Genomic DNA, 113,163 nt, shown 5'->3' on the forward strand with positions numbered 1-113,163 from the left:
AGAAGCAGCCAGGATGTCCGCTGACGACTGTGGCGGCGTAGAAAGGCTGGCTGTGGCGTCGGCGTATCGCGTGCTTCGCTGACTGCGCCGATATCGTCGATGCTCGGTGGATAAACCAGATAGTTGGGGTTCAGCAGATAGCCGCGGCGCGGCAGGGTCTGGATGATCTCGCGGCTCTTCTCGTCGCCCAGTACCTGGCGCAGGGTGTAGATCTGCTGGTTGAGGCTGCCCTGGCCGACAACCCGGTCGGCCCAGGCGTGGCTCATCAGTTCCTCGCGCGAAACCACTTCACCAGGCTCACGCAGCAAACGCTCGAGCAGGCGGCTGCCGGAGTAGCCCAGATCGATCTTCTCTTCGATGCCGCTCTTTACCAGGGTCAGCTGATACAGCGCCGGGTAGAAATGCGCGTAACAATCGCTGCGTCCGGTCCTGATGATCAGGCACGCAATGTTGCTTTCCGGCTCGGCTAGCGGCGTTTCGGGGCTGGTGTTCATGCGGTCCTTGAGGCGAGCGGCAATTCCATGCGGGAAATTTCCCGGCGACAGACGGTCGGCATTCTGGCGCCAGGGAAATGCACTGGCAAGTCTTGTGCCAGCTGCTTGTTGCTGGAAGCAGGTTGCCGTTCGCTGGGGGCACTCACTCAATACTAGCCAGTCTGTGGGCGAAGTCGACGATATCGCCGAGATTCGCCGAAGCCGTATTGATCATGCCTGAGCTTGATGACAGTTGATCAATTTGGCTGATGAGGCGGGATGCAGCAGTGGCCGCAGGCCATAAGAAACGCCCCGCGGATGCGGGGCGTTGGGAGGGATCGGCGCAATCCTTTGCGCCTGGATGACGCGGGATCAGCCCAGCAGGGACATGACCATGCCCGGCATCTGGCCGGCTTGCTTGAGCATGGAAATGCCCGACTGCATCAGCATGGAGTTCTTGCTCATGTTGGCGCTTTCCTTGGCGAAGTCGGCGTCCATGATGCGACCCTTGGCCATGTCGGTGTTGTCCTTCATGTTGGCCAGGTTGTTGGCGGTGTGGTTCAAGCGGTTGATGTTGGCACCGAAGGCGGCGCGCATGGCACCAATGTCGTCCAGAGCGGTATTGATGGTATCGATCATGGCGTTGGCGCCAGCGGCGTCGGCGATTTCGGTGCCGGCAGTGCCTGGGGTGGTGTAGTTGCTGGACAGGCCGTCCAGGGCAGTACCCAGGGCAGCGGACTGGGTCGAAGCGTCCAGCTCCAGGGTTTCGGCAGTGGTGGCGCCGATCTGGAAGGTCACGGCGGCACCGAACTTGCCGGTAGTACCGTCAAGACCGAACAGGGCGTCGCCAGCGTAGCTGGTGTTGGTCATGATGTTGGCCAGCTCTTTACCCAGCTCGTCGTATTCGGCTTGCAGGGCGTCACGGTCGGCCTGGGCGTTGGTGCCGTTGGAGGACTGGGTGGCGAGGTCTTTCATGCGCTGAACGATATCGGTCATTTCGCTGAAGGCGCCTTCGGCGGTCTGCAGCAGCGATACGGCGTCGCTGGTGTTGCGCATGGCCACATCCATACCGCGGGACTGGGCGTTCAGACGGGTAGCGATCTGCAGGCCGGCGGCGTCGTCGGCAGCGGAGTTGATGCGGAAGCCAGTGCCCAGACGCTGCTGGTTGGTGCCCAGGGCGTTGTTGGTCTTGCCCAGGTTGGTCTGGGTGATCAGCGAGGAGTAGTTGGTATGAATCGACAGAGCCATGATGATATTCCTTCAGTTGAGTGAAGCTGGCTGTGATTGCCTGCTGTAAGTGAAGGGCGACCGGCTTCTGACGCTGATTAAATGGCGCTGAAGATTTTTTCGATCCTGGCTCAGGAGTCGCTCTGGCATGCGGGTGTGAAATGAAAAGCGGCGACCCTTGGGTCGCCGTTTTTTTGAAAACCAGGCGTGATCAGCCGATTTCGATCATTTCGAAATCCATCTTGCCGACGCCGCAGTCAGGGCATAGCCAGTCTTCTGGCACGTCTTCCCAGCGGGTGCCGGGAGCGATGCCGTCATCCGGCCAGCCCTGGCTCTCGTCGTAAATCAGTCCACAGACCACGCATTGCCACTTTTTCATATAAACCTCAGGCCAATCTCACGGTGTTGCGCGACGCAAGCTACCGCAATTGCACTGACGCGCCAAGCCGGCCGGCGGCAATCGCCGCCAGCCAGGGACCAACCAAAGTCGGGTCGCGCAGCGCACGACCTGTCAGAGGTCAGCGACTGGTCATCAGCGGATCGGTCAGCGCCATGCCGTACATCGCCACCAGCGCGATCAGGCCGGCTGCAGCGAGGTAGTAGAGCGTCGGCAGAATGGTCTTGCGCAGGGTGATGCCTTCGCGCCCGAGCAGACCAACGGTCGCCGAGGCTGCCACCACGTTGTGGATGGCGATCATGTTGCCTGCCGCGGCACCGACCGACTGCACTGCCACCATCATCGCCCCGGATACGCCGATCAGCTCGGCAGCATTGAGCTGGAACTGCGACAGCATCAGGTTGGATACGGTGTTGGAGCCGGCGATAAAGGCGCCCAGAGCGCCGACCGCCGGCGCGAAGAACGGATATACGCCGCCGACGCTGTCGGCCACCAGTTGCGCCATCGCCACCGGCATCGACATCAGGTCGCTGCCGTTGACCCCGGAGTTGATCAGGATGCGCACCATGGGAATGGTGAAGATCAACACGAAGCCGGCGCCGAGCAGGGTCTTGCTCGACTCGCCCACCGCCGCCTTGAGTTCGGGTAAGCGCATGCGGTGCAGGAAGAAGGTCACCAGTACCACCATGCAGAGGATGCCGCCTGGCAGATACAGCGGCTCGATGGTGCCGGATACCCCAGTCTCACCGAGGATGTCCTTCCAGCCGAAGCTCAGGCTCATCAGCGCCGCTTTCACCTCGGGGAAGGTACGCGAGATCACCAGGAACACCGCCAGCAGCAGGTACGGCGCCCAGGCCATGGGCACCGAGATCGGCGCCTTGCCGGCCACCTCATCCAGCTTCATCTCGATCTTGCCCATCCAGTCGGACGGCCAGTCCTTGGGATCAGCGAAGTCCCAGCTTTCCTTCGGCAGCAGGAATCCGGCCTTGGCGGCCGGTACCACGATGGCCAGGCCAACCAGGGCGCCGATCATCGAGGGGAATTCCGGGCCGAGGAACACGCCGGCGGCCATGTACGGCAGGGAGAAGGCGAAGGCGGTGAAGATGGCGAACGGCGCGATGGCCAGGCCTTCCTTCCAGCTCTGATTCTTGCCGAAGAAGCGCGTCATGATCATCACCATGATCAGCGGCATCAGCAGGCCGATCAGGCCGTGGGTGATGGCCACCCGCGAGTAGATCAGGTGGAAGAAGGTTTCCCAGGTGCTGCCGGTGGCCACCAGTTGTTCGGTGATGCCGGTTCTATCCAGGCCGGCGCCGACACCCACCAGGATCGGCGTACCGACCGCACCGAAGGACACCGGTGTGGACTGCACCATCATCCCCAGTACCACCGCGGCCAGTGCCGGGAAGCCCAGGGCTACCAGTAGCGGTGCGGCCACGGCAGCCGGGGTACCGAAACCGGAGGCGCCCTCGATGAAGCAACCGAACAACCAGGCGACGATCAACGCCTGTACGCGGCGATCCGGGCTGATATTGGAGAATCCCCGGCGGATCGCCGCGATGCCTCCGGAGTGCTTGAGGGTGTTCAGCAGCAGGATCGCGCCGAAGATGATCCACAGGATCGAGGCCGTAAGAATCAGCCCCTGCAGGCTGGAGGCGATGACCCGGTTGAGGGACATGTCCCAGGCCAGCAGGCCGATCAGGGCGGTGAGGACGAACACCAGCGGCATCGCGTACTTGGCCGGCCAGCGAAAGCCGATCAGCAGTACACCCGCTAGCACCAGTGGCACGAAGGCCAGGATGGACAGCAGCGTTTGACTCATGGGTTGGTTCCTTCTTTTTCTTGTGAACCACAGTTTTCCGGGGACACCCGGCGCCACGCATCTGGAAGGGCCGGGCGCCACGGCACCGGCCTTTCCGTGAGGCGCGACGGCAGGGATTCCCCATCGCCGCGCTCATGCTCGAAAACCCCGACGGTCAGAAACCGTCAGGGCTTGTTACTGCTCAGTGGGAGGGGCTTTAGCCGCGAGCTTTTTGTAGTTGGTTTGTCGCGGCTAAAGCCCCTCCCACATTACTTAGGCCTCCTGCTTGAAGCGCAAACGCCAGGCATGCAGCAGCGGCTCGGTGTAGCCGGACGGCTGCTCGCGGCCCTTGAACACCAGATCACTGGCGGCGCGGAAGGCGTGGGATTGCTCGAAGTTCGGTGCCATCGGGCGGTAGGCCGGATCGCCGGCATTCTGCCCGTCGACCACCTGCGCCATGCGCTGCAGCGTCTCGCGTACCTGGGTCTCGCTGACCACGCCGTGGTGCAGCCAGTTGGCGATATGCTGAGCCGAGATCCTCAATGTGGCGCGGTCTTCCATCAGGCCGACGTTGTGGATGTCCGGCACCTTGGAGCAGCCCACGCCCTGTTCGACCCAGCGCACCACGTAACCGAGGATGCCTTGGCAGTTGTTGTCCAGTTCCTGCTGGATGTCGCTGGCGCTCCACGGCCGTTCGGCGCTGACCGGCACGCTGAGCAGGTCGCCCAGCAGGTTGTTTCGCTGACTGGCCAGGTCGATCAGCTCCAGCTCGCTCTGCACCGCCTGCACGTCGATCTGGTGGTAGTGCAGGGCGTGCAGCACAGCGGCAGTCGGCGACGGCACCCAGGCGGTGTTGGCACCCGCCTTCGGGTGGCCGATCTTCTGCTCGAGCATGGCCGCCATCAGGTCCGGCATGGCCCACATGCCCTTGCCGATCTGCGCCTTGCCACGCAGGCCGCAGGCCAGGCCGACCAGCACGTTGTTGCGTTCGTAGGCCTGGATCCAGGCGCTGGATTTCATATCGCCCTTGCGCAGCATGGCGCCGGCTTCCATGGCCGTGTGCATCTCGTCGCCGGTGCGGTCGAGAAAGCCGGTGTTGATGAAGGCGACACGCTCGCTGGCAGCCTCGATGCAGGCCTTGAGGTTGACGCTGGTGCGGCGTTCCTCGTCCATGATGCCCATCTTCAGGGTATTGGTCGGCATGCCCAGCAGTTGCTCGACGCGGCCGAACAGCTCGTCGGCGAAGGCCACTTCGAACGGGCCGTGCATCTTCGGCTTGACGATATAGACGCTGCCGGTGCGCGAGTTGCCGCGACGCTTGAGGTCGTGCAGGGCGATCAGGCTGGTGACCACCGCATCGAGAATGCCCTCGGGAATCTCGAAGCCTTCGCCGTCGATGATGGCCGGGTTGCTCATCAGGTGGCCGACATTGCGCACGAACAGCAGCGAGCGGCCGTGCAGAGTGAGTTCGCTGCCGTCGGCGGCGGTATACACGCGATCCGGGTTGAGGCGGCGGGTGATGCGCTTGCCACCCTTGTCCAGTTCTTCGGCCAGATCGCCTTTCATCAGGCCCAGCCAGTTGCGGTAGACCACCACCTTGTCGGCGGCGTCGACGGCGGCCACCGAATCCTCGCAGTCCATGATGGTCGACAGCGCCGCTTCCATCAGTACGTCCTTGACGCCGGCGGCGTCAGTGCGGCCGATCGGGCTGCTGGCATCGATCTGGATTTCGAAATGCAGGCCGTTGTTTTTCAACAGCACGGCGCTCGGCGTGGCGGCCTCGCCCTGAAAACCGACGAATTTCTCCGGTTGGGCCAGGGCGGTTTGTGCACCGCTGCTGAGGGTCACCTGCAACTGGCCGGCGACCACGGTGTAGGCGCTGGCATCGGCATGCGAGCCCTTGGCCAGCGGCGCCGCCTGGTCGAGGAAGGTGCGGGCGAAGGCGATCACCTTGGCGCCGCGTACTTCGTTATAACCCGGCCCCTTGCTGGCGCCACCTTCTTCGCTGATCGCATCGGTGCCGTACAGGGCGTCGTACAGCGAGCCCCAGCGGGCGTTGGCGGCGTTCAGCGCGTAACGTGCATTCATCACCGGCACCACCAGTTGTGGGCCGGCCTGGCTGGCGATTTCGCTGTCGACGTTGGCGGTGGTCGCCTTGACCTTCTCCGGCTGCGGCAGCAGATAGCCGATGGCGCCGAGGAAGGCGCGGTAAGCGTTCATGTCGCGGATCGGGCCGGGGTTGGCGCGATGCCAGGTATCCAGCTCGCTCTGCAGACGCTCGCGCTCGGCCAGCAGCGCGCGGTTGCGCGGCGCCAGGTCGTGCACCAGAGCGTCGAAACCGCTCCAGAAGGAGCTGGCCTCGATACCGCTGCCAGGCAGCACTTCGCGTTCGATGAACTGCTTGAGTTCGGCGGCTACCTGCAGGCGCTGACATTGCACGCGTTCGGTCATTTTCCTGTTCTCCTGTCTGCATCCGGTTGCCTGGGATGCCTATGAATTTCGTCTCGCCTCGATCAGTCCCCTCGCCCCACTGGGGGAGGGTTAGGGCGGGCCGCGTACGGAGAGGGGAATAGCGGCGTTTCGCGTCGCTTCCAGCCCTCTCCCCCAGCCCCTCTCCCGCAAGCGGGAGAGGGGAGAAAACGATGCGCGCTGCTTACAGCACTGCTATCCCCGCCTTGGCCACCTGCGCATCCTGCTCGGCCTTGACCCCGGATACGCCCACGGCACCCACCACCTGGCCGTCCACCAGCACCGGCACGCCACCCTCCAACGAAGTAATCAGCGGCGCGCTGATAAAGGCTGTGCGGCCACCGTTGACCATGTCCTCGTAGCCCTTGGTTTCGCGACGACCGATGGCGGCGCTGCGCGCTTTCTCGGTGGCGATGTAGGCGCCGATCGGCGCGCAGCCGTCGAGGCGTTCGAGTGCCAGCGGATGACCGCCGTCGTCGACCACGGCGATGGCCACAGCCCAGCCCTGTTGCTGCGCTTCGCTGCGGGCCGCCTGGAGAATCTGGCTGACTTCGTTCTGGCTGAGTACGGCTTTGCTGTGCATGGCATACCTCGTGTTCGTGGCTTTTTTCCCCTCCCCCGCTTGCGGGAGAGGGGCCGGGGGAGAGGGTTCAGGCTTCACGCCATCGCCTCCTCGATGATCTCGATCCAGTGGCGCACCGGCGTGCGCCCGGCGCCGTCCAGATGGGTCTGGCAGCCGATATTGGCGGTGACGATGGCGTCGGGTTTGCCGCTTTCCAGGGCGTTCAACTTGTTGTCGCGCAGCTGCCGCGAGAGCTCTGGCTGGGTCAGCGAATAGGTGCCGGCCGAGCCGCAGCACAGGTGGCCATCCGGCACGGCGGTCAGGCCGAAACCGAGGCGCGTCAGCACGCCCTCCACCGCACCGCCGAGCTTCTGCGCATGCTGCAAGGTGCAGGGGCAATGGAAGGCCAGGCGCTGTTCGGCCCTTACCTGCAGCGTCTCCAGCGGCTCGTTTTGCAGCACTTCGACCAGATCCTTGGCCAGGGCGCTGACCCGTGCCGCCTTGCTCGCATAGGCCGAATCGCCAGCCAGCAGATGGCCGTAGTCTTTTACGAAGGCACCGCAGCCGCTGGCGGTCTGCACGATGGCCTCAATGCCGGCTTCGATGGCCGGCCACCAGGCGTCGATGTTCTGCCGGGCGCGTTGCAGGCCCGCTTCCTGGGCGTTCAGGTGATAGTCCACGGCGCCGCAGCAGCCGGCTTCGCGGATCGGCGTGACGCTGATGCCGAGGCGATCCAGCACGCGCGCGGTGGTGGCATTGGTGTTGGGCGACAGCCCCGGTTGCACGCAGCCTTCGAGCATCAACACGCGGCGCGTGTGCTGCTGCGTCGGGCGTGGCTTGGCCGGGCGAATCTCGCGCGGCAGCTTGGCCTTGAGCGTGGCCGGCAGCAGCGGGCGCAGGGCCAGGCCGGTCTGGGTCAGCGCCTTGAACAGCGCCGGATGCGGCACCACGGCGCGCAGGCCCTGGCGCAGCAGGCGTTCGTTCAGTGGCCGCGGCACCGCCTGCTCGACCACTTCGCGGCCGATATCCAGCAGGTTGTGGTACTGCACGCCGGATGGGCAGGTGGTTTCGCAGTTGCGGCAGGTCAGGCAGCGATCCAGGTGCTGTTGGGTCTTGGTCGTGACTTCGTTGCCTTCGAGCATCTGCTTGATCAGGTAGATGCGCCCACGCGGGCCGTCCAGCTCGTCGCCGAGCAACTGATAGGTCGGGCAGGTGGCGTTGCAGAAGCCGCAATGCACGCAGGAGCGCAGGATGCGTTCGGCTTCTTCGGCGCGCGGCAGGCGCTTGGCCTGTTCACTCAAATTGGTCTGCACGTCTTATACCTCGGCGTACATGCGGCCAGGGTTGAAAATACCCTGGGGGTCGAGCTGGTTCTTCAACTGGCGCTGGTAGCGCAGCAGTGGGGCGGCCAGCGGCTGGAAAGGTTGTGCCTGGCCGGCAGCAAAGCAGGTGGCATGGCCGCCTAACTTGGCCGTTACGCGCTGAATCAGCTCGCTATCGGCGTCGGTCTTCAGCCAGCGCTGCGCGCCGCCCCAGTCGATCATCTGGCGACCGGGCAGGTCGAGCAGACCACTGTTGGCTGGCAGCGACAGACGCCACAGCGTGCCGCTGGCGCTGAAGAACGGCAGGCGCTGTTCGCGCAGTTGCTGCCAGTAACCGTTGTCGATCTCTTCGCCACCGAGGCGTTGGCGCGCGGCCAAAACCGAACCTTCGCCACCCTCCAGGCGCAGGTGCAGCGCCGCACCGTCGTGGCTGGCGGCGCTGATCGGCAGCGGCTGCTGGCCCCATTCGGCGAGCTTGTTCAGGGCATGCAGGGCGTCCACCTCCAGGCGCAGGCTGAGCACCTGGCGCGGTTTGGGCAGTACCTTGAGCGACACCTCGGCGAGTAGGCCGAGGCAGCCGAAGCTGCCGGCCATCAGGCGCGACAGGTCGTAGCCGGCGACGTTCTTCATCACCTCGCCGCCGAAGCGCAGCAGCTTGCCCTGGCCGGTGATCACGCGAGTGCCAAGCACTTGGTCGCGCACCGAGCCGGCCCAGGGCCGACGCGGGCCGGACAGCCCGGCAGCGACCATGCCGCCCAGGGTGGCGCCATCGCCCAGATGTGGCGGCTCGCACGGCAGCATCTGGTTGTTGGCCTCCAGCACTGCCTCGATCTCGGTGAGTGGTGTGCCGGTGCGGGCGCTGAGCACCAGCTCGGTGGGGTCATAGCTGACGATACCGCGGTGCATACGGGTATCCAGCACTTCGCCGGTTGTGGCACGACCCAGATGGGCCTTGCTGCCGCTGCCCTGGATGCGCAGCGGGGTGGCGCTGTTCAGCGCGTGGTTGACCTGTTCCAGCAGTGCGGCGCTGGCGTCGAAATCATGCGACATCAGAATCGCTCCAGTTCCGGGAAGGGCAGTTGGCCGTGATGCACGTGCATGGCGCCGAACTCGGCGCAGCGGTGCAGGGTGGGGATGTTCTTGCCCGGATTGAGCAGGCCGCTGGGGTCGAACGCCGCCTTCACCGCATGGAACAGGGTGATCTCGTCGCTGTTGAACTGTGCGCACATCTGATTGATCTTCTCGCGGCCCACGCCGTGCTCGCCGGTGATGCTGCCGCCGACCTTGACGCAGAGTTCGAGAATCTTGCCGCCGATGGCCTCGGCACGCTCCAGCTCGCCAGGCACGTTGGCATCGAAGAGGATCAGTGGGTGCATGTTGCCGTCGCCGGCATGGAACACGTTGGCCACGCGCAGGCCGTACTCTTCGGATAGCTCGGCGATGCCACGCAGCACGCCGGGCAGCTCGCGGCGCGGAATGGTGCCGTCCATGCAGTAGTAGTCCGGCGAGATGCGTCCGACTGCGGGGAAGGCGTTCTTGCGCCCGGCCCAGAATTTCACCCGCTCAGCCTCGTCGCGAGCCAGGCGCACTTCAGTGGCGCCGGCCTTTTCCAGCACCTCACGCACGCGCTCGCAATCGTCCGCCACGTCGGCTTCCACGCCGTCCAGCTCGCAGAGCAGGATGGCTTCGGCCTCTACCGGATAGCCGGCATGGATAAAGTCTTCGGCGGCGCGAATGGCCAGGTTGTCCATCATCTCCAGGCCGCCGGGGATGATGCCGGCGGCGATGATGTCGCCGACCGCGCGACCGGCCTTTTCCACCGAGTCGAAGGCCGCCAGCAGCACCTTGGCCACCTGCGGCTTGGGCAGCAGCTTGACCGTCACCTCGGTGACGATGCCGAGCATGCCTTCGGAACCGGTGAACAGCGCCAGCAGGTCGAAGCCGGGTGCGTCCAGGGCATCGCTGCCGAGGGTCATGAACTCGCCCTCGACGGTGAGGATGTCCACCTTGAGCAGGTTGTGCACGGTCAGGCCGTACTTCAGGCAATGCACGCCGCCGGCGTTCTCGGCGACGTTGCCGCCGATGGAGCAGGCGATCTGCGAGGACGGGTCGGGGGCGTAATACAGATCGAAGGGGGCCGCGGCCTGGGAAATCGCCAGGTTGCGCACGCCGGGCTGTACCCGGGCGAAGCGGCCTTCGCGGTTGATCTCGAGAATCTGGTTGAAGCGCGCCATCACCAGCAGGATGCCCTTTTCCAGCGGCAGCGCGCCGCCGGACAAACCGGTGCCGGCGCCGCGTGCTACCACGGGTACGCCACGGGCGTGGCAGAGCTGGAGCAACTGTTGCACCTGCTCGATACGCTCGGGCAGCACCACCAACATGGGTGTGGTGCGATAGGCGGACAGGCCATCGCACTCGTAGGGCTTGAGGTCTTCCTGAGTGTGCAGGATGTCGAGGTCGGGCAGGCGCTGGCGCAACTCGGCCAGCAGGGCGGTCTTGTCGACCGCGGGTAGCGCGCCGTCGACGCGCTCGTCGTACAGAATGCTCATGGCAGGCTCAATCGTGGACGTTGTTGTTATTGGCGGTCATGCCGCGACCTTGGCCGCATGTTTAGGCTGCCTGCTTCTTTACGTCCATTCTCTTTAGCGCTGGTAGGACCAGTTTCTTTCATCAGGCTTTCGCCATGGATTGGCCTAAGGTCTCATGCGCTGCGGCTTGCCTATCGACAGGCACGCGATCTAAGGTGGCCTTTAAAAATTGGTACGACCAGTGCTGCGGAGGTGGCGAATGGACGGACAACAGGGCGTCGCACGGCGGCAGGTCAGTGACGTGGTGGCCGAGCGCATCGAGCGACTGATCGTCGATGGCGTACTCAAGGTCGGCCAGCCGTTGCCGTCGGAGCGGCGCCTGTGCGAGAAACTGGGCATCTCCCGTTCGGCGCTGCGTGAAGGGCTCAAGGTGCTGCGCGGGCGCGGCATCATCGACACCGCCCAGGGCCGCGATTCACGGGTGGCCAAGCTCAGCGGCGAGCGCGACGCCAGCCCGTTGATGCACCTGTTCAACTCGCAGCCGCGCACCCTGTATGACCTGCTGGAGGTGCGCGGCCTGCTCGAAGGCGAGTCGGCGCGCCTGGCGGCGCTGCGTGGCACCGAGGCGGATTTCGTCCTGCTGACCCGACGCTACGAAGAGATGCTGGCGGCTCATGCACAGGAAAATCCGGTCGACCCGCGTGAACATGCGCGTCTCGACCATGCCTTTCACCTGGCCGTCTGCGAGGCCTCGCACAACCCGGTGCTGGTGCACACCCTGCAGTCGCTGACCGACCTGATGCTCAGCACCGTGTTCGCCTCGGTGAACAACCTCTATCACCGCCCGGCGCAGAAACGGCAGATCGACCGTCAGCATTCACGGCTGTATCACGCTGTGATCGAGCGTCTGCCGGAACAGGCCCAGCGCGCTGCGCGTGACCATATCCACAGCATCCGCGACAACCTGCAGGAGATCGAGCAGGAAGAGCAGCGCCTGGTGCGCGCGACCATGCGCCTGGAAGGGTGGACCTGACGTAGGGTGCGCTGTACGCACCGAATAGCACGTAGGGTGGATAACGCGCAGCTTGTCCACCTTCTCTATCCGGCGACAGGGTCTCGCGGTGGAAAACGCTTCGCGATTTTCCACCCTACGCATCGGCGTTATCTGAAGGTGCTGGTCACCACGCCTTCTTCCACCACCTGCGCCTCGATCACCTTCTGACTACCGAGGTTGCGCACGCGAATCACCTCACCCTCGCGACCATTGGCCAACGCCTCGCCGGTGGCCGAGGCGGAGATGCCGTCCTGGCTGGCGATGATGGTCACCTGCTGGCCGCGGCGGATCAGCAGGGGCGCGGCGAGCAGGTTCGGTGCGATCAACTGGCCAGCGCGCACGCGGCGCTTGGCGCCCTGGCCGACCACTTCGTCGAGGCTGTTGTAGAAGCCGCGTGAGGCCCTGCCGACGTTCACTTCCTGCAGTTGCAGCTGTTCGGCGGCGATGGTCTGGCCGCGTTCGATCACGCGCGCGGCATGCACGGCCGGCAGGAACACGCTGGCCTGCACCAGGGCCGTGACGCTCCAGCCGGGCGCATCTGCGCAGCTCAGGTCCAGGCGTTGACGTGACAGGGGTGAGGGATCGTCGCTGCTGACCGTCACGCTCAGCGCCTGGGCACAGGCCGGCAGGCGTTCGGCGCTATTGAGCAGGGTGATATTGAGGCTGTGGCGCTGCCCTTGCCAGGCTTGGCGCTTGGCTTCCTCGGCCAGCATCTGCTGCATGTGTACCGCCACGGCCTGATCGATCTGGCTGGCGGCATCGGTCTCGCCGCGCGCAGCGCTCAGCGGCAGCAGGGCAAGGAGGAAAAGCATCGACGCACAGGCGGAAAAAACCTTTCCGCTTTTCCTCTCGCCCCCGCTTCGATGCGGAAGGAAGGCGACGCAGAAGTCGTCTTTCGATCTTGTGAATACCTTGAAAATCAATGTGATACGGCTCTCTTCTGGGTTGGGCACGCTTTGTGCTGAAGGCACCTGGGCACAACCTTGGGTTAAGGGTACCGGTAAATGAGTATACGGATTGATGACGTGGTGGGCGTGCATTCGCGAGCGCTCGAACTGCGCATGCAGCGCAGCGAAATCCTCGCGGCCAACCTGGCCAACGAAGACACGCCAGGCTTTCTCGCCCGCGATATCGATTTCGCTGGCGAGATGCAGCGAGTCGATCCGCAGCAGGCGTTCGCCGCCAGCAGCGCCGATCTCAAGTACCGCGTACCGACCCAGCCGTCGCAGGACGGCAACAGCGTCGAGCTGAGTGTGGAGCAGGCCGCGTTCTCCAAGAACAGCATGGACTTCCAGACCAGCCTGACCTTTCTCAGCATGAAATTCAGGGGCCTGAAACAGGCCATCGAGGGGCGCTGATCATGGCTTTCGACTCCATCTACCGCATCGCCGGCTCGTCGATGAATGCACAAACCGTGCGCCTCAACACCGTTGCCAGCAACCTGGCCAACGCCGACTCGGCTGCGGCCAACGCCGAGGACGTGTACCAGGCGCGCAAGCCGGTGTTTGCCGCCGTCTACAACAACGACCAGCTGACCCGCAGCGTGGGCATGGGCGGCGCCCATGTGCAGGTGCTCGACGTGGTCACTGCCGGCCGCGAACCAGTGCGCCGCTACGAGCCGGACAATCCCCTGGCCGATGACCAGGGCTACGTGTTCTACGCCGACATCGACCAGATCGAAGAAATGACCGACATGATGTCGGCCACCCGCAGTTTCGAGACCAGCGTCGAAGTGCTCAATCGCCTGAAAAGCATGCAGCAGGGCCTGCTCAAGCTCGGAGAATCCTGATGACCACGGTCAGCAACAACAGCCAGAACAATCCCGCTTACAGCATCGACGAGGCGGTGAAGCAGTCGGTCAACGTCAGTGACGCGACCCAGCTGGAAAACAACTTCCTCACCCTGATGGTCGCGCAGATCCAAAACCAGGATCCGACCAAACCGGTGGACAGTACCGAGTTCCTCAACCAGTTCGCCGCCATGAGCCAGGTCAAGAGCCTGGAAAACATGGCCTCGCTGAGCAAGAGCAACCTGGTGCTGCTGGACAACCTGCAGACCCTCACCGCCGCTGGCCTGGTCGGCCAGGAAGTGAAGGTGGCGACCGAGCAACTGGAGCTGGGCGCGGACAAGGTCAAGGGCGAGATCAACCTGGAGCATGCCGCCGGCAAGCTGGCCCTGGTGGTCACCGACAGCAATGGCGTGAAAAAGGAAATCGACCTCGGTTCCCAGGCGCCGGGGCGTGTGCCCTTCGAGCTCGATCCCAAGGCCCTGGGCCTGGCGCCGGGCAGCTACAAGGTCGAGGTCAAGAGCGACAGCGGCGAGTACCCGAAGGTCGAAGTGGCCGGCCGCGTCACCCAGGTGCGCGTCAGCGCCCAGGGCCCCGTGCTGGAGGTCATCGGCGTCGGCGCTGTGCCCTTCTACAACATCACCGAATTCGGCCAGACGCAGACCGCCGGTCTGCTCTGAACCCTCCTACTCGTTCAATTCAAAGGTCCAGTCGCCATGAGTTTCAACATCGCCATGACCGGCCTCAGTGCCGTCAACGAACAGCTCAACACCATCAGCCACAACATCGCCAACGCCGGCACCACCGGCTTCAAGTCCTCGCGCACCGAGTTCGGCAGCATCTACGCCGACAGCCAGGCGATGGGCGTGGAGGTGCTGGCCACCACCCAGAGCATCAGCCAGGGCGGCTCCCTGGTGACCACCGGGCGCAGCCTGGATCTGGCCATCTCCGGCGGTGGTTTCTTCGTCACCCGTGATACCAACGGCGACCTGAGCTACACCCGCGCCGGCGTGTTCGGCGCCGACAAGAACAACAACATCGTCAACGCCGCCGGGCAGACCCTGCAGGGTTATCCGGTGGACGCCGCCGGCAACCTGCTGGTCGGCGCCATGGGCGACCTGCAACTGCAGAACGCCAACCTGCCGGCTCGCGCCACCGACACCCTGGCTTTCGTCATGAACCTGGACTCCAACCAGACCGTGCCGGCCACCGCGCCGTTCGATCCGGCGGACGTGAACACCTACAACTCCACCTACACCACCAAGGTGTTCGACTCGCAGGGCAAGGAACACACCCTGACCCAGTACTTCGTGAAGACTGGCGACAACACCTGGGATGCCTATTACTACCAGGGCAACACCGCCGTCGGCGGCCCGCAGGCACTGACCTTCGGCACCAACGGCACGCTCACCGCGCCGGTCGGCCCGGTCAACGTCGGCTTCGCCCTGCCGGGCGTCGACCCGATGGCCGTCGCCATCGACTACAGCAATTCCAGCCAGTACGGCTCCGACTTCGTCGTCACCACCAACCGCGCCAGCGGCTATGCGGCGGGCGAGCAGACCGGTCTGTCGGTGGAGAAGGACGGCATGGTTTACGCCAACTACAGCAACGGCCAGCGCATGCTGCAGGGCCAGGTGGCGCTGGCCACCTTCGCCAATGCCGGTGGCCTGAAGAACATCAGCGGGACCGCCTGGGTGGAAACCGCCGAATCCGGCGCGGCGCTGATCGGCGTGCCCGGTGTCGGCCCCTTCGGCGCGCTGGTGGCCGGTTCGTTGGAGAACTCCAACGTCGACCTGACCCAGCAACTGGTCGGCCTGATGGAGGGCCAGCGCAACTACCAGGCCAACACCAAGGTGCTGACCACCAACAAGGAACTTACCCAAGTGCTGTTCGGCGCGATCTGAGGCTGACCCATGGACCGTCTCGGTTACACCGCAATGACCGCCGCCAGCCGCACCATGAGCTCGCTCACGGTGCGTGCCAACAACCTGGCCAACGTCAACACTCCCGGCTTTCGTGCCGACCTGGAGCAAGCCCAAGCCGTCACCGTGGAAGGTTATGGCTACGACAGCCGGCACCTGGCGCGGGTGAAGAACAATGGCGTCAACCTGGCACCCGGCGCGCTGATGGCCACCGGCCGTGATCTCGACGTGGCGATCCAGGGCCGCGGCCTGTTCACCGTCGAAGGTGATGGCGGCGCCGAGCGCTACACGCGCAACGGCGCGCTGCAGGTCGATGCCGACCTGCGCCTGACCCTGAACGGCCGCGCCGTGATGGGCGAGGGTGGCCCCATCGTGCTGCCCGAGTACGACAGCCTGCACATCGGTCGCGACGGCACCGTGTCGGTGATCCCGCGTGGCGATTTCGTCACCGCCGAGGTCGATCGCATCCGCGTGGTGGATGTCGATGCCGCCGACCTGACCAAGGATGCCAGCGGTCTGCTGGCGCGCACTGACGGTCAGCCGGCCGAAGACATGGAAGCGCCGGTACTGGTCTCCGGTTACCTGGAGGCGAGCAACGTCGGTGCAATCGATCAACTGGTGGCGACCATGAGCCTGAACCGCCTGTTCGAGACCCAGGTAAAGATGATGAAGGCCGCCGAGGACCTGTCCGAAGCCGGCAACCGGATGATTCGCGGCAGTTGACGATTAGGTAGCCCGGATGCAATCCGGGAACGATTTCCCCGGATTGCATCCGGGCTACAGACAAACGAGGTAACGCACATGAGTTCCGCACTTTGGGTCAGCAAGACCGGCCTGGCCGCCCAGGACAAGGCCATGAGCGCCGTGGCCAACAACCTGGCCAACGTCAACACCAACGGCTTCAAGAGCGACCGCGTGGTGTTCGAGGACCTGTTTTACGCCATCGAATTGCAGCCGGGTGCGCAGGCCGATGAGGTCAATACCGTGCCGTCGGGCATCCAGCTCGGCAGCGGTGTGCGCGTGGCCGGCACGCAGAAGGTGTTCACCGAAGGCAGCATCCAGACCACCGGCCAGCCGATGGACCTGGCCATCATCGGCGCCGGCTTCTTCCAGGTGGAAGCGCCCAACGGCGACATCTACTACACCGAGAACGGCCAGCTGCAGCTCAATGCCGAAGGCATGATCGTCAACTCCCAGGGTCTGCCCCTGACGCCGGCCATCGAAGTGCCGGCCGGTAGCAGCCGCTTCACCGTGGGCAGCGACGGCATCGTCACCGCCGTGCTGGCCGGCGATACCCTGCCTTCGGAGCTGGGCCAGATCACCCTGGTCAGCTTCACCAATCCGAGTGGCCTCGAAGCGCTCGGCGGCAACCTCTACCGCGAAACCGTGGCCAGCGGCGAGCCGGTCGAGGGCGTGCCCGGCGAAGAAGGCCTGGGCAACCTCAAGCAGGGCGTGCTGGAAGGCTCCAACGTGCAGGTGGTCGAGGCGATGGTGGCGATGATCTCCATCCAGCGCGCCTACGAGGCCAACGCCAAGGTGCTCGACGCCGCGTCGGGCATGCAGCAGTTCCTCAACCAGACCGTGTGATTGCCATGAAGCGCTTGATCCCGCTCGCTCTGCTGCTGACCCTGGGTGGTTGTGCCAGCTTCAACGAGATGCTGCCCGACGAAGACTCGAGCCATTACGAACCCTTGCAACTGGACTACAGCGTGCCACCGACCAGCGGGGGCGGGCTGTTTCGCAGTGGCTATAGCGGCTCGTTGATCGGTGACAAGCGTGCGGTGCGGGTCGGCGACATCCTCACCGTGGTGCTCGACGAGTCCACCCAGTCGAGCAAGAGCGCCGGCACCAGCTTCGGCAAGAGCTCGGGCGTATCCGTCGGTATTCCCACGGTGCTGGGCAAGACCTACGACCGCCTGGAAAGCTCCGCCGAAGCCGAGCGTGATTTCAACGGCTCGGCGCGCAGTTCGCAGCAGAACACCCTGCGCGGCTCCATCGCCGTTACCGTGCATCAGGTGCTGCCCAACGGCACGCTGCTGATCAAGGGCGAGAAGGCGCTGCGCCTGAACCAGGGCGATGAGTACATCCGCCTGGTCGGCCTGGTGCGCATGGACGACATCAACCGCGCCAATCAGGTGTCCTCGCAGAACGTGGCTAACGCGCGCATCTCCTACGCCGGTCGCGGCGTGCTCAGTGACAGTAACTCGGCCGGTTGGCTGACGCGCTTCTTCACCAGCCCGCTGTTCCCGCTCTGAGGCCCAGACCATGATCAAACGTATTCTCGTCGCCTGTGTCCTGGGCTGGCCGCTGTCGACCAAGGCCGTACCGCTGATGGATCTGGTGGACATCGAAGGCATTCGCGGCAACCAGCTGATCGGCTACGGCCTGGTGGTCGGCCTGGATGGTACCGGTGACAAGAACCAGGTGCGCTTCACCAGCCAGTCGGTGGCGAACATGATCAAGCAGTTCGGCATCAACCTGCCGCCGAACGTCGACCCCAAGCTGAAGAACGTCGCGGCGGTGACCGTGACCGCGGAAATTCCGCCGTCCTACAGCCCGGGGCAGACCGTGGATATCACCGTCGCTTCGCTGGGCGATGCCAAGAGCCTGCGCGGCGGCCAACTGCTGCTGACCCCGCTGCAGGGTGTCGATGGCGAGACCTATGCGCTGGCCCAGGGCGCCATCGTCGTCGGTGGTCTCAATGCCACCGGGCAGAGCGGCTCCAGCGTGGCGATCAACTCTGCCAACAGCGGTCGCGTGCCCAACGGCGCCACTGTCGAACGCATGATCCCCAGCGATTTCAGTACCCGTGACGAGGTCATGCTCAACCTGCGCCAGCCCAGTTTCCAGACTGCCGCGCGGGTCGTCGAAGCGGTCAACGGCCGCTTCGGCAGTGGCACCGCCAGTGCCCTGAACTCGACCAAGATCTCCATTCGCGCGCCCATCACCAGCACCCAGCGCATCGGCTTCATGGCCATGCTCGAAGGGTTGGAGGTGGAAGAGGGCCGCGAACGGCCGCGTGTGGTGTTCAACAGCCGTACCGGCACCGTGGTGGTTGGCCAGGGTGTGCGCGTCAAGGCCGCTGCCGTGGCCCACGGCACGCTGACCGTGACCATCAGCGAGAACCCCCAGGTCAGCCAGCCCAATGCCTTCTCCGGTGGCCAGACCGCCGTGGTGCCGCGCTCCGACGTCGCCGTCAGCCAGGACAAGAACGCCATGTTCAAGTGGCCCGACGGCGCCAGCCTGGACAGCATCATCAACACCGTGAACAGCCTCGGCGCCACCCCGGACGATGTCATGAGCATCCTTCAGGCGCTGGAACAGGCCGGTGCCCTCAACGCTGAACTGATCGTGATCTGAGCCATGAGCATCGTTTCCCTCGCCCAACACATGAACAGCCACCGCGGTGGCGCCGACGGAATCGGTACCGCCCGCGAGCAGCAGTTGCAGGCCGCCGCCGAGCAGTTCGAGGCGCTGTTTTTGCAGCAGATCCTCAAGCAGATGCGCAAGGCCAGCGACGTGCTCGCCGAAGGCAATCCGATGCGTAGCCGCGAGATGGACACCATGCGCGACTTCTACGACGAGGTGCTGGCTGAAACCCTGGCCGGGCGCAAGCAGACCGGCATCGCCGACATGCTGGTCAAGCAACTGTCCGGCGGTGGCGATAGCGCAGTGGATCTGGAAGCGGCCGCAGCTGTTGCCCGCTCGGCAGAACTGCCGCAGCGTTCTTCCAGCAGTCTGCTGGAGCCGCTGCGCGCGACCTGGCAGCGCGGCGTCGATGGTCTGGGCAAGGTCTGGGACAAGGGCTCGGCAGGCTTTCTCGCCCTGGTCGATCGGGTCATCCAGCAGGAGTCGGCCGGTCGTGTCGACGCCGTATCGCCCAAGGGCGCGCGCGGCCTGATGCAGCTGATGCCGGATACCGCGCGGGAGATGGCCGCCGAACTCGGCCTGCCGTTCAGCGAAGCCCGCCTGACCAGCGACGCCGACTACAACAAGCGCCTGGGCAGTGCCTATCTGGACAAGATGCTGCAGCGTTACGACGGCCATCAGGCGCTGGCGCTGGCCGCCTACAACGCCGGCCCCGGCCGCGTCGACGAGTGGCTCAAGGTCAATGGCGATCCGCGCAATGGCGAGATCGCCACCGGTGCCTGGATCGAGCGCATCCCCTTCCAGGAAACCCGCGACTACACGCGCAAGATTCTCGGCGATCTGGCCAGCCGTGAAACACCGGTCAAGGACGAAGTGCAGCAACAGACCTCGCTCAGCGCGCAGACCCGCCAGCAACTGGCCAGTGCCCTGAGTGCCGATAGTGGTCTGCTGCTCGGTGCCGTTGCCGGCAAACAGGTCATGAAACGCGATGAATTTAAGTCCGCCGCCGATTCCGTCGCCCTGTCTTCAGTAACAGCCCAATTCGCTGCCGACGACGCCCGAGCGCCACGTCTGGCGGCCTTCGCTCAGCCGATGCGCTTCGAGCGTCAGGAGTCCTAAGCCGTGACCATCCTCAACCAGATCGCCTACAGCGGTGTGCGTGCCAGCCAGGTGGCCCTGGCCACTACCGGGCAGAACATCGCCAACGTCAATACACCCGGTTTCAGCCGTCTGCAGACCATCACCGGTTCGCTGGCGGGGCAGGGTGGCTTGAGCGTCGGCGGCGGGGTCGAGGTGATCAGCATTCGCCGCATGACCAACGAATTCCACAACCAGCAGCTATGGCGCGCGACCACCGAGCAGAACTTCTACGGCGCCTCGCAGCAGTACCTGACCGCGCTGGAAGCGCTGATGTCCGGTACCGGTTCGAGTATCAGTGCCGGCCTCGACCAGTTCTTCGCCGCGCTCAGTGAAGCCAGCGCCACACCGGGCTCCATCGCCCTGCGTCAGCAGATCATCAGCGAGGCCGGTAACCTGGCGCAGCGCTTCAATGGCCTGAGCAGCAACATCGACGCGCAGGTCAAGGCACTGCAGGAGCAGCGCACCGCCATGGCCACCGAGATCAACGGCCTGACCGAGAACATTGCGCTGCTGAACAAGAAGATCGTCGAAACCGAGTCGGTCAAGGGTGACAGCACCGCACTGCGCGACCACCGTGAGAGTCTGATCGGCGAGCTCAGCCAGTTCGCCAAGCTGCGCGTCAACGAGACCCCGGACGGTTCGGTCAGCGTCGCCCTGGCCAACGGCCAGCCGCTGGTGGCCGGTCCCACCGCCGGCCAGCTCAAGGTGGCGATGACCGCCACGGGTGAGCAGGAAGTCAGCCTGGCCTTCGCCGGCACCAGCTTCCCCTTGCGTCAGGATGGTTTCGGCGGCGCGTTCGGCGGTCTTTACGATGTCGAGTACAACAGCCTGCGGCCAAACCTGGAGGCCCTGCACGACATGGCCAGCCAGTTGGCGCAGATGGTCAACGATGTGCTCGCCACGGGTTTTGACCTCAATGGCGACCCCGGCCAGCCGCTGTTCGTCTACGACCCCACCAGCACCACCGCACTGCTGCGTATCGAGCCGCTGACCGCTGAACAGCTGGCGTTCTCATCGGCGGCGGGGGAGACCGGCAACAACGAGGTGCTGCTCGATCTGCTCGGACTGAAGAACCAGACCATCACCCTGGGTGGCAGCCAGGTCACCCTCAACGACGCCTACGCCGGCCTGCTCGGTAAAGTGGCCAGCGACAGTCGGCAGAACCAGGCTGACTTCAAGTCCGCCACCGCCGTGACCCAGCAGGCTCAATCGCAGCGCGACAGCGTCAGCGCCGTGAGCCTGGACGAGGAGGCGGTCAATCTGATGACCTACCAGCAGGCCTACCAGGCCAACATGAAGGTGATCAGTACCGCCAACCAGTTGTTCGACGACATGCTTGCCGCGTTCTGACGCGCTTTCCAGAGAGATTCAGCCATGATGCGCATCACCAACTCGCAGATCACTTCGCTGATGCACAACTCGATGAACACCAGTTCTGCCGAGTTGGGCAAGCTGATGCAGCAGATGGCCACCGGCAAGCGCATCCTGCTGCCGTCCGACGATCCCATTGCCAGCGTGCGGGTGCTGCGGGTGCAGCGTGAAGAGGCGAGCCTGGAGCAATTTCGCAAGAACATCGCCAACGTCTCCGGCAGCCTGTCGACCCAGGAAGCCAACCTCAAGTCCACTTCCGACGCCATGCTCAACGTGCGCGATCTGTTGCTATGGGCGGCCAACGGCTCCAACACCAGCGAAGACCTGGCCGCCATGGCCGGTGAGCTGTCGATCATCGAAGACACCATCGTCAGCTTCGCCAACGTGCGCGACGAGGAGGGGCGCTACCTGTTCTCCGGCACCCTGAGTGACACCCCGGCGCTGAGTTTCGATGCGGCGACCCAGACCTACAGCATCACCGGCAACGACAAGCACCGTCAGGCTGCCGTGGCCAACGGCGTGCTGGTCGATGAGAACGTCACCGCGGCCAGCGTCTTCGGCGCTGGCGTGGGCATGCTCAACGAGCTGCGTGGCCTGATCAACACCCTGCAGGACCCGGCGCTGGACGCCACCGATCCGGCCGTACGCCAACAGATCACCGACACCCTCGGCGCCCTGGATGATGCCCATGGCCGCGTTCTCGGCTCGGTCACCGAACTGGGCGGCCGGCAGAACGCCCTGAGCCTGCTCAATGACAGCAACGAGGATGTGTCGTTGGTCAACCAGAAGATCGAAGGCGAGCTGTCGCAGCTGGACTATGCTGGCGCCACCATTGCCCTGAACAACTACCAGCTGGCTCTTGGCGCGACGCAAAAGACCTACCTGAAGATCAATGAGATGTCGCTGTTCAGCCTGCTGTAAGGAGTGACATTGGTGATCAAGGTCGATACACAGCTCCCGGTCGTCACCGCGCTCGATCCGCAGGCGCGCCGTCCGGTGCAGGGCGAGCAGTCCCTGCAGCGCCAGCGCAAGCAGCTGCCCGCTGAGCCGGCGCCACCGCCGCGTGGCAAGAGTGCCACCTTCAACCTGCAGCTCAACCAGCAGTTGACCTCGATGCAGGCGGCCGACAGTTACCTCGGCGAACTGGCCGGGCGCCTCGGTCAGCTCAAGCTCAGTCTTAGTCGCGAGTTGAGCAATGCCCAGGCTGGGGAACGCGACGGCATCAAGCGTGAGCTGGAGCAGGTGCGCAAGCTGCTCGCCGAACGCAGCCAGCGCTCCGGTGAAACCCTGGATGCCAGCTTCAAGTTGCGTCTCAGCGAGCCGGTGCGTAGCCGCTTCAGTCTGCAAGGGCTGGACTCCATCGCCGCGGTGCAGCAGGCTGGCAAGGAAACCCTGCTGTTCAGCGCCGGACGCAAGCTGGCCGAGCCGCTGGCGGTGGTGCTCGACGAGGGTTTGAGCGAGCAGCAGATTCTCCGGCGTTTCAACGCCGGCCTGGGTCCGGCGGGCATCCGTGCTGAAGTCGATCACGGCGGGGCGCTCAAGTTCAGCGCCCGCGAGAGCGAATGGCAGCAGCTCAAGGGCGAACTGCGCGTGCAGGGCGAAGGCAAGCTGGCGAGCCAGGCTCAGGCGGCCGTGGTCAGTCACGAGGAGCAGATGTTGCGCCTGCCCGAGGCGGCGCGCCTCGATGGTGCCCGCGAGCTACGCCGAGCACTGGACGAAGTGGTGGCGGCGCTGGACCGGATTGGCACGCTGCGTGAGCAACTCAGCCACCGTCAGGAAGAAATCCGCGACTTTCTCGCTCGCCATGCCGATCACAACGAGCGTGAGTGGGCCAAGGATTTTGCCGGTGAAGTGTTCAGCCTGATGCGCCGCAGCCCCAGCAGCTACGCGGCGGTGACTCAGACCGTGGTGGCCCAGGCCAATATCAGCCGTTCCAGCGTGGTCAGCCTGTTGTCCTGATGGTTTTCCTCTCCTCAGCCGTCGGTCGCCCTCCCCCTTTTTTGGCGACTGACGGCTTTTTTAATTCGAGCGCGGCCGGCCGCCGAGCGCAGGCATGGTTGCTGCCGGGTTGTGGGCTTGCAGGAAAAGGACATCCGAACCTGATGCCAGCCAGCTGATTTGACCATTGATCCGCTTTTTGACTGGTCGCACAGAATGATGGCGTTTTAACAGCTATCATCGCCCCCTCTCCGCAGGGTGTGGGCCTGGCGCCCGTCATATCTGCCCTCTCGCATTCCAATAAAAACCCCGCATTCAAAGGGTTCAACCCGTTCCGGTGGCTTGTGCTTCCGGTGCATTGCCTCGTTCTCGAATTTTGGAGTACCGACGTGTTGAAGAAGTACCTGACTCTCCTCCTGCTTGCCTGTACCGCGCTGGTCAGCGTGCCCAGCCTGGCGCAGTTGAGCGATTCCGAAGCCATGAACATGACGGGCCTGCAGCGTTCGCTGACCCAGCGCATGGCCAAGAACTACCTGATGCTGGGTGCCGATGTGCGCGTGGATGCCGCCCAGCGTCAGCTGCAGGAAACCATCGAGCGTTTCGATGCCAGCCACAAGGCGCTGACCGCTTACGCGCCGACTGCCGAGATCAAGGCCGCGCTGGCCAGGATCGATGGCACCTGGGCCTCCTATCGTCAGCAGCTGGAAGCCAAACCGGAGCAGGCCAAGGCCGCCCAGATGCTCGCCACCAGTGAGGAACTGCTGCAGCAGACGCAGACCGTCAGTGACCTGATGGGCAAACACCTGGGCGCCATGGGCGCATCGGTGCACCGCACCGGCTGGGCGCGCGTGCAGACCCAGCGCATTGCCATGCTCTACATGGCCAAGTCCTGGCAAGTGCAGGCACCGGATCTGGATGCCAAGCTGGACAAGGCGGTAAGCGACTTTGAAACCATCCTCAAGGAGCTGGAAGCCCGCGGTGCACCGAGCGAGGAAATCGCTGCGACCCAGCGTCGGGTACGGGCGAACTGGGGCTTCACCCTCAAGGGTATCGACCTGCATGCCAGTCAGGGTTTCGTCGGTACTGCCATCACCATCAGCACCGATTCGTTGTTCCGCCATCTCAACGAACTGACCCGCCTCTACGCGGGCCTGCAGGCCAAAGAGGCCTGATAGCCATTCGCCATTCCGTCACCTTGACCATCTGTTTTTGCGCTATAAACAAGCGCTACTCGGGCAGAGGTGACGGACATGAGCGAACCAACTGATCAGGCGGTCTACAAGACCCTGCTTGAGTCCACCCGGGCGATCCCCTGGAAGATCGACTGGAAGAGCATGACCTTCGCCTACATCGGCCCGCAGATCGAGACGCTGCTGGGCTGGTCGCAGGCCAGTTGGGTCAGCGCCGAAGACTGGGCGACGCGCATGCACCCGGACGACCGCGAGAAAGTGGTGCAATTCTGCATCGCGCAGTCGCAGAACGGCGTCGATCATGAGGCCGACTACCGTGCGCTGACCGCCGCCGGCGATTACGTGTGGATTCGCGACGTGGTGCACGTGGTGCGCGACGACAACGGCGAGGTGGATTCACTGATCGGCTTCATGTTCGACATCAGCGAGCGCAAGAAGACCGAGGAGCAGCTGCTGACCCTGCAGAAGCAGCTGGAGGAATACTCCTACAAGGATGGCCTCACCGGCGTCGCCAACCGGCGCATGTTCGACACGGTGCTGGCCAGCGAATGGGCCAATGCCCAGCGCACCCAGCAGCCACTGTCGCTGATCCTGCTGGATATCGATCATTTCAAGCAGTTCAACGACCATTACGGCCATATCCAGGGCGACGACTGCCTGAAGAGCGTCGGCCAGGCGCTGAGCCGCGCGGCCAGCCGGCCACGGGATTTCGTCGGGCGTTTTGGCGGTGAGGAGTTCGTGCTGGTGCTGCCGGACACCGATGAAGCCGCCGCCCGGCATATCGCCGAGCGCTGTCGCCAGCAGGTGCGCCAGCAGCGCATTGCCCACGAGCGCTCTGCCGTGTCGTCCCTGCTCACTATCAGCCTCGGTGTCGGCACCATCGTGCCGGGCGCCCACGATCGCCCGCTGGACTTCCTCAACAGCGTCGACAAGCTGCTCTACCAGGCCAAGCAGCGCGGTCGCGACCGCGCGGAAGTGGCCAAGGCACCTGCTCGTTCGACGCTGGATGGTGCCGCTGACGCCCGCGCTTGAGCAATCGTTAACCTGAGCGTAACGATAGCGCGGGCTGCTTGATTGATGACCATAAGGTCACGCTCCTAATGTGCCTCCACGACAGCGGAACTCGTGGAGTCTTCAATGACAACAACAATATCCCCACCGCCGCAGTGGTCGCGTCGTCGCGCTGAAAAAGCCCGGCGACTCGATCAGGTGCGCAATCTTGCCGATGGCGTGGTGTTGCCCAGCGACAAGATCGTCGCGGCGCTCGAAGCGCTGATCGCCCCCGGTGATCGCGTGGTGCTCGAAGGCAACAACCAGAAGCAGGCGGATTTTCTGTCTCGCTCGCTGGCCAAGGCCGACCCCGGCCGACTGCACGACCTGCACATGATCATGCCCAGCGTCAGCCGCGCCGAGCATCTCGATCTGTTCGAACGCGGCATCGCCCGCAAGCTCGACTTCTCCTTCGCCGGACCGCAAAGCCTGCGCATCGGCCAACTGCTCGAAGACGGGCAGATGGAAGTCGGCGCCATTCACACCTACATCGAACTCTATTCGCGCCTGTTGGTGGACCTGATCCCCAACGTCGCGTTGGTCGCAGGCTTCCAGGCCGACCGCCACGGCAACATCTACACCGGCCCGAGCACCGAGGACACCCCGGCGCTGGTCGAGCCCACGGCGTTCAGCGACGGCATCGTGATCTTCCAGGTCAACGAGATCGTCGACGAGCTGCCGCGCGTGGACATCCCCGCCTCCTGGGTCGATTTCGTGGTGGTGGCGGACAAGCCCTTCTATATCGAACCGTTGTTCACCCGCGACCCGCGCCACGTCACGTCGGTGCACGTGCTGATGGCGATGATGGCGATCCGCGGCATCTACGAAAAACACAAGGTGCAATCGCTCAACCATGGCATCGGCTTCAACACCGCCGCCATCGAGCTGATCCTGCCGACCTACGGCGAATCGCTGGGCCTGAAGGGCAAGATCTGCCGCAACTGGACCCTCAACCCACACCCTACGCTGATCCCGGCCATCGAGACCGGCTGGGTCGAGAGCGTGCACTGCTTCGGTACCGAGCTGGGCATGGAGAACTACATCGCCCAGCGCCCGGACGTGTTCTTCACCGGCCGTGACGGCTCGATGCGCTCCAATCGCATGATGTGCCAGCTGGCCGGGCAGTACGCGGTCGACCTGTTTATCGGCGCCACCCTGCAGGTCGATGGTGATGGTCATTCCTCCACCGTGACCCGTGGGCGCCTGGCCGGCTTCGGCGGCGCGCCGAACATGGGCCATGACCCGCGCGGTCGTCGTCACTCGACACCCGCCTGGCTGGACATGCGCCCAGGCGACAGTGAAGCGCCGCTGCTCGAGCGCGGCAAGAAGCTGGTGGTGCAGATGGTCGAGACCTTCCAGGAGGGCGGCAAACCCACCTTCGTCGAGCAGCTCGATGCCGTCGACGTGGCGAAGAAGGCCGGCATGCCGCTGGCGCCGATCATGATCTACGGCGACGACGTCACTCACCTGCTCACCGAGGAAGGCATCGCCTACCTGTACAAGGCGCGCACCGTGGAAGAGCGCCAGGCGATGATCGCCGCAGTGGCCGGCGTCACCGCCATCGGCCTGCGCCACGACCCGAAAGAAACCGTACGCATGCGCCGCGAAGGGCTGATCGCCTTGCCCGAAGATCTCGGCATCCGCCGCACCGACGCCAGTCGCGAACTGCTCGCGGCCAAGAGCATCGCTGAGCTGGTCGAGTGGTCGGGCGGCCTGTACAACCCGCCCGCCAAGTTCAGGAGCTGGTGATGAATGCACTGACTGCAATTCAGCCGCAGCTTTCATTAGGGGATTGGCTGGCCGACCTGGCGGTCGATGCACTGATCGACGAGGCCGACCTGTCGCCCAAGCCGGGCCTGGTCGACCGTCGCGGCAGTGGCGCGCACACCGATCTGCACCTGGCCCTGATGCACGCTTCGGCGCTGGCCCTGTGGCCGAGCTTCAAGGCCATGGCCGAGGCCGCGCAGCAGCGTGGCGAGATCGGTCTGCAACTGCGTGAAGACGTAGGCCGCATTGGTCGCGAAGGTGAGGTGGAGATGCTGCGCGTCACTGGCGGCGTCAACACCCATCGCGGCGCGATCTGGGCGCTGGGGCTGCTTAGCGCCGCCGCGGCGCTGGATGCCAGAGAGTTGGCTCCGGCGCAGGTCGCCCTGCGCGCCGCACGCCTGGCGTTGCTCAACGACCGCGCCGCGCCCGTCACTGGCGACAGCCACGGCGCGCAGGTGTGCCGTCTGTACGGTGTGCATGGCGCTCGCGAGGAAGCGCAGCTTGGCTTTCCCGCGGTGATTCAGCAGGCGCTGCCACAACTGGCGCGCAGCCGCACCGCCGGGGCAGGGGAGCAGAACGCTCGCCTCGATGCGCTGCTGGCGATCATGACCCAGCTGGCTGACACCTGCGTGCTGTATCGCGCCGGCATGGCCGGGCTGACGTGCATGCAGAGCGGTGCCCGCGCGGTGCTCGCTGCCGGCGGCTGCGCCAGCCTCGACGGCCGTCGCCATTTGCGCGATCTCGAACGCGACATGCTGCGCCTACGTGCCTCGCCTGGCGGCGCTGCCGATCTGCTCGCCGCCACCCTGTTCCTCGACCGCCTGCAGCATGGCCTGCCGGCGCAGCTTGGGAGTCTGTGAAATGGAAACCCTGTCTTTTCAATTCCCCGCCGGGCAACCGGCCAAGGGTCGCGCGCTGGTAGGTTGCGTCGGCTCCGGCGACCTGGAAGTGCTGCTCGAACCCGGCCAGGCCGGCACCCTGGCCATCGAAGTGGTGACCTCGGTGAACGGCAGCGCGCCGCGCTGGCAATTGCTGTTCGAACGCATGTTCCGCGAGCAGCAGTTGCCCGCGCTGAACATCGCCATTCATGATTTTGGCGCCACGCCCGGCGTGGTGCGCCTGCGCCTGGAACAGGGCCTGGAGGAACTGAACCATGGCTGAGCAAAACATTGCACGCCTGCTGGCGCAGCGCAGCTTCACCGAACTCGGCGCCCGCGAGCGGGCCCGCGCACTGCTCGATGCCGGCAGCTTCCGCGAGCTGCTCGATCCGTTCGCCCGGCTGATGTCGCCCTGGCTGCCCAAGCAGGGCATCGTGCCGCAGGCCGATGACGGCGTGGTGGTCGCCAAGGGGTTGATCGACGGTCAGCCTGCGGTGGTGATCGCCATCGAAGGTGCCTTCCAGGGCGGCAGCCTCGGCGAAGTGGGCGGCGCGAAAATCGCCGGTGCCCTGGAGCTGGCCGCCGAAGACAACCGCAATGGCACGCCGACCCGCGCCGTGCTTCTGCTGGAAACCGGCGGCGTGCGTCTGCAAGAAGCCAACCTGGGGCTGGCGGCCATTGCCGAGGTCCAGGCTGCCATCGTCGAGCTGCGCCAGTATCAGCCGGTGATCGGCCTGGTCGCCGGCCCGGTGGGCTGCTTCGGCGGCATGTCCATCGCCGCCGGGCTGTGCAGCTACCTGCTGGTGACCCGTGAGGCACGCCTGGGGCTCAACGGCCCGCAGGTGATCGAACAGGAAGCCGGGCTGGACGAATACGACTCGCGCGACCGTCCCTTTATCTGGAGCCTGACCGGCGGCGAGCAGCGTCACGCCAGCGGTCTGGTCGACGGCTACGTGAGTGATGACGTGGACGCCATTCGTAGCGAGCTGCACGGGCTGTTCGCCCAGGGCAAACCTGCGCTGGAACGCAGCCGTCGCCACGCCTGGTTTCTCGAGCGCCTGCGTGACGTCGACACCTCGATCCAGGCCGATGCCGCTGCCGTGCGCAGCGCCTACCAGGGAGCATGAACATGACAACTGCACAGGAACAACGCGGTCTGCACTGGTTTCAGGCCCTGACCGGAGCTGCTCAACCGCTGCAAGGTTTGCCTGCCTCGCTGCGCGTGGCCGACTGCGAGCTAGCCGGCCAGGCGGTGCGTTACATCGTCGTGATCGCTGACGCCGACAACCCCTTCCCCCGCGCCCGCAACGGCGAGGTCGGCCTGCTCGAAGGCTGGGGCCTGGCCCAGGCCGTGGACGACGCTATCGAGGCGGATCGCAACAACCTGCACAAGCGTGCGCTGATTGCCATCGTCGATGTGCCGAGCCAAGCCTATGGTCGCCGTGAGGAAGCCTACGGCATTCATCAGGCGCTGGCCGGCGCGGTGGACGCCTATGCCCGTGCTCGCCTGGCCGGCCATGCGGTGGTCGGTTTGCTGGTCGGTAAGGCCATGTCCGGCGCCTTCCTCGCGCACGGCTACCAGGCCAACCGCCTGATCGCCCTGCGCGACGCCGGGGTGATGGTGCACGCCATGGGCAAGGCCGCTGCCGCGCGTATCACCCTGCGCAGCGTCGACGAGCTGGAGGCGCTGGCTGCCAGCGTGCCGCCCATGGCCTATGACCTGGACAACTACGCCTCGCTTGGCCTGCTCTCTGAGGTGCTCGATGTGGAACAGGTGACGCAGCCGACGACGGCCGACCTGTTGCGGGTAAAAGACGCCCTGAGCCGGACATTGGCCGATATCGCCGAGGCCCCGCGCGACCTGCGCAACCGTCTGGGCGCCGCCAATCGCGCGGCCTCCAGCCAGGTGCGCGAGGCGTTGCGCGCGCAGTGGTGAACAGGTCGCTCACGGCCACCGTAGGGTGCGCTATGCGCACCAGAGCTTTCTTCGATAACCCGGTGCGCACGGCGCACCCTACGTCCGAGGATCATTTGATGCTTCACACCCCCCGTCCACATGATCTGCTCTGGGGCTTGCGCCCCGAGCACCTGCCACAGGAGACGCCGGCCTGGGCTCGTGCCGCCCTGGGCGGGCATGTGCCGGTGGTGGTGCGGCGTGCTCCCGCTGAGCCCGGCTGGGTCGCGGTCGGTATCCGTGGCGCGGCGCGTGAACAGCGACATGCCACCTGGATACATGTGAGCGATATCAGCCGTCTGGTCAGTCCGCAGGCGGTGGCCAGGGCCGGGCGCTGGCGCAGCCACGCTCAGCCGCAGTGGCCGGCGTTGCGCGCGTTGAGTCAGCTGGCGCCGCGTCTCGATGCCCTCGGCCTGGCCTGGGGCGTGACCGGCAGCCTCGGCTTCGAGCTGGCCAGCGGTATCAGCGCCGCGCACCCTGACAGCGATCTCGACCTGTCGCTACGTGTGCCCCATCAGCTTCCGCGCGACGAGGCGCGGACGTTGTGTGTGCTGGTGGATGACGCGCCGGGCCGTATCGACCTGCAACTGGAAACCCCATACGGCGCCGTGGCGCTGCGCGAATGGGCCAGCGAGGCGCCACGCGTGTTGCTGAAAACCCAGAACGGCCCGCTGCTGGTCAGCGACCCGTGGCAGTTGCAACAGGTGGCGGCATGAGCACGCTCTGGGTCTTCCCCGGCCAGGGCGCGCAGCAGCCCGGCATGCTCCACGCCTTGCCCGATGCGCCGGTGGTGCGGGTCTGTATCGAGCAAGCCAGCGCTGCGCTGGATGAGGACGTACGCCTGCTGGATTCGGCCGAGGCGCTGCAGAGTACCCGCGCCGTGCAGCTCTGCCTGTTGATTGCCGGCGTGGCGGCCTCGCGCCTGCTGATCGAACGCGGGCATCACCCGGACTATGTCGCCGGCTTGTCCATCGGTGCCTACGCTGCCGCGGTGGTGGCCGGTGCGCTGGAGTTTGCCGATGCCGTACGCCTGGTCGCCTTGCGTGGCGAGCTGATGCAGCGCGCCTATCCCAGTGGCTACGGCATGACCGCCATTCTCGGCCTCGACCAGGCCAGCGTCGAACGCCTGCTGGCCGAAGCCGAAGGCCCGGTGTACCTGGGCAATATCAACGCTGAAACCCAACTGGTGATCGCTGGCAGCGATGCCGCCATGGCCGCCGTGGCCGAGCGCGCTCGCACCCTTGGCGCCGGCATGGCCAAACGCCTGGCCATGAGCGTGCCGTCGCACTGCGAACTGCTCGATGCACCGGCTCGTGAGTTGGCCGAGGCTTTCGCTGGCGTCGAGCTGCGTACCCCCCAGGCGCGCTACCTGAGCAGCAGCTCGGCGCGCCTGATCCGCGATCCCGGAACCTTGCGCGACGACCTGGCTTACAACATGAGCCGCGTTGTCGACTGGCAGGCCACGCTCGTCACCGCCTATGAGCGCGGCGTGCGCCTGCACCTGGAACTGCCACCCGGCGGCGTGCTGACCGGGCTCGCCCGGCGTGTCTTCGACGCCGGCCAGGCAATCGCCTTCGAGGGCGCACGTCTGGATACACTCGACGCCATGTTGCGTCAGGAGGTAAGCCGCGACCGCTGAGCCGTAGCGTTTACCGAAGCACAAGAACAACAACTTCGATACGAAACGAGGACAACAACAATGATCATCTACGGTGTCGCCTTCCTGGCGTTCTGCACCCTGGCAGGCATCTTCATCGGTGAACTGCTGGGCAAACTCATCGGCGTGCCCGCCAACGTTGGCGGTGTCGGTATCGCCATGATTCTGCTGATCTTCCTCGGCAGTTACCTGAAAAAGCGCGGCCTGTTCACCGGCAAGTCGGAACAGGGCGTGGAGTTCTGGAGCGCCATCTACATCCCCATCGTGGTTGCCATGGCCGCCCAGCAGAATGTCTACGGTGCCCTCAAAGGCGGCCCAATGGCGATTCTTGCTGGCACCGCTGCCGTCGCTATCGGTTTTGCGCTGGTCCCCGCACTGAGCCGTATTGGGCAAAAGAAGCCTGAACCCGACGTAGCCCCCTCCCTGAACAAAGCGCCACGGTGACTGCCATGTACGAATCTTTGATGAAGGTCATTACCGGCTACAGCCTGCTCAGCGGCTTCGCCATCATCGGCATCACCATGTGGGTGTCGTACTGGATTTCCGACAAATTCACCAAGGGCCGTCTGCACGGCTCGGCTATCGCCATCCTGCTCGGCCTGCTGCTGTCCTATATCGGCGGTGCCTACACCGGCGGCCAGAAAGGTCTGGTGGATATCCCGCTGTTCGCCGGCATCGGCCTGCTCGGCGGTGCCATGCTGCGTGACTTCGCTATCGTCGCCACCGGTTTTGGCGTCAGTACCGAAGAACTCAAGCGCGCCGGTTTCGCCGGGGTGCTGGCGCTGTTCGTCGGCGTCTTCGCCTCCTTCGTGGCGGGTGTCGGGGTGGCCATGGCCTTTGGTTACACCGATGTGGTCAGCCTGACCACCATCGGCACCGGCGCGGTGACCTACATCGTCGGCCCGGTAACTGGTGCAGCCATCGGCGCCAGCTCCGACGTAATGGCGCTGTCGATTGCTGCCGGCCTGATCAAGGCGATTCTGGTGATGGTGGCGACGCCCTTCATCGCGCCCTATATCGGTCTGAACAACCCGCGTAGCGCGGTGATCTTCGGCGGCCTGATGGGCACCTCCAGCGGCGTGGCCGGCGGCCTGGCGGCAACCGATCCCAAGCTGGTGCCATACGGCTGTCTGACAGCGGCGTTCTACACCGCACTGGGCTGTCTGCTTGGCCCGTCGTTGCTCTACTTTCTGATGCGAGGCCTTCTAGGCTGACCTTTGCCCGCCCTTGTGGCGGGCTTTTTCTTCGGGCTGAACGCGCTGCCCTGTGGGAGGCGCTTCAGCGGCGACGCTTGCGACTAAGAACCTGTTCACGATCTCGCGAGCTAGAGCCATACAAGGCAAAAACAGGCGAGGACGTGGAGTTTACGAGCTGTAAATGAGCAGTCCGAGCCTGTTTTTAACGCAGTAGGGCCGACGCGCAGCAGATCGTGAACAGGTTCTAAGACTGCCGGCTATACATCCGGCATTCGGCCAGCAACGCCAGCAGGTTCGGGTCGCGCTCCTTGGCCTTGAGAAAGACCACGCCGATATGCTGCTGCAGGTGATACTTGGCCTGCAGCGGGATCAGCTTCACGCGGTTCTCGTACACCGCCGCCACGCGTCCCGGTAGCAGGGCATAACCGACGCCCGAACTGACCATGCTGAGCAGGGTGAAGATGTCTTTCACCTGCATCGCCACCTTGGGCTCGAAGCCGGCCTGCTTGAACACCCGTTCGCCGTCGCGGAAGGTGGCGTAGCCCTGGGTCAGAGTGATGAAGGTCGAATCGCGCAGAGCGGCCAGGTCCACCTCGGCGTGATCGGCGAAGGGCGAGTCGTTCGGTGCGGCGAGGAAAATGTCGTCGGAGAACAGCGCCAGCTGCTCGCAATCCGGATCGCTGACGCTGTCGTCGAGGGCAATGAGGATGGCGTCCAGCTCCATGTTCTTCAGCTTGTACAGCAGGTCGACGTTGGAGCCGAGCACCAGGTCGATGTTCAGCTCGCTACGGCGCAGCTTCAGGCCCATGATCAGTTGCGGCACGGTCTTCACGGTCAGCGAGTAGAGCGCACCGAGTTTGAAACGCTCGGCGCCGAAACCCGCCGCTTCGCGGGTCAGACGTACCATCTCCTGGGCGTCCTGGATCAGCTTCTGCGCCTTTTCTTCCAGCACGTAGGCGCTCTCTAGCGGGATCAGGTTGCGCCCTTCATGCTTGAACAGCGGGCAGCGCAGCGCGCTTTCCAGCGAATGGATGGCGCGGTGCACACTGACGTTGCTGGTCTGCAGCTCGCTGGCGGCACGCGCCAGGTTGCCGCTGCGCATGAAGGCGAGAAAGACCTCCAGCTTTTTCAGAGTCAGTTCTTCATCGATCAGCATCGTGCATTTCCCGAGACGCGATGAGCCATTGTGCCGCATCCACGCCGGTCAGCGGTGATCGCTCGGTGCGACTTTGGTTGCAGGCGGCGATGTCTGGAATGCCCCCTTGTTTGTCATTTCAATAGTGTTGATATGATTGCCGCGCAGGCACTACCGTAGAAGCAGTCCCGCATTGGTAAAGGCCAGCGCCTTCACCAAGCGCCATTGCTGTTCGAGGAGTACCGCCATGAACGATTTCGCTTCACTGCCCGTGACCTCCGGCCTGAAGGCCCTGCAAGCATTGATTCGTGGCGAGCTGCCGGCGCCTTCCATCGGCGAGACCATGGGCATCCAGGCGGTGCAGGTGGAGGCGGGCAGCATCGTGTTGGAGGGCCGCCCGGATCAGCGTCACCTGAACCCAGCCGGCGCCGTGCATGGCGGCTTCGCGGCCACCTGCCTGGACGGCGCCGCGGCGCTGGCGCTGTTCTCCACCCTGGAGGCGGACGTGCCGCACTCGACGGTGGATCTCAACGTCAAGTACGTGCGTCCGCTGCGCCCCGGCGAGGTCTATCAGGTGCGCGGCTGGGTGGTCGAGCGCACCCGTAGCCTGGCGATCTGCGACGCGCACATCCTCGATGCGCAGGGCAAGCTGTGCGCCAAGGCCACTACCACCTTCGTCATCGGAGTGGCCAAGGCATGAAGGAACTCATCGTTCAGGGCCCCGGCCAACTGGCCTGGGTCGAGGCGCCCGATCCACAACTTGCTACTCCAGCCAGTGCGTTGGTCAGGCCCATCGCCTCGGCCTCCTGTGATCTGGATAGACGCCTGATCGCCGGCACCACACCGTTCAAACCGCCGTTCGCGCTGGGCCATGAATGTGTGGCCGAGGTGCTGGAGGTTGGGTCGGCCGTGCGTAACCTGCGCCGTGGCGATCTGGTGTCAGTGCCCTGGAAGATCGCCTGCGGCAGTTGCGCTCAATGCCTGGTCGGGCGCTCCAGCGCCTGCACGACAGTACCGCGCATGGCCGCCTACGGCGTACCGGCGGGTGGCCACTGGGGCGGGCTGTTCTCCGAGGTGGTGCAGGTGCCCTTCGCCGACGCCATGCTGGTGCCCTTGCCTGCCGGGCTCGACCCCGTGGCCGTGTCCAGCGCCAGCGACAACCTCACCGATGCCTGGGTGGCCGCCAGCCGGCCGCTGGCCACACGGCAGGATGCCCGTGTGCTGGTGGTCGGCGGCACGGAAAGCCTCGGCGTGCTCGCCGTGCAAATGGCGCGGGCCGCTGGTGCGGCCAGCGTGGATTACCTCGATGAGCATCCACTGCGCCAGCAGCTTGCCGCATGCAGTGGTGCGGGTGTCGACCTGGCGGGGCGCGATCTCGATCGCAGCTACGACCTGGTGATCTCCGCTACCCGTGATCATCAGGCGCTGCGCCGTGGCCTGTTGGCGCTGGCACCTGGCGGGCATTGCTCGTGTATCGGCATCATCTTCGACGATCCGAAGATTCCGCTGTTCGACATGTACCTGCGTGACGTCACCTTTTCGGTCGGCGCCTGCAGCGTGCAGCAGCACATCCCCAAGGTACTGGATCTGGTGCACAGCGGCCGTTGCGATCCGTTGCTGGTCAATCCGCAGGTGGTGGGCTGCGAGGATGCGCCGCAAGCGCTGATTCAGCCGCTGACCAAGTGCATCGTGGTGCGCGAGCGCATCACCTGAGACGGCTCAGTTGAGATGCTCGGCAAGCGCCAGCATCACCCGGCGCCAGGCGTCCTGACCGTCGGCGTCGGTGGTGGCGAAGGCGTCGCGCAGGGTGCGCCGTTCCAGCTCGGTGGCTTCGGCCTCCAGCGCCGTGCCTGCCTCGCTCAGGGCCAGCAGCTTGAAGCGATGCCGGCCCGGTTCGCGGCTGTATTGCACCAGCGCCTGCTCGAACAGGTGCGACAGCGGACGATGCAGCGCCTGATTACTGACGCCCAGGGTGATGGCCAGTTCACCGACGCTGATTGCATCGGCGCGGGCGATCACATACAGAATACGGTGGTGCACGCGGGACAGCCCGCGCGCCTCGAGAAAACGGTCGGCCTCCACCGTCAGGCCGCGGAAACCGAAGTGCAGCAGCTCGAGGCTATGGTCCAGTGGGTCCAGCGATTTCAGGTTCACGGACGCCGTATTGATCTTTTTCTCGATGACCATGGGATATTCACGCGGATTGAAGTGACGCACAGCCTAAGGCCTGCACCCGCCCCTCACAACACGACACAGGAACATGCACATGCAACTGATCTACGCTGCTGCTTCACCTTTCGCCCGCAAGGTTCGCGTGCTGGCCGCGGAAACCGGCCTGTTGGATCGAATCGAATTGCTCGACACCGCCGTGCTGCCGACCACGCTCAACGAACGGGTCAATGCCCTCAATCCGTTGGGCAAGATACCGGTGCTGCTGACCGATGACGACCAGGTGCTGTACGACAGCCGGGTGATCTGCGAATACCTCGACACCCTGCACGCGGGGGCGAAGCTGCTGCCGAGCGGTGCTGCGCGCTGGCAGGTGCTGCGCCTGGCCGCACTGGCCGACGGCCTGATGGACGCGGCCCTGCTCGCGCGTTACGAGCGCGGTGTGCGCCCGGCCGAGCTGCAGTGGGCGGCCTGGCTGGATGGCCAGCTAGGCAAGGTGCAGCGCTCCCTGGCGGAGCTGGAGCGCCAGGTCGAACGACTACAGGGCCCGCTCGACCTGGGGCAGATCGGCGTCGCCTGCGCGCTGGGCTACCTGGACTTCCGCTTCGCCGACCTCGACTGGCGCGCCGCTCATCCTGGTCTGGCCGCCTTCCAGCAGACCTTCGCCCAGCGCGCCTCCATGCTGGCCAGCGCGCCGGTGTGAGAGTCGTGCGGGCCTGACGCTTATGTTGCGAACGCGAGCTGCGGGTTCCATCCCGTGGAGGTGACAAGCCGTTACACTCCAAGGTCTTTCCTGGCCATGGGATGGTGGTGTTAAGGTACATTGCGTGCAAAGTCATAATTTAGGCTGCGCGCATACCCGTGGAGCCGCAGGACGAGTGCCCGTAACGCCGATAAGGTGACCAGTTCGAAAACAATAATGATGAAAAAACACCTCAACGATCAGCTATTCGAAATCATCGCGACGAGCATCAAGAGCAAGCGATTGAAAGCCGGCACCTTGTTGCTGGAGGGACCCTTGGCGGAGCTGTTCGGCGTCAGCCGGTCACCCGTGCGCCAGGCGCTGGTCAATCTGCACCAGGCCGGTTTGATCTGCACCTTCGATGGCCGCGGGTATCTGGTCGGTGCCGAGCCCGGCGAGGTGTTGCGGCGCAAGCTGGAGGCCGCCGACTTCCAACTGGCAACGGATGAGGCGCAAGCCCCGCGCAAGACCGAAAGCTGGAAGGCGGTCTATGACCAGATCGAGCGCGACCTGCTGCATCAGTCGCTGTTCGGCACCTACCGCATCAATGAGTTGGAGCTGTCACGCCATTACGGTATCAGCCGCACGGTCTCAAGCCAGGTGCTCACACGCCTGTCGTTGATGGGCCTGGTTGAGCGCGACGAGCGCTCGCGCTGGCAGCTCGGCCAGTGGGACGAGGAACGTCTCGGCGAGCTGTACGAAGTGCGCCGCCGCCTGGAGCCGTACGTGTTGATGAGGGCTGCGGAGTTCCTGGAGGTCGAGCAACTGGAAGGCTATATCGCGCGCTTGCATCAGGCGATGGCGATGTACCCGGACATGGACAGTCGCCAGTTCGACGACCTGGAAAGCGACCTGCACATCGAGACCCTGGGCCGCTGCCCGAACCGGCAGATGCTGCAGATTCTGCGTCGTACCCATTCGCTGTTGCTCTCGGGCAAGCACATCCTGCTCGATAAGAGCTACTTCCCGGATGAGGAACCCTTCTTTCGCGAGCACCTGATCATTTTCGAGAATCTGCAGGCCGGTCGCCCTGATCTGGCAGCGCAGAGCATGGAAGCGCACCTGGTGATCGCCGAGCGCAAGGTCAAGCAACGCCTGGCGCAATTCCGCGAGCAGAACGTCATCCAGGCTGTGCCTTATCTGGAGCGGATCGAGGCTTAGGCTGCGTTGCGCGGGCAGGCAGCGCAACACTCTTTCCTCGTGGGAGCGGACTTGAGGCCAAGACACCGGCAGGCCTGGATCTGCGGTGACCCATTCGCGGACAAATCCGTTCCCACAGGCTGATTCAGCAGCGCCCAGTAGAGGCGCCGGTGATCAGGTCACCGCGCCCACCTGCCAGGGTACGAACTCGTTGTCGCCGTAGTTGTACAGTTCGCTCTTGGAGGGCTCGCCCGAGGCGATTTCGATGAGGATGTCGAAGATCTTCTGCCCGGCTTCGGCGATGCTCAGCTCGCCATCGACGATGCCGCCGCAGTTGATGTCCATGTCTTCTTCCAGCTTGCGATACATCTCGGTGTTGGTCGCCAGCTTGATGCACGGCGCGGGTTTGAAGCCGGACACCGAACCACGACCGGTGGTGAAGCAGATCATGTTGGCGCCAGAGGCTACCTGGCCGGTCACCGAGACCGGGTCGTAGCCGGGGCTGTCCATGAACACGAAGCCGCGCTCGGTGATCGGTTCACCCCACTCATACACGCCGTTGAGCGAGCTGGTACCGCCCTTGGCCGCAGCGCCCAGGGATTTCTCCAGAATGGTGGTCAGGCCGCCGGCCTTGTTGCCGGGCGAGGGGTTGTTGTTCAGCTCGGCTCCGTTGATATGCGTGTAGTGCTCCCACCAGCTCAGGCGGTCGAGCAGTTTCTGCGCGACCTCATGACTGATTGCGCGGGCGATCAGCAGGTGCTCGGCGCCATAGATTTCCGGGGTCTCGCTGAGGATCGCAGTGCCGCCGTTGCGGGCCAACAGGTCGGCGGCGTAGCCGAGCGCCGGGTTGGCAGTGATGCCCGAGTAGCCGTCGGAACCGCCGCACTGCATGCCGACCATGATGTGTTCGACGCTCTCCGAGGTGCGCTCCAGGCGACCGATGGCTTCCAGCATGTCGGTCACCTGCTCGATGGCGCGCTGGATGCTGGCGCGGGTGCCGCCGGCGTTCTGGATGTTGAAGACACGGAAGTTCGGCCCTTCGCTGATGTTGTAGCGTTTCATCAGCGAGGAAATCTGGTTGGTCTCGCAACCCAGGCCGATCACCAGGGCGCCGGCGATATTCGGGTTGCAGGCGTAGCCCCAGATGCTGCGCTCGAGAAATTTGAAGCCCTCCGATTCGGTATTGATCGCACAGCCGCTGCCATGAGTCAGCGCCACCACGCCGTCGATGTTGTAGCGCTTGAGCAACTCCGAGCCGTTGAAGTGCGCGGCGACTGCGCGCGACACGGTTGCCGAGCAGTTCACCGTGGACAGGATGCCGATGTAGTTGCGCGTGCCGACGCGGCCATCCGGCCGGCGGTAGCCCATGAAGCGGCGACGCTGCTCCGGCGGCAGTACCGGGGTGCGAGTGATGGGGGGCGGCAGCGTGCTGTTGGTGTGGCTTTCCGGCATCGACACGTTGTGGGTATGTACGTGGGCGCCGGCGGCGATGGCCTGGCTGGCCAGGCCGATGACCTGACCGTACTTGAGCACGGCTTCGCCGGCGGCGATGGCGCGGCGGGCAATCTTGTGCCCGGCGGGGATATCGTCCTGGGCCTCCAGGCCAAGGCTCTCGACACGGCTGCCGCGAGCCAGGGCGCGGCGTGCGACGGCCACGGAATCTTGATCGCTGAGGATAACCACGGTCGGGCTATTGGTGATGAGTTGCATGGCGCGTTCTCGTTGTTGTTGTGATCGTCTGGCCAGGATACTGACAAAAATGAACATTGCGCGCAATAATTTACGATGTTAGTGTCATCGCCACACAGCTGCTCGGCAGCCACAAAAACAACAATGTGAGGCCTTCCTGATGGACCGTTGCCATCTCTCGGGGCACGTCGGCAATCAGCCGTTTCCCTGTCCGGTTTTCCCCGCCTTCCGTCGATGGGGCGCGCGTCATGCATAAGCTCATCGAGGGTTACTTCACCCTGCTCAAGGTGCTCGGAATCATCTGTCTGATCACCATGGTGGTGCTGGTGTTCGGCAACGTCGTGCTGCGCTATGCCTTCAACGACAGCATCCTGGTGTCCGAGGAAGTCTCGCGCTGGGCCTTCGTCTGGCTGACCTTTCTGGGCGCGGTGATCCTGCTGCGTGAACGTGGCCACATGGGCGTCGACCTGGCCCTGCGAGCCCTGCCGGGCTGGGGTGAGAGAGGCTGCCTGATCCTTTCGCAGCTGCTGATGCTGGCCTGTTCGGGGTTGTTCTTCTGGGGCAGCTGGCAGCAGGTGCAGATCAACTGGAGCATGCCGTCACCGGTCACCGGCTGGTCGATGGGCCTGTTCTATGGTACGGGCGTGTTCTTCGGCTTGTCGGCCTGCGCCATTCACATCTACGAGATCGCGCGGTTGGCCATGGGCGGTGAAATCCATCGTCCGGAAATCGCCACCGAGATTCATCAGTAACACGCCCGCTGGCCTGCACCTGCCACGGGCGGTGCGCTCCACATAACAAGAACGGAGTGATGAGATGATCATCATCGCGATTTTCGTATTTTCCCTGCTGGGCGCCATGGCGATTGGCGTACCGATTTCCTATGCGCTGATCCTCTGTGCACTGGCCATGATGTATCACCTGGACCTGTTCGATGCGCAGATCGTCGCCCAGGGGCTGGTCAACGGAGCGGACAGCTTTCCGCTTATGGCCGTGCCCTTCTTCATGCTGGCCGGCGAGCTGATGAACGCCGGCGGCCTGTCCAAGCGCATTGTCAACATGGCTGTCGCGCTGGTCGGGCACATCAAGGGTGGCCTCGGTTACGTGACCATCCTGGCGGCCTGCGTGCTGGCCAGCCTGTCTGGCTCGGCTGCCGCCGATGCTGCCGCACTCGCCGCGCTGCTGGTGCCGATGATGGTCAAGGTCGGACATGACCGCGCCACCTCGGCCGGCCTGGTAGCCGCTTCGGGGATCATCGCACCGGTGCTGCCGCCGTCCATCGGCCTGATCCTGTTCGGCGTGGCCGCCAACGTCTCGATCACCAAGTTGTTCCTGGCCGGTATCGCACCGGGTCTGATGATGGGGCTGTCGCTGTGCGTCGCCTGGTACCTGGTCTCGAATCGCGAAACCCTGATCACCCGTCCGCGCGCGCCGCTGAAAGAGATCCTCAAGGCCTTCTATGAAGGCGTATGGGCGTTGCTGCTGCCGGTGATCATTCTGGTCGGGCTGCGTGCCGGCATCTTCACCCCGACCGAGGCCGGCGTGGTGGCGGCGGTGTATGCGCTGTTCGTATCGCTGGCGATCTATCGCGAGCTGACCTGGAGGAGCATGTACCAGGTGCTGCTGTCCTCGGTGCTGACCACCTCCATGGTGATGTTCCTGGTGGCCTCGGCGATGGTCGCGGCCTGGATGATCACGGTCGCCGACCTGCCGAGCTCGGTGGTCGAGGTGCTCGAGCCGCTGATGGACAGCCCGCGCCTGCTGATGCTGCTGATCGTGGCGATCATCGTGGTGATCGGCATGGCCATGGACATGTCGCCGATCATCCTGATCCTGGCGCCGGTGATGATGCCGGTCGCGGTCCAGGCGGGCATCGATCCGGTGTACTTCGGCGTGATCTTCGTCATGACCTGCGCCATCGGCCTCATCACCCCGCCAGTCGGTCTGGTGCTGAACGTGGTGGCCGGCGTTTCCAAGATCGATTTTCTGGCCACGGCGCGCGGCGTGATGCCGTTCCTGCTGGCAGAGCTGGTGATCATCGGCCTGCTGCTGCTGTTCCCGCAGCTACTGCTGGTCCCTGCGCAGTGGCTGTACTGACCCCAGATTGCGTAGCGGCCGTTCCCTGACGGCCGCTACCCAGGGCTTCTTCCGCCCACATCCATGCCGGAAACGGCACACATAAAAACAAGAGGACATAGTCATGAAATTCATCCCCAAAGCGCTGACTGCACTGCTGTGCTCAACCGCGATGCTGCTGTCGGCGGCGGTGCACGCCGAGGAAATCAACCGTCACAACTTCAAGATCGCCTTCGTGCAGGCCAAGGACCACCCACATGGTCTGGGCGCGCAGAAGTTCGCCGAGATCATCAAGGAAAAGAGCGGCGGCAAGATGAAGGTGATGGTGTTCGCCAGCGGCACCCTGGGTGGTGATGCTCAGGTGATTTCCTCTGTACAAGGCGGCACGGTCGACATGACGCTGGTCACCCCGGGCCTGCTGTCCGGCATCGAGAAGGGCTTTGCCCTGTATGGCCTGCCGTTCCTGTTCCAGGACACCGAAGAAGTCGATGCGGTGCTCGATGGTCCGGCCGGACAGAACCTGCTCACCACCCTGGAGCCGCACGGCATCATCGGTCTGGGCTACTGGGACCATGGCTTCCGCCACGTCACCAACAGCAAGCATCCGGTCGAGAAGGTCGAGGACCTCAAGGGTCTGAAACTGCGCCTGCAGCAGATACCCACCGCCATCGAGTCTTTCCGCGCGCTGGGCGCCAGCGTTGTACCGCTGTCGTTCACCGAGCTGTACACCGCGATGGAAACCCGCACCGTGGATGGCCAGGAAAACCCGCTGGCGGCGATCGAGACCTCGAAGTTCTACGAAGTGCAGAAGTACCTGTCGCTGACCGGCCACTTCTACGATCCGCTGGTCGCGATCTTCAGCAAGCGCACCTGGGACAAGCTCAACGAGACCGAGCGTGAGCTGGTGCGCAGCGCCTCGCTGGAGGCCCAGGCATACGAGCGCAAGGTGTCCCGCGAGATGGCCGTGAGTTCGCGCGAAGCGCTGGCCAAGCACGGCATGCAGATCAACGAGGTCGCTCCGGCGGAGATCGAGCGCATGCGTGAGCAGGTGCGTCCGACCGTCGAGAAGCTGGTGGCCGAGTATGGCCCTGAGCTGATGGTCGAAATGAATGCCGAGATCGTCAAGGTCCGCAACGCCCAGTAATCCCCTCCTGCAGTTGGCCGTCGTCCGACGGCCGCTGCGCCTGCACGCAAGGTAGAAACGCTCATGACCGCTATCAATGTCGGTTTCATCGGCCTCGGATTGATGGGCCACGCCATGGCCGCCAACATCCAGAAACGGGGTTTCGCCCTGGGGGTGATGGCGCACCGCAACCGCCAACCAGTCGAAGACCTGGTCAGCAAGGGCGCCCGTGAATATGCCAATGCCGCCGAGCTGACCCGCGCCGTCGATGTAGTGCTGCTGTGCCTGCCCGGCAGTGCCGAAGTCAGCCGCATTCTGGCTGGCGATACCGGCATCCTCGCCGGTCTGCGCCCTGGACAGATCGTCGTCGATTGCAGCACGGGCGACCCGAATCGCACCGCCGAGCTGGCTGCCCAGGTGACCGCTGGCGGTGGGCATTACCTCGACACACCGGTCAATCGCACGCCCAAGGATGCCCAGGCCGGGCGCCTCAACGTGCTCGCCGGCGGTGATGCCGAGGTGCTCGACAAGGTGCGTCCGGTGCTCGAGTGCTTCTCCGAGACCATCCATCACCTCGGCCCGCTGGGCTCGGGCCACAAGGCCAAGGTGGTCCACAACTTCATCTCCCAGGGCAACGCCACCATCCTCGCCGAGGCGTTCTGCACGGCGGCGAAGAATGGCATCGACCTGGCCGCATTCGCCGAGATCTGCAGCATGAGCGGCGGCTACAGCCGCACCTTCGAGCGGATCATCCCCTACGTCCTGCACGGCGATGACTCCGGGCAGCAGTTCGCCCTGGCCAACTGCGAGAAGGACATGCGCTATTACACCGAGCTGACCAAGCTGACGCCGACCACCGGCATCGTTTCCGACGCGGTGTACCAGACCTTCATGCTGGCCAAGGTGCTCGGCCACGGCGACAAGTACGTACCGCGCCTGTTCGACGTGCTGGGCGAAATCAATGGTGTACGGGTCAGCGCCCGTCAGGAGGACAAGGTATGAAACTGCTGCGTTACGGCCCGCCGGGCCAGGAAAAACCGGCTCTGGTCGCGGCCGATGGCAGCCTGCGCGACCTGTCGCTGCACGTGCTCGACATCAGCCCGCGGGTGCTTGACCCCAAGGCGCTCGACGAACTGCGCGCGCTTGATCCGACCAGCCTGCCGAAGGTCGAGGACGGCGTGCGCATCGGTACGCCCATCGCCAATATCGGCAAGCTGATCTGCGTCGGGCTGAACTACGCCGACCATGCCAAGGAATCCAACCTGCCGGTGCCCAGTGAACCGGTGCTGTTCATGAAGGCGACCAGCGCCATCTGTGGTCCCAACGACGCCGTGATCATTCCGCGTGGCTCGGAAAAGACCGACTGGGAAGTGGAGCTGGGCATCGTCATCGGGCGCAAGGCGCAGTACGTCGAGTGTGAGCAGGCGCTGGAGCATGTCGCCGGCTACTGCATCGTCAACGACGTGTCCGAGCGTGCCTACCAGCTCGAAAGGGGCGGCACCTGGGACAAGGGCAAGGGCTGCGACACCTTCGCTCCCATCGGTCCCTGGCTGGTGACGCCTGACGAAATCACCGACCTGCGCAATCTCGACATGCACCTGAGCGTGAATGGCGAGACCCGGCAGAACGGCAACACCCGCACGATGATCTTCTCCATCGACGAAATCGTCAGCTACATCAGCCAGTTCATGACGCTCAACCCGGGCGACGTGATCTGCACCGGCACGCCACCGGGCGTGGGCGCGGGCATGAAGCCGCCGCAATTTCTCAAGCCCGGTGACCGCATGCGTCTGAGCATCAGTGGGCTTGGTGAGCAATGTCAGGAAGTAGTTGCCTGGCAGCGTTGAGGCTGCCCTTTGCTCCCCTCTCCCGCATGCGGGAGAGGGGCTGGGGGAGAGGGGTGAAGCGTCCGTAAGGGCGTCCCCCAGAGCATAGGCATTCCCTCGATAACTCTTGTTCGCACCTGTAGAGAACCAATCATGCAACGACGCCTGTATCCGGGGCGCGATTTTCGTCGTGCGCAGAACATCGAAGAACTACGTGAGATGGCCCGCCGCCGCCTGCCCAACTTTTCCTTCGAGTACGTCGAAGGCGGGGCGGACGATGAGTTCACCCTCAATCGCAACCGCACGATCTTCGAGAGCGTGACCCTGCAACCGCGCACCTTGCGTGACGTCGGTCAGCGCAGCCTGGAGCGCAGTTTCTTCGGCCGCGCCTCGCAATTGCCGTTCATGGTCGGGCCCACCGGTTTCAACGGTCTGCTGACGCGCGACGGCGACCTGCACCTGGCGCGCGCCGCTGCGGATGCCGGCATTCCCTTCGTGCTGAGCAATGCTTCGACCACTTCCATCGAGGACATCGCCGCAGTCGACGGCGTGCGTGCCTGGATGCAGATCTACCTGTACCGCACCCGCGATCACGTGGCCAAACTGGTCGAGCGGGTGAAACGGCTGAACCTGGAAGCCATCGTGGTGACCACCGACAGCGCCATCTTCGGCAATCGCGAGTGGGACAAGCGCAACTACGCCAAACCGCTGCAGCTGGACCTGCGCAACCGCCTCGATGTGTTGTGTCACCCCGAGTGGATCTGGGACGTGCTGGTGCCCGATGGCGTACCGCGTTTCAAGAACCTCGGCGGCCTGCTGCCGCCCGGCAAGGACTCGGTGAAGGGCGCCGCCAGCGCACTGGCCGCCGAACTCGACCCGACCCTGAGCTGGGACGATATCGCCTGGTTGCGAGACATCTGGCCCGGCAAGCTGATCGTCAAGGGCATGATCCATCCGGATGACGCGCGCCTGGCGCTGCAGTACGGCGTCGACGGTGTGGTGCTGTCCAACCACGGCGGGCGCCAGCTCGATGGTGCGGTATCGGCGCTGGAGACGCTGCCTGAGGTGGCGCGCATCAACCAGGGACGGATGGAGATTTTCCTCGATGGTGGTTTCCGTCGTGGCAGCGACATCGCCAAGGCCCTGCTGCTGGGTGCCAGCGGCGTACTGATCGGTCGCGCCGGCCTATACGGCCTGGCCGCGGGCAAGGGCCCAGGCGCTGTGCACGCGCTCGAGATTCTGCGTACAGAACTGGATCGCACCCTGGGCCTGCTCGGCTGCAGCAGCCTGGAGGAACTGACCCCCGACCTGATCCACGCGCCGCACTGGCGTGCGCTGGCCGAACGTATGCGCGCCTAGTTTTCCCTCCGTCTCGTACTTCCCCACGATTGCGGTACGAGGCGGTTTTTTATTGCCAACATGAAGAAGGGCGCCGAGGCGCCCTTCTTCATGTCTGCATAGACGGGAGTTTTCCCCGACCCTACTTTCGCGGGGCCGGGGTTGCACGTGCCTCGCTTGTGTCGAGGCCGGATCGACTCAGTGCGAATGTCGCGGCACGGCGGAGCCGCGGCAGCCAACCAGAAAGTCGAAATCGCAGCCTTCGTCGGCCTGCAGCACATGGTCGACGTAGAGGCGGTGGTAGCCACCGTCCCAGAGCAGGCCCTGTGGTTGTTGCCAGGCCGCCAGGCGCGCCTGCAATTCCGCTTCGGGGATGTCCAGATGCAGACGCCCGTTGGCGCAATCGAGCTCGATGAAGTCACCGTTGCGTACCACCGCCAATGGACCTCCAGCCGCAGCCTCCGGGGCTACGTGCAGCACCACGGTGCCATAGGCGGTTCCGCTCATGCGGGCGTCGGAGATACGCACCATGTCGGTGATGCCCTTGGCCAGAACCTTGGGTGGTAGGCCCATGTTGCCGACTTCCGCCATGCCCGGATAACCCTTGGGGCCGCAGTTCTTCATGACCAGAACGCAGGTTTCATCGACGTCCAGTTGCGGGTCATTGATCCGCGCTTTGTAGTCGTCGAAGTCCTCGAAGACCACCGCGCGGCCGCGGTGTTGCATCAGTTCCGGGCTCGCTGCCGAGGGTTTCAGCACCGCTCCCTTGGGCGCTAGGTTGCCGCGCAGCACACAGATACCGCCATCGGCGCGCAATGGATTGTCGAGCTGACGGATCACGTCATCGTCGCCATAGATCGGTGCATCCTTGCAGTTCTCCCACAGGTTCTTGCCATTGGCCGTCAGCGCCTGCGGGTTGGGCAGCAGGCCGTTCTCGCCGAGTCGGCGAATGACGGCAGGCAGGCCGCCGGCGTAGTAGAACTCCTCCATCAGGAAGCGGCCGGAAGGCTGCAGGTCGACGATGGTCGGCGTGCCACGCCCCACACGGGTCCAGTCGTCCAGCTCCAGCTCGACGCCCATGCGCCCGGCGATGGCCTTGAGGTGGATCACCGCGTTGGTCGAGCCACCGATTGCAGCATTGAGTCGGATCGCGTTCTCGAATGCTTCGCGAGTCAGAATCTTCGACAGGCGCAGGTCTTCATGGACCATTTCGACGATGCGCATGCCCGACAGGTGAGCCAGCACATAGCGTCGCGAGTCGACTGCGGGAATGGCCGCGTTGTGCGGCAGCGAGGTGCCCAGGGCTTCAGCCATGCAGGCCATGGTCGAGGCCGTGCCCATGGTGTTGCAGGTGCCCGCCGAGCGCGACATGCCTGCCTCGGCGGCCATGAAATCATGGATCGAGATCTTGCCGGCCTTGACCTCTTCGCTGAGCTGCCAGACCACCGTGCCGGAGCCGATGTCCTTGCCCTGATGCTTGCCATTGAGCATGGGGCCGCCGGTTACGACGATGGCCGGGACGTCGCAGCTCGCTGCACCCATCAACAGGGCCGGCGTGGTCTTGTCGCAGCCGGTCAGCAGGACCACGGCATCTATCGGGTTGCCCCGGATCGCTTCTTCGACATCCATGCTGGCCAGGTTGCGGGTCAGCATGGCGGTCGGGCGCAGGTTCGACTCCCCGTTGGAGAACACCGGGAACTCCAGAGGGTAGCCACCGGCTTCGAGTACGCCCTGTTTGACGTGCTCGGCGATCTTGCGGAAGTGGGCATTGCAGGGGGTCAGTTCGGACCAGGTATTGCAGATGCCGATGATCGGCTTGCCCTGAAATTCATGGTCCGGAATGCCCTGGTTCTTCATCCAGCTGCGGTACATGAAGCCATTCTTGTCGGCGCTGCCGAACCACTGGGCGGAGCGGAGGGGGCGTTTGTCTGTCATGAGAAAAACCTGCCAGGGTGCGAAAGGCCATTCAGGGCCTTTCGGGTTGATCGAAAAGGGAGAGGGTTACAGCAGCCAGGTCGAGAGCGCCGGCATGTAAAGCAACAGGCCGAGGACGAACAGCTGGATGAAGATGAACGGCACCATCGACCTGAAGATGTCGGTGAGGCTGATGTCCGGTGGGGCCACGCTTTTCAGGTAGAAGGCCGCCGGGCCGAAGGGGGGCGAGATGTACGACACCTGCATGCTCACGGCGAAGAGGATGCCGAACCACACCGGGTCGTAGCCGAGTTGCACGACAATCGGCACGAAGATCGGCAGGCAAAGCATGGCGATGCCGATCCAGTCGAGGATCATGCCCAGCACCAGGAAAATCAGCATCATCACCAGGATGATGACGAAGGGCGCTACATCCAGGCCGGTGATGGCCGAGGAGACGAAGCGGTTGCCACCCATCAGGTTGTAGACCCCAACCAGGCAGGCTGCACCGATGCCTATCCAGACGATCATCCCGCAGGTTTCCAGCGTTTGGGTCAGGCTGCCCTGAAGCAATTTGACGGTGAACTCACCGCGCACGATCACCGCAAGCAGTACGCCCAGCGCACCCATGGCTGCGGCCTCGGTGACCGAGGCGATGCCGCCGTAGATGCTGCCGAGTACCAGACCGGCAATGGCCACCGGGTAGAACATGCCGCTTAAGGCCTCGGCGACCGTGAGGCGTGGGGTATGACTATCCTGTTCGAGATTGGCACCGCCCATCTGCGGATAGCGCGTACACATCACCACCACGTAGATCATGTAGCAACCCATCAGCAGAAACGCCGGTACTACCGCAGCCTTGAACAGGTCGGCGATCGAGACGCTGGCGATCAGGCCGTAGATGATCAGCACGATCGATGGCGGCACCATGGTGCCGAGCGAGCCACCCGCGCACACGACGCCGATGGCGATGCGTTTGTCGTAACCCAGGCGCAGCATCTGCGGCAGTGCCAGCAGGCCTAGCAGGACGATCTCACCGCCGATGATTCCGGAGATGGCGGCCAGGAAGAACGCCACGACCAACGTTTGTACCGCGACCCCGCCGGGCAGGCGGCCCGCGAAGAAACGCATCGAGTTGAACAGGTCCCGGGCCAGGCCGGAGCGGTCGAGCAACCCCGCCATGAAAACGAACATGGGAACGGCGACCAGGGAGTATTCGGTGATGAAGCCGAACATGCGACTGGCGACCAGGGGCACGGCCATCGGGCCGAACCAGCCCAGGGTAAAGATCGCCGCTACCAGGCCGGTGACATAGGCCAGGGGCAGGCCCAGTATCAGCAGGCCGAAGATGGCAAAAATGATCAGATAAGTTGCGATTTCAATGCTCATGGCGCGATTCCGGGGTCATGGGTTCTTGCGCCAGTGCTGGCTGATGCGTACGACCTGCTGCAGCGCCATGAGGGCAATCGAGACCAGGATGATGATCTTGATGAAGGCGGGTAGCGGCGGGTTCCAGGAGGAGCCTGAGGTTTCCAGGCGCCAGCTGCCGTCCGGTGCATGGGTGGCGTTGAAAGCCAGAACCCAGGCGGCGTAGCCGATGGCCAGGCAGAAGAGGATGCCCAGGACCAGGTTCAGCAGATCCAGCCAGGAGCGCTTTTGCGGCGAAAGGCGGTCGAGCAGGATGCGAATCTGGATATGCCTGTTGGTCGCCAGCGCATAAGGCCCGCCCAGGGCGAAGATGGTCGCGACCAGGAACATGGTGGTCTCGTGAGCCCATTCTGTGGGGGCATTGAATCCATAGCGCATGATCACTTCATAAACACTGACCAGCATGGCGACGAACACCAGCCAGGCGACAGCCTGACCGATACGCTGGATGATTTGGTCGAAGCGGTTCTGGCCAGGTACGGGTTCTGTGACGGGAAGAGGACCGTCGCTCGGTGATTGCGGCAGTTTCACTGTAAAGCTCCTCGTCAGCCCCGACCGTAGCCGGGGCTGTGTGCTCTGAGTGTGGTTTGGAGAGGGGCGTCAGAGCAGGCCTTTGCTCTGCAGGTAGGCCTGGATCGAGTCGACGGCTTCCTTGGCCTCAGGGCTGCGGTCACGCCAGGCGCTCCACTCGGCGCGGGCAATCTGGCGGAATTTCTTCAGCTCTTCGGCGGGGAGCGTGGTCAGGGTCACGTCGCCTTTCTGCTTGGCGATTGCCACCTGCTCTTCGTCCTTGGTCTGCAGGTCTCCGATCAGTTGGGCGGTGAATGCGTCCACCGACTCTTCGAGAATGCGCTTCTGCTCGTCGCTGAGCCCATCCCAGGTGGCCTTGTTGATGGAGATGTCCTTCATCGGCATCGAATGGAAGCCGGGGTAAATCGCGAAAGGAGCGTACTTGTGGTAGCCCTGCTGATAGTTGGTGGCGAACACGGTGTAGTCGGCGGCATCGATCACGCCCTTTTCCAGTGCCGTGTAGACCTCGGAGGTCGGCAGGTTCACCGGTGCTGCGCCGATCAGCTTGAAGGCGTTCGAGACCATGCCTTCCGGGGCCCGGACCTTGAGGCCCTTGAAATCGTCGAGTTTTTCGATGCGCCGCTTGGTGATCAGCGACTCGACGCCGACGGCACCAGCGCGGATCAAGTGCACGTTGTAGGGCTCGACCAGGCGGTTGTAACCGTCCTCACCGCCGTTGCGCATGTAATCGAGGAAAGTCGAGGTATCGCTCCAGGCACCGACCATGTTGCCGTAGACGGCGAAGGCCGGATTCTTGCCGGAGAAGTAGCCGGGGTCGGTGATGTGGCCCTGGATGATGCCGGCGCCGACGGCGTCCAGGGTCTCGTTGTTGCCAACGATGGTGCCGGTTGGCATCACCTCGATGAGGATTTCGCCGTTGGTCTTTTCGCCGACGCTCTTGGCCCATTCCTGGGCGATGCGGAATTCGTCATCGCCGGCATTGACGTTGATCTGGAACTTCCATTCCTCTTTCGCCAGTGCGCTGGTCGAACTCAGGATCAAAGCCAGGGCAGCGAGGCCCTTGCCTAGGCGGTAAGGGGTTGCAGTGAGTTTCATGGTGCCTCTCCGGTTATTTTTATAAGGGCATTTTCTAGCGCATAGGCCCGCGATAGAGCCTCGGCAGAAAACAGACGGGCAGTGCGACATCTGTAATTCTGAGGGTAGAGAGTAGACAGACGAGGGATCATCAACAAATATGTAATTGCGCCTTCTACATATCCAAATGGATATACCTGATTCTTTATGAAACCTCTCAATAGCAGTTGGTTTGTCCGGGCCCGGCTGAAGAGCCGGCACATTCCCCTGTTGGTGGCGCTGGGTGATACCGGCAACCTAAATCGTGCCGCCGAAGGCCTGGGGATCTCCCAGCCGGCCATCTCCAAGCTGCTCAAGGAGCTCGAGGATGGCCTGGAAGTAGCGCTGTTCGAGCGACATGCCCGTGGCGTGGTGCCGACGCTCTATGGCGAGGCGATGATCCGTCATGCACGGAGAATCCAGACCAGCCTCGAGGATGCCTTCGATGAAGTCTGTGCGATGCGCGGTGGGCAACGCGGGCATGTGCGCATCGGCACCATCCTCACCCCCTGTGCCGAGCTGCTTCCGGAGCTGACGCGACGAGTCAAACAGAGCCATCCGAATCTGGAGTTGAGTATTCGTACCGGGTCGAGCCTCGATCTGATGGCGATCCTCAACGATGGCGAGCTGGATTTCCTGGTTGCGCGGTTCTTTGCCGACAGTGCCCAGACCGGCATGTGTTTCGAGCCCCTGTACAAGGAACCACTGTGCGTCTGTGCGCGGGCAGGACTGATCAACCATGTACTGTCGCGCGAGGACCTGCACGCTGCCGATTGGGTGCTGCCGCCGTCCGGTAGTGTACTGCGGCATGAGTTCGATGCTCTCTTCCAGCACGTCGGTATGTACCCGCCGAGCAAGGTGGTGAATGCCGAAAACCTGTTGATGGTGACCACGCTGCTGGAGCAGAACGACATGCTGACCGTGCTGCCGCGCGAAGTGGTGGCGCACTACGCACGCTACGGCATGCTGGCGATCGCCGAACTGGATGCCGGAATAGAGGAAGACCTCAATCGCAACCTGATGGCCTACGGCATCATCACCAAGAACGAGGAGCTGCTGTCTCCTGCTGCCAGGAGCGTGCTGGCGCTGTTGCGCGAGAGCGCGCAGCTGTTGCCGACGGTGGAGCGGTCGGCAGTCTGAATTGCTCGTCCACTGTCCATAGTGGGCGTGCCGGGGGGATTTCCGGGACGAGAGCTGAGCCCTCTGCGTCCCGGTTGCTGCCACGTGTCGCTGAGCCTATCCGAGTACGCTGCGCGCTATCAGAAGGGGTATTCGCAACCGGCTTCGCTGGCTGCCCCACGCAACGCCGCCAGCACATCCTCCGGCAGCTCCAGCCCCTGTTCGAAGGCCCTGGCGCGGCGGTCGATGCCGGCATGACCGGGCATGCGCACCGGGCGCTTGGGTTCGCGCGGCCGGCTGTCCAGGCAGGCACCGACGAAGTGATCCATCTCTGCCTTGAACTCATCGACGCCGCCGAAGAATGCCGGGTCGAAGGTCAGCACGGTCACTGCGGCGCCCCATTGCTTGACGCCGTCCTTGCGGCCGAAGCCGCCCAGGCCGGCGGTCAGGGCCTCGACCATGGTGCCGAGGGCGAAGCCCTTGTGGCCGAACTCCAGGCTGCCCAGCGGCAGGATCGCGCCCGGCGGCGTGCCGAAGTACGCCGCCGTATCGCGGGTCGGCTGGCCATCCGGGCCGATCAGCGCAGCGTGCTCGAGCTGCCCGCCAGCCTGATGGGTCTTGCTCACCAGGCCGTTGGTAATGGTCGACATGCTGACGTCGATGAGAATTGGCTTCTCGCCGGTGGGAATGCCGATGCCCAGCGGATTGGGCGTGTACACCGGGTCGAGGCCGCCATGCGGTGCCACCGAGGCCACGGCCGGGTCGGAAGTGAGTACCAGCGGGATCAGGTTCTGCTCGGTGTAGCGCTGCAGGTAGGCCGCCAGGCAGGCGATATGGTGCGAGCGGCGGATGGTCGCCACGCCGATGCCGAAGGTGCGTGCTGCTTGGGTAGTGAAGTCCAGCGCCTGCTCCACGCAGTAGGGGCCAAGCAGGTAGTCGGCGTCATAGAGCCGCGCCGCCGGTGTCTGGCGGATGATTCGCAGACTCTCGGCATTGCCTTTGGCGTGGCCGGCGCGCAGATCCTTGAGATAGCCCTGCGCGAGCTTCACGCCATGGGTGTGATGGCCGAGCAGATCGCCCTCGACCAGTACGCGGCTGACGACACCTGCCACGTCCGCGCTGACCTCAGCGTCGAGAAACAGCTGTTCGATGAATTGTTCGAGTTCTGCAGGGGCGATACGGCTCATTCGAGTGCTTCCTTGGGCTTGGTCAGGGCGCGCGGGTAGCGCATGCGCCAGTACTTGGCGAGTACCGGGAACAGGGCCACCAGCATTACCAGCAGGGCCAGGCCGATGCTGATCGGGCGCTCGACGAAGGCCAGCAGATTGCCGTCGGCCTTGATCATCGAGGTCATGAAGTTGGTTTCCAGAATGTTGCCCAGCACCAGGCCGAGAATCGCAGGGGCGATGGGGAAGTCGGCGGTGGCGATGACGTAGGCGACGATGCCGCAGACCAGCATGATCCAAATGTCGGTCAGGCTGTTGTTGATGGCGAAGGCACCGACGATGCAGAAGCACAGGATGATCGGCATCAGCACACGTGTCGGTGTTACGGCAAAGATGTGTGCGCTGCGAATAGCCAGGTAGCCGATGGGGATCAGGATGAGATTGGCGACGAAGAAGGCGGTGAACAGACCGTAGGCCATGGCGCTGTTGTCCATGAAGATGGTCGGCCCTGGGTTCATGCCCTTCATGTACAGCACGCCAATGACGATGGCGGTGATGGAGTCACCCGGGATGCCGAACACTAGCGCCGGTACCCAGGCACCGGCTACCGCAGCGTTGTTCGCCGAGCCTGCGTCGACCAGACCTTCGACATGGCCCTTGCCGTAGGCCTCCGGGGTTTTCGAGCGCTTCTTGCTGACGGCGTAGCAGATCCATGCAGCGATATCGGCGCCGGCACCAGGCAGTGCACCGATGAAGGCGCCCAGGCTGCTACCGCGGATCACGTTCTTCCAGTAGCGCTTGAGGTGCGTCGGCACCATGCCGAAGACGCTGCCGTGCTGGGGCGCGATGGTTTGCGTCGCATCCTGCCCGTTGGTCTTGTCGTGGGGGATGGAATAGAGCTTCATCACCTCGTACATGGCGAAGAAACCAATCATCACAGGGATGAAGTTGATGCCTCCCATCAAGTCGGGCACATCGAAGGTGAAGCGCGGCGCGCCGGTGACCATGTCCAGGCCGACCGTGGCCAGCAGCAGGCCGACCATCAGCGACAGGAAGCCTTTGATCGCCGAGCCAGTGGAGATGAACACCGCGCTACCCAGGCCGAGTACGGCCAGCCAGAAATACTCGAACGAGCTGAAATTCAGGGCGAACTCGGCCAGCGACGGGGCGATCATCACCAGCACCAAGGTGCCGGTCAGACCGCCGATTACCGAGCAAGTGACGTTCAGGCCCAGCGCCTCACGCGCACGCCCAGCGCGACCAAGAGCGGCCGAGTCAGCAACGTAGGCAGCGGAAGCAGGTGTGCCTGGAATGTTCAGGTAGGTGCCGGGAATGTCGCCGGCGAAGATGGCCATGGCAGCGGTGGTGATGATTGCCGCAATGGCCGCGGTCGGCTCCATGGCGAAGGTGATCGGGACCAGCAGCGCAACGGCCATGGTGGCCGACAGGCCCGGAATGGCGCCGACGAAAACGCCGAACAGCGCGGCCAGCAGGATCACCAGCAGCGTCTGGAAATTGAAGACGAGCAGAATGCCGTCGAGTAACTCGTTCATGGGTGGCTCCTCAGAAACCTAGGGGCCCGACGGGCAAGGGAACTTTGAGCAGGTGACCGAAGGAGAGACTGATGACCGCTGTGGCCACGAAGCTGATGACCAGAGATGGCATCAGGCGTACGCCACGCTGGATCAGCAGCGTCAGCATGATCAACAGCATCATCGGAGCGGCGCCGATGACTTCGCTGAGGTGGATGTATGCCACGACCAATGCGCAAGGCAGTAGCACAGCCAGTGATGGCAGGCCGAAACCGGCCGTCTTTCCAGCCCCTTCCGTACGCAGCTGGCGCAATGCGTTGAAGCTGAGCAAGGCACCGCCACCGGCCATGCCGATGGCGATCAGCGTGGGGAAAAAGTCGGCGCCGTATTTCATGCCGGGCACGACCGGAAACTCGCGGGCCATCAGCCATACGGCCAGGCCCAGGGCGATGAAGATCAGACCGAACAGAAGGTCTTTCATGGGGGCGCTCTCATACAACCGAGTAAAGGCAAACGGCACCCCCGCAGGAGTGCCATATCGACAGTCGGGCTTATTTTTTCATGCCGATCTTTTCGATGATGCCGCCCATGTAGGTGTTGTTTTCCTCGAGGAAGGCATTGAAGTCGGCGGTGTTGCGCCACTCCGCACCGAAGCCCAGTTTGTGCATGTAATCCTGATACATGTCGGACTTGTAGGCTTTTTCCAGTGCCGCTTCGAGGGTGGCGGCGATTTCCGGCGACAGGTTCTTGGGCCCGGCGATACCGCGCCATTCGCCCAGGGAGTAGTCGCTGCCCAGACTTTCCTTGAGAGTCGGGATATCCGGGAAGGCCGGGTTGCGTTCGGGCGAGAGAATGGCCAGACCCTTGGCCTTGCCGGCGTCGATCATCGAGCGGGCTTCGGGTACCGAGGTCGGCACCAACTGGATGCTGCCGGCCGCCAGTTCGACCATGGCCGGCGCTGCACCCTGGCTCGGCACGAAGGTGATCTTCTGCGGGTCGATACCCTGCTCCAGTAGCAGGCCGGCGAAGGCCACGTGCCAGATGCCGCCCAAGCCGGTGCCCGATGCCTTGATGGTGCCCTTGGGTTCGTTGCGAATGGTTTCCAGCAGTTCGCCGACGCTGTTGTACGGCGCATCTGCCGCGACCTGCACGCCAGGATAGTCATAGTTGGTCATGGCTATCGGGGTGTAGTCCTTGTAGGTCAGCTTGGTCAGCCCCTGCCAGTGCATCATGTTCAGCTCGCCGGTGATGAAGCCCAGCGTGTAGCCGTCTGGTTTGGCGGTGGCCATCACGCTGTGACCGACGACACCGTTGCCGCCCGCACGGTTGACCACGTTGATGGTGACGCCCAGTTCCTTCTCCAGCGCCGCAGCGATACCGCGTGCCGCCGCATCGCTACCACCACCGGCAGCCCAGGGCACGATCAACTGGATAGGCTTGTCTGGGTAAGCCGCCATGGCCATGGGAGAGATCAGCAGGGTGGAGAGCAGGAGGGATTTGAGGGTGCGGCGCGTGGCGCCAACCTGGTTGGAAAGCATGGATGTCACCTATTGAAATTATTGTCAGTGATCGCGCCGTGACTGCAGTCGTTCGGTCGCGATAGCCCGTGTCAGAGGGTTGGGCATGGCCTGCACACTATTGTCTGACAAACGGGGCTGTCTAATGAGGCTTAGTAATCAACCCATAACGAGGGGTTATCTGGGATTGTCGAGCACGCTTTGCAGTGCCTCGTAGAATTCCCTGGCGTTGGCGGACAGCGGCTCGTCCTTGCGTTGCAGCAGGCCATAGCCGAGTGATGGGGTCTGTAGTGGCGGTTGCAGCAGAACCAACTGCCCCAGCGCGACCTGCTGCAGAACAATGGCTTCCGGCAGAAGTGCCAGCGCCTGGCTGTGATGCAGCAGGTGCAGGGTCGACTGTACCGAAGCGGTTTCCACTCGGTTGACCGGGAACTGGATGCCAGCGTCGGTGAAGGACTGCTCGATCATCCGTCGCAATGGCGTATTGGGCGGGTATACCACCCAGGGCCATTGTTCCAGGTCGCGGGCGCTGGGCGTTGCTTCGCGGGCCAGCGGGTGAGCCGGGTCGGCGCAGAGCAGGAAGGGTTCGCTGGCCACTTCCTGATAGCTGAAATGCTCCTGCTGGCGCGGTTCGGTGAAGCGGCCGATGGCCAGATCCAGCTGCTTGTGCAGGAGCATCTGCAGCAGGTAATCACTGGTGTGCTCGACCAGCTCGATGGTCAGCAGCGGGCGCTGGCGTTTGAGTTGCAGCAGGGTCTTCGGTACGACCTGGGCGGTGGCGGCGAAGATCGCGCCGACGCGCAGATGGCCATAGCCGCCCTGGCGCAGGGTATCGAGTTCCTGGGCGAAGTGCTGGCAGTCGTTGAGCGTACGGCGGGCATAGGCGATCACGGTCAGACCCAGCTCGGTGGCCACCAACTCGCGCGGCTGGCGGTCGAACAGGGCGAAGTCGAACATCTGCTCGATCTCGCGCAGCATCTTGCTCACTGCTGGCTGACTCAACCCCATCTGCTGCGCCGTCGCGTGCATGTTGCCGGTGTCGGCGAGGGTTTCTATCAACTGCAGATGGCGAAGGCGCAGCCAGTTATGCAGGGTTGGCAGCTTGTTCAGGCTCACGACTACGGAACTCCCTGTGAGGCGGTGCGATAACCAGTGTGTATCGGGCGTTGACGATTCGTCATTGGTCGAGTGCACGAACGCTTGGCTATGGTCGCACAGCAGCGGCCAGGCATCCATTTGGGGTGCTGTGCGGTCGCCTTCCAACAACAATTCAAGAGTCCGCCCATGGCCCGCCCCCTGATCCTCACCCCCGAAAATACGCTTCCCGAAGATGGCCTTGCCGGCACCCTGATCGCGCGCATCTGGCTGCCAGGCGACCTGGCTGGGCCTGTTCCCGTGCTGCTGCATGAAGATGGCGTGTTCGACCTCAGTCCGCTGTCGCCCACCCTGGCCGGCCTGTGCGAGCTGGAAGACCTGGCCGTGCGCGTGCATGACAGCCGAGCCCAGCGCCTGTGCAGTGTCGCCGAGCTGCTGGCCAACAGCGGCAGCGAGCGTAGTGCCGCCCTGCCAAGCCTGCTGGCGCCAGCGGATCTACAGGTGATCAAAGCGGCAGGCGTTACTTTCGCGGCCAGTATGCTCGAGCGCGTGATCGAAGAGCGCGCCGGCGGCGATCCGCAGCGTGCGGAAGAAATCCGCGGCCAGGTGCGCGCGGTGATTGGTGACAACCTGCGCAGTGTCGTCCCGGGTTCGGAAAATGCCATGCGCCTGAAGGCACTGCTGCAGGAACAGGGACTGTGGTCGCAATATCTGGAGGTGGGCATCGGCCCGGATGCCGAGGTCTTCACCAAGGCGCCGGTGCTGGCGGCCGTCGGCACCGGTATGGATATCGGCATTCATCCCGGCTCGGCCTGGAACAACCCCGAGCCCGAGGTGGTGCTGATAGTCAATAGTCGTGGCCAGGTGCTCGGCGCGACCCTCGGCAACGACGTCAATCTGCGCGATTTCGAGGGCCGCAGTGCGCTGCTGCTGAGCAAGGCCAAGGACAACAACGGCTCCTGCGCCATCGGCCCATTCATTCGCCTGTTCGACCAGAGTTTCAGCATCGACGACGTGCGCAACGCCGAAGTCGATCTGCGCGTTGACGGCGATGAGGGCTTCGTGCTCAAGGGCCGCAGCAGCATGAATCAGATCAGTCGCGACCCGCTGGATATCGTTGGTCAGACACTTAACGCCAACCACCAGTATCCGGATGGCTTCCTGCTGTACTTGGGTACGCTATTCGCCCCGACCGAGGATCGCGACCAGCCTGGCAACGGCTTCACCCACAAGTTGGGCGATCACGTCAGCATCAGCAGTCGCCAGCTCGGCGCGCTGCACAACCGCGTGCAGCACAGCAGTGCACTGGCGCCCTGGACGTTCGGCCTGTTGGCCTTCATCGACAACCTGGCCCGCCGTCAGCGGGCCTGATCGCGCTCCTAGGTCAGTGCCTGCTGTTCGTTACGCAGGTGCTCCAACAGCAGGCTCGCCAGCGGCGACAGACTGCTGCCGCGGCGATGGATGATCGAACACGGCTCGTTGCGCGCCTGCAGCTCCAAGGGCAGGCGGCGCAACAGGCCGAATCCCTCGCTTGAGCAGGCGATGGAGTGGGGCATTACCGCTACCAGCTGCGGGTCTTCCTGGAGCAGGCTGAGCATGGTGAAGGTCGAGGAGGTCTCCAGCGGGTAACGTGGGAACTCCAGGCCGGCCTCGCCGAACTCGCGCTCCAGCACCGTGCGCATCGGCGTGCCGGTGGGGTAGACCACCCAGCTGTAGCCGCTCAGGTCGGTCAGGTTCAGTGCCGGGTTTGCCTGCTGCGGGTGCTGCGGCGCGGCCACCAGCGCCAGGCGTTCGGCGTGCAGGCTCAGGCATTCATAGTCATCCGGGTGCTGGCTGCCGCTGGTTCGGGCGATGGCCAGGTCCAGGCGGCCTTCGTCGAGCAGCTTGAGCAAGCGCGGGCTGATGTCTTCGACGATCTGCACGGAAATATCCGGCTGCGCCTGGCGCAGGCGGGTGAGGGCGCGCAGGACCAGCGGCACCGAGCCGGCGATGGTGCCCACTGCCAGGTGACCACCATGGCCCTGGAGGATGCCCTGCATCTCGTCGTGCAGGTGTGCCAGGTCGTTGTGGATCAGGCGCGCGTAGCGGATCACGCAGCGGCCCATGTCATTGGCCTGCAGGCCCTGGGCCGTGCGTATGAACAGGGGCGTGCCGAAGGTGGTTTCGATCTCGTGCAGCGCCTTGGTCGCACCCGGCTGGCTGATGGCGATGCGCTCGGCTGCACGGTGCAGGGTGCCCAGCTCGTCAAGGGCGATCAGCAGGCGCAACTGGCGAATACGCAGGCGCGAAACGATGTAGTTGAGTGGCTGCAACATAGGGGGATGACGAAAAGTTATCACCTAATCAGAAGCTTTCATTAGGCAGCACTGCGGGCAATTTTTAAAGTGCTGGCCAAGCAACGCCGCAGCGTCGGCGCAAGAACAACCGGACAAGAACAACAGGAGCACTGCGATGCGGTTGATTCAGTTTGAGAACGAACAGGGCCAGCGCCAGGTCGGCGTCGTCGGTGATGCACGCATCAGCGTGGTCAAGGGCGTCAGCAGCACCCGTGAGCTGGCGCTGCAGGCGATCCGTAACGGTCACGGCCTGATCGCCGAGATCGAGCGTCTGGGCGTCGAACATGGCCCGGTCTACGCCGAGCTGATCGAACGGAAGCGTCTGCTGGCTCCGCTGGATCACAGCGATCCGGCTCACTGCCTGATCTCCGGTACCGGTCTGACCCATCTGGGTAGCGCCTCCACGCGCGACAAGATGCACCAGCAGGTGGAAGCGCAGCAGGCCGAAGGCAAGCTCACCGACACCATGCAAATGTTCCAGTGGGGCATGGCCGGCGGCCGCCCGGCTGCAGGCAACGAAGGCGCACAGCCGGAGTGGTTCTACAAGGGGGACGGCAGCATCGTGGTTCGCCCCGGTGAGGACTTCCCGGTACCCGACTTCGCCGAGGACTTCGGTGAGGAGCCGGAGCTGACCGGCCTCTACGTGATTGGCGACGATGGCCAGCCGTATCGCATCGGCTTCGCGCTGGGCAACGAGTTCTCCGACCATGTGGTCGAGCGCAAGAACTACCTGTACCTGGCCCACTCGAAGCTGCGTTTCTGCTCCTTCGGTCCGGAGATGCTGATCGGTGAGCTGCCGCGCCACCTGTCCGGCATCAGCCGTATCCGGCGTGGCGACCAGGTGTTGTGGGAGAAGGAGTTCCTCTCTGGCGAGGACAACATGTGCCACAGCCTGGAGAACCTCGAGTACCACCACTTCAAGTATCGCCAGTTCCTGCGTCCGGGCGATGTGCACGTGCACTTCTTCGGCACCGCGACCCTGTCGTTCGCCGACGGCATCAAGGCGCAACCTGGGGATACCTTCGAAGTCAGCCTGGATGCGCTGGGCGAGCCGCTGCGCAACGGGATCAGCGTGCATGCGCCAGCGGTGAAGGTCGGTGGTGTACGCCAGCTTTAAGCCGCTATCAGGCCCGGCGGCGTTGCTGTCGGGTCGAAAATCCGCCTGGCGGGTTGACGGATTGCGCCCTCACAAGGGGACGAATGCCGAAGTTATCACTTATCATATGTCCGACAACTGCAGTAGAGTTGTCACTCCTCGACTCAGAAGGTCGAGGCCTCATTCATTGTCCGGGGCGGCATTGCCGTCCCTCCTGACAGGAGAACGCCATGCTGAGTCTGACTGGCCACAATTACATCGGCGGTGAGCGCCGCGCCGCCGGCACCGCCCTCCACAAGAGCCTCGACGCCAGCAGCGGTGAAGCGCTGCCGTACACCTTTATCCAGGCCACGCCGGAAGAAGTCGACGCTGCCGCCCAGGCTGCCGCTGCCGCTTATCCGACCTACCGCAACCTGTCGGCCGTGCGCCGTGCCGAGTTCCTCGAGGCCATCGCCGACGAAATCGATGCCCTTGGTGACGACTTCGTCGCCCTGGTCACCCGTGAAACCGCACTGCCCGCTGCCCGCATTCAGGGCGAACGTGGTCGTACAAGTGGCCAGATGCGCCTGTTCGCCAAGGTGCTGCGTCGTGGTGACTTCTACGGTGCGCGCATCGACCGCGCCCTGCCGGATCGCCAGCCGCTGCCGCGTCCGGATCTGCGCCAGTACCAGATCGGCGTCGGCCCGGTTGCCGTATTCGGCGCCAGCAACTTCCCGCTGGCTTTCTCCACCGCGGGTGGCGATACCGCCTCGGCCCTGGCCGCCGGTTGCCCGGTGGTGTTCAAGGCGCACAGCGGCCACATGGCCACTGCCGAGTGCGTGGCCGATGCGATCATCCGCGCCGCCGAGAAAACCGGCATGCCCAAGGGCGTGTTCAACATGATCTTCGGTGGCGGCGTCGGCGAGATTCTGGTCAAGCACCCGGCCATCCAGGCCGTCGGCTTCACCGGTTCGCTGAAAGGCGGTCGTGCCCTGTGCGACATGGCCGCTGCCCGTCCGCAGCCGATCCCGGTGTTCGCCGAGATGTCCAGCGTCAACCCGGTGATCGTCCTGCCGGGCGCCCTGAAAGCGCGTGGTGCCACTGTGGCCAAGGAGCTGGCTGGCTCCGTGGTACTGGGCTGCGGTCAGTTCTGCACCAACCCGGGCCTGGTCATCGGCATTCGCAGCGCCGAGTTCAGCGACTTCGTCGCCGGCCTGGCCGACGCCATCGGCGCACAACCGGCACAGACCATGCTCAACGCCGGCACCTTGCGCAGCTACACCAGCGGCGTTGCGCAGCTCAAAGGCCATGCAAAAGTCAGCCATCTGGCGGGCAACGAGCAGGCCGGCAACCAGGCGCAACCGCAGTTGTTCAAGGCCGACGTGAGCATGCTGCTCGAAGGCGACCACCTGTTGCAGGAAGAAGTCTTCGGCCCGACCACCATCGTCGTCGAAGTCGCCGACAGCACCGAGCTGACCCGTGCCCTGCAGAGCATGCACGGCCAGCTGACCGCGACCCTGATCGCCGAGCGTGAAGACCTCGCCACCTTCCGCGACTTGCTGCCGCTGCTGGAAGTCAAAGCCGGCCGCATACTGCTCAACGGTTACCCGACCGGTGTGGAAGTCTGCGACTCCATGGTCCATGGCGGCCCGTACCCGGCGACTTCCGACGCTCGCGGTACTTCGGTCGGCACCCTGGCGATCCACCGCTTCCTGCGTCCGGTCTGCTACCAGAACTACCCGGACGAGGTCCTGCCGGAGGCGCTGCAGAACGCTAACCCGCTGGGTATCCAGCGTCTGGTCGACGGCGTGCACAGTCGTGACGCGCTGAGCTGATCGGCACGCTGCAACGAAAAATGCCGCACCCGTTAGGGTGCGGCATTTTTCATTCAGGCGGCTGCGTCCTTATTTGGCAGCGGCCTGGGTTTTCTCCACCGCCTGGATGATCACCTTGGCCACATCGCTCGGGCGAGACTGCTGCGGCACGTGGCTGGCGGCGACCTCGGTGGTCTGCGCGCCGATCTTCTTGGCGAAGTCGCGCTGCATTTCCGGCACGATCATGCGGTCGTCGCTGGCGACGAGGTACCAGGACGGCTTCTGCTTCCAGGCCGCGACGCTGGTGCGGTCATCGAACGCCGCCGCGCGGATCGGGCCCTGCGTGGCGGTCATGATCGCCGTCTGCTTGGCAGGCAGATCCTGCGCGAAGTCGGCGGCCATGCCCTGTGGCGTCAGGTAGAGGAAGCCGTTCTTGTCGGCCGCGATCTGGCTCGAGCCCGGCGCGGTGGGATAGCCGCCGTACAGCTCGCCGGTGGATTGGCCCGCATTCGGCGCGAAAGCCGCGACATAGACCAGGCTGCGCACCTTGTCGTCGCTACCGGCCTGGCTGATCACCGTGCCGCCCCAGGAGTGGCCGACCAGTACCACGTCGCCTTCCTGGTTGTTCAGCACGCGCTGGGTGGCGGCTACGTCGTCGACCAGTGAGGTCAGCGGGTTCTGCACCACGGTGACCTTGATGCCTTTTTCCTGCAGCAGCGGCACGACCTTGGCCCAGTCGGAACCGTCGGCGAAGGCGCCGTGAACGATAACTACCGAAGGCTTGGCGTCGGCGGCCTGGACATTGACTGCGAAGAAGGGGCTGGCGATGGCGAGGGCGAGGATCAGCGGCTTGGTATTGAACATGATTGAATCTCCTGTGCTTGGGGGAGTTCAGTGTCGATAATGCGCCGGTGTCCCGGTATCGGTCGTTTATCCGAGGCCTGCAAATAAAGGAGAGCTGCAAGGTGAATGACGCCGTCGCGCTGGAAGACGTCATGCTGGCACTGGCCATGGTCGGCGATCTGAGCATGGGCCAGCCCATCGATCAGTCGCGGCGTACCGCGCGCCTGGCGCAATGGCTGGTACAGGCCGGTGGCGGTGATCAGGCGCAAATCGATGCAGCCCGGCAGGTGGCGCTGTTGCGCTGGTCCGGCTGTACCGCCAACGCCGACGGCTTCATGCGTCTGCTCGGTGACGACGTCGGCGGCCGCCGCGCCATGCTGGCGCAAACCCTGGATGCCGCCGGCCAACGTGCCATGCTGCGTACCACGCCGCTGGCCCAAGTGCATTGCGAGATCGCCGGCGATATCGCCCGCACCCTGGCGCTGGGCGTGGAAGTCGAGCGAGGTCTGCGCCATATCTTCGAGTGCTTCGACGGTAGCGGCCGCCCGCTGGGCCTACGCCACCCCGATGTCCCGCCGGTGGTGTATCAGGTCGTGTTGGCCGGCGATCTGGAAATCCTCTCGCGGGCCCACGGCCTGGACGCGGCGCTGGAGTGGATCGGCGCGCAGGGTGATCGTCGTTATCCCGCTGCTCTCGTCGACCTGCTCAGCCGCCATGCAGCGGATTGGCTGCAAGCGCTGCGCACCCCCGAGGGCGCGCAGCCTGTCGGCGGGTCGGAGGTTTCCCTGACCCTGGTGGGTGACGTGATCGACCTCAAACTGCCCTGGCTGGCCGGCTATTCACGCCAGGCCGCGAGCCTGGTGCGCGACGCCGGTCGGCTATGTGGCTTGCCCGAAGATCGCCTCAACATGCTGGCCAAGGCCGCGCTGATCCATGGCCTGGGCCGGGCGGCCGTGCCCAATCGCATCTGGAGCACGCCCGGCCCGCTGCTCGACGGTGATCTCGAAGCGGTGCGTCTGGTGCCCTACTGGACGCAGCGCGCCTGCAGTCAGATCGGTGGCCTGAACGAAGCCGGACAACTGGCTGCGCATGCCTACGAACGACTGGATGGCAGCGGCTATTTCCGCTCATTGAGTGGCGACGCCCTGCAGGCCGAACACCGTCTGCTGAGCGCCGCGCTGGCCTGGCTGGCGCTGCGTGGCGAACGCCCCTGGCGCGCTGCCTTCAGCGATGAGCAGGCCGCCCGCGTATTGCTGGATGAAGCCGAGCAGGGGCGCTTCGACCCACGCGCCTGCCAGGCGGTGATCAGCGCCGCGCATGGCGAGCAGGCTCCACTGGTCAGCAAACCCGGCAACGGCCTGCTCAGCGAACGCGAGACGCAGATTCTGCAGCGCATCAGCAGCGGAGCCAGCAACAAGGAAGTGGCGCGCGACCTGGGCATCAGCCCGAGCACGGTGCGCACCCACGTCGAGAGCGTGTTCCGCAAGCTGCAGTGTTCGACGCGCGCGGCGGCAACCTTGAAGGCGCTGACCTTGGGGGTGATCTGAGGCGAGGCCGGTGGATCAATCACCTCCACCGCCGCCATCGCCGCCTCCACTGTAGTCGAAGCCCCCGTCACTGAAACCTGAGCCGGAGTCCTGTCCGGTCAGGCCGCTGCGCTTCCTTTTGCCCGGAGGTTGTCTGGGCCTTGAGCGTCGCCACGAATAGATGAAGATCACCACGAATCCGGCGGCGATCAGTAGCAGAATATCCATGCGTATTCCCCCCATTGCCTGGCGCTCATCCTAGGCGGTAATAACACCCGAGGTAAGGCTGAGGGAAGCGCAGAAACGCAGAAGCCCGCACATTGGCGGGCTTCTAAAATGGCGCATCCGGCGGGATTCGAACCCACGACCCCTCTTCGGAGGCCAATACGGTACAGGAATCTTGGTTGACTAGTAATGCTCTTGAACGTCTCTAAGTGCCGTGAAATCGAGGCTTTACCCTGTGTCGTTGTCTACAGTTTATGGCTCTTGACGCTACCTAAGGGCGGTTACCTAAGGCACAAAACACGAAATCTGGATTCTCGGTTTTTGACCACTAGCTCGCCGGGCTTCGTCCTGCCGCTGGAACTTGTTGAGGTCAGCCGCCATGCGGCGGAGTAATCCTCGGGAGCTGGAAGCAGCTCATCCATCCTTGGAGCCCAAGTCGCTTGCGATCTTGCCGAAGGACTCCCAGTGGCCAACCAGTTCATCAACGCGATCAGGAATGCGTGGAGTCTTACTGAGTACCAGGCAACGGGTGGTGCCTACATACTCCTCGAGCAGGTAGAGCGTGCTTCCAACATCGACTCCCATTTCCTGCAGAACGTCGTGGGGCAGGCGAATGGCACCATCGCCTTCCCAGTCTTCGATCACTACATGATGTTTCATCGCGACTCCAAAAGACGGTTGGATGAGGTGTCCGCAAGGGGAGGCGGCAGGCTGCTGCCAACTAAATCCCGCGGCGTAGACCGGCAGCATAGCAAAGAGCGAGCAGGCTCGAGAAAGGTAACGAACGCGTCTATCCCAGCCATTGCTGTCGGTGGACGAAAACTCACCCGAGCAGCTCAACTGCGCAAGTCGGGAACGAGCACCCGGAATGGGGCGTCAGGAATGCGCACAATCGATTCAGACCACGAACAGAGCGATACCAGAGGCGCTTACCTGCCGCATGACGCGCCAAATGACGCTACAATAATGCCATATGTCGCATCTGGAGGAATACGTTATGGTTTCCGCCGACACTCGCACCCGCAAGGCAGCACCCGCCGCCCGTAGGCCAACGGAATACCTTTTCCAAAGTGACTCTGACCAGCTCAGTCCGGTCATGGTCTACAGGCTCACGGTCAAGGGCTTCAACCTGAAAGACGTGCAAGACATGCTTGCGATTTCTGATCTGTATTCGACGAAGAAGATCATGAGTCGCATTGTGGGCAAGTCCATCAGGACGATTCAGCGCCAGGGCAGCAAGCAACCAGCACACCTCAACTCCCAACAGAGCGCCGTGGCCTTCCAGTACGCGAAGGTGCTGGAGCACGCGATCAATGTATTCGGCACCCAAAAGCTGGCCGAAGAATGGCTAGGGCGCCCTTGCAAGTATCTGGACGGTGACGTGCCGCTGGACGTTATCGACAACCCAGTGGGGTTTCAGGCAGTCGAGGACTATCTGGAGCGCATTGAGTACGGGGTCTATCAGTGAACCCATTACCCTGGTCTGGCTCATGGTACGCATGGCGCCTCGACCGTGAGCTCTACAAGGACACCTGGGACAGTGGCATTGGTGCCCACAAGCTGGGTGGCCGCTGGAACGTTCCGGGGCGAAACGTTGTATACGCATCGGCAGATCCCTCAACCGCCATCTTGGAGGTGGCGGCGCATGTCGGCTTCGATGCGTTGGATACGGTTGCGCATGTGCTCACATGCTTCGAGGTGCTCGATCAAAGCCTTATCAAGGTCGTACAGCCTGAAGATGTTCCCAATCCTATCTGGCTGACGAGTGCATCCGCTTCACCTAACCAGCAGAAATTTGCAGACGCCCTGCTGGCCGAGCATCCGTTCGTACTGATCCCATCCGCCGTCACTCGCCACTCTTGGAACTTGCTTGTCAGTCGCGAGCTGGCCGAGGGCAGGTATCGAATGATCAGCCAAGAACGCTTCGGCCTGGATACGCGCCTCGTTAAGGTCTGAGCCGCTTTGCGCTGGCTGAGCCAGCAGTGTCTTTCAGGTGAACGCCTTTAGATTGCGTGACAGCTCTTCACGTAGCCGTAGTACCAGGACGTGTACCGGCCAGAACAAAAGGCCCTACCTGTCCCCCTGATTTACAACTCATCTCTAGCCGCAGCTTCTGACAATTGAACTCGCCCCAGGCCTATTAGCTAACACCGCCCCTATTGAGCTGAAAATCCCGCAATACCACCGGGGGAATTTAATATCCCTATGCCGCATTCAGCTAATCCACCGGCAGTTCATTGATAGGTCATCGAGACTTCGCTCCGTAGCCACCGTGGCTGCACTCGTCTACCGCAAATGTCGGTGGCAGTCCTGCAAAAACCACTGACCCGCCACAAGCGCTCACTGGGGCACCTCCGCCGAACTAGCCAAATACACCCTCGTGACGACAGAACTCTCCGCCAAATCGCCCATATCCAGCGTGCGCCTCCGGAATAGATCACTAGACCTCGACTGGTCTAGTCTTTCACTCACTCTATTCGAATGACATTGCAAGCTATATAACGAATAGCCGGCCAGAGATTGGCACCGATTGCCTAGGGAGAGAGGCGAATGATTGAGTCAATACGGATAGTGGGGGTGGCTTCGTATGGACAAGAGGTACAAGCGCTTGATGGGCTGACGAAGTTCAACTTTATCTACGGTGCCAATGGGTGTGGCAAAACCACAATTTCCAGGGTGATCGATAACCCCACTCGTTATCCGAGTTGCCATGTTGGCTGGAAGAGCGGCGTGCCCCTTCAGGCTATGGTCTACAACCGCGACTTCGTTGCACGTAATTTCGGCCCTTCCGCAGAGCTCAAAGGCATCTTCACCCTCGGTGAAAAGAACGTCGAGAATGTTGCCAAGATCGCGGCACTCAAACAGGAGTCCGGTAGCTGTAGTGGACGCATCAGCAGTCTGAGGGAGACTCTAGAAGGGCTGGATGGTCTGGGAGGAAAACGCAAAGAACTCGCCGATCTCGAGGCTTGGTTTCAGGAGACATGCTGGGCCCAGAAAAAAAAGCACGATAGTGCATTCGCTTTGGCATTCCAGGGCGTACGCAACAATGCCGAGAACTTCAAGGTCCGTGTGCTGCAGGAGCATGCTGGGAATTCTGCAGCATTGGTTTCGTTGGCCGATCTCCAGGAGAAAGCCAAGACCATTTTTGGCCCCTCACCTATGTTGGAGCCCCGCGTCGTATTGCCTTCGTTCGATGCGCTGTTGTCCCACGAATCGAATCCGATCCTGAGCAAGCGCGTTCTGGGCCGGGAAGATGTCGATATCGCGGCAATGATCAAGGCGCTGGGCAACAGCGATTGGGTGCGGCAGGGCCGGGCTTACTTCGATGAGGCGACAGGAGTCTGCCCTTTCTGCCAGCAAGCCACAGAAGCCTCGTTCGCGGCCAGTCTGGAGGCCTATTTCGACGAAACGTTTCTGGATGACAGTCGTGCCATTGATGAACTGGCTAAGACCTATGCCGCGGCGGCCGATCACCTTTTGGCGCAATTGTCCGAGATCCTTAATGCGCCTTCCCGATTCCTCGATGCGGAAACACTGAAGACAGAAGTGGCGCTGCTGGCTTCTCGGATTGCCCTCAATCGTCAGCATCTTGCCGATAAGCAACGCGAGCCAAGCCAGCTCATTGCACTGGAACCTCTGGCTGACGCTCTGGGCGCGATCTCCCAGGCACTGGCGCTTGCCAACGAGCAGATCGAGTCACACAACGCTACGGTAGCTAATCTGGGCAAAGAAAAGCAGCAATTGGCAAGCCAGGTGTGGAAACACATCGTCGCCATCGAGCTGGCGCCCGCATTGCAGGATTACTCGACGAAGAAGCGAGGGTTGGTGGGCGCGATCACTGCCTTGAACGGAAAGATCGAAGCGGCGGAAGCAGACCGGCGTCAGGTGGAGAAAGAAATAGCTGAGCTGGAGCGTGCGACCACCAGCATCCAGCCGACCATCGATGCAATAAATACCTTGCTAGCCTCGTTCGGTTTTCATGGTTTCTCCCTAGCCAAGGCAGATAGCGGTACCGCCTATGTGCTGCGGCGACCGGATGGTATGGATGCGAAGGAAACCTTGAGCGAAGGCGAACGTACCTTCGTCACCTTCCTCTATTTTTACCATCTGCTCAAAGGCAGCGATTCGGAAAGCGGCGTGACGACTGACCGTATAGTGGTCTTCGACGATCCTGTGTCGAGTCTGGATAGCGACATCCTCTTCATCGTTAGCAGCCTGATCAAGGCGCTGTTCGATGAGGTGCGCCAAGGAACCGGTCACATCAAACAGGTTTTCGTACTGACCCATAACGTCTACTTCCACAAGGAAGTGAGCTTCAACGCCCGGCGCACTGATAGAAACGCGATGCGCAGCGAGGAAACCTTCTGGGTCGTCCGAAAATCCCACCACTCTTCAAGAGTAGAGGCCCACACAAGCAACCCGATAGTCACCTCATACGAAATGCTGTGGGCGGAGGTACGACGGGCCGACCGATCCAACCTTTCAATCCAGAACACCCTCAGACGCATTCTTGAAAACTACTTCAAGATCCTCGGTGGGACCGATACCGACGACATCTGCAACCTGTTCGAGGGGCGTGAGAAGGTCATATGCCGATCGCTTTTTTCATGGGTCAACGATGGTTCCCACTTCGCACACGATGACCTGTATGTCGCTGTCGACGATGCAATGGTGGAAAGCTACCTGAATATCTTCAAGGCGATCTTCGTCAAATCCGGGCATTTGGCTCACTACAAGATGATGATGCGAGAAGCATACTCAGACGATTCTGAGATCGCGGCCAAAACTCAGGAACAGCAGGCCGATGCACAGGGGGCCGTCCATGCCTGAACAATATGAGGCTTGGATACATTCATACTGCGTAGCAGAGAAGCCTACTCAGCGCTTATGACAGCATCCGATCCGAATCGCCTTATCGCCTCGCTGGTACGGGATCAGGTCAATCTTGACCTGAAAACAGCGGATGTCTGCTTTCTAGCAGGTCTGTACCTGCGAGCGGACAAGGCTGGGCTTGCGTCGTTCGAGGAAGATCTGCTGATCGACCTGTTTGAACAGGTCTGCGATGTCGTCGAACCCGCTGCCGAAAATCCGCGCAAGCGCGCGACCCACGCCATTCAACGATTACGCGAGCAGCGCATGCTGGCCCGAGTTGATGGCGCCGGCATCGTTCGGGCGGGCGAGTATGCGCTGACACGACTTGCTGCTGCGGTTATCGAATACTTTCTGGCGGACGAGGCCCTGACTCGGGAAAGCCTCAGCCTACTGACCGGTACCTTGCGCGCTCAACTTGCCGACATCCTGGCGACAGCCAGGAAGGCCCATAACGATGAGGATTGGCGTCAGCGCGTGGTCGCCCCCCTGAGGATCACGGTCGGTGACATGGTGGCGGGTATCGAACGTCGGCAGCGGGGGCTTGATGCCCAGCAGGAGGAAATCCAGGCGGAAATCGCTAGCCTGCTGTCGAACGACTGGTTTAGCGCAATCGATCGATGCCAGAGCCTGCTCGACGCAACGACCCACACATTGCGCGAGCTCAATGAAATCCTGCTGCGAGACACACACCATTTCGTTGCGTTGCTCCAGGACATCCAGGCGCTGGCCGTTTCAGCAGAAAATGTCGAAGCCGAGGGAGCCGCACAGCGGGTCATCGAACATGTAGACCGGATCGGAGCCTGGGGCGGTGCACGCCAAAAGGCATGGTCCGAATACTACCAGTATGTACACCGCTACCTGCGCGACGTGGTCAGACTGGATCCTGATCGGGCGCTGAGCCAGCGCTTGCGCGATCAGATTGCGGAGTGGGGAAACAGGCCTTTCCATCTACTAGCTGCGCATGCAGGCTCTATCTGCCTGCTACGCACACTTGAAGCACGCGTCGAGCGTCCGGTGGTGGCCAGGCCAAAGACTGATCGTGAGGCCGAACCAGCCTGGGTGGAAGCTGAAAATGCGCTGGCAGATATCGAAGTGTTGGTGAGTCGGGCGCTCGACGAGGGCGTAGATACCTTGGCGGGGCTAACGGTGCAGGTACTCGCCACGCTGACCGACGATAGCCAATACGTGGCTGCGGGTCGCATCGCTGACGCAGCTGCAAGGCTAGCCCGATTGCGTTCAAGCCGCGAGCGGCTATGGCTAGAAGTGGGCGAACAGCTCGAAGTCGAGGAATGGACTGTCCAGGGCCGGAGGAAAGTGGAGTGAGCGATGCCGTATTCGATTCTCTGGAAGAGGTGATTGTCGACGAGCGATTCCCCGAGGTGGATCTGATGCTGCGACGTGGACGCCATATCGGTCGAGATGATGGCTGCCCCTATGATTACCTGGTGGAGGCACAGGCGCTGCTCGAACCTTTTTATCGGCGTTTCGGTTGTGAGCTGATCCAGCAGAGCGATGGCTATTTCTATTTGCTGCCCAGCGGCGAGCGGCTGGGGCGACGTCAGCTATCCGTCGGCGAAATGCTTATCGGGCAGGTGCTGGCGCTGATGTATCTCGATCCCGCGACTTTGCAGCATGGCGGCATGGCGACACGTGAAGCGCTATTGCAGCGGCTGTCCGGATTACTGGGCACCGATGTGCTGGTGCGTACGCTAAATCCGCGTAGACGCAAGTATGACGAACGCATTGCCGCTGAAACTGTGCGAGGGAAAGCGGACGAGGCGCTGCGTAAGTTAGCTGAGCTGGGTTTCATCGATGTGGTTGATGCGGCCAGATTGCGCCTGCGTCCGGCACTCATGCGCTTTGCCGAGCCAGTTCGCGGGCTCACAGATCCCAGCGACGCCCTAGAGCGGCTGGTTGCGCGTGGAGAGGTATTACTGGGTGATGCTAACGACATGGATGACGATAGCGGCGACGCGGAGGGGGAGGAAATGTTGTCATGAGTCGAACGCGTGCCGATGCTTTAGCCCTGGTCAATTGGAAAGGTGTCTTCTACGAGCGTTATCTACTCGATCGGCATGTCACTGCGCTGGAAGGCAGCAACGGTGCCGGCAAGACCACGGTGATGATTGCCGCCTATGTCGCTCTGTTGCCCGATATGTCCCGCCTGCGCTTCACCAATCTCGGCGAGACTGGAGCGACTGGCGGCGACAAGGGTATTTGGGGACGTCTAGGTGATCCCGGACGCCCTTCCTACGTGGTGGTAGATTTTGCCCTTGCAGGTGCACAGAGGCTGCTGGCTGGGGTGCATCTGGAACGCAAAGGTGAACCCTCCGTGGAGCCTACCCCATTTATTGTCTGGGGCCTCGACCCTGCGATCCGATTGCAAGATCTGCTGCTGGTTGCACAGGGGGGCGTCGAGTCTGTGCCGGAGTTGCAGGAGTTGCGCGACAACGCGGCGCGGCTCGGTGGGCGATTACAATCTTATCCCTCCGCCCGGGAGTACTTCGCCGCGCTATTCGACCAGGGAGTCATGCCACTGCGCCTTGGTACCGACGAGGAGCGCAATAAGTTTAACGATATGTTGCGTACCAGCATGACCGGCGGCATCTCAAGGGTGCTCACTTCGGAGCTACGCTCGTTCCTGCTCAGGGAGCAAAGTGGCCTCGCTGATACCTTGCAGAGGATGCGATCAAACCTGGATTCCTGCCGGCGCACGCGGGTAGAAGTGCAAGAGTCGCGCCGCCTGGAGCAAGAAATCGGCAGTATCTTCGAAGCCGGCCAGGCCATGTTCGGCGCGGCCTTCCTCGCTACTCGCGAACGTGCCGACGAGTTGGCACGCCGGGTGAGCGAGGCTCAGAGCACGCGTGATCAGGCCTTCCAGGCGCAGGAAGTTGCGCGCGGAGCACTCGACGCGACTCTGGCCGAGTTGGATGAGCTCAATGCTCACAAGGGCGAACTGGATCGAGTGCTCGAAGCCGCACGCAATTGGCACTCCAAGCTGAAGGATGCCTTGGCGGCATTGTGCACCCTGCAACAGAGTGTTATCCGTCTCGCGGAGACCGAGCGCGAAGCACAGGAAGCGGGCAGGCTGCGAAGCGAGGCTGAAACGTTGCGAATCCGCAACCGCGAGGAACTCAAGCGTGCCCAGGAGGGTTACAAACGCGCCGCTGAGGGTCTCGCCGACCTGCAGCGGGGCATAGAGGAACTGCATCGCAGGGCCGCTGCCTATCGCCAAGTAACCCGACGACTGCGGGAAGCCGAGATGACTTTGCAGGTTGCCCCTTTGCTCCCGGCGCAGTTCGTCGATCACCTCGCATCGGCACGTAACACACTCGAGTCCATCGATCAGGAGCGTCGTGAAGCCAGGACACGCCTGTCCGATGCGCTGGAGCATCGTAAGCGGCATGCGCAGCTCATAGCGGCTGTGCGGCGGCTCGCGGGACGGGATGTCGAAATCATCGCTGCGTACGATGCGGCTACTGAAGCGTTGCGTCTTCACCGGCAACTGAGCGTACTTGCTGATCAGGTTCCCAGCATCGAACGTGAACTGGCCGAAGCGCAACAGTTGCAGGTCCGGCAGGCTCGGGTGCACGCACAGGCGAGCGAGTTAGGTGTGGTCTTGACCCAGGCGCCCGCCACGCAAGTCGTCAACGCTTTGCTCACCAATACTGAAGCCGAACGATCCGCACACGAGCAGGCGCAACGGACGGCTAATGGCGAACTTGCCGGGCTACGACGCCGGTGCGAGGAGCTCCAGCAACAATATCAGCAGTTGCTGGCACGCGAGCCGCAATGGCGGAAGCTGACGGAATGCGCTATGCGCTTGTCCGAACACCTCGGTATACGAGTAGAGGATCGGGGCAACCTGGATGAAGCCCGTGCTCTCTTAGGCAAGCAGTACGCCGAGGCAGGCCGGGCCGAACAGCAGGCACAGCAAGCGCAGGAGCGACTGATCCGCGAAGCGCGCGATTTACTGGCGGCCGGAGGCCCGTTCTCTCCTGCGTTGTTGCAGCTCAAGGACAGGCTCGGTGCCGAACTACTGGCCGGTAGTTACGAAGAAGTGGCGATTGAGGAGGCTGCGGTGCTGGAAGCCCGGCTTGGGGCCTTGGTGCAGGCATTGGTCGTCGACGATCTCACAGCAGCAGCTCTTGCGGCTGTGGACCGGCCAGAGGAACTAGCTGACGTGCTACTGGTGCCGCGTGATGCCGACCTCTATCGCTTGGCAGAATCCTTCGACACCACGATTGCCGGCGAAGGCGATCTTGCTATCCAAGACGGTATCGCTCTCCGCTTGTCCCGTATTCCCACCAAGCCGCGCATAGGGCGGCGGGCGCGCGAGAAAAGGGCAGCCGACCTGCAGGCGCAGGCCGAAGAGAAAGCCTCCGAGCTGCATGCGATGAGGGGTGCACGGCGCACGCTGGAGCGGCTGCAGGCCGATGGCGATGCTCTACTTGCTGGGCTGGAGGTTTGGCTGGCGGGGGATCCTGCAAGTGCCATCACCGAGGCGCAGCAGGCGATCACCTTGGTCGATGAACAGATCGAGCAGCAGCGCGAAACGGCTGATCGCAATGCTACAGCGGCACAGACACTGCAGCCGCGTATTGGCAGACTGCGTTCGTTGCTGGCCGAGGCGATGCTGCTCGATCCCCCCGATCATGGCGAGCGCGTGCAAGTCCTCAGCGAAAAAGCATCGCAAGCAGTCGAGGCCAGAAGCTGGATCGCCGCCAACCAGGAAGATGTCCTACGTGTGGAGCACGGGCTTGGTGACTTGCGCCAGCTTCCGTTGTCGGACCCGGATATAGAAAACCTGACGCTTCACTCCAATGCCTTGGAGAGGCGGCGCCAGCAGCTCGATGCAGGGATCGAAGCACTCGAATATCTGTGCGACAACGCCGAAGCGTTGGCCTGGGAGGAAGCTCCAGGTAGGCTCGAAGACTCGCAAGAACTGGTTCCGGCGCTGCAAGAGCAACTGAGCGAAGCCGAAACGCTGCAACAAGATTGCGAAAACAAGGTCACCCACGCGGAAGCCCAGTATGAGGAAGCGAGCAAGCGCTTTCTTGCAGCGCAAAGCCAGTACGACAACGCTAGACAGGAACATGAATCCGCCGCTGAACATTTCGATTCCCTCGGCATACCCGCTCCCACCGAGGATGCCCTGTCGGCTGCTAGTGCCGAGGTGATGCGGTTGGAACAAGAACTGCGTACCCATGGGACGCGGCGCGATGAGTTGCTGACGGCTAAGGGCAACCAGGAACATGGCTTACAGAACGCCCAGCAGGATCTGCAATCTGCCGACGACAAACTCGCTATCGAACGCCGTGAGGCCGAGCCGGCACGTAAGCGCTGGGATGACCTACTTGACTGGGCGATGCGCGATGGTCTGGTGGGCGAGTTGCTGACCAGAACCCCTGAAGAGTTTGCCGACATCCGTGGCCACATTAATTTTGTCCAGGAAGCCAAGATACGCCGAGGTGTCCTACTGGAACGCCTGGGTAGTGCGCGCGGCGGGGAGGTCTTGCTGACCGAACTGCAACAGCTGCGCGATACCTCCGATGCCGCCTTCGCTGATGCCATCCTGACGCTTTGGCTGGCTGTGCGCGACTGGCTGCGCCGCCGCCTGCCGGCACAGGTGGCCGAGGTCGCTGACCCGCGCGAAGCGCTCATCCGGCTGCGCGACCAACTGTCTGACCTCGAAGAGCGTCTCGCCCGTCAGGAAAGCGACCTGCGTGGAGCTAGCGAAGACGTAGCACGAGGCATTGACGTACAGATCCGCAAGGCACGTGGCCAAGTCACTCGCTTGACCAAGAGTCTAGAAAAGGTCAGCTTCGGCAGCATTCAGGGCATCCGTGTGCGCATGCAGGCTGTCGAACGTATGGAGCAGATCCTTCGCGCCCTGCGTGAAGGTGCGGCCCAGGAGCTGCTGTTCCAGGCGGACATGCCGATCGAGGAGGCGCTCGACGAAATCTTTCGTCGCTACGGCGGTGGGCGCTCAGCAGGGCAGCGTCTGCTCGATTATCGGGAATACGTGCATCTGCAGGTGGAGATCCGTCGCAAGTCCGGCACCGAGTGGGAAGTCGCCAACCCGACACGTTTGTCGACCGGCGAGGCGATCGGTGTCGGTGCTGCATTGATGATGGTGGTTCTCACCGAGTGGGAGCGCGATGCGACCTTGCTGCGCGGTAAGCGCGCTCACGGTTCGCTGCGTTTCCTGTTCTTGGACGAAGCCAATCGCCTGTCGCCAGACAATCTCGGCGTCCTGTTCGATTTGTGTCAGACATTGGATCTGCAGTTGATGATCGCGGCTCCCGAGGTGGCGCGTGCCGAAGGCAATACGACGTATCGCTTGGTGCGCCAGGTGACGCCCGAGGGGCGCGAGGAAGTTCTGGTGTTCGGTCGTCGCACTAGGAGCGTAGGCTAATGTGGCAGACGCCGCAGCAGCGCATTGCTCTGCTCGAGTTGCTGGTGCAGGGGACGCTCAAGCGCCGCGCCTCACAGGTGAAAGCGTATGACACTCTGGCAGAACTATCCTGGATCCGCTCGACCGGCCGGCGTGATCAGATTGCCTTGGTAGAGGCTCGCCGCACTGAACTCGTTGCGCTGCTTGAGCGGGTATGGCCGGACTGGCAGGAAACGCTGGCGGAACTTACAGCGGGAGGGTTTTCTCCCACGCCTGATGGTTGGACTCGCTTGGAAGATGCGCGCCGCGCAGGGCGGCTTCCGGCGCTGCCAGGACGCCTCAATCGCCGGACTGCAGCCGCGCTAACCGCGCCCCACTCCAAAGCGGTACTGACGCCGCGCCGGCAAGCCGCGCTTGCCGGCACCGAAGCGACCCACGACGGATTGTTACGCTTGCGGCCACCGCGTGGATTGGTGGCACAGACCGAGCAAGGTGTCCTGGATCTATGGAAGCTTGCCCGTTTTCTTGGTGAAGCACCGATCCCGGAGCGGGCCTTCCTGGATGGCCTCACCTTGGAAGGTCCCTTGCAAGCGGTCTTGCTGGTGGAAAACTCTGGCGCTTGGCGTGACCTGCCGATGCTGGACGGATGGCTTTTGGCTCATGTCCCTGGCTGGGACATAGCCACTGTTGTGCATCTACTCGCTCAGGTGCAGCCCGAGGTTCCTGTCGTTCACTTTGGTGATCTCGACCCGAACGGCGTACGAATCTTCCTGAAACTACGAGAGCTTCGGTCGGATCTGTACTGGTTCGTTCCATCCTTCTGGACCGAGTGCGTCGAGCCTAGGAAGTTGAAAAAGCCATGGCCTGCTGGGCTTGATCTTCGTCATGCGCCCAAGCTGGTGCATGATCTCGTGGACAAAGGTCTTTGGTTGGAGCAGGAGCCTTTGGTGGTCGACTCTAGGATGAGAAGTGCGCTTGAGTCGATCGTTCAACCACTCGTCAACTGAGGGGCTCAGAGGACACCGGTGCTCAGGAGTGTGCAACGAGTTGTTCTACCTCGTCGACGATTTCTGCTGCTGTGCAGCCCAGAGGGATGGCTAGCTTGAGCAAGGTGGTAATGGTTGGCTGGTTGACGCCCCGCTCCATCAGGCTGACGTAATTACGCTGCAATTCTGCCTCATGGGCCAATTGTTCCTGGGTAAATCCTGCTGCGACACGCCGCCTGCGCAAGACTTTACCGAACGCCAATCCGACCTCCACGGAAGCCCTCCCTTAAAAGGGAGGACTATCTGGGTCGAGCCATCTGTGGTCTTCACAATATACTGTGAATTTGCTAAAACACCGCTTCGTAACCTGAAGCCATCATCGGTCGCCTTGCAGGCCGACTCTCGTTTACATGGTAGCGCTTGGCATGGCGGGTCGGCTTTACCTTATTCGCAAGGAGTGCGCGCTTTGCATCCGCCAATCACGTAAGCGGATCGAACCATCAGCAAGGAATGCTCATTGAGTCCGAGAGCAGCATTTTTACGATGCCCTGCCGCTCAGAAAGTAGTCCGTCCCAAACCAATGCCCCAACACTTACAAGCCCTGGTTGTAGCGATAGGGCCAGAAGTAGCGTGACCAAAAGGTCTTCACCCATTTCCTTCCGCAAATGGATCGCGCCTCAATACGGGCATTACAAGACACACTGACTGGAAAGATGATATGCGTTTCATAATTAAACTAGCGGCAACAGTCGTTGCTGGCACTCTCCTCGCCGGTTGCGGGGGCGAGGATTTCACAGGCAGCTATCGCGCTAAGAATCCGTCGAATAGCAAAGTTGAGCTAGTCCTTAATATCCATGGCAATGAAGCTGAGCTCATTGGGCAGGAGCTAGGTACTGGCCGCATCAAGCCGCTTGTCAAAATGACCGTCTCTGTCAAAGATGGAAAGCTTCTTCTTGACGACGTAAATAGTTCCGAACGCTTGGCCATGAAGCGTAATGTGGACGAGCAAAGCCTTGACTGCCTCAACTGCAAGATTCTTCGCATCAAGGACGATACGGTTTGGAAATATGACCCCAAAGGGCCTTATGACGTAGACCAGATGCTCAAAGATCAGGCCAGGAGGGACGAGGAGCAATTAAATGCCGAGCTTGCCAAAATACAGGAGAAAGCCTTGCAGCAGGGGATGCGGGATCTAGAAGCTCCGAAGCTAACTCCCTATGAAGGCGATTGGGTCTATCAGCGCACAACGAAACAAGACCCTTTGACCATCATGACCATCTGGCGCAAAAGCCAGATCAAAAGCTGGTCGTTCAAATTTGAGACCATGGATCGTTTGGGGCACGAGGTTCCTGGGTTCGAAGTTTCGGAAGCTGGGCTGAAGATTGGAACTGGCCCCAAGGCCCACCTGTATAGTCTTAGCCCTGATAAGAAAACACTGACCTGCATGGACTGCACCAAGCCCGAGCGCTGGCTCAAGGCTGATCCTAATAAAGACCTCAGCGATCGTTATTATGCCCGCCAGATGGCAGGCAACCCGTAAAACCTTTACCCGGATAGATTCCCCTGCCCAGCTTTACGCTGGATAGGGGTACCCTCTGAGCTTTTCTGCGGGGCCCAGCGTTTTCGATTTCACGCTGCTGGTGGAACAGTCAAAACAAGGCAGCTAATCCTTGGCTATCAAGCGTTTTGGCAAGCGCGCTAATCAAACGATGCTCAGCCTCCGTTCAGCAAGGCAGCCGCCATACCGTCCAGTCGTTTTTTTGTCTTTTCCCATTGCGGCATGACCTGCTGCATAAGCCGGTAGAAACGCTCACTGTGGTTGTGTTCGGCGATGTGACAAAGCTCATGCAAGATCACATAGTCGATGCACTCGCGGGATGCTTTAACCAAGTGGGGGTTGAGCGTGATACGGCCCGCAGGTGAACAACTGCCCCACTGTGTTTGCATGCTTAGGATGCGCAGTGGCGGCTTGGCTGCAACCCAAAGGGCTTGTTGCAAGACAGCATCTAGACGTCGATCAAACACCTCTCGGGCGCGAGCTTTGTACCAGGCGTAAAGGAGTTCTCGGATCTTGTCTGCCGACTTGACCCGAACAGAAACCTCAAGCTTGCCCCGCAACAAACGCACCTGCTGTAGCTCATCAGGCGCCTCAATCACCTTGAGCACATACTGCTTGCCTAAGTAGTAGTGGCTTTCCCCGCTGATGTACTGCCGCGGGCGAACGTGCGTTAGCTGAGCACGGAACTCACGAAGCTGCTCATAGATCCAGCGACTGCGTCGTTTCAGCGCGGCCAATACCTGTTCATCGCTGGCCCCATCCGGCGCACTGACGCGCACGCGGCAGTCTGGATCGACCTTGATCAGAATGCGTGAAACATCGCGGGCCCTTCGCGCCCTTTCAACCTGTATCAACTCATCGGCATAGTGAAAGCTCAGCCAGCTCAACACTGCGGGGGCAGGTGGAGCGCTCATGACGATAGGCACACTCATAAGCCGGACAAGCCTACTCGCGTGATTTGCACCACCCACTCAACCATGGCCTTCGCCTGATCCATACCAGCGCCCACAGCTTTGCACTCCTTGAAGAGCAGCGGCAGTAGCTTCTTACGAATATCGCTTTCGATATTTTGTGGGTTGATTGAGTGCTCAGCCACTGAGGTCGTGACCATTTCATCCAGGCTGAAAGCCAGTTTTACCCAGTGCTCCTGTGCATGTTCATCAGCTGAAATCAAGGCCTCAGGAAGGCTCTTCTTGAAAATGCCGAAGTACGCCTGGGCATGCCGGTTACCTGCAAAAGCATCTGGCAGCTCATCGAGCTTGCGGGCCTGCACCTTCTGCTCAAATTCGTGGAATAGCAGGTATTGCTTGAGCGGGTGGTCAAATAGCTTTGCCGCCTCTTCGATGGCCTGGCGCAGCAGTTTGGAGAACGCCTCTTGGGCGTAGGGGTCATCACGCAACTCCTGCTCAATCATCTTGCTGATACGGGTCTTGATGATGTCTGTTTCGTTGCGCGTCTTTTCCTCGCTCCACTGTTCAGGCTTTTGCTGCCCCATCTTGCCGACTTCATAAACCCCAACGGGGTCTTTCACCTCGACGCCTACCACATGCTTATCCAGCAGCTTGCGTACCTGCTCGGCATACTGGTCGTAGTTCACCGTTTCACCGGCATCTTGTTTGGCGAGTTGGCGCAGACTGGAGAACTGTTTAAGAGTTTCCTTGTAATGAGCTCTGTCGGCATCGCTAAAGCTGGTGTCCTCGAAGAAGGATGCTGACTGCAAAGCGACCTTTAGGCAGGTAGCGAACTCGGTCAGCGCTTCATAGAAGTCGTCGCGTACCTTGAGATTCACATCAACCAGCTCACCATCGCGCTCTTGCATCCTAGGCACCAGTACTTGGCGCAGCTGTTCGATGTCACCTTTGTTTTTCACATCGGAGAATATCGCCCAGAGGTTCTTATGCAGCTGGGGTAGCCGTTTGTACTCGCTGCTCATCTGGTTGTAGAGGCCAGCGATGTCATTGATGTCATAGCCGCCCTGGGTGCGCGAGGCCAGATCCTGATACTTTTGGATCGTGGTATCCAGCTCGGAAAGGATGCCCCTGTAGTCGATCAGCAAGCCAAACTTCTTTAGTGGATGCAGACGGTTTACCCGAGCAATCGCCTGGATCAGGTTGTGCTCCTTAAGTGGCTTGTCGATGTAGAGCACGGTGTTTTTCGGCTCATCGAATCCCGTCAGCAGCTTGTCCACCACAATCAGGAGCTTGAGTGAGTCATCCTTGTCGAATCGCTCGATCAATTGCTTGGTGTAGGTCTGCTCATCCGTGCTGCCGACGTTTTTCTTCCACCACTGGGTTACCTCGGGTGAGGCCACCTCATCCACATCGGTGTTGCCCTCACGGCTATCCGGCGGGCTCATCACAACGGCGCTCTCGAACAAGCCTGCCTCATCCAGGTACTGCTTGTATTTGATTGCCGAGGCCTTGCTGTCGCAGGCCAATTGACCCTTTAGCCCCTCGTCGATGTTCTTCACGAAGTGGTTAGCAATATCTAGAGCTATCAGGCGAATACGGTCATCCGCGCTATAGATTTGCCCCTTCTTGGCGAACTTGCGCTTGAGGTCGGCTTTCTGCTGCTCGTTTAGCCCTTCAGTGATTCGCTCAAACCAACTGTCGATGGCGCGCGCATTTACATCCAGATCAGGTATCCGCTCTTCATAGAGCAACGGTGTCACAGCCTGATCCTCCACTGCGCGCTGCATGGTGTAGGCATGCACGATGGGGCCAAACTTGTTCGTCGTCTTATCGTCCTTGAGCAGCGGTGTGCCGGTAAACGCGACAAAGGCCGCATTGGGCAGCGCCTGCTTCATGCGGATATGGTTTTCACCGCCTTGGCTACGATGACCCTCATCGATAAGCACGATGATGTCGGCACTGGTGTTCACGCACTGTGGCAGCTTGGTAGCGCTGTTGAACTTCTGGATCAGCGAGAAAATGATGCGCTCGTTGCCCTTACCGATTTGCTCAGCCAAGCGCGTGCCGGAAGTGGCCATGGCAGCCTCCCGATCCTTCTTGCCAGCCAGTTCGCCGCCCGAGGCAAACGTTTTGCTCAGCTGGCTTTCCAGGTCAACCCGGTCGGTGACCACCACAATGCGGCACTGCTTGAGAGAGTCATGCAGGATCAGCGCCTTGCTCAGAAAAACCATGGTGAATGATTTGCCCGAGCCGGTTGTATGCCAGATGACACCACCTTCACGACCGCCGTCTTTGCGTTTCTGATTGATCCGTTCAATCAGCCGTTTGATGCCGAAAACCTGTTGGTAACGCGCGACGATCTTGCCGGCCTTCTTGTCGAACAAGGTGAAGAAACGAGTCATCTCCAGCAGCCTGGCTGGGGACAATAGGCTAATGAGCAACTGATCTTGGCCTGTCAGTGCGAGCTCGCCGCCAGCGATCAGGTTTTCGTACCAGTGCAGATCAGCCGCTGGGCGATGGCTGAAAATTGCCGCCTTCTGCACACCAGTCAGTTGGCGATTCTTTAGCGTGTACAACTCAGAGGTAGAGATATCCTCTTCGCGCCAGGCCGCCCAGAACTTAGCTGGCGTGCCGCAGGTGGCATAGCGCCCATCGCTGCCATTGATCGACAGCAGTAGCTGGCTATAGGCGAACAGTTTGGGAATTTCGTCATGGCGCTGGTTGCGCAGGCTTTGCGAAACGCCTTCGTCGATTGTCGGGCCTTTTTGTGCATTGCCATCCGGGCGCTTGGCCTCGATTACGACCAGAGGAATGCCATTGACGAAGCAAACGATATCCGGCCTGCGCGCTTCCACACCGCCGCTGCGGAGCACGCGAAATTCTTCAGTGAAGATAAAACTGTTGTTGGCTGGATTGTGCCAGTCGATCAGCGCCACGGTTGGGCTGGCCTTTTTACCATCCACGAACTCCGTCACCGAGATGCCATACAGCAGATGGTTATAGAGCCGTTCGTTTGCAGCCATCAATCCTTCATTGAGTGCAGGGCTGCACACTTCACTGATCAGGTTGTCGATAGCTTTTGCGGAAAGCGGGTACTCACCGCCTCCAAACAGGAAGCGCCGCTTACTCAGCTGCTCACGCAGCACATCACGCAGCACCACTTCATCGCTCTTACCGGCCCGCGCAGCCAGAGCGTGCTCGGGTGACATGAATTCCCAGCCGAGGTTGCAGAGCAGCGCCAGAGCAGGAAGCTTTGCGCTGTACTCCTCCTGAAATTTCGGTGTTGGTGTCATGCGCTGTGATTCTCCGGGCGGCCATCCAGTTTTCGCTGAAAACCAATCAGCTCATGAATCTGGCTGCTGTGTGGGTCATAGACCCATTCATGATCAAAAAGGCTGGTTAAACGCTGAGTCATAAAGCAATCGCCTACGACCAGGGAATAGAAGCGGTTGCCATGAGTACGCTGCTGCTCAATTTGCTGGCGTAAATGCTCTGGCAAGCTAGCCATGATGAAGTCTGAAATCATCAACAGGTCTGCTCGTTCATAGGCTTCGCTTTTCATCACACCCAACGCATGATCCAATGCCGGGATCGCATCCGTACCGCCGTGAAAGGACATGCCTAGAAACTTGATCAACGCCTCCATGCCAAAGTCGTCGCCAAGATCCAGCGTCTCTATGCCGGTGGAAAAATTAATCAAATAGCATGCTCGCTTCTGCTGCCTGGCCTTGCCTGCAATGAAGAGCGCCACGGCTTTGGCAACCGTCTCAGGCATACCGCTCATAGAGCCGCTGGTGTCGACACAGATCACCATTGGCCCTTGTTTAGCTGCCTCTTCAACGCTGCCCAGCTCTTCCTTTTGGTGATGTTGCTGCACGCGCTGAATGCCCTGCATGTCAAAACACATCAGCCGTGACTCGACGTACTTGAGGTCGAAAAGAATGGACGTTTCGGGGTCAGCCAAAAGCGCCAACTCACTCGGCAGCACATGCTCGATATCACGCCCCAAGCGAATGCCGATGATCTCTTCCCGCGAATTGATATCTGGTAACTCGATGTCTTGCGAATAACGCACCTGAGCCCGCTCAATGCGCTCTGACAACTCCAACTGGCGCAGCTTGCCTAGCAAATCACATAGCGACCGAACACCCGGATCATTGGCCAAGTAGTTAGCCCACCGCTTAAAGCGCTCGATCTCTTGTGCAGAGAAATTGCCTTTGGACAGGTCAAGGAATATACCTGGGTCCAACCCCAGCATTTCCAACTGCTGTTGAAGCTGTTGCAGTAACTGCAGAAATACCTCGAGCTCCTCCATGAACTGCCGGCGCAGCATGGATATGCGCTCAAGCTCCCAGTCGGCCCGCGCTTTATCTAGCGCCTTTTGCCATTCATCTCGCAAAAGGCGGGCACTTACGGTGCTATCGGCCTGACGTTTTTTGGTAACTGTTTGAGAGGCCGTCACCGCTGCTAGCTCACGCTGCCAAAAAGATTGATTGTCCGGCAGTTTGGCTACACGACAGAGCGCAACATACTCCGCAACAGCTGCTGCCAGTTCTGCACTCGAAATAGGGGGAGACTGGTTCCGGGTTTGCCAGTCCGATAGCTGCTGCTCATATAGCGCAAAGGGGAACTCAGCTTTCAGCTCTTCAGCCGAGGCCAGCTGCCACAGCCGAATCCTCTCTGCTACGTAATCTGCAGCCGAATCAGAGTTCCTTAATAGCGACGCGAAGATACGCTGAGCATTATCGCTAACATCCTTGGCAGCACTAGCCAGTAGATCTAGCGGCATAATTCTTCCAGCCGTTCGCAGTCTTTGATACGAAGTTGCAAACCTTCGATTTGTAGTGCTATTCCCGAAATTGCTAGAGAGATCTTATCTGCCGGCACAAAAGGCGAGCTCAGCTTAGTCTCGTAGGCTTTAAATTTTTTCTCTACTTTTTTCAGAGTGAAAGAGAGCTTCTCGCGAATTTCACTCACCGAAGAGGAAAGGGAGGTGATTAATCGTATGTTAATATCTTCCTTTCTGTCGCCTTTGTGAAAAAGAACTTCAGGCGTGAACTTAATGCTCAGGTAATCCACGTGGCCGTTAGATAAGGTGATCTGACAGGTTCCTTGTCCGTCAAATTTGCACTTAACACTTTTTTGTTCATTACCTTTATTGTCTAGCGGGTGGAACTCGTCTTTTGTCTTGAGTCTATCTTTTGCGATGAATATCTCAAATGCTTTTTCGTAGTTGCTGTAGTAGCTATTTTTGGGCTTGAAGGTGCCTTTGCATTGAAAGAAATCCTTGTTGGAGAGCTTTACCGTTTTGTAAATATCAGCAGAATGGAAAAGCTCCTTCTTTATCTCCTTGTCTAGTGCGTCTTTCTCTTTATCCAGTGCAGCCAAATCTATACCACTATCAAAGCCGCAGGCCTTTACCGCTTCTGCAACGATATCCCAGACAGCCTGACGATTCTCTTCATGCGTCCATAGGCAGTGCTGCAGCAGCAATGCGTCACTGTGGTTGGTCTCCTTGCGGTCATTAAAGAAGGCTGCTGCCTTCATAAGCATCGCGGCACGCTGCCAGCGTCGGTCGGAGACATAAACCTTGAGCGTTTCGTATTGCTGCTCCAGTTGTTCGCGAATCAAGTGAATGATGGTTCGCGTCTCAGCAGACAGCTTGACCTGATGTGATTGCACCATCCACTCAGCCCATTCGCTGGACTTCACCTGTAGAGCCGAGGGGATGTCGATTTTGGCTTCGGTCGGTTTGCTATTAAGTAGCTGATCGAAGTGCTGGGCTTCACGAATGGGCCCCACCATCAGCCTCACAATAAAGCGGTCGTACAAGGCTTCCAGGCCTTGATTGGCATCTGGCGTCTCGTTGGATGCAGCAATCAGGGCCTTGAGTGGGGCTTTCTCAATGGCTTCACCATTACGGAACACATGCTCGTTAATCAACGTCAGCAGGGTATTCAAAATAGCTGGGCTGGACTTCCAGATTTCATCAAGGAAGGCGAAATCGGCCTTGGGCAGATAACTATCTGTTTTGCGAATGTAGCGATCTTCTTTCAGCGCTTTTATGGACACAGGGCCAAACACCTCTTCAGGTGTGCTGAAGCGGTTCATCAGGTATTCGAAATAGGTTGGCTGCTCAAAGGCGCAGGCTATACGGCGAGAAATCAGACTCTTGGCCGTGCCGGGTGGCCCGTATAAAAATGTATTCTGCCTGCAGAGTGCTCCCAGCAGGGATACCGCGATGATCTCTTCACGCTCAAACATGCCCGCGCTTACGCTGGCGACCAAATCCCCGATACGCTTTTGCAAACCCACATCCAACTCCTTGCAATCACTCGGCAGCCCTCATGGCTACCACATGGTCAAAAGCCGCCAGGTAATCTGACAGACAATGTAATTAAGCCTCAGTGTGCTGACCGACTTGCGCACGTATTCCGTTTTCGAAAGTCATCAGCAGCTTCATTTTCTCAACGATCAGGCCAAGCACTTCCTCTTCATCAAAGTGATCCAGCACCCAGCTAAAACCCAGGATGCTGTTGTTCTTCCCCTCACTCCATACTTTGGTTTCGTTGCCCGTGAAGAGCTTTCGACCCTGCTCTTGCAGCGTTTCATCAACATCACACAGGTATACCCGTACCGATGGCATCATCGTGCTGTTGGCACCGCTCAGGTAGAGCACAACGTCAGACCACGTTTTCCAGTTGTCGGAGGCATAACGCAGTGCGGGGCCATTCTTCCAATTGTGCCGCCGGGTATAACGCGCATAGCCGGGCACCTCGGCATCGAGCTTGTCGAGCACCTTAGCGTCGAGGGCATCAATGACCTGATCCTTGAGGCGCGTCAGCTTGTTGATTTGATGCAGGTGCTCGATAACAAAGTTGACAGCTTTGGCGTCCATGGCCTTCTCCACAGTGATGTTTTCCAGGTGCAGCAGGAAATCGCGAGCAAACACCTGCCACTTATCTACAGGATGAGTCAGCATGCGCTGAGCCAGTTGCTGACGTGCAGCTTCAATAAATTGCGCATAACTCAGACCATGCCATGCGGCCCGCACGCTTTTGCCTGATGGTGAGAGCACGGCATAAAACAGCTGGCGTTCACCATCGTTGAGTTTGCTTTGAGCGAAGGCTTCATAGTCGGCAAAGGGGTTCACTTGTCCGTGGAAAATCTTGTTTTCCAAGAGCAGATCCCATCCATCACCGGGGAGCACCAGGTCGATACGGTTGCTGTTATGGGTGACCACCTCGCGCTGGGGCGCCGCTCGCAAACTAGGCGTCAGCATTGAGGTATTGGGCAGGCAATTCAGCAGCGCAGTGAGGAAGCACTCTTCCAGTCCATGCACCTGCGCTGGATTGAGGAAGAACGCCAGCAAATCCGTGGTGGGGTTTTCGTAATAGCCGCGCCCACCCAAGGCAAAAATGCTCGGCTCTCGCTCAGGCTGATAAAAGCGCTCGGCCTTCGCCAGCAGTGCGCGCAGTTGTTCCAAATCCATGGTGTAACTCCCTGATCGAGTGAGCGGGCAATCCGGTCACTTGGATTTCTTCTTTGCACTCAGGCGCTTTTCCAGACGTTCAAGCTCTGCCAGCTCTTGAGCATCGGCGGCCAAAGCCTCGGCGCTGCGGCGGTGTTGGTCAAACGTCTCATAACGCTCATGTGCCACCTGCTTCATCTGCTCGTGGCTGATGCTGCCGGCAGTGCGTAGCAGCGGTTGCTCGTTGAAGGCCATAAAGCTGTCGATGTATTGCCGCCAATCGGCGAGCATCAAGTGCTTACGCTGCTCGGCGCGCAGCTCGGCGAAGTCGAGGAACATGCCGACCAAGCGATTGAGCTGGTCTAGTTCCTCGGCATTCAGGTAGTTCTTGGCCACCACAACATCGGCCTTGCGCACCCAGTCGCCCTTGAAACTAAGCAGGTTCATATTGGGTGCGCTGGCATCGGCGCGCTGCACGATCAGCTCGGCGGCGGTATGGCCGGTAACGGCGAAGAACAGCTTGTTCTGCACTTCGGCAAACAAGCGGGCGGTGTCCTGCTCATTGGCGCGATAATCCTCGGCCATGGTGAAGAGGTCACGTACCTTCTGGTAGAAGCGCTTCTCCGAGGCTCGTATGTCACGGATGCGCTTGAGCAGCTCATCGAAGTAGTCCCAGCGGGGCTCCTTCAATCGGGCGTCGTCCATCACGAAGCCCTTCTGCAGGTACTCACCCAAGGTGCGGGTGGCCCACTGACGAAACTGGGTGCCACGCGTTGAGCGCACCCGGTAGCCCACGGCGATGATCATCGGCAGAGCGTAGTACGCTAGGTTGCGCCTGACTTGGCGCGAGCCCTCGGCTTGAACTGTCAAGTTTTCCTTGACGGTTGCCTCCTCTGACAACTCGCCCTCAGCGAGGACGTTCTGCACATGCAAGCTGATGTTCTGTTTGCTGGTTTGGTACAGCTCGGCCATTTCTAGTTGCGTCAGCCATACTTGGCCATCCAGTACGCGGAGCACTAGTTGAGCTTCGCCGTCGTCACTGGTGTAAAGGATCAGGTCATTAGCATCCATGTTATTGGCCTCTACCTCTTAGCGTTGAGCGCAGCATCTCTGATGCTCCGGGCATGGTCGGTCCATGCTCCTGCGCCAGTAAGCCGGTTTCGCTGCGGCTGAATAGGGCCTGCAAGACAATATCTCTCGATTCCTTGTCGATCTCTGCTTCGTTAGTGAGTGACAAATATAGGTAGGTTAGCTGCTCACGCTCTTCGGCATCGCGCATAAGGTGGAACGAACTAAAAGCCAGCCTCGACAATACCCTCAGCAAGAACGCATACACACCCGCAAGGGAACCGAAAAGGATAACCCCTTGTATCGTGTTGAGCTGAACGGGAGTCTCGCGGCCTTGCAGCCACGTGACAAAGATTTCTTGAAAATTGATCGCTGCGACGATAACCAAAGCAACAATAGCTAGCGTCCAAAGCCCGCCTTGTATTCCATACTTACGCGCCGATTTTGCCCAATATTCGGCAGGTTTTTTCAGTTTCAGCTTTTCTTCATAAGTGCTTTCAAGGGTCGTGACTTTCTCAGTCCATTCGGCTAATTGTCGTTCAAATGCATTGGATTGCGATTTTATCTTTCGGCGGCCTAATGCTTTTTGTACTTTAGCAAGTCTGCTGCTAGAAGCCCTATTCTGTGTATCCCAATCTGTAATTTCAGATTTCAGCTCGCCAAACTCAGTGAATAGTTTGTCTTGGGCGTCGGCGAACTGCGTGCGCAGATGCCCAAGAGACAATTTCTCACCATGGCGGCGCTTTATTATTTGAGAGTCCTGATTGGCAAATTCATAAGCATACATGTAGCCTTTGAAATGCTCGATATTGCTAATATTCTGTACGGATTTTCGAATCGAAAAGTCCAAGAATGCATTAGCTGTATTATCGCCATGTTCTTTGAGGCACTGGACGAATGGCTCAACAAAAGGATGACCACGCCAAAGCCAGTCTCGCTGTAATCGCTGAAAATAGCTTTGCTGAAGCTGCTGTAGTTGACGGCTTAGATCATCGTCGCTCCAAACCTCTATGTTGTCCTTCCAACCCTGAATCGTATCTGCCGCTCGGGTGAATACATCGCCTGCATTCAGATGTGTATGGTTAGCGCTATTTCTATCGGCCTGGACTATCTGTTTACGCTCCTTCCAAAAGCTTGCTTCTGCCTCACAGAACGTCAGAAAGGAACGCAAGCTTAGAAAATTCGTTACATACCCAGCGCAATCGGTCAGCCGAAAATTAATAGTGCGATCCTTCACATAGCCCCCTTGGCATCAACAGTGACTCTACGCTTGCCGGTAAGTAGCTGCTGCATCAGGGCTTTTTTCTCCTGCTTTAGGCAAGCGAGCTTCTGCTCTAGCGCAATAATCTGCTTGCTGGCGACATGCAGGATATCTGCAATCCGCTCTTGCTCCTCCAGAGAAGGCACCGGAACCTTAGTATTCATGAACTCACTAGGCTTGATGTTGAGCAGGCCATTGTTGCGAACACCAGTATTGACCAGCTGGCCAAGCTGAGGCTTCAGGTAGTCAGCCTCAAATAGATACTTGAAATAGCGGTGACTAAGACCCGGCTTTAGCTTAAAGCAGACATAAACATGAGGCACTAGGCCGGCGTCAAAAGAATCTAGATCAAATATGCAGCCAAATTCATAGGTCTTGGAGTTTCCTTTGTTGTAAGCAAACTCGCCACGCTTGAGCAGGATATAGCTCTCGACGCTCTTGCCAGCCATAAAGCGATTATATTTTTCATCCTGCCGAACAAATCCGCTGAGGGATGATATGGTAAGCACTGGGTGATCGCCGCCATCAGACTTTCTTTGAATGCGCTCTGCAATTTCGGATATACGCTTGAAGTCCTGCTCCCCATCTTCCTCAGCGCTTTCATGACTGCCAAGCAGCTGCTGCATCAAAGCCTTTTTCTGCTGCAGGCTGTTTTCCAGAAGTTGCTCGGCAGTAGCGATGGCCTGATCCCAAGTGGAGAGAATCTTGGCGATTTTTTCTTGCTCGTGATGGGGTGGTACGGCAATTTTTAGTTTTTTGAAATATGGCAGGCCAATAGTTTTTATGGTTGAGCCCACCGCCTGACGCTCAAACTCTGGTTTCATCATTTGTAGCCAGTTATATAGAAACCAGCTATTCATTTTTTGGCTATTGTCACAGCGCCATGCGATAAAATGCTGGCTGACTGCCATAGGGCTAGCCAGAATGGCACTTTTTCCAACACCCGCATCACGGGACAAAATTACGGTTCCTGCTGGGTGCAGAACAGCAGATGAGTTCTTGATGCCATCTTCTGAGATCTCCTTATCAGTATTAAAAATGAGTCCTTTGTCTAAATTAAAAGAGTCGGCAAGCGAAACCCATTTTATGCCCCCGTTCCAATAATTGGATTTCTCTTTGTTAGGCGTATGGCCACTGCCGCGAACAGTAAAATTATCGAGGAGGTCATACTTCCAGTCAGTAGGTATGTTGCTTTTTTGAGCGCTACGCACCATAGCCTAGCTCCTTTAAGTACACATCCATCTGCACTTCCAGCTCAGCCAGCTTCGCCTTCAGCTTCTCCCGCTCTTTGCGCACAAGCAGCAAGTCGACTGTTTCCTCTTCTTCAAAGGTATCCACATAGCGAGGGATATTTAGATTGTAATCGTTGTCGCGAATTTCCCGCAGGCTGGCACGGTGGCTGTACTTATCCGAGTTAATGCGGTGGCGATAAGTTATTAGGATGTTTTTGATCTGCTCATCCCCCAGCACGTTCTGGTTTTTACCTGACTTGAAGTCTCGGCTCGCGTCGATAAACAGTACGGTTTCATCGGTCTTGGCTTTGCTGAAGACCAAGATTGCAGCGGGGATGCCGGTGCCGTAGAAAAGCTTCTCCGGTAGGCCGATCACGGCATCCAGAAGGTTTTCCTCGATCAACTGCTGGCGAATCTTGCCTTCGCTGGAACCGCGGAACAGCACACCGTGAGGCACGATCACCGCCATGCGCCCGGTCTTGGCTTTCAGGGTTTCGATCATGTGCAGGATAAAGGCAAAGTCGCCTTTGGTTTTCGGCGGAATGCCGCGTTTGAAGCGCCCAAACTGATCGTGCTCGGCTTCGTCATGCCCCCACTTGTCCAGCGAGAACGGCGGGTTGGCGGTGACGATATCGAACTTCAACAGCTGGCCATTGGTATCGAGCAGCTTGGGGTTGCGCAGGGTGTCACCCCACTCAATCTTGTGGTTGTCCTCGCCGTGGAGAAACATATTCATCTTCGCCAGCGACCAGGTTGAGCCAATCGCCTCCTGGCCGTAGAGGGCGTATTGCTTGCTGCTGTGGTGCTCGCGCACCTTGCGCCCGCACTTCATCAGCAGCGAGGCCGAGCCGCAGGCCGGGTCGCAGATGCTGTCGCCCGGCTGCGGGTCGAGCAGCTCGGCGATCAGCTCGGAAACTTCCGGTGGGGTGTAGAACTCACCAGCTTTCTGCCCGCCGCTGGCAGCGAAGTTTTTGATCAGGTACTCGTAGGCGTTGCCGATCACGTCCAGGCTGCCGACGCGGGATGGTTTGAGGTCGAGCTCTTCACGGGCGAAGTCTTCGAGCAGGTGGCGCAGAATGGTGTTCTTCTGCTTCTCCTCGCCCAGCTTGTCGGTGTTGAAGGAGATGTCCTGGAATACGCTCTTGCCGGCATCCTTGAGCTTGGTGCCGTTGGCTTCCTCGATGGCATGCAGTGCCTGATCGATGCGCTCGCCATTGCCCGGCTCATGACGTCGATCGTAAAGGGCATAGAAGCTGGCATTACGCGGCAACACGAAGCGCTCGTTCTTGAGCATCTCCTCGATCAGTTCCGGCTCATCGCCGTATTCCATCCTGTAGCTGTCGTAGTGGTCCTGCCAGACATCGCTGATGTACTTGAGGAACAGCATGGTGAGGATGAAGTCTTTATAGGTGTCCGCACTGATGGTGCCGCGGAAGGTGTCGCAGGCAGCCCACAGCGCCTTGTTGATGTCGTCCTGGTTTACTTTGTCGGTCATGGATCAATCCTTAACTAGGTGCTGGTAAATGCCTTGCAGCATTTGCTCTCTGTTGGTTTGCAGGCGTGCGATCAGCTCATCCTCTTCGTCCCATAGCGCTTGCAGAGCAATCAGCTTCTGCTGAGTGGCGAGTGGCGGAAGGGGAATCCTCATATCCAGCAAGGACGCTTTGCTGATGGCCTGAATCGCACTGCCGCTGCGCTCAAGGCTTCGCTGGCTTTGAGGCAGGTTGATGAGCCAGCACAGGTATTCGGGTAAGACGTCCTGTTTTTTTGTGCTGACAATAAAGAACTGGCTGGTGGCAACAACCGGTTGCTGCCCTGTGAAGAGAGCAGCCTTGTTGTTATCGCCACGGGCGATCACCGCGATGTCGCCTGATTGGAGCAGCGGCGGTGAGGTGCGCGCATCCCAGCTGACGGCCGTTAGCGTGTCCGGCTCAATGGCCGAGCTTTGACGCAGATCCTTGATCTGCAGAACACGGATATCACCAGCAGGGTCATGCTCCAACGCGCCGCGGAAGGTGTATCCGGAACGGACATCGGCCACATCGCTCAATTTGAATGACGGGTTTGGCATAAGTAACTCTGGGTAGAAGCGCCATCCTTGGCGCAGGCGTTCATCAGGCTTCGCAGCGCTGATACTGATTTTGTAGCCACTGAGTTTTTTCGGCGTCCAGCCCAAACCAGGCGGCGTCTCCCTGCAGCCGGGTCACCAGCAGGCCGTCGTCAGCGTCCATTGCGGACCGGAGGTTATCTCTAACCTGGGCTGCAGACTGTTGCGTGGCGATGATCCAGGTGGACTCCAGGGCATGGCACCAAGTGCCATAGGCTTTGATGCGGTCATACAGGCCTTGGTAGTTACGCTGCTTACGCAGGTCATAGGCGATTTGGTACAGTTTCATAGCTTTAGCTCTCCTAACGGGTCAGTTATTGCAATCGCGGCAGGCTGCAACCTGCCGCACCTCATTTTTCTCTCCGTACAGCTCGTACTGAGATGATGGCGAGATCAATATCGCCTAGCTTGCCGTTGCTGTCAATTATTTTTATGCAGTAGGAGCTCTATGGAGTCGTGCTTGATTCAGTGGTACGCCCTCTTCTTTCTGCTCTTGCCGGCGCCTCATCTGACCTAGCCGTTAGCGTGCGGCCCGACTCCCGTCACCTTCGGCGAACTGACTCGGGTCACGAAAAGCAGCGCCTTCATACCCGCAAGCGCGCCGTCCTCATTTCCCAGTCTGGGATCTGACGAAATTTGCAGCATCTGCGTTAGCGCAGCGAAACATCGAGTTAACGTGTGCCTAGTAAGTAATCGGGAGCAGACGCTGATGAGATGGTTTTTCGTGGTGATGCTTTGCGGTGGTGCAGGTCTCTTGCTAAGCGCCCAATATCAAGTACCGCAATGGTCGCTTTGGCTGCTGCTTGCGCTGGGAACCACGATATGGGGCCTAGCCAAGTGGATGGAACGGCAGGAGGCCAAGACGGAGCGCAGCCATGATCGTGCACACTGACCCGGATTGGTCTGCATGGGATCTCCCAAGACTGCAGGCTTTGCAGCTTTCTGCTCGGCAAACACTGGTTGGCATTGCACCCTAACAGCGAGCTAGGTGGCGGGCGCTGGCAAGTCAGCAGCCCGGGTCTTTGAGTTCATGATCAGGAGATAGCGAGAATGACCCTTCCTTATGAAAGAACCCGCGCCATCATCAAAACCGAGGAGTTTCTGCGTGAGCTATCTCGTCATACGGGGTTACCGCAGGATATCCGCAGCTATGCGAAAAGCCTGCTCAGGCACTATCCCTCTACGGCCCAGGTTTTCTCGCTGGGACGCCTTGAGGAATGCCTGGTAAACGAAGCGCTTGAAGACGAATACCGACAACGAGTGATCGCCTTCCACCAGCCACTGCTCTGCTCTTCGCTGGATTCGACACAATAGCGATGCCCCGCTCCCACTCTGAACAGTCGGTATCTCACCTCGTCACGCAGCGTGTCAAGCGTCTGCGCAGGGGGAGGCCTTTCAGCATCAGGTGTCTTGCAGAGCTTGGTTCGAGCTCGGCCATCTCCAAGGCAGTCGCCCAACTGGTTCTCCGCGGTGAGCTTGTGCGAGTGTACCGTGGCATCTACATGCGGCCGAAAACCAGCCAATACACCGGCCGGGTTCGTCGTCCTGGGCCTTGGGACTTGCTGAGTGTGATTGCCAGGCAGAGCCGTTGGAAACTGCAGATTCACGGTGCTGATGCAGTGAGGCGATTCGGGCTAAGCACACAGATGCCGGTCATGCCTATCTATTACACCAGCGGCCCCAGTCGATCTCTGTTTATAGAGAAGGCCGAGATCAGGCTCGTGCATGCCGCTCCGGTGGTCATGCAGTGCGCAGGAACCAGGGTTGGAGTAGCTATCAGTGCCCTCTACTATCTCGGTAAAGATGGCGCTACTCAGGAGTGCATCGATGCGATTAAAGCAGCACTCCACCCCGGAGAGCTGGCCACCTTGTGGAACTGCAATATGCCCAAATGGATGCGCGTGGCGCTAGCTGAATGAGCCCTGTGCATCAGGTGGTGAGGCCGTCCGTGCGCGGTTTAAAGCCTGACTTCGTGGTTAGTTGGCAGTCAGCCACCTGATCTGACTGCCCGTGTTATCTGCTTTGAAGCGAGTCTGCGCCTTATTGCTGGCTCGCCTTGATCCGCGCTTTGCGGATGTAATTCACTGATACACCCAGCTGGCGTGCAAGCTCGGCGTCGGAAACGACACCAAACGCAGATGCAATTTCAGGTGTTATTTCTGGTAACGGACGTTTGTATGCCTGTATTCCAAGCTCGTGGCGTTTCTTTTTGACTGGAAAGTTACTGATATCCAGACGATCAGCGACCTCCATATCTGGCATCTGCCCGAGCATGGCAATGGCTTCATTGGTCCAGATTTCCTCAAGGGGTTTGAAGCGTTCGCGGGCAGTCTTGGGCTCCTGGATTCTCAGCTCACCTCGCTTTCGCTTGATGCGCTTGATGGAAACTCCGAATTCTTGTGCCAGTTGATAGTTCGTTCTTGTAGCGAGTTGCTCAATCAGCTCAGTCGGCAGCTCAATGTCTTCTGGGTGAAACTCAGGAATGCCAATTGAGTGGCGGTAGCGCCGGACACTGCTCGCTCCAAGGCCAAAGCGCCGCGCTACTTCGCGGTCGCTCATCTTTCCGATGCATGCCTTCCAATCACCCATATGCGTGCTCCTAAAACGAGATGTAGCCAGACAGTTTTGCCTGACCTCGTATTCAGAGTGCGGTCGGACTACCCTGATTTTCAGGTTGATGCAGTCGGGATTTGATATCGCTCCATTTCTTCGGCGTGTACGGCGCCCTTCTGATTACGGGTTCAGCGAAGCCCATTTGCTAGCTAAACCCGCGCATGCGCGGAAATTTCAGTGCTTTCTTTGATGGCATCGTTGCAGTGTGTTCGGCGATTTTCCGCGCATGCGCGGAATTAGCAAAAGCGGCCGTTGGCAAAGAGGTCAGTCACCACCTCAATTAGCGAACAAAAAATTTCGTCACAGTCCAATTCTCTCCCCTTAATGGGGGCTCGCGCCTCGCATTGTCTAGTAGTCATATCACTAGAGAGAGGCGTCATGTTGACGATCAAATTACGCGACATCCAAGGAGTGCATCCCGAATTTTCTCGTATTGAGCGAGATCTGGATCTAGCTCCTGTAGGGGTTCCAGATGAGGCACTGATCCCCAAGGCTATGGCCGTGCGCATCAATATGCTCTACCCGTTGGTCGTCAGTAGGCCGGATGCGCTCTGTATCGGCCAGACGACGCTGTATCGATGGCTAAAAACATATATGGATCCAGAAACGCCGGTGCAGTGCATTGAATGGTCGAGGGGGCGAATCAAGGATTGCGCCTACCAACTCGTGCTGATTGAGCGCCTAGTTGCGCCTGCCCTGGCTCAGATTACGCCACAGCAGGTACGCGATTTATATGCGCATATAGAATCTGCAGCGGAGCAGTGGCCTCACGAATATCGCAGCCACGCCCATCTATCTCGGCTGGTCGGAGTAAAACCGCTTAAGGGCTGTGGGGGTGAGAAATGAGCAAGCGTGAAATTCTGCTTAACCTCGCCTCGGAGCAGGGGCAGTCACCTCGAGTTATCGGCGAAATCCTCAATCTGCTTGGTGCTCATCCTGAGCTCATTGACTTGCCACGTGCGATTGATCAGCTCCTACGAGTGCTCCGCGCATGCAGTGTTGGCCTGCCCATTGGTCTTGATAGCGCTGATGACGTCGTTTTGCATGAGGCCTGCAGATGGCTCATTTCCCTATCCCGCCAACCAAATGTCCGAGAACGTCTAGGCGAGCAATTTTGGCTAGGAAATAAAGGGTCGGCGAACAATCCTGTTCTACATAAAGGGGTAAAAACATTCGGATTTCCATACGCCACGTTCCTGCACATATTCAGAGACCACGAAAACAAACAGAACTATGAGCGACTTCTTGCACAGTTGCTCGTCGCATCTCAGAAAACCGCTACTAATCGCTTGCTAGACCAGCGCTATGATGTTTACAAGGCCATCGGCAATCTATGCAAGCTGCAAACCGTCTCAATCGCTTTCGAACTAAATATTTGGGGGAGTACTGAGGAGTTCGTGGCGAGTTGCAGAGGTTTTTTACCTAGTAAGTCAAGGTCAGAGAATTCCGATAGTTTTGCTGCTATCGCCAGATTTGTTCGTTACTGCAACGGCGAGTTGCCACGCGTGGGTGGTGGCGGAGGCGGTCATAGAGGCAAGCGTAAAAAGCAGAGTGTGCCTGAGCTGAACCACTACATCAGTGAGGATACTCGAGGTTTTGTGCTGGGGGATCCCGATGATCCTGATCAGTTACCAGGTCATTACGACGTCATCGTTGGGCATACCGATACTGCTGGGGGTGATCTGGCGCCCGGAGAAATGAGTCCAGCAACCGAAATTTGGGTACTGGACGATGAGGGCTGTGAACGGCCATATGTTGCCGATCTGCTAGGCCAACAAAATGTTGAGGCGCATATTGTCCGTAGCCGACAGTTCCTGCCATTTTCATATAACCAGCTCACGCTGATGGAGTTGCGGAATTTATTGTTTGGTGCCAGCGACCTATTCCACTCGTATCTGCAAGAGCTTTCCTACACAAAAGACCCAACTCCGATCCAGCTCCGAATGGAGGCGATTGTTGCTCTGCATATCAGTCTGTGGTTGGGGCAGTCGACGACGCAGATTATCCAGTTATCCATCGTTGATGATGAGACAGATGACGCCGATGGTCTGGCATTGATCCTAGGGGATTCGGCGCAGTTCAGTATGGTAGTTAAGCGCCCAGATTTGGCTGGCGACGATCGTTGGCAGGCCTCTTCTGGTGTCCGACTATCGTTGCTGCGAATTCTATTGCCCGATCTAGCTGGTAGTGCCCAGTTGGTAAAGCAACTGATCAGGACATTTCCTCACTCAGCCAACCAGGTATTCACTTATCAAACTGAGCAGCTGGACGCCGAGATCAGGGCACTGCTGCTGGAATTGGGTGGGGGGGATCGACGCTATACGCGAGCCAAATTGCGCAGTTATTTGTTCCACCAGATAGTCGCTGATACTCAGGATGTAGCAGCAGCATCCATGCTGTCTGGCGTTGAAATCCCCTCGGCGCAAACCCCGCGCTATTACCTGCAGCTCGATGCCTGTCACCTTCGCAAAATTTACACCACCTCACTGGTAAGAGTGCTGACGCAGGTTTATGCCTGTGCTGGTCTCGCATATGAATATGTCGACCTAAATCCAGACCAACAGGGTGGGGTGGGTGCAACTCATTGCCTGCTGCCTGCAACCATTGCGAGCAATATCAGTGCAATGGCCAGGGTCTTGAGAAGGAAAGCGAACGGGCGTCTCAGCGAGATGGTCGCTTGGCACAACTGTTTCACCCTCTGGACAGTGCAGATGTTTATGTTGGTCACGTCCTGTAGGGCAATCCGCAACCCTCTGATGCTCATCGACGAGTTTGATTCTGTGTTGGGCATGGGTGCGCTGTCAGACAAGGACTCTGACGATCGTCATATGAGTCGACTGATTTGCATGCCGCCGATGTTGAGGCGGCAAATAACAAGCTACTTCGCGCATTGCGCGTCTATCAGCCGACAATTGATTGGTTATCTGCCACAGGATGAGGAGGATCATCAGTGGTCGCGGGGATTTTTCCTGCAGATTAGCCAGGCTGGAGTGCGCCGGGCTGAGATTACCCCGGGCAATATCTACGACCAGATGGGGCTGGTATCTGGTTACACCACGCATCGGGTCAATGCCCACCGGAAATTCATCCGCACGGAACTCACGGAGCGGGGCTGTCCTTCAGAAGCGCTGGCTGCGTTCATGGGGCACTGGCTCAGGGGTGAGGAGCCTCAGGACGCCTATTCGACGTTCTGCCCTGCGGTATACGCCAAGGTTCTAGATGAGTGGATTACCCCACTACTCAGGGAGCTTGGCTGGTCGGCTCTAAGCAGCCAGTGGGTGACAGAATGAATCTGCCCCGTCTAAACGATCAACAGGGCAGTGTTATCTGGTCGGCTCGGCCTCATGAGCCGGAATGGATGCCCGAGATGCGGGCGCTTCTGAAATCGATTGCCGAGAAGTCCGGGACGGCGTTCGGCAAATGGCTGTTGGGTGAATGCGCCATATCCGGGATCTCGACGACGCACGTCCGTGAACTGGAGGCACAGCTCGGCAAAAATCACACGTTGCGCAACGTACTGCGCAGCATCACTCAGCGAGTTCGGGACCAAATCCCAGGATTTCCGCTGGCACGAATAGCCATTGCCGTCAGGCGTGCAGCAAACCCGATCAATCCTGACGTCTACACGGCTGAGCGAATTCAATGCAGCAGCCAACTGATTCACGCCCTGCAGCAGGGTCTGAAACTGGATATCGATGCGCTCAGCACGGATGAGCGCATTGGTCTGCTACTAATGAGTGCGGCCTACAACGGCGGATTGCTCGATGTGGCTCAGCTGAATGCCATGCTCAGTACGACGCCAGACAGCATCGAGTGGGTAGCGGGAATTCCCGAGATACGTCTGCCGCTATCGATCCGCGGCAATGCCGTCGCTGAATTTCGGCAGTGGTTCCCTGATCCGGCAACGCTGGCTCTGTTGATACGCTGCGTGGATGATGTTCAAAAAAGCACCGGCAAACTAAAGCGTAGAAATTGGCACATGCGCTGTGTCTGTGCATTCCTGAAGAAGGTTGAGGTACCTGAACAGTATCATCCAGAGAATCCCAGCGACCTGTTTGATTTTCTAAGGATGCAAATGCAGTTGCGGCTGCCGCAGGTGCTGGTGAATTTTGCCTGCCGCAAGGGTTTTGTCTCGCTGTCACTGCGCCCCTCATCTTGGGGCAATATTCTCGGCCTAGATGATCTCGAGGACCCTGCGGGGACTTATGACGATGAATCTGTTTCGGATGTAACTGAGGATAACCCTGACCCACCCGCATGGCTGGAGGAACTGCTCGATCGGATCCGGGACAACCTGCCCATAGAGAGCCCTTTGCAAGCGGAGTCTCATGGAGAACTTCCCGGCCTAATCCAGAGTTGGCTTGCCTACATGCTGGGTGGCGCCTCCGCATACGGCCACAGTATTGGGCGAAGCACGATAAAGCGATATACCCAAGTACTAGGCGCAGCACTTTCCTCTCGGTTAGATGGCATAAGCATCTTCGAGCTCGAAATTGACGCGCTCGAACTTGTGTATGAATCCGCACTGGATGCTCAGGCCACAGATAGCAAACGGCGCACCCTGGCCAAGGCAGTCCAGGAGTTTCACACGTTTCTGCAGCGTCGTTACAACTACCCGACAATCAGCCCCTACTCAATCCTAGGCATCGGCAAAGGTGTGACCAGGGTAGATGCTCGCATTATCAGCGAGGAGCAGTACCAATTGGTTATGCAGGCGCTCGGCACATGCGGGCTTGAGCTGCGAACGCCACGTCTGGTGACGGCTGCGAGGCTTTTGTTGATCTTGGGGTTCCGGTTGGGATTGCGGCGTAACGAGGCTCTAAAGCTTCGCCTACGTGATTTGCATCTGCCCGAATTTTCAGCAGCGGAGTGCGCGCATATTCAAGCTCGGCAATCGCATATGCGCAGGCTATCTAAAGATGAACAGGCCAGAATAGAGCTGCCCGTTGACCTGCTCATTCGCCCCCATGCACAGCGTGGGTTGAAAACCCAGAATGCGGTTCGGAGTTTGCCGCTGCGTGAGCTGCTTGAGCCCGATGAGCTCACATTGCTGATCGACTGGTATCGAGAGCGGCAGCAGGAAGAAAGCCAAAATTCAACGTCGGAATTCCTGTTCTGCATCCCACAGCTGAGAACTCAGTGGGTCAGCGAGAGCTGCCTGTTCCCAGCTCTACATGACTGCATGCGAGCAGTCACGGGTTCCGAGCTCCTGCATTACCATCACCTGCGCCATTCCTGCGCCACGTGGTTTTTGCTCAAGTTGATGGGTGCGCAGAATGCGCTATCACCAGAGCTGATTTTCAAAGATCTGCCCCTTACCACTCGCTGGCTCAGAGATGACCTCAGGTTGCGTAAGGCGATGTTGCCTGTAGAGGGCCCCACCCGGCGAATCGTCCATATTGTCAGTGCCATCCTCGGGCACGGCAGCCCAAAAACCACACTGTTGCACTACGTCCATAGCCTGCCTCAGATCATGGCAATGATGTGGCAATGGAATCCCCAGAACTGGATATTCAACGCCGCAAACGTCGCCAAGATAGCCGAGGTAAGCCAACCCACCATGAGCACTGAGCCCCGTGAAGGCATTTCAGCTGAGTGCGGCGTGCTACTCGACATCATCGGTCGCATTAGACCCCTGAAGGAGCGTAAGCGTGCTCGGAAGAAGGCGAGTCGAGGCCAGGCTGAACAGGTGGAGCAGAACTGGGCGATTGGGCGAATTCTGGCTATCGAGTCGATGCTGGCGTATGCCTCATATGCCGAGCAGACAGGTCGAGCGGTCAATCTCGACTGGGTCGAGTTTTCTGCCGAGGCGCGTGAAATGATGCTTGAGCGGGCACGCTGTATCCGCGATATGCAACAGCGACCGGGAGCAAGCAGCGCAAGCCCTAAACACAGGCTGCAACCTGCTCTGTATGCAGAAGGTTCGTCGTATCTGTCGCTGTTGCCCTCGCCTCCAAAGCATGGTGGGCGTGAGGCTGTGGCCGAGTATGCGCAGCGCCTCTACGACCTGCTCGAAGGCCCCAACAGCGAACGCGCCCAGCGCGTGATTGATGATTTTGTTGAGCGCTGTTGGATGACTGAAACCACGCTGCGATTCCAGCGTAACCGTGACGAGGACCATGCACAGGACTATCTGTGGCTGCTGAGTGCTATAGGTATTCCGGCTCGATCTATCGAGCTGATCGTCTACGACGCTAACAAGCCGAAGACGACCAAGTCCTACTGGCGTCAGCAACTCGGGAGCACTCGCCGGTCGTTCAGTCAGCACGCGCCGGAGAGTAACGATGTAGCGAATCTACATTTGGGTATAAGGGCGAAGCTTGAGCTGAAGGGTGAGGCAAGGCAGAACCATCACTCCGGCGCCGCCTTGCGCTACTTGATGCTGATGGCCTCCATCGACTGGCATTTCCGTGGCTGACAAAGTCCGGAGGGCATTCAGCCCTCCGGATCATCCTGCAGTTCCAGCAAATCCCCTACCTGGCAGTTCAGGTACTGGCAGATCGTCTCCAAGTCCTTGAGCTCCACCCGTTGCGCGGTTTCGTGATAGAGCCGCGTGAGGGTTCCGCGGTTGATCCCCGTGTCTCTAACCACGTCACTTATCTTCAATTTCCGCTCACCGAGTAGGCGAGATAAATGGCACTTGACCATCTTAATCTCCAGAAAAATGATCTATAGAAGATCATTTTGTGCTTGCAAAGCCCAAAATGAGCGTTATATTGATCTGCAGGAGGTCATTATGAGTTCTCATAAGCTCATAAGAATCCGCTGTCGTTCAATTTAGCAGAGAGGGCATTGCTATGTCTCACACCTATCTGACCACCGAGGAGCTGGCCACGCGTATGAAGTACGACGTGCGCACCATCCGTAACCGCCTGAAGGACTCGGTACTGCTCGAAGGCATCCATTACTTCCGCCCGTTTGGTGGTCGAAAGATCCTGTTCATTTGGGAGGCCATCGAAAAGGACATGCAGAAGCATTCCCGCACCTCCAGTTTGATACCTATGGCCGGCGGAGGCATTTGCCATGGGTAAGATTCGCGCCCGTGCCGACAACGAGAAGTTGTTCTTCGACTTCACTTATCTGGACAAGCGCTGCCGTGAGCAGACCACGCTGCCTGATACGCCAGCTAACCGAAAAAAGCTGGAGAAAATCCTTGAGCGCATTGAGGCAGAAATCACGCTGGGAAGCTTCGACTATGCCACTTACTTTCCGCAAAGCAGCAAGGTTCAGGAGTTCGCAAGACTGCAGGCTGGCTGCGCGATACTGAAGACTCCACCGTTTAGGGACTTCGCCGAACGCTGGTTCGACGAAAAGCGTGTGGAGTGGCGCGACACACATACGACGACGGTACGTCAGACCCTTGATAAATACCTGCTACCAACATTCGGCAGACAAGAAGTCAGCGCCATCACCAAGGCAGAAATCCTGTCCTTCCGCTCGGCACTCGGCAAAGTTCCCGGGCTGAAGGGGCAGGCTCTGTCAGCGACGCGAATCAACCACATCATGACGCCATTGCGCATGATCCTTAGTGAGGCGGCTGACCGGTTCGAGTTTACTTCACCGTACCTCAACATCAAATCGCTGAAGGTTCCCAAGACCGATGTGGAGCCGTTCACTCTGGATGAAGTGCTGCAGATTCTCGGTGCCGTGCGCGAGGACTTCCGCAACTACTACACGGTGCGCTTCTTCACCGGGATGCGCACGGGAGAAGTTGACGGCCTGCAGTGGAAATTCGTCGACTTTCAGAGGCGGCAAATCCTTATCCGCGAAACTTGGGTTGGTGGCCGGCTCGACTACACGAAGAATGATGGCTCGCAACGCGAAATCGACATGTCTGGTCCGGTGTACAAGGCCCTGCTCGATCAGCAGAAGAAGACGGGCAGTGGTCAGTTTGTCTTCTGTTCTCGGGAAGGTACGCCTTTTTCGTACCGCAACATCAACAACAGGGTTTGGTTTCCGATGCTGCGTCATCTGGGACTGCGCCAGCGACGCCCTTACCAGACCCGCCATACGGCTGCGACCCTTTGGCTGGCTGCAGGCGAAAACCCGGAATGGATCGCCCGGCAGATGGGCCACACAACTACCGAGATGCTGTTCCGCGTCTACTCGCGCTACGTACCTAACTTGACCCGACGTGACGGAAGCGCATTCGACAACCTGATCCAAGCCAATTTGAAGGCCTGAGGAGTACTTACATGAAACTGATCAAGCGCAGCAACGTCACGCACCTGCATCCGGCGATGGAAGCTCGTGAACACCAGTACTTGAAGCATTTGGCCTCTGCCATGAGCCACTACCTCGAGAGCCCCAACGGCAATGAGCTGGTCTGCATCCTTGGTTCCGGCTACGAGAAGAACAACCGTCAGGCTCTCGATACCTGGGTCGCCTATCACCGTAATGAGGTCTTCGAGAAACGGTTGGAGGGGCGCAGCCCGCTGGACTTCCTGATCGAAAAGCTGGAGAGCATGCTCAACAACTAAAGTAACGAAGGGGCCGAAAGGCCCCTTCTGCTTTGGTGCTTTCAGATGGGTTGGGAGTTGTGCCTGATTGTGGCTAATACTCAATAGCTAGGGGCGCATTTGGATATTCGATTCGTGCGAAACCGGGAGCCTGCCAAGAATGGTCCTAATACCCGGCGCGTCACCGTATTACCTTAGGCTTTAGTAAATTTTTTCAGGTGGCGAAACGTCTGGTTAAGCGGAACTGGTTCATAATGTACCGCTGCCTCGAATCTTCATCATGGCAAGGAAAATACCTGCGGCGATTGCAAGTACCCCCGCTATAAGACCGGCACTCAAGGTCTCACCGAGCCAGAACACCGAACTCATCAAGCCCACCAGCGGTACGCCCAACATGGCCAGCGACATGCTGGTTGCGGGCAACCACATGCTCGCAGCGTTGACGGCGCAGAAGCAGAAGGCAGTAGCCAGCGGGCCGACGAACAGAATGATCTGCCAGAACGCCACCGAGCCATCGCCTGTGAACGGCCCTTCGACGATTCGCGCGAGTGCCAGCAAAGGAACCGTAGCGACGAGCATCTGCCAGGGCGCGAGCTGGTAGGCCGTGGCGCGAATCTTGGCGTAGCGCAGGTGCAGGATGCACAGCGCCCAGCAGGCCGAGGCGATGAGCAACATCAGGTTGGCGCGCACCAGGTTCGCATTGTTCCAGTCAAGCGTCAGCGGATTGAACAAGACGGCTACGCCGAACATACCGAGTGCGGCGCCGAGGAGTTGACGAGGGGCCAGCCGCTCACGAAAGACGAGCACTGCCAGTGGCGTCACCCACAGCGGGGTGGTGTAGGCGAGTACGGCCGAGCGGCCCGCCGGAATCTCGGTCATGGCCAGCGCGCCGAGCAATGTGAAGGCGAGCATCTGCAGGAGCCCGACGCTAAGCAGGAGCGGCACGTCGCCTCGGCTGGGTCGATAGAGGGTGCCGGTCAGCAGCTGCAGAAGGAGCAGGCACAAGGCGCCCAGTGCGAAGCGGCTGGCTGAGAACCAGACGGGTGTGACGTGACCAAGTCCTGCCTTCATCACCGGCCAGTTCGCGCCCCACACCAGAATCGCCAACAGCAACAGCACCATGCCCTTGAGTCGAGGCGTCAATAAGGTACGGCTGGATACCGGGGTGTTTCGTGCTTCGTTAGTCAGGCTGTGCGGGCAGGTCATCACCGTGGCCTCCAATAGCTATTCGTGTTGAGAACAGCCTAAGGGGACCGAAGCGGAGAAGCTTTCCTAAATGGCCTGGATGGTTTCTAATTTGCAGGAAAATATTCTGTTATATGAAATTTATGAGGAATATTTGAAATGCGTAAATTGGATCGGATCGACATCGGCATTCTCAACCGACTGCAAGAGGATGCCCGCGTCACGAATGCTGAGCTGGCGCGCGCAGTCAATCTTTCATCAACGCCATGCTTCAACCGGGTCAAGGCCATGGAGGAGCTGGGGCTGATTCGTCAGCAGGTCACGCTGCTGGCTCCTGAGCTGCTGGGGCTCAACGTCAACGTATTCATTCACGTCAGCCTGGAGAAGCAGGTAGTCGATGCGCTAGCGCGTTTCGAGAGTGCCATCGCCGAACGCCCGGAGGTGATGGAATGCTATTTGATGACAGGGGACGCCGATTACCTGCTCCGCGTACTGGTGCCTGACATCCAGGCGCTGGAGCGCCTCATCCTTGATCACCTGACCAAGATTCCCGGCGTCGCGAACATTCGCTCGAGCTTCGCGCTCAAGCAGGTGCGCTACAAGACGGCGCTGCCGTTGCCGCCCAACGGGTTGGTCGTTGGATGATACGGGTTGCGTAGGTGGGGTCGTTCATTCGGCAGTACTACCAAAAACCCTACCGCTGCGAGTACGTGCTCGCTCGCTAACTTGCCTGTGTCGCGCTGAGCCATTCGCGTGGGCTTTTGCCGACCTTGCGGCGAAAGGCACGCGAAAGAGCCGAGGGGCTTTCGTAGCCGACTTCATCGGCGATGAGTGCAATCGGCCGACCCTCCCGCAGACGCTTTTGAACCAGGCTCACCCGCCAGCCAAGCAGGTAGTCAGCCGGTGTGCTGCCTACGATTTCACGGAACCGTGCAGCGAAACCGGCCCGGGACATGTTGCAAGCCTGCGCAAGGGTGTCCACCGACCAGGCCTGGTGCGGTGCGTCGTGCATCAGGGTGAGGGCGCGGGCCAGCCGCGGATCGGCAAGGCCTGCCATAAGGCCGGTGGACAGGCTGCGGGTCGCCAGCAGATGACGAAGCAGTTGAATGAGCATCAGCTCAAACAGTCGGTTCAGCACGGCAAATCGTCCGCACTCCTCATTGAAAGCTTCCTGAAACAGCCACTCGAGATTGCCGGCAAGGTTCGGTAGTTGCGACAGCGGCAGATGCAAGTGACCCGGCAAGGCGAGGGTCAGCGGGTTGTCGATACCACCGTCGAACGTCAACGAGGCGCAGACCAGTTCCGCGTGATCGGCAGTGTCGGCGATCAGAGCGTGCGGTGCCGGGCGTGGAAACAGGATCAGCGTAGGCTCTTCGATCTCGTAGACCTGTAACCGTTCGGCCTGGATACGCACCCGTCCAGCGCGCAGCAGGTGCAGGTGGCCCTGGCTATCCTGGCCGTCGTATTCGGCCGTGCCGCACAGACCGCCGCTGTAATAGGTGGTGGCGTGCAGGCGGAAATGGGTGAGCAGAGCGGACAAGCGGTCCATGTGACCTCACAGGTTTGGACGATCTGCAGCATAAATTCGACGATCAGCCGCCATTTGAAAAGCCCTTTTGCTGATTATGTGCTCAAGGCTGACGCACAAGCCCAGCCACCCTGAACTTAGGAGAACCACCATGAGCCGCATTACCCCTGTATCGATTGAGCACGCCCCTGATGCCGCGCGCCCGTTGCTGTCTGGCGTCCAGAAAAGCCTTGGCAGTGTGCCTAACGCCTTTCGTACCTTGGCTCACGCGCCGGCCGCGCTGGGCGGCTACCTTGCGCTCTCTCAAGCGCTTGGCAAAAACTCCCTCAGCGCACGCCAACGTGAGACCGTTGCGCTGGCGACTTCTGAGGTGAACGGTTGCGACTACTGCCTCGCCGCGCACTCCCTGTTTGGCCGCAAGGCGGGCCTTGACGATTCCGCCATCGAGCTTGCGCGGCGCGGCAGTCTGGACGCGGTTGCGACATTCGCCCGGCAGGTGACTGAAAGCCGCGGGCAGGTCAGCGACGAACAATTGGCCGAGGCGCGGGCGGCGGGGCTGAGCGATGCTCAGATAGTCGACATCGTGGCGCAGATTGCCCTAATGACACTGACCAACTACCTCAACAATGTTGCCCAGACAGACGTCGACTTTCCGGCAGTCCAGCCCCTTACCGAGGAGTGAAAGCATGAACGCTACGCTTTATACCACTAGCGGCTGCCCCTACTGCATCCAAGCCAAAGCGCTGTTATCCCGCCGAGGAGTTAACGTCACGGAAATCGATGTCGGAGCCAGCCCCGATCAGCGCGCCGCGCTGATCGCCCGGACCGGCCGGCGTACGGTGCCGCAGATCTATATCGAGGGTAACCATGTCGGAGGCTTTGATGACTTGGTGGCCTTCGACAGGATTGGCGGCCTTAGAACGGCGGATACCCAATCCGATAGCGTATCGGGTGTATGAGACTGGTGGACGGCTGTCGCCAGGACGGCGCGCCGCCTCGAAACCCTCGTTCACTAGGTTCAGATCGGCCTGATGTATGTGTCCGATCTGAACCTGGCTGAACTATTCCTTCGTCATGTGCTGCTGGCAGGTCACCATTTTCACAATATTGGTGAAAGTCATTGTTCAGCGGTGCGCTTTATCCCTATCTGTCCTCGCCGGGATCATAGCGGTGCTTCTCAGACCCACTCTAACTAGCACCCTCAGAGGTCCCGTCATGACTTCACTGGCAATAGCTCGACCGCACTATTCGATACGGAAATTTGATCCAAGTAGAACAATCGAGCGGCCAGTTCTCAATGAACTACTCGATGCGCTTCGCTATTGTCCATCCCCAACCAATCTTCAACCCTGGCGTTTCTTGATTGCCGAAAGCACGGTGACCAAAGCGCAGCTTGCAGATGCAGTCAAACAGGTCGATGTCAATAGAAATCTCGAACTGCTCGATGCCTCTCATTTCATATTGCTCTGCAGACTTTCCGACATGAGTGACGCGCACCTCCAGGCTTTACTGGCGCAGGAGGCTGCGGAGGGGCGCTTTTCAGACGACAGCGCTCAGATCGCCCAGCATCACGCCCGTGCACGTCGAATCAACCTGCACCGTTATGAGCGCAAGGATCTGGCTCATTGGATGGAGAAGCACGTCTATCTCGCCCTTGGCTCTCTGATCTCCCGCGCGGCGGCGCTGGGCATTGACGCCGTACCCATGGAGCATTTCGATCAGGCCTCGATCGATGCGGCCTTTCAATTGCCACAACAAGGGCTGACCAGCGTGCTCTTGGTCGCGTTGGGCTATCGCAGTCGTGACAACGGAGACGGTCCTGTAAAGTCGCGCTTGCCCGCTGAGCGAATATTCATGTTTCGCTGATGGCGGGGGGATATGTCTGGCAGATGGGCGTGCATCGCTGATATCTCGGCGAAGTTGCTTTACCAAGTAGGGTGCAAACGCAGCAAGCCCAGGCCGTACTCCGCCGACAGGCTTCAGCAACAGCGCTATTTGCGGTTGCGTAGGACACCCGCCCGGGCGCACATGCTTTTCGATAGCGAGGCGGCCACTTGCTGGCAACTTGAGATGAAGCGGCCCGATCCTATCCGCTTCTCATCGATCAGTTTGCCAGGCCCCCTAAATTCGCACGCATGGATGGCCCCAGGAGGCGTGGGGCCGGAAGTGTCTGATCGCGCTGGGTACGCATCTCGATAAACTCGGCCTCTGAAATGCCACTTCGCACATGAATGTTCGCGGAGCGCTGCTCAGCAACGGTGCACTCGACAATGGGTGCGCGATCGCGAGGCGGGTAGTCGTGGCACATCATCATCCGAACATGCGCGGGCAAACCCAGCAGACGCTGGGTGGAACGATACAGCGTCTTGGCGCTGCCCCCCGGGAAGTCGCAACGCGCTGTGCCGACGTCCGGTGGAAACAGCGTGTCGCCAACGAACACGACCTCATCGTTTACCAGGTAGGCGATATCGGCGGGCGTGTGGCCCGGCACGGCGAGCGCCTGTGTCCGCAGCGGACCGATGTAGAACACCTCGTCCGTGGCGAACAGGTGGTCGTACGGCCTCTGCTGGAACGGGCCGTACCGATCGGCGAGCGTGCAGCGTACCTCCATGACCCGGCCGCTGATGCCAACACGCCCGCCAAGTTCGGCGCGCAGGTAGCTGGCGGCCGACAGGTGATCGGCATGGACATGGGTCTCCAGTAACCACTGGAGCTGCAGCCCCCTGGCCTGGATATAGGCTTTCACCTCATCAGCCATTTGCGTATCGGTCAGGCGGGTGACCGGGTCATAACCCAGCACTGCATCGACCACGGCGCATTGCGCCTGGCCTGGCGCATGAACTACATGGGTGAAGGTCGAGGTGACCGGATCGAAGAAGGAGCGGATATCCAGACTCATGAGGGGTCCTAAGCAAGCAGGTGGATGAGGCTGCGCGCGCCCAGCGCTAGGGCTACGCCAGCGGCAAGCGCGGCGAAACCGAGCTGAAGGGTGCGCGCCCTGAACTGCGCCGCCACCAGACGCCCGGCTGCCATGCCGAGCGCGCACGCGCCGATGAATAGCCAGCCTGCCCGGGGCACGACGATCCCGGCATGCAACGCCTGTCCGACACTGAACAGCGAAACCAGCGCGATGACCGCAAGCGAGGTGGCCACCACCCCTTGCATGCCGAGCTCGCAGTAGCGCCGCATGAACGGAACGATGACGAATCCGCCGCCGACCCCGAGCAGCCCGGTGAGCAATCCGGCCGAGGCGCCGATCGCGCCTAAATGGACGAAGCAACGGGGCGTCCAGCGGAAGCGCCCGTTGTCCGGGCCCAGCCGGCACGGCTTGAGCAGGGCAGCGTCAGCGATGCCAGATGCGATCGGCATCATGCCCTGCGACCACTGCCGCACGGCGATGATGATCAGTACGAGGCAGAACAGCAGCATCACCGCGTCGGTAGGCAGCCTATGGGCGAGGTGGGTGCCAAACGATGCGGTGAGCACACCGATCGCCGCCATGAACAGCGCGGCCCGGTAGCGCACCAAGCCGTGGCGCAAGCCATCGAGGCTTCCCAGCAAGGCGGCGCTACCGATCGCCAGCAGGCCAAGCGGTACGGCCTGATGCACGTCCAGCCCCAGCACCATCGTCAGGGCCGGGACCGCTAGCACGCCTCCGCCGGCCCCGGTCAGCCCCATGCTCAGGCCAACCAGCACGCCGGCGAAGCCGCCAAGCAATAGTGGATCCATACGGGTGTTCTCCGCTGGGCCAGAACAAATGCCGGATCGGCGCCGCAGCCGATGGCCGCGGCGCGCTGAACCTGCACTCAGGAAGCGGGGGCGGGCTGAAAGCCCACACGGTCAGTAGCTCTTGTAGGGCAGGAACTTGCCCGACAGCACCACGTTCACCCGATCGCCTTTCGGGTCCGGCTGGCGCTGGATGTCCATGGAGAAGTCGATGGCGCTCATGATGCCGTCGCCGAATTCCTCGTGGATCAACTCCTTGATGGTGCTGCCATAGACATTGACGATCTCGTACCAGCGGTAGATCAGCGGGTCGGTCGGCACGGCGGTGGGCAGCGAGCCCTTGTAGGGCACGATCTGCAACCAGGCCACGGCCTCGTCGGTGAGGCCAAACAGCTTGCCAAGGGTTTCCGCCTGGCCCTTGTCGAAGGCCATCTGCCCCAGCAGGCCGGCCGTGGTCCATTCCTTGCTCTTGCCAATGGCTTCGGCGGCCTGGCTCCATTTGATGCCCTTGGTGACCTTGGCGGAGATGATCATCTCGGTAACTTGTGCGCGGTCGGTAATCATCGATCGGTTCCTACAGTAGGTGGATTCAAACAGCGTGGATGCGGCGCAGGGGTTGCTGCGTTCGCGGGTCTGGCGGTGGTGGGTCGGTTTCATCGAGGCCTGGGCGGACGATCAGCGGCTGGTCACCGAGCACGCCTTCGCCACCTTGCTGGATGGTCTTGGAGCGACGCACCAGGAAGTCCACGAGGTGGTTGCGGATTCGGTAGAACTGCGGGTCGTGATGAATGGTTTCGCGGGTTCGCTCGCGCGGCAGCGTGTTGATCACGATCTCGGCGATACGCGCGTTGGGCCCGTTGCTCATCAACATCACTTTGTCGGCAAGGAGGATGGCCTCGTCGACATCGTGGGTGATCATGAACACGGTCTGCCGGGTCGCCGCGCAGATCTTCAGGAGTTCGTCCTGGATTACCCCGCGGGTCAGCGCATCGAGCGCACCGAATGGCTCGTCCATCAGCAGCATCTTCGGCTCGACGGCAAAGGCCCGGGCGATGCCGACGCGCTGCTTCATGCCGCCAGACAGCTCCGCCGGTTTTTTTTGCGCAGCGCCGGTCAGGCCGACCATCTCGATGAAGCGTGCACCATGCTCGGCAATCTGCTGGCGCGACCAAGAGGGGTGTCGGGACTTCACGGCGAAGGCAATGTTCTGCTCGACCGTCAGCCAGGGCATCAGCGCATGCCCCTGGAATACCACACCGCGGTCGAGGCTCGGGCCGGCGATTTCCTTGCCGGCCATGACGACGCCGCCGCTGCTTGGCTCTTCCAGGCCGGCAAGCACATTGAGGATGGTGCTCTTGCCGCAACCGGAGTGGCCGATCACGCAGACGAACTCGCCTTGTTCCAGGCTGAAGTTGATGTTCTCGAATACGGGAGGCTGGCTTGGCTGGTAACGCTTGCTCAGGCCTTCGACCTTGAGGAAGGCTTTAGTCGACATAGGTCACCTTCTTTTGCAGTTGTGCGAAAAGGAGATCGAGCAGCATTCCAATGACACCGATCATCAGCACCGCGAAGATCACGTTGGCCAGGGAAAGGTTGTTCCACTCGTTCCAGACGAAGTAGCCGATGCCGGTGCCGCCAATGAGCATCTCCGCCGCGACGATGACCAGCCAGGCGATACCCATGGAGATGCGCATGCCTGTGATGATGGTGGGAGCCGCGGCCGGCAGAATCACGCAGAAGGCTTTGCGCAGCGGCGATACCTCCAGCGTGCGGGCGACGTTCAGCCAGTCCTTGCGCACCCCGGCTACACCGAACGCCGTGTTGATCAGCATCGGCCAGATCGAGCAGATGAAGATCACGAACACCGCCGAGACCGAAGAGTCGCGAATGGTGTAGAGCGCGATCGGCATCCAGGCCAGCGGCGAGATGGGCTTGAGCACCTGAATGAAGGGGTTGAGTGCCTGGTACAGGAGCGGCGACATGCCGATCACGAAGCCGAGCGGAATCGCCACGGCCAGTGCGATCAGATAGCCGAGCGCGACGCGGCCCAGCGAATGCGCAAGCTGGATACCGATGCCCTTGTCGTTCGGACCGCGGTCATAGAAGGGTTCGCTCAACTGCTGGCCGGCCAGTTCGAAGAACTGCGCCGGCGTGGGGAAACCGTCCTTTTTCGGCGCCTCGGCCGTTTGCCCCATGAGCGCGGCGTACTCGGCGTCTGCCGCGCTTGCCTCGGCCTGCTGGGCGGGCGTATGGGTGGCGGCGTGCC

At 60.9% G+C, this 113,163-nt stretch carries 106 protein-coding genes (2 of these 106 cut by a window edge); 59 read left to right on the forward strand and 47 right to left on the reverse strand.

Features of this window, described 5'->3' with window-relative positions:
- The 9 genes from JWV26_RS11190 to glcD form a co-directional block, all read right to left on the reverse strand.
- Positions 1-494, reverse strand: partial view of a winged helix-turn-helix domain-containing protein gene (locus tag JWV26_RS11190; protein WP_206419067.1) — the 5' portion only. 343 nt of this gene lie to the left of the window's left edge; only the first 494 of its 837 coding nucleotides appear in the window; the start codon lies at positions 492-494; its stop codon lies beyond the left edge, outside the window.
- A gap of 351 nt (positions 495-845) precedes the next feature.
- Positions 846-1,721, reverse strand: a complete 876-nt coding sequence (gene lafA, locus JWV26_RS11195) for a lateral flagellin LafA (RefSeq protein ID WP_072423641.1) — start codon at positions 1,719-1,721, stop codon at positions 846-848.
- A gap of 190 nt (positions 1,722-1,911) precedes the next feature.
- The gene (locus JWV26_RS11200) at positions 1,912-2,079 is read right to left on the reverse strand and encodes a rubredoxin (RefSeq protein WP_003242223.1); all 168 of its coding nucleotides are present in this window, start codon (positions 2,077-2,079) and stop codon (positions 1,912-1,914) included.
- A gap of 139 nt (positions 2,080-2,218) precedes the next feature.
- Positions 2,219-3,919 carry an L-lactate permease gene (locus JWV26_RS11205; protein ID WP_074915369.1) on the reverse strand — a complete coding sequence of 567 codons (1,701 nt, stop codon included), beginning with the start codon at positions 3,917-3,919 and terminating at the stop codon, positions 2,219-2,221.
- A gap of 252 nt (positions 3,920-4,171) precedes the next feature.
- Positions 4,172-6,349 carry a malate synthase G gene (locus JWV26_RS11210; RefSeq protein WP_206419068.1) on the reverse strand — a complete coding sequence of 726 codons (2,178 nt, stop codon included), beginning with the start codon at positions 6,347-6,349 and terminating at the stop codon, positions 4,172-4,174.
- Positions 6,350-6,551: 202 nt separating this feature from the next.
- Positions 6,552-6,950 (reverse strand): heme-binding protein, encoded by a 399-nt coding sequence (locus JWV26_RS11215; protein WP_206419069.1) that lies wholly within the window; start codon positions 6,948-6,950, stop codon positions 6,552-6,554.
- 74 nt (positions 6,951-7,024) lie between these two features.
- Positions 7,025-8,242 carry a glycolate oxidase subunit GlcF gene (glcF, locus tag JWV26_RS11220; protein WP_206419070.1) on the reverse strand — a complete coding sequence of 406 codons (1,218 nt, stop codon included), beginning with the start codon at positions 8,240-8,242 and terminating at the stop codon, positions 7,025-7,027.
- A gap of 3 nt (positions 8,243-8,245) precedes the next feature.
- A complete protein-coding gene (gene glcE / locus JWV26_RS11225; RefSeq protein ID WP_206419071.1) occupies positions 8,246-9,301 on the reverse strand; it encodes a glycolate oxidase subunit GlcE in 1,056 nt (351 codons plus the stop codon).
- Positions 9,301-10,800: a glycolate oxidase subunit GlcD gene (gene glcD, locus JWV26_RS11230; protein ID WP_206419072.1), complete on the reverse strand. Its 1,500-nt coding sequence runs from the start codon at positions 10,798-10,800 to the stop codon at positions 9,301-9,303. The genes glcE and glcD overlap by 1 nt, the downstream gene beginning before the upstream one ends.
- Before the next feature lie 238 nt (positions 10,801-11,038).
- Here glcD and glcC point away from each other — a divergent pair, with 238 nt between their 5' ends.
- Positions 11,039-11,812 (forward strand): transcriptional regulator GlcC, encoded by a 774-nt coding sequence (glcC, locus tag JWV26_RS11235; protein WP_206419073.1) that lies wholly within the window; start codon positions 11,039-11,041, stop codon positions 11,810-11,812.
- A 128-nt stretch (positions 11,813-11,940) separates the two neighbouring features.
- On the opposite strand, the gene flgA is transcribed toward glcC, so the two are convergent.
- Entirely contained in the window at positions 11,941-12,645 is a 705-nt protein-coding gene (gene flgA, locus JWV26_RS11240) for a flagellar basal body P-ring formation chaperone FlgA (protein ID WP_206419074.1), read from the reverse strand.
- Positions 12,646-12,837: 192 nt separating this feature from the next.
- Here flgA and JWV26_RS11245 point away from each other — a divergent pair, with 192 nt between their 5' ends.
- From JWV26_RS11245 to madM, 23 genes are all read left to right on the forward strand, one after another.
- Entirely contained in the window at positions 12,838-13,191 is a 354-nt protein-coding gene (locus JWV26_RS11245; RefSeq protein WP_072423633.1) for a flagellar basal body protein, read from the forward strand.
- A 2-nt stretch (positions 13,192-13,193) separates the two neighbouring features.
- Entirely contained in the window at positions 13,194-13,622 is a 429-nt protein-coding gene (flgC, locus tag JWV26_RS11250; RefSeq protein ID WP_017676466.1) for a flagellar basal body rod protein FlgC, read from the forward strand.
- Positions 13,622-14,299, forward strand: a complete 678-nt coding sequence (flgD, locus tag JWV26_RS11255) for a flagellar hook assembly protein FlgD (protein ID WP_074915359.1) — start codon at positions 13,622-13,624, stop codon at positions 14,297-14,299. The genes flgC and flgD overlap by 1 nt, the downstream gene beginning before the upstream one ends.
- A 36-nt stretch (positions 14,300-14,335) precedes the next feature.
- On the forward strand, positions 14,336-15,523 hold the full coding sequence (gene flgE, locus JWV26_RS11260) for a flagellar hook protein FlgE (protein WP_079784970.1): 1,188 nt from the start codon (positions 14,336-14,338) through the stop codon (positions 15,521-15,523).
- Positions 15,524-15,532: 9 nt separating this feature from the next.
- A complete protein-coding gene (locus JWV26_RS11265; protein WP_072423630.1) occupies positions 15,533-16,264 on the forward strand; it encodes a flagellar basal body rod protein FlgF in 732 nt (243 codons plus the stop codon).
- A 78-nt stretch (positions 16,265-16,342) separates the two neighbouring features.
- Positions 16,343-17,128 (forward strand): flagellar basal-body rod protein FlgG, encoded by a 786-nt coding sequence (gene flgG, locus JWV26_RS11270; RefSeq protein ID WP_072423629.1) that lies wholly within the window; start codon positions 16,343-16,345, stop codon positions 17,126-17,128.
- 5 nt (positions 17,129-17,133) lie between these two features.
- Positions 17,134-17,796 (forward strand): flagellar basal body L-ring protein FlgH, encoded by a 663-nt coding sequence (gene flgH, locus JWV26_RS11275; RefSeq protein WP_072423628.1) that lies wholly within the window; start codon positions 17,134-17,136, stop codon positions 17,794-17,796.
- A gap of 10 nt (positions 17,797-17,806) precedes the next feature.
- Positions 17,807-18,901 (forward strand): flagellar basal body P-ring protein FlgI, encoded by a 1,095-nt coding sequence (locus JWV26_RS11280; RefSeq protein WP_074915355.1) that lies wholly within the window; start codon positions 17,807-17,809, stop codon positions 18,899-18,901.
- 3 nt (positions 18,902-18,904) lie between these two features.
- Positions 18,905-20,029: a lytic transglycosylase domain-containing protein gene (locus JWV26_RS11285; RefSeq protein WP_206419075.1), complete on the forward strand. Its 1,125-nt coding sequence runs from the start codon at positions 18,905-18,907 to the stop codon at positions 20,027-20,029.
- Between the two features lie 3 nt (positions 20,030-20,032).
- On the forward strand, positions 20,033-21,400 hold the full coding sequence (gene flgK, locus JWV26_RS11290; RefSeq protein ID WP_074915351.1) for a flagellar hook-associated protein FlgK: 1,368 nt from the start codon (positions 20,033-20,035) through the stop codon (positions 21,398-21,400).
- A gap of 27 nt (positions 21,401-21,427) precedes the next feature.
- Positions 21,428-22,342 carry a flagellar hook-associated protein FlgL gene (gene flgL, locus JWV26_RS11295; protein ID WP_072423769.1) on the forward strand — a complete coding sequence of 305 codons (915 nt, stop codon included), beginning with the start codon at positions 21,428-21,430 and terminating at the stop codon, positions 22,340-22,342.
- 9 nt (positions 22,343-22,351) lie between these two features.
- Positions 22,352-23,380, forward strand: coding sequence for a hypothetical protein (locus JWV26_RS11300; protein ID WP_083431591.1), 1,029 nt, complete (start codon positions 22,352-22,354; stop codon positions 23,378-23,380).
- Between the two features lie 368 nt (positions 23,381-23,748).
- Positions 23,749-24,531 carry a type IV pili methyl-accepting chemotaxis transducer N-terminal domain-containing protein gene (locus tag JWV26_RS11305; RefSeq protein WP_017676477.1) on the forward strand — a complete coding sequence of 261 codons (783 nt, stop codon included), beginning with the start codon at positions 23,749-23,751 and terminating at the stop codon, positions 24,529-24,531.
- A gap of 78 nt (positions 24,532-24,609) precedes the next feature.
- Positions 24,610-25,581, forward strand: a complete 972-nt coding sequence (locus JWV26_RS11310) for a GGDEF domain-containing protein (RefSeq protein ID WP_206419076.1) — start codon at positions 24,610-24,612, stop codon at positions 25,579-25,581.
- Between the two features lie 105 nt (positions 25,582-25,686).
- Positions 25,687-27,348: a malonate decarboxylase subunit alpha gene (mdcA, locus tag JWV26_RS11315; protein ID WP_072423622.1), complete on the forward strand. Its 1,662-nt coding sequence runs from the start codon at positions 25,687-25,689 to the stop codon at positions 27,346-27,348.
- Positions 27,348-28,226, forward strand: a complete 879-nt coding sequence (locus tag JWV26_RS11320) for a triphosphoribosyl-dephospho-CoA synthase (RefSeq protein ID WP_206419077.1) — start codon at positions 27,348-27,350, stop codon at positions 28,224-28,226. Before mdcA ends, JWV26_RS11320 begins: the two co-directional genes overlap by 1 nt.
- A 1-nt stretch (position 28,227) precedes the next feature.
- A complete protein-coding gene (locus JWV26_RS11325) occupies positions 28,228-28,527 on the forward strand; it encodes a malonate decarboxylase subunit delta (protein ID WP_072423620.1) in 300 nt (99 codons plus the stop codon).
- The gene (locus JWV26_RS11330; RefSeq protein WP_206419078.1) at positions 28,520-29,371 is read left to right on the forward strand and encodes a biotin-independent malonate decarboxylase subunit beta; all 852 of its coding nucleotides are present in this window, start codon (positions 28,520-28,522) and stop codon (positions 29,369-29,371) included. Before JWV26_RS11325 ends, JWV26_RS11330 begins: the two co-directional genes overlap by 8 nt.
- A 2-nt stretch (positions 29,372-29,373) precedes the next feature.
- Positions 29,374-30,180 carry a biotin-independent malonate decarboxylase subunit gamma gene (gene mdcE / locus JWV26_RS11335; protein ID WP_074915342.1) on the forward strand — a complete coding sequence of 269 codons (807 nt, stop codon included), beginning with the start codon at positions 29,374-29,376 and terminating at the stop codon, positions 30,178-30,180.
- A 98-nt stretch (positions 30,181-30,278) separates the two neighbouring features.
- Entirely contained in the window at positions 30,279-30,914 is a 636-nt protein-coding gene (locus JWV26_RS11340; RefSeq protein ID WP_206419079.1) for a malonate decarboxylase holo-ACP synthase, read from the forward strand.
- Positions 30,911-31,837, forward strand: coding sequence for a malonate decarboxylase subunit epsilon (mdcH, locus tag JWV26_RS11345; RefSeq protein WP_072423616.1), 927 nt, complete (start codon positions 30,911-30,913; stop codon positions 31,835-31,837). The genes JWV26_RS11340 and mdcH overlap by 4 nt, the downstream gene beginning before the upstream one ends.
- A 60-nt stretch (positions 31,838-31,897) precedes the next feature.
- The gene (gene madL / locus JWV26_RS11350) at positions 31,898-32,299 is read left to right on the forward strand and encodes a malonate transporter subunit MadL (RefSeq protein ID WP_072423615.1); all 402 of its coding nucleotides are present in this window, start codon (positions 31,898-31,900) and stop codon (positions 32,297-32,299) included.
- Positions 32,300-32,304: 5 nt separating this feature from the next.
- Entirely contained in the window at positions 32,305-33,069 is a 765-nt protein-coding gene (gene madM / locus JWV26_RS11355) for a malonate transporter subunit MadM (protein WP_072423614.1), read from the forward strand.
- 226 nt (positions 33,070-33,295) lie between these two features.
- On the opposite strand, the gene JWV26_RS11360 is transcribed toward madM, so the two are convergent.
- Complete coding sequence (locus tag JWV26_RS11360) at positions 33,296-34,207, reverse strand: LysR family transcriptional regulator (protein WP_074915336.1); 912 nt, start codon at positions 34,205-34,207, stop codon at positions 33,296-33,298.
- A 226-nt stretch (positions 34,208-34,433) separates the two neighbouring features.
- Between JWV26_RS11360 and JWV26_RS11365 the strand changes: the two genes are divergently transcribed.
- Positions 34,434-34,886, forward strand: a complete 453-nt coding sequence (locus JWV26_RS11365) for a PaaI family thioesterase (RefSeq protein ID WP_206419080.1) — start codon at positions 34,434-34,436, stop codon at positions 34,884-34,886.
- Positions 34,883-35,899, forward strand: coding sequence for a zinc-dependent alcohol dehydrogenase (locus JWV26_RS11370; protein ID WP_206419081.1), 1,017 nt, complete (start codon positions 34,883-34,885; stop codon positions 35,897-35,899). Before JWV26_RS11365 ends, JWV26_RS11370 begins: the two co-directional genes overlap by 4 nt.
- Positions 35,900-35,905: 6 nt before the next feature.
- Here JWV26_RS11370 and JWV26_RS11375 read toward each other — a convergent pair whose 3' ends face one another.
- Complete coding sequence (locus tag JWV26_RS11375; protein WP_072423610.1) at positions 35,906-36,373, reverse strand: MarR family winged helix-turn-helix transcriptional regulator; 468 nt, start codon at positions 36,371-36,373, stop codon at positions 35,906-35,908.
- Between the two features lie 79 nt (positions 36,374-36,452).
- On the opposite strand from JWV26_RS11375, the gene JWV26_RS11380 reads away from it, so the two are divergent.
- Together JWV26_RS11380 and JWV26_RS11385 are read left to right on the forward strand one after the other, a co-directional pair.
- Positions 36,453-37,058, forward strand: coding sequence for a glutathione S-transferase (locus JWV26_RS11380; RefSeq protein ID WP_072423609.1), 606 nt, complete (start codon positions 36,453-36,455; stop codon positions 37,056-37,058).
- A 216-nt stretch (positions 37,059-37,274) separates the two neighbouring features.
- Positions 37,275-38,258 (forward strand): GntR family transcriptional regulator, encoded by a 984-nt coding sequence (locus tag JWV26_RS11385; RefSeq protein WP_206419082.1) that lies wholly within the window; start codon positions 37,275-37,277, stop codon positions 38,256-38,258.
- A 153-nt stretch (positions 38,259-38,411) separates the two neighbouring features.
- On the opposite strand, the gene JWV26_RS11390 is transcribed toward JWV26_RS11385, so the two are convergent.
- The gene (locus JWV26_RS11390; protein WP_206419083.1) at positions 38,412-39,947 is read right to left on the reverse strand and encodes a UxaA family hydrolase; all 1,536 of its coding nucleotides are present in this window, start codon (positions 39,945-39,947) and stop codon (positions 38,412-38,414) included.
- A gap of 227 nt (positions 39,948-40,174) precedes the next feature.
- On the opposite strand from JWV26_RS11390, the gene JWV26_RS11395 reads away from it, so the two are divergent.
- The 6 genes from JWV26_RS11395 (at position 40,175) to JWV26_RS11420 (ending at position 46,310) form a co-directional block, all read left to right on the forward strand.
- On the forward strand, positions 40,175-40,678 hold the full coding sequence (locus tag JWV26_RS11395; RefSeq protein WP_196457462.1) for a TRAP transporter small permease: 504 nt from the start codon (positions 40,175-40,177) through the stop codon (positions 40,676-40,678).
- A 67-nt stretch (positions 40,679-40,745) separates the two neighbouring features.
- Positions 40,746-42,023, forward strand: coding sequence for a TRAP transporter large permease subunit (locus JWV26_RS11400; protein ID WP_206419206.1), 1,278 nt, complete (start codon positions 40,746-40,748; stop codon positions 42,021-42,023).
- A 103-nt stretch (positions 42,024-42,126) separates the two neighbouring features.
- Positions 42,127-43,146, forward strand: a complete 1,020-nt coding sequence (locus JWV26_RS11405) for a TRAP transporter substrate-binding protein (protein WP_206419084.1) — start codon at positions 42,127-42,129, stop codon at positions 43,144-43,146.
- A 63-nt stretch (positions 43,147-43,209) separates the two neighbouring features.
- A complete protein-coding gene (locus JWV26_RS11410) occupies positions 43,210-44,127 on the forward strand; it encodes an NAD(P)-dependent oxidoreductase (RefSeq protein ID WP_206419085.1) in 918 nt (305 codons plus the stop codon).
- Positions 44,124-44,972: a fumarylacetoacetate hydrolase family protein gene (locus JWV26_RS11415; protein ID WP_206419086.1), complete on the forward strand. Its 849-nt coding sequence runs from the start codon at positions 44,124-44,126 to the stop codon at positions 44,970-44,972. Before JWV26_RS11410 ends, JWV26_RS11415 begins: the two co-directional genes overlap by 4 nt.
- Before the next feature lie 132 nt (positions 44,973-45,104).
- The gene (locus tag JWV26_RS11420) at positions 45,105-46,310 is read left to right on the forward strand and encodes an alpha-hydroxy acid oxidase (RefSeq protein WP_206419087.1); all 1,206 of its coding nucleotides are present in this window, start codon (positions 45,105-45,107) and stop codon (positions 46,308-46,310) included.
- 177 nt (positions 46,311-46,487) lie between these two features.
- On the opposite strand, the gene JWV26_RS11425 is transcribed toward JWV26_RS11420, so the two are convergent.
- From JWV26_RS11425 to JWV26_RS11440, 4 genes are all read right to left on the reverse strand, one after another.
- Positions 46,488-48,224 carry an IlvD/Edd family dehydratase gene (locus JWV26_RS11425; protein ID WP_206419088.1) on the reverse strand — a complete coding sequence of 579 codons (1,737 nt, stop codon included), beginning with the start codon at positions 48,222-48,224 and terminating at the stop codon, positions 46,488-46,490.
- Between the two features lie 66 nt (positions 48,225-48,290).
- On the reverse strand, positions 48,291-49,592 hold the full coding sequence (locus JWV26_RS11430; protein WP_206419089.1) for a TRAP transporter large permease: 1,302 nt from the start codon (positions 49,590-49,592) through the stop codon (positions 48,291-48,293).
- A gap of 15 nt (positions 49,593-49,607) precedes the next feature.
- Positions 49,608-50,162: a TRAP transporter small permease subunit gene (locus tag JWV26_RS11435; protein WP_013713416.1), complete on the reverse strand. Its 555-nt coding sequence runs from the start codon at positions 50,160-50,162 to the stop codon at positions 49,608-49,610.
- A 69-nt stretch (positions 50,163-50,231) separates the two neighbouring features.
- Positions 50,232-51,257: a TRAP transporter substrate-binding protein gene (locus tag JWV26_RS11440; RefSeq protein WP_196457478.1), complete on the reverse strand. Its 1,026-nt coding sequence runs from the start codon at positions 51,255-51,257 to the stop codon at positions 50,232-50,234.
- Between the two features lie 186 nt (positions 51,258-51,443).
- Between JWV26_RS11440 and JWV26_RS11445 the strand changes: the two genes are divergently transcribed.
- Positions 51,444-52,415, forward strand: a complete 972-nt coding sequence (locus tag JWV26_RS11445) for a LysR substrate-binding domain-containing protein (protein WP_026041927.1) — start codon at positions 51,444-51,446, stop codon at positions 52,413-52,415.
- Between the two features lie 119 nt (positions 52,416-52,534).
- Here JWV26_RS11445 and JWV26_RS11450 read toward each other — a convergent pair whose 3' ends face one another.
- The 5 genes from JWV26_RS11450 to JWV26_RS11470 form a co-directional block, all read right to left on the reverse strand.
- Positions 52,535-53,581 (reverse strand): Ldh family oxidoreductase, encoded by a 1,047-nt coding sequence (locus JWV26_RS11450; protein ID WP_206419090.1) that lies wholly within the window; start codon positions 53,579-53,581, stop codon positions 52,535-52,537.
- Positions 53,578-55,113 (reverse strand): tripartite tricarboxylate transporter permease, encoded by a 1,536-nt coding sequence (locus tag JWV26_RS11455; RefSeq protein ID WP_206419091.1) that lies wholly within the window; start codon positions 55,111-55,113, stop codon positions 53,578-53,580. Before JWV26_RS11455 ends, JWV26_RS11450 begins: the two co-directional genes overlap by 4 nt.
- A 10-nt stretch (positions 55,114-55,123) precedes the next feature.
- The gene (locus JWV26_RS11460) at positions 55,124-55,573 is read right to left on the reverse strand and encodes a tripartite tricarboxylate transporter TctB family protein (protein ID WP_206419092.1); all 450 of its coding nucleotides are present in this window, start codon (positions 55,571-55,573) and stop codon (positions 55,124-55,126) included.
- 70 nt (positions 55,574-55,643) lie between these two features.
- The gene (locus JWV26_RS11465) at positions 55,644-56,630 is read right to left on the reverse strand and encodes a tripartite tricarboxylate transporter substrate binding protein (protein ID WP_206419093.1); all 987 of its coding nucleotides are present in this window, start codon (positions 56,628-56,630) and stop codon (positions 55,644-55,646) included.
- Between the two features lie 156 nt (positions 56,631-56,786).
- Positions 56,787-57,725, reverse strand: coding sequence for a LysR family transcriptional regulator (locus tag JWV26_RS11470; protein WP_206419094.1), 939 nt, complete (start codon positions 57,723-57,725; stop codon positions 56,787-56,789).
- Positions 57,726-57,893: 168 nt separating this feature from the next.
- Here JWV26_RS11470 and JWV26_RS11475 point away from each other — a divergent pair, with 168 nt between their 5' ends.
- Positions 57,894-59,075 carry a fumarylacetoacetate hydrolase family protein gene (locus tag JWV26_RS11475; protein ID WP_206419095.1) on the forward strand — a complete coding sequence of 394 codons (1,182 nt, stop codon included), beginning with the start codon at positions 57,894-57,896 and terminating at the stop codon, positions 59,073-59,075.
- 8 nt (positions 59,076-59,083) lie between these two features.
- Here the strand turns inward: JWV26_RS11475 and JWV26_RS11480 are convergent, their stop codons facing one another.
- Complete coding sequence (locus JWV26_RS11480) at positions 59,084-60,019, reverse strand: LysR family transcriptional regulator (RefSeq protein ID WP_206419096.1); 936 nt, start codon at positions 60,017-60,019, stop codon at positions 59,084-59,086.
- Positions 60,020-60,155: 136 nt separating this feature from the next.
- Here JWV26_RS11480 and araD1 point away from each other — a divergent pair, with 136 nt between their 5' ends.
- Both araD1 and JWV26_RS11490 read left to right on the forward strand, forming a co-directional pair.
- Positions 60,156-61,157 (forward strand): AraD1 family protein, encoded by a 1,002-nt coding sequence (araD1, locus tag JWV26_RS11485; RefSeq protein WP_206419097.1) that lies wholly within the window; start codon positions 60,156-60,158, stop codon positions 61,155-61,157.
- A 209-nt stretch (positions 61,158-61,366) separates the two neighbouring features.
- Positions 61,367-62,950, forward strand: coding sequence for an aldehyde dehydrogenase (NADP(+)) (locus tag JWV26_RS11490; RefSeq protein WP_206419098.1), 1,584 nt, complete (start codon positions 61,367-61,369; stop codon positions 62,948-62,950).
- A gap of 69 nt (positions 62,951-63,019) precedes the next feature.
- On the opposite strand, the gene JWV26_RS11495 is transcribed toward JWV26_RS11490, so the two are convergent.
- On the reverse strand, positions 63,020-63,793 hold the full coding sequence (locus tag JWV26_RS11495; protein ID WP_206419099.1) for an alpha/beta fold hydrolase: 774 nt from the start codon (positions 63,791-63,793) through the stop codon (positions 63,020-63,022).
- 101 nt (positions 63,794-63,894) lie between these two features.
- On the opposite strand from JWV26_RS11495, the gene JWV26_RS11500 reads away from it, so the two are divergent.
- Positions 63,895-65,319: an HD domain-containing phosphohydrolase gene (locus tag JWV26_RS11500; RefSeq protein ID WP_206419100.1), complete on the forward strand. Its 1,425-nt coding sequence runs from the start codon at positions 63,895-63,897 to the stop codon at positions 65,317-65,319.
- 15 nt (positions 65,320-65,334) lie between these two features.
- On the opposite strand, the gene JWV26_RS11505 is transcribed toward JWV26_RS11500, so the two are convergent.
- The gene (locus JWV26_RS11505; protein ID WP_139183718.1) at positions 65,335-65,526 is read right to left on the reverse strand and encodes a hypothetical protein; all 192 of its coding nucleotides are present in this window, start codon (positions 65,524-65,526) and stop codon (positions 65,335-65,337) included.
- 411 nt (positions 65,527-65,937) lie between these two features.
- Entirely contained in the window at positions 65,938-66,183 is a 246-nt protein-coding gene (locus JWV26_RS11510; RefSeq protein WP_017676523.1) for a hypothetical protein, read from the reverse strand.
- Positions 66,184-66,520: 337 nt separating this feature from the next.
- On the opposite strand from JWV26_RS11510, the gene JWV26_RS11515 reads away from it, so the two are divergent.
- From JWV26_RS11515 to JWV26_RS11545, 7 genes are all read left to right on the forward strand, one after another.
- Positions 66,521-66,991 carry an antitoxin Xre/MbcA/ParS toxin-binding domain-containing protein gene (locus JWV26_RS11515; RefSeq protein WP_003288362.1) on the forward strand — a complete coding sequence of 157 codons (471 nt, stop codon included), beginning with the start codon at positions 66,521-66,523 and terminating at the stop codon, positions 66,989-66,991.
- A complete protein-coding gene (locus tag JWV26_RS11520; RefSeq protein WP_017676524.1) occupies positions 66,988-67,479 on the forward strand; it encodes an RES family NAD+ phosphorylase in 492 nt (163 codons plus the stop codon). Before JWV26_RS11515 ends, JWV26_RS11520 begins: the two co-directional genes overlap by 4 nt.
- Positions 67,480-68,073: 594 nt before the next feature.
- Positions 68,074-70,353, forward strand: a complete 2,280-nt coding sequence (locus JWV26_RS11525) for an AAA family ATPase (protein WP_003288360.1) — start codon at positions 68,074-68,076, stop codon at positions 70,351-70,353.
- A 57-nt stretch (positions 70,354-70,410) separates the two neighbouring features.
- A complete protein-coding gene (locus JWV26_RS11530) occupies positions 70,411-71,718 on the forward strand; it encodes a condensin subunit F (RefSeq protein ID WP_003288359.1) in 1,308 nt (435 codons plus the stop codon).
- On the forward strand, positions 71,715-72,395 hold the full coding sequence (locus tag JWV26_RS11535; RefSeq protein ID WP_003160975.1) for a chromosome partition protein MukE: 681 nt from the start codon (positions 71,715-71,717) through the stop codon (positions 72,393-72,395). The genes JWV26_RS11530 and JWV26_RS11535 overlap by 4 nt, the downstream gene beginning before the upstream one ends.
- Positions 72,392-76,813, forward strand: coding sequence for a chromosome partition protein MukB (gene mukB / locus JWV26_RS11540; RefSeq protein WP_206419101.1), 4,422 nt, complete (start codon positions 72,392-72,394; stop codon positions 76,811-76,813). The genes JWV26_RS11535 and mukB overlap by 4 nt, the downstream gene beginning before the upstream one ends.
- Positions 76,813-77,799 carry a Wadjet anti-phage system protein JetD domain-containing protein gene (locus JWV26_RS11545; protein ID WP_206419102.1) on the forward strand — a complete coding sequence of 329 codons (987 nt, stop codon included), beginning with the start codon at positions 76,813-76,815 and terminating at the stop codon, positions 77,797-77,799. The genes mukB and JWV26_RS11545 overlap by 1 nt, the downstream gene beginning before the upstream one ends.
- A 22-nt stretch (positions 77,800-77,821) precedes the next feature.
- Here the strand turns inward: JWV26_RS11545 and JWV26_RS11550 are convergent, their stop codons facing one another.
- Positions 77,822-78,052: a helix-turn-helix domain-containing protein gene (locus tag JWV26_RS11550; protein ID WP_003288355.1), complete on the reverse strand. Its 231-nt coding sequence runs from the start codon at positions 78,050-78,052 to the stop codon at positions 77,822-77,824.
- 444 nt (positions 78,053-78,496) lie between these two features.
- On the opposite strand from JWV26_RS11550, the gene JWV26_RS11555 reads away from it, so the two are divergent.
- On the forward strand, positions 78,497-79,318 hold the full coding sequence (locus JWV26_RS11555; RefSeq protein ID WP_206419103.1) for a hypothetical protein: 822 nt from the start codon (positions 78,497-78,499) through the stop codon (positions 79,316-79,318).
- A 173-nt stretch (positions 79,319-79,491) separates the two neighbouring features.
- Here JWV26_RS11555 and JWV26_RS11560 read toward each other — a convergent pair whose 3' ends face one another.
- The 11 genes from JWV26_RS11560 to JWV26_RS11610 form a co-directional block, all read right to left on the reverse strand.
- Positions 79,492-80,268, reverse strand: a complete 777-nt coding sequence (locus JWV26_RS11560) for a M48 family metallopeptidase (protein ID WP_052029286.1) — start codon at positions 80,266-80,268, stop codon at positions 79,492-79,494.
- Positions 80,265-83,540 (reverse strand): type I restriction endonuclease subunit R, encoded by a 3,276-nt coding sequence (locus JWV26_RS11565; RefSeq protein WP_206419104.1) that lies wholly within the window; start codon positions 83,538-83,540, stop codon positions 80,265-80,267. The genes JWV26_RS11560 and JWV26_RS11565 overlap by 4 nt, the downstream gene beginning before the upstream one ends.
- Positions 83,537-85,036, reverse strand: coding sequence for a VWA domain-containing protein (locus tag JWV26_RS11570; RefSeq protein WP_206419105.1), 1,500 nt, complete (start codon positions 85,034-85,036; stop codon positions 83,537-83,539). The genes JWV26_RS11565 and JWV26_RS11570 overlap by 4 nt, the downstream gene beginning before the upstream one ends.
- A complete protein-coding gene (locus JWV26_RS11575; RefSeq protein ID WP_206419106.1) occupies positions 85,027-86,562 on the reverse strand; it encodes an AAA family ATPase in 1,536 nt (511 codons plus the stop codon). The genes JWV26_RS11570 and JWV26_RS11575 overlap by 10 nt, the downstream gene beginning before the upstream one ends.
- 82 nt (positions 86,563-86,644) lie before the next feature.
- Entirely contained in the window at positions 86,645-87,739 is a 1,095-nt protein-coding gene (locus tag JWV26_RS11580; RefSeq protein WP_206419107.1) for a PD-(D/E)XK nuclease family protein, read from the reverse strand.
- Between the two features lie 36 nt (positions 87,740-87,775).
- The gene (locus JWV26_RS11585) at positions 87,776-88,789 is read right to left on the reverse strand and encodes a virulence RhuM family protein (RefSeq protein WP_206419108.1); all 1,014 of its coding nucleotides are present in this window, start codon (positions 88,787-88,789) and stop codon (positions 87,776-87,778) included.
- Between the two features lies 1 nt (position 88,790).
- Complete coding sequence (locus tag JWV26_RS11590) at positions 88,791-90,023, reverse strand: DUF6161 domain-containing protein (RefSeq protein ID WP_206419109.1); 1,233 nt, start codon at positions 90,021-90,023, stop codon at positions 88,791-88,793.
- A complete protein-coding gene (locus JWV26_RS11595; protein WP_206419110.1) occupies positions 90,020-91,261 on the reverse strand; it encodes a restriction endonuclease subunit S in 1,242 nt (413 codons plus the stop codon). The genes JWV26_RS11590 and JWV26_RS11595 overlap by 4 nt, the downstream gene beginning before the upstream one ends.
- Positions 91,251-92,774, reverse strand: coding sequence for a type I restriction-modification system subunit M (locus tag JWV26_RS11600; protein WP_206419111.1), 1,524 nt, complete (start codon positions 92,772-92,774; stop codon positions 91,251-91,253). Before JWV26_RS11600 ends, JWV26_RS11595 begins: the two co-directional genes overlap by 11 nt.
- 3 nt (positions 92,775-92,777) lie before the next feature.
- The gene (locus tag JWV26_RS11605) at positions 92,778-93,455 is read right to left on the reverse strand and encodes a restriction endonuclease subunit S (RefSeq protein WP_241201293.1); all 678 of its coding nucleotides are present in this window, start codon (positions 93,453-93,455) and stop codon (positions 92,778-92,780) included.
- Complete coding sequence (locus JWV26_RS11610; protein WP_003084165.1) at positions 93,394-93,675, reverse strand: hypothetical protein; 282 nt, start codon at positions 93,673-93,675, stop codon at positions 93,394-93,396. The genes JWV26_RS11605 and JWV26_RS11610 overlap by 62 nt, the downstream gene beginning before the upstream one ends.
- A gap of 761 nt (positions 93,676-94,436) precedes the next feature.
- On the opposite strand from JWV26_RS11610, the gene JWV26_RS11615 reads away from it, so the two are divergent.
- Positions 94,437-94,700, forward strand: a complete 264-nt coding sequence (locus JWV26_RS11615) for a BPSL0761 family protein (RefSeq protein WP_003084177.1) — start codon at positions 94,437-94,439, stop codon at positions 94,698-94,700.
- A gap of 2 nt (positions 94,701-94,702) precedes the next feature.
- A complete protein-coding gene (locus tag JWV26_RS11620) occupies positions 94,703-95,305 on the forward strand; it encodes a DUF6088 family protein (RefSeq protein ID WP_206419112.1) in 603 nt (200 codons plus the stop codon).
- Positions 95,306-95,426: 121 nt separating this feature from the next.
- Here JWV26_RS11620 and JWV26_RS11625 read toward each other — a convergent pair whose 3' ends face one another.
- Positions 95,427-95,975, reverse strand: coding sequence for a hypothetical protein (locus JWV26_RS11625; protein ID WP_206419113.1), 549 nt, complete (start codon positions 95,973-95,975; stop codon positions 95,427-95,429).
- A 402-nt stretch (positions 95,976-96,377) separates the two neighbouring features.
- On the opposite strand from JWV26_RS11625, the gene JWV26_RS11630 reads away from it, so the two are divergent.
- The 3 genes from JWV26_RS11630 (at position 96,378) to JWV26_RS11640 (ending at position 102,417) form a co-directional block, all read left to right on the forward strand.
- Complete coding sequence (locus JWV26_RS11630) at positions 96,378-96,845, forward strand: hypothetical protein (protein WP_003291356.1); 468 nt, start codon at positions 96,378-96,380, stop codon at positions 96,843-96,845.
- Positions 96,842-99,289: a hypothetical protein gene (locus JWV26_RS24365; RefSeq protein WP_241201294.1), complete on the forward strand. Its 2,448-nt coding sequence runs from the start codon at positions 96,842-96,844 to the stop codon at positions 99,287-99,289. The genes JWV26_RS11630 and JWV26_RS24365 overlap by 4 nt, the downstream gene beginning before the upstream one ends.
- Before the next feature lie 68 nt (positions 99,290-99,357).
- Positions 99,358-102,417, forward strand: a complete 3,060-nt coding sequence (locus tag JWV26_RS11640; RefSeq protein WP_206419208.1) for a hypothetical protein — start codon at positions 99,358-99,360, stop codon at positions 102,415-102,417.
- Positions 102,418-102,434: 17 nt separating this feature from the next.
- On the opposite strand, the gene JWV26_RS11645 is transcribed toward JWV26_RS11640, so the two are convergent.
- On the reverse strand, positions 102,435-102,647 hold the full coding sequence (locus tag JWV26_RS11645) for a helix-turn-helix domain-containing protein (protein ID WP_003292745.1): 213 nt from the start codon (positions 102,645-102,647) through the stop codon (positions 102,435-102,437).
- A gap of 149 nt (positions 102,648-102,796) precedes the next feature.
- On the opposite strand from JWV26_RS11645, the gene JWV26_RS11650 reads away from it, so the two are divergent.
- The 3 genes from JWV26_RS11650 to JWV26_RS11660 are packed head-to-tail and all read left to right on the forward strand — an operon-like array spanning position 102,797 to position 104,479.
- A complete protein-coding gene (locus tag JWV26_RS11650) occupies positions 102,797-103,030 on the forward strand; it encodes a hypothetical protein (protein ID WP_003282466.1) in 234 nt (77 codons plus the stop codon).
- Complete coding sequence (locus JWV26_RS11655; RefSeq protein WP_206419114.1) at positions 103,023-104,183, forward strand: Arm DNA-binding domain-containing protein; 1,161 nt, start codon at positions 103,023-103,025, stop codon at positions 104,181-104,183. Before JWV26_RS11650 ends, JWV26_RS11655 begins: the two co-directional genes overlap by 8 nt.
- Positions 104,184-104,194: 11 nt before the next feature.
- The gene (locus JWV26_RS11660) at positions 104,195-104,479 is read left to right on the forward strand and encodes a hypothetical protein (RefSeq protein ID WP_003294188.1); all 285 of its coding nucleotides are present in this window, start codon (positions 104,195-104,197) and stop codon (positions 104,477-104,479) included.
- A 228-nt stretch (positions 104,480-104,707) separates the two neighbouring features.
- On the opposite strand, the gene JWV26_RS11665 is transcribed toward JWV26_RS11660, so the two are convergent.
- Positions 104,708-105,664, reverse strand: a complete 957-nt coding sequence (locus tag JWV26_RS11665) for a DMT family transporter (RefSeq protein WP_206419115.1) — start codon at positions 105,662-105,664, stop codon at positions 104,708-104,710.
- Between the two features lie 138 nt (positions 105,665-105,802).
- On the opposite strand from JWV26_RS11665, the gene bkdR reads away from it, so the two are divergent.
- Positions 105,803-106,288, forward strand: coding sequence for a Bkd operon transcriptional regulator BkdR (gene bkdR / locus JWV26_RS11670; protein ID WP_206419116.1), 486 nt, complete (start codon positions 105,803-105,805; stop codon positions 106,286-106,288).
- A 76-nt stretch (positions 106,289-106,364) separates the two neighbouring features.
- Here the strand turns inward: bkdR and JWV26_RS11675 are convergent, their stop codons facing one another.
- Positions 106,365-107,192, reverse strand: a complete 828-nt coding sequence (locus JWV26_RS11675; RefSeq protein WP_206419117.1) for an AraC family transcriptional regulator — start codon at positions 107,190-107,192, stop codon at positions 106,365-106,367.
- A 130-nt stretch (positions 107,193-107,322) separates the two neighbouring features.
- On the opposite strand from JWV26_RS11675, the gene JWV26_RS11680 reads away from it, so the two are divergent.
- The 3 genes from JWV26_RS11680 (at position 107,323) to JWV26_RS11690 (ending at position 109,037) form a co-directional block, all read left to right on the forward strand.
- A complete protein-coding gene (locus tag JWV26_RS11680; protein ID WP_206419118.1) occupies positions 107,323-107,853 on the forward strand; it encodes a carboxymuconolactone decarboxylase family protein in 531 nt (176 codons plus the stop codon).
- A gap of 4 nt (positions 107,854-107,857) precedes the next feature.
- Positions 107,858-108,130, forward strand: coding sequence for a glutaredoxin 3 (gene grxC / locus JWV26_RS11685; protein ID WP_206419119.1), 273 nt, complete (start codon positions 107,858-107,860; stop codon positions 108,128-108,130).
- A 256-nt stretch (positions 108,131-108,386) separates the two neighbouring features.
- Entirely contained in the window at positions 108,387-109,037 is a 651-nt protein-coding gene (locus JWV26_RS11690; protein ID WP_206419120.1) for a nitroreductase family protein, read from the forward strand.
- Positions 109,038-109,275: 238 nt separating this feature from the next.
- On the opposite strand, the gene JWV26_RS11695 is transcribed toward JWV26_RS11690, so the two are convergent.
- From JWV26_RS11695 to ntrB, 5 genes are all read right to left on the reverse strand, one after another.
- On the reverse strand, positions 109,276-110,070 hold the full coding sequence (locus JWV26_RS11695) for an MBL fold metallo-hydrolase (protein ID WP_206419121.1): 795 nt from the start codon (positions 110,068-110,070) through the stop codon (positions 109,276-109,278).
- An 8-nt stretch (positions 110,071-110,078) separates the two neighbouring features.
- Positions 110,079-110,900, reverse strand: coding sequence for a sulfite exporter TauE/SafE family protein (locus JWV26_RS11700; RefSeq protein ID WP_206419122.1), 822 nt, complete (start codon positions 110,898-110,900; stop codon positions 110,079-110,081).
- 111 nt (positions 110,901-111,011) lie between these two features.
- Complete coding sequence (gene cynS, locus JWV26_RS11705; RefSeq protein WP_042159026.1) at positions 111,012-111,461, reverse strand: cyanase; 450 nt, start codon at positions 111,459-111,461, stop codon at positions 111,012-111,014.
- 25 nt (positions 111,462-111,486) lie between these two features.
- Complete coding sequence (locus JWV26_RS11710; RefSeq protein ID WP_042159028.1) at positions 111,487-112,392, reverse strand: ABC transporter ATP-binding protein; 906 nt, start codon at positions 112,390-112,392, stop codon at positions 111,487-111,489.
- Positions 112,382-113,163, reverse strand: partial view of a nitrate ABC transporter permease gene (gene ntrB / locus JWV26_RS11715; RefSeq protein ID WP_206419123.1) — the 3' portion only. It continues 70 nt past the right edge of the window; only the last 782 of its 852 coding nucleotides appear in the window; its start codon lies beyond the right edge, outside the window — the gene reads right to left on this strand; the stop codon is at positions 112,382-112,384. The genes JWV26_RS11710 and ntrB overlap by 11 nt, the downstream gene beginning before the upstream one ends.

It is taken from the genome of Ectopseudomonas toyotomiensis (genome assembly GCF_017167985.1).
Lineage (GTDB): Bacteria > Pseudomonadota > Gammaproteobacteria > Pseudomonadales > Pseudomonadaceae > Aquipseudomonas > Aquipseudomonas toyotomiensis.

What these genes read in the sequence shown, in the direction of transcription:
- lafA (WP_072423641.1), bottom strand. Translation starts at nt 1,721, where the DNA reads ATGGCTCTGTCGATTCATACCAACTACTCCTCGCTGATCACCCAGACC.
- JWV26_RS11200 (WP_003242223.1), bottom strand. Translation starts at nt 2,079, where the DNA reads ATGAAAAAGTGGCAATGCGTGGTCTGTGGACTGATTTACGACGAGAGC.
- JWV26_RS11205 (WP_074915369.1), bottom strand. Translation starts at nt 3,919, where the DNA reads ATGAGTCAAACGCTGCTGTCCATCCTGGCCTTCGTGCCACTGGTGCTA.
- JWV26_RS11210 (WP_206419068.1), bottom strand. Translation starts at nt 6,349, where the DNA reads ATGACCGAACGCGTGCAATGTCAGCGCCTGCAGGTAGCCGCCGAACTC.
- JWV26_RS11215 (WP_206419069.1), bottom strand. Translation starts at nt 6,950, where the DNA reads ATGCACAGCAAAGCCGTACTCAGCCAGAACGAAGTCAGCCAGATTCTC.
- glcE (WP_206419071.1), bottom strand. Translation starts at nt 9,301, where the DNA reads ATGTCGCATGATTTCGACGCCAGCGCCGCACTGCTGGAACAGGTCAAC.
- glcD (WP_206419072.1), bottom strand. Translation starts at nt 10,800, where the DNA reads ATGAGCATTCTGTACGACGAGCGCGTCGACGGCGCGCTACCCGCGGTC.
- glcC (WP_206419073.1), top strand. Translation starts at nt 11,039, where the DNA reads ATGGACGGACAACAGGGCGTCGCACGGCGGCAGGTCAGTGACGTGGTG.
- flgA (WP_206419074.1), bottom strand. Translation starts at nt 12,645, where the DNA reads ATGCTTTTCCTCCTTGCCCTGCTGCCGCTGAGCGCTGCGCGCGGCGAG.
- JWV26_RS11245 (WP_072423633.1), top strand. Translation starts at nt 12,838, where the DNA reads ATGAGTATACGGATTGATGACGTGGTGGGCGTGCATTCGCGAGCGCTC.
- flgC (WP_017676466.1), top strand. Translation starts at nt 13,194, where the DNA reads ATGGCTTTCGACTCCATCTACCGCATCGCCGGCTCGTCGATGAATGCA.
- flgD (WP_074915359.1), top strand. Translation starts at nt 13,622, where the DNA reads ATGACCACGGTCAGCAACAACAGCCAGAACAATCCCGCTTACAGCATC.
- flgE (WP_079784970.1), top strand. Translation starts at nt 14,336, where the DNA reads ATGAGTTTCAACATCGCCATGACCGGCCTCAGTGCCGTCAACGAACAG.
- JWV26_RS11265 (WP_072423630.1), top strand. Translation starts at nt 15,533, where the DNA reads ATGGACCGTCTCGGTTACACCGCAATGACCGCCGCCAGCCGCACCATG.
- flgG (WP_072423629.1), top strand. Translation starts at nt 16,343, where the DNA reads ATGAGTTCCGCACTTTGGGTCAGCAAGACCGGCCTGGCCGCCCAGGAC.
- flgH (WP_072423628.1), top strand. Translation starts at nt 17,134, where the DNA reads ATGAAGCGCTTGATCCCGCTCGCTCTGCTGCTGACCCTGGGTGGTTGT.
- JWV26_RS11280 (WP_074915355.1), top strand. Translation starts at nt 17,807, where the DNA reads ATGATCAAACGTATTCTCGTCGCCTGTGTCCTGGGCTGGCCGCTGTCG.
- JWV26_RS11285 (WP_206419075.1), top strand. Translation starts at nt 18,905, where the DNA reads ATGAGCATCGTTTCCCTCGCCCAACACATGAACAGCCACCGCGGTGGC.
- flgL (WP_072423769.1), top strand. Translation starts at nt 21,428, where the DNA reads ATGCGCATCACCAACTCGCAGATCACTTCGCTGATGCACAACTCGATG.
- JWV26_RS11310 (WP_206419076.1), top strand. Translation starts at nt 24,610, where the DNA reads ATGAGCGAACCAACTGATCAGGCGGTCTACAAGACCCTGCTTGAGTCC.
- mdcA (WP_072423622.1), top strand. Translation starts at nt 25,687, where the DNA reads ATGACAACAACAATATCCCCACCGCCGCAGTGGTCGCGTCGTCGCGCT.
- JWV26_RS11320 (WP_206419077.1), top strand. Translation starts at nt 27,348, where the DNA reads ATGAATGCACTGACTGCAATTCAGCCGCAGCTTTCATTAGGGGATTGG.
- JWV26_RS11325 (WP_072423620.1), top strand. Translation starts at nt 28,228, where the DNA reads ATGGAAACCCTGTCTTTTCAATTCCCCGCCGGGCAACCGGCCAAGGGT.
- JWV26_RS11330 (WP_206419078.1), top strand. Translation starts at nt 28,520, where the DNA reads ATGGCTGAGCAAAACATTGCACGCCTGCTGGCGCAGCGCAGCTTCACC.
- mdcE (WP_074915342.1), top strand. Translation starts at nt 29,374, where the DNA reads ATGACAACTGCACAGGAACAACGCGGTCTGCACTGGTTTCAGGCCCTG.
- JWV26_RS11340 (WP_206419079.1), top strand. Translation starts at nt 30,279, where the DNA reads ATGCTTCACACCCCCCGTCCACATGATCTGCTCTGGGGCTTGCGCCCC.
- mdcH (WP_072423616.1), top strand. Translation starts at nt 30,911, where the DNA reads ATGAGCACGCTCTGGGTCTTCCCCGGCCAGGGCGCGCAGCAGCCCGGC.
- madL (WP_072423615.1), top strand. Translation starts at nt 31,898, where the DNA reads ATGATCATCTACGGTGTCGCCTTCCTGGCGTTCTGCACCCTGGCAGGC.
- madM (WP_072423614.1), top strand. Translation starts at nt 32,305, where the DNA reads ATGTACGAATCTTTGATGAAGGTCATTACCGGCTACAGCCTGCTCAGC.
- JWV26_RS11360 (WP_074915336.1), bottom strand. Translation starts at nt 34,207, where the DNA reads ATGCTGATCGATGAAGAACTGACTCTGAAAAAGCTGGAGGTCTTTCTC.
- JWV26_RS11365 (WP_206419080.1), top strand. Translation starts at nt 34,434, where the DNA reads ATGAACGATTTCGCTTCACTGCCCGTGACCTCCGGCCTGAAGGCCCTG.
- JWV26_RS11370 (WP_206419081.1), top strand. Translation starts at nt 34,883, where the DNA reads ATGAAGGAACTCATCGTTCAGGGCCCCGGCCAACTGGCCTGGGTCGAG.
- JWV26_RS11375 (WP_072423610.1), bottom strand. Translation starts at nt 36,373, where the DNA reads ATGGTCATCGAGAAAAAGATCAATACGGCGTCCGTGAACCTGAAATCG.
- JWV26_RS11380 (WP_072423609.1), top strand. Translation starts at nt 36,453, where the DNA reads ATGCAACTGATCTACGCTGCTGCTTCACCTTTCGCCCGCAAGGTTCGC.
- JWV26_RS11385 (WP_206419082.1), top strand. Translation starts at nt 37,275, where the DNA reads ATGATGAAAAAACACCTCAACGATCAGCTATTCGAAATCATCGCGACG.
- JWV26_RS11390 (WP_206419083.1), bottom strand. Translation starts at nt 39,947, where the DNA reads ATGCAACTCATCACCAATAGCCCGACCGTGGTTATCCTCAGCGATCAA.
- JWV26_RS11395 (WP_196457462.1), top strand. Translation starts at nt 40,175, where the DNA reads ATGCATAAGCTCATCGAGGGTTACTTCACCCTGCTCAAGGTGCTCGGA.
- JWV26_RS11405 (WP_206419084.1), top strand. Translation starts at nt 42,127, where the DNA reads ATGAAATTCATCCCCAAAGCGCTGACTGCACTGCTGTGCTCAACCGCG.
- JWV26_RS11410 (WP_206419085.1), top strand. Translation starts at nt 43,210, where the DNA reads ATGACCGCTATCAATGTCGGTTTCATCGGCCTCGGATTGATGGGCCAC.
- JWV26_RS11415 (WP_206419086.1), top strand. Translation starts at nt 44,124, where the DNA reads ATGAAACTGCTGCGTTACGGCCCGCCGGGCCAGGAAAAACCGGCTCTG.
- JWV26_RS11420 (WP_206419087.1), top strand. Translation starts at nt 45,105, where the DNA reads ATGCAACGACGCCTGTATCCGGGGCGCGATTTTCGTCGTGCGCAGAAC.
- JWV26_RS11425 (WP_206419088.1), bottom strand. Translation starts at nt 48,224, where the DNA reads ATGACAGACAAACGCCCCCTCCGCTCCGCCCAGTGGTTCGGCAGCGCC.
- JWV26_RS11430 (WP_206419089.1), bottom strand. Translation starts at nt 49,592, where the DNA reads ATGAGCATTGAAATCGCAACTTATCTGATCATTTTTGCCATCTTCGGC.
- JWV26_RS11440 (WP_196457478.1), bottom strand. Translation starts at nt 51,257, where the DNA reads ATGAAACTCACTGCAACCCCTTACCGCCTAGGCAAGGGCCTCGCTGCC.
- JWV26_RS11445 (WP_026041927.1), top strand. Translation starts at nt 51,444, where the DNA reads ATGAAACCTCTCAATAGCAGTTGGTTTGTCCGGGCCCGGCTGAAGAGC.
- JWV26_RS11450 (WP_206419090.1), bottom strand. Translation starts at nt 53,581, where the DNA reads ATGAGCCGTATCGCCCCTGCAGAACTCGAACAATTCATCGAACAGCTG.
- JWV26_RS11455 (WP_206419091.1), bottom strand. Translation starts at nt 55,113, where the DNA reads ATGAACGAGTTACTCGACGGCATTCTGCTCGTCTTCAATTTCCAGACG.
- JWV26_RS11460 (WP_206419092.1), bottom strand. Translation starts at nt 55,573, where the DNA reads ATGAAAGACCTTCTGTTCGGTCTGATCTTCATCGCCCTGGGCCTGGCC.
- JWV26_RS11465 (WP_206419093.1), bottom strand. Translation starts at nt 56,630, where the DNA reads ATGCTTTCCAACCAGGTTGGCGCCACGCGCCGCACCCTCAAATCCCTC.
- JWV26_RS11475 (WP_206419095.1), top strand. Translation starts at nt 57,894, where the DNA reads ATGGCCCGCCCCCTGATCCTCACCCCCGAAAATACGCTTCCCGAAGAT.
- JWV26_RS11480 (WP_206419096.1), bottom strand. Translation starts at nt 60,019, where the DNA reads ATGTTGCAGCCACTCAACTACATCGTTTCGCGCCTGCGTATTCGCCAG.
- araD1 (WP_206419097.1), top strand. Translation starts at nt 60,156, where the DNA reads ATGCGGTTGATTCAGTTTGAGAACGAACAGGGCCAGCGCCAGGTCGGC.
- JWV26_RS11490 (WP_206419098.1), top strand. Translation starts at nt 61,367, where the DNA reads ATGCTGAGTCTGACTGGCCACAATTACATCGGCGGTGAGCGCCGCGCC.
- JWV26_RS11495 (WP_206419099.1), bottom strand. Translation starts at nt 63,793, where the DNA reads ATGTTCAATACCAAGCCGCTGATCCTCGCCCTCGCCATCGCCAGCCCC.
- JWV26_RS11505 (WP_139183718.1), bottom strand. Translation starts at nt 65,526, where the DNA reads ATGGATATTCTGCTACTGATCGCCGCCGGATTCGTGGTGATCTTCATC.
- JWV26_RS11510 (WP_017676523.1), bottom strand. Translation starts at nt 66,183, where the DNA reads ATGAAACATCATGTAGTGATCGAAGACTGGGAAGGCGATGGTGCCATT.
- JWV26_RS11515 (WP_003288362.1), top strand. Translation starts at nt 66,521, where the DNA reads ATGGTTTCCGCCGACACTCGCACCCGCAAGGCAGCACCCGCCGCCCGT.
- JWV26_RS11525 (WP_003288360.1), top strand. Translation starts at nt 68,074, where the DNA reads ATGATTGAGTCAATACGGATAGTGGGGGTGGCTTCGTATGGACAAGAG.
- JWV26_RS11530 (WP_003288359.1), top strand. Translation starts at nt 70,411, where the DNA reads ATGACAGCATCCGATCCGAATCGCCTTATCGCCTCGCTGGTACGGGAT.
- mukB (WP_206419101.1), top strand. Translation starts at nt 72,392, where the DNA reads ATGAGTCGAACGCGTGCCGATGCTTTAGCCCTGGTCAATTGGAAAGGT.
- JWV26_RS11545 (WP_206419102.1), top strand. Translation starts at nt 76,813, where the DNA reads ATGTGGCAGACGCCGCAGCAGCGCATTGCTCTGCTCGAGTTGCTGGTG.
- JWV26_RS11555 (WP_206419103.1), top strand. Translation starts at nt 78,497, where the DNA reads ATGCGTTTCATAATTAAACTAGCGGCAACAGTCGTTGCTGGCACTCTC.
- JWV26_RS11560 (WP_052029286.1), bottom strand. Translation starts at nt 80,268, where the DNA reads ATGAGTGTGCCTATCGTCATGAGCGCTCCACCTGCCCCCGCAGTGTTG.
- JWV26_RS11565 (WP_206419104.1), bottom strand. Translation starts at nt 83,540, where the DNA reads ATGACACCAACACCGAAATTTCAGGAGGAGTACAGCGCAAAGCTTCCT.
- JWV26_RS11570 (WP_206419105.1), bottom strand. Translation starts at nt 85,036, where the DNA reads ATGCCGCTAGATCTACTGGCTAGTGCTGCCAAGGATGTTAGCGATAAT.
- JWV26_RS11580 (WP_206419107.1), bottom strand. Translation starts at nt 87,739, where the DNA reads ATGGATTTGGAACAACTGCGCGCACTGCTGGCGAAGGCCGAGCGCTTT.
- JWV26_RS11585 (WP_206419108.1), bottom strand. Translation starts at nt 88,789, where the DNA reads ATGGATGCTAATGACCTGATCCTTTACACCAGTGACGACGGCGAAGCT.
- JWV26_RS11595 (WP_206419110.1), bottom strand. Translation starts at nt 91,261, where the DNA reads ATGGTGCGTAGCGCTCAAAAAAGCAACATACCTACTGACTGGAAGTAT.
- JWV26_RS11600 (WP_206419111.1), bottom strand. Translation starts at nt 92,774, where the DNA reads ATGACCGACAAAGTAAACCAGGACGACATCAACAAGGCGCTGTGGGCT.
- JWV26_RS11610 (WP_003084165.1), bottom strand. Translation starts at nt 93,675, where the DNA reads ATGAAACTGTACCAAATCGCCTATGACCTGCGTAAGCAGCGTAACTAC.
- JWV26_RS11615 (WP_003084177.1), top strand. Translation starts at nt 94,437, where the DNA reads ATGACCCTTCCTTATGAAAGAACCCGCGCCATCATCAAAACCGAGGAG.
- JWV26_RS11620 (WP_206419112.1), top strand. Translation starts at nt 94,703, where the DNA reads ATGCCCCGCTCCCACTCTGAACAGTCGGTATCTCACCTCGTCACGCAG.
- JWV26_RS11625 (WP_206419113.1), bottom strand. Translation starts at nt 95,975, where the DNA reads ATGGGTGATTGGAAGGCATGCATCGGAAAGATGAGCGACCGCGAAGTA.
- JWV26_RS11630 (WP_003291356.1), top strand. Translation starts at nt 96,378, where the DNA reads ATGTTGACGATCAAATTACGCGACATCCAAGGAGTGCATCCCGAATTT.
- JWV26_RS24365 (WP_241201294.1), top strand. Translation starts at nt 96,842, where the DNA reads ATGAGCAAGCGTGAAATTCTGCTTAACCTCGCCTCGGAGCAGGGGCAG.
- JWV26_RS11640 (WP_206419208.1), top strand. Translation starts at nt 99,358, where the DNA reads ATGCCCGAGATGCGGGCGCTTCTGAAATCGATTGCCGAGAAGTCCGGG.
- JWV26_RS11645 (WP_003292745.1), bottom strand. Translation starts at nt 102,647, where the DNA reads ATGGTCAAGTGCCATTTATCTCGCCTACTCGGTGAGCGGAAATTGAAG.
- JWV26_RS11650 (WP_003282466.1), top strand. Translation starts at nt 102,797, where the DNA reads ATGTCTCACACCTATCTGACCACCGAGGAGCTGGCCACGCGTATGAAG.
- JWV26_RS11655 (WP_206419114.1), top strand. Translation starts at nt 103,023, where the DNA reads ATGGGTAAGATTCGCGCCCGTGCCGACAACGAGAAGTTGTTCTTCGAC.
- JWV26_RS11660 (WP_003294188.1), top strand. Translation starts at nt 104,195, where the DNA reads ATGAAACTGATCAAGCGCAGCAACGTCACGCACCTGCATCCGGCGATG.
- JWV26_RS11665 (WP_206419115.1), bottom strand. Translation starts at nt 105,664, where the DNA reads ATGACCTGCCCGCACAGCCTGACTAACGAAGCACGAAACACCCCGGTA.
- bkdR (WP_206419116.1), top strand. Translation starts at nt 105,803, where the DNA reads ATGCGTAAATTGGATCGGATCGACATCGGCATTCTCAACCGACTGCAA.
- JWV26_RS11675 (WP_206419117.1), bottom strand. Translation starts at nt 107,192, where the DNA reads ATGGACCGCTTGTCCGCTCTGCTCACCCATTTCCGCCTGCACGCCACC.
- JWV26_RS11680 (WP_206419118.1), top strand. Translation starts at nt 107,323, where the DNA reads ATGAGCCGCATTACCCCTGTATCGATTGAGCACGCCCCTGATGCCGCG.
- grxC (WP_206419119.1), top strand. Translation starts at nt 107,858, where the DNA reads ATGAACGCTACGCTTTATACCACTAGCGGCTGCCCCTACTGCATCCAA.
- JWV26_RS11690 (WP_206419120.1), top strand. Translation starts at nt 108,387, where the DNA reads ATGACTTCACTGGCAATAGCTCGACCGCACTATTCGATACGGAAATTT.
- JWV26_RS11695 (WP_206419121.1), bottom strand. Translation starts at nt 110,070, where the DNA reads ATGAGTCTGGATATCCGCTCCTTCTTCGATCCGGTCACCTCGACCTTC.
- JWV26_RS11700 (WP_206419122.1), bottom strand. Translation starts at nt 110,900, where the DNA reads ATGGATCCACTATTGCTTGGCGGCTTCGCCGGCGTGCTGGTTGGCCTG.
- cynS (WP_042159026.1), bottom strand. Translation starts at nt 111,461, where the DNA reads ATGATTACCGACCGCGCACAAGTTACCGAGATGATCATCTCCGCCAAG.
- JWV26_RS11710 (WP_042159028.1), bottom strand. Translation starts at nt 112,392, where the DNA reads ATGTCGACTAAAGCCTTCCTCAAGGTCGAAGGCCTGAGCAAGCGTTAC.